The organism is Pseudomonas sp. S9 (assembly GCF_000222125.1).
Classification (GTDB): Bacteria; Pseudomonadota; Gammaproteobacteria; order Pseudomonadales; family Pseudomonadaceae; genus Aquipseudomonas; species Aquipseudomonas segetis.
The window spans coordinates 575,290-690,632 of record NZ_AFFX01000001.1 but is presented as its reverse complement, the minus strand read 5'-3'; the positions used below and the strand labels follow the sequence as shown (position 1 = coordinate 690,632).

Here is a 115,343-nt window from a genome sequence, read left to right as displayed (position 1 = left end):
AGACCATCCACTGACCACGCCGCCACCGAAAGAGCGCACGCTGCGTGACATCGAAACCCTGATCACGCACTTCCTGCAAGTCTCCTGGGGCCCGGTCATGCCCGCCAACGAGTCGTTCCAGATGATCGAGGCAACCAAGGGCATCAACAGCTATTACCTGACCAGTGATGGCGGCACCATGAGTTATCGCACGCGCATTCGTACGCCAAGCTTCGCGCACCTGCAGCAGATCCCTCCGGTGATTCGCGGCAGCATGGTTGCAGACTTGATTGCCTACCTGGGCAGTATCGATTTCGTTATGGCTGACGTGGACCGTTGATTATGAATACCCTTATTCAGACTGACCGTTTTGCCCTTAGCGACGCCGAACGCTCAGCTATCGAACACGAAATGCATCACTACGAAGACCCACGCGCGGCCTCCATCGAAGCCTTGAAGATCGTGCAAAAGCAGCGTGGCTGGGTGCCTGATGGCGCCAGCGAAGCCATTGGCCAGGTGCTGGGCATTCCCGCCAGTGACGTAGAAGGCGTGGCTACCTTCTACAGCCAGATCTTCCGCCAGCCAGTGGGTCGCCACATCATCCGCGTGTGCGACAGCATGACCTGCTTTGTCGGCGGCCATGAAAATTTCCTGGCCAGTATCAAGGATCAGCTTGGCATCGAGCCAGGGCAAACCACCGCAGACGGTCGCTTCACCCTGCTCCCGGTGTGCTGCCTGGGCAACTGTGACAAAGCCCCTGCAGTCATGGTTGATGACGACACCTTTGGCAACGTCCAGCCCGACTGTGTTGCCAGCATGCTGGAGGCCTACTCATGAGCAACCAATTCAGTCGCAGTACCGAGGTGCTGACCTCCATTGGCCCGGCCAACCTGATCAAGCGCAGCGAAGAAACCCATCCATTGACCTGGCGCCTGCGCGATGACGGCCAGCCGGTCTGGCTTGAAGAGTACCAAGGCAAGAATGGCTACAGCGCAGCCCGCAAGGCGCTGAGCGAGATGGCCCAGGCCGATATAGTGCAGCAGGTCAAGGATGCCGGCCTCAAGGGCCGTGGCGGTGCAGGCTTCCCAACCGGCGTGAAGTGGGGGCTGATGCCAGCGGATGAATCGCTGAATATCCGCTACCTGCTGTGCAATGCCGATGAAATGGAGCCCAACACCTGGAAAGACCGGATGTTGATGGAGCAACTGCCGCACCTGTTGGTTGAAGGCATGCTCATCAGTGCCCGTGCCCTCAAGGCCTATCGCGGCTACATCTTCTTGCGTGGCGAATACGTCGACGCCGCCACCAACCTCAATCGTGCAATTGCCGAAGCCAAGGCCGCTGGCCTGCTGGGCAAGAACATCCTCGGCAGCGGCTTTGATTTCGAGCTGATCGTGCATACCGGCGCCGGTCGTTATATCTGCGGTGAAGAAACCGCGCTGATCAACTCGCTCGAAGGCCGTCGGGCCAACCCGCGCGCCAAGCCGCCCTTCCCTGCGGCTGTCGGGGTCTGGGGTAAGCCAACCTGCGTCAACAACGTTGAAACCCTGTGCAACGTACCGTCGATTATCGACCACGGCGTTGACTGGTACAAAACCCTGGCCCGCCCAGGCTCCGAAGACATGGGTACAAAACTCATGGGCTTTTCCGGCAAGGTCAGGAACCCTGGCCTTTGGGAGCTGCCATTCGGCGTGCCCGCCCGTGAGCTGTTCGAAGACTACGCTGGCGGCATGCGTGATGGCTTCACCCTGAAAGCCTGGCAACCTGGCGGCGCTGGCACCGGCTTTTTGCTCCCCGAACATCTCGATGCGCCCATGTATGCAGCGGGCATCGCCAAGGTCGGCACGCGGATGGGCACCGGCCTCGCGCTGGCGGTGGATGACTCGGTCAACATGGTGTCCTTGCTGCGCAACATGGAAGAATTTTTCGCCCGCGAGTCATGCGGCTGGTGCACGCCTTGCCGCGATGGCTTGCCCTGGAGCGTAAAAATCCTGCGCGCACTGGAGCGCGGCCAAGGCACCCGTGAAGACATTGAGACCTTGCTAGGCCTTGTGAACTTCCTCGGCCCGGGCAAGACCTTCTGTGCACATGCACCGGGCGCGATTGAGCCGCTGGGTAGCGCAATCAAGTATTTCCGCGAAGAGTTCGAGGCAGGTGTTTGCAGCTCGACTGCTCCGGCAACGACGGGGCAATTCGTCCCCGCGTAACGATTTCAGGCTCTGGCGGCCAGGTCAAACTGGCCACGGAGCAAACCGTTTTCCATTAGCCAAGCCCGCTTCGGCGGGGAAGAAGAAACCTCAACCATGGCCACTATCCACGTAGACGGCAACGATTTTGAAGTCGATGGTGCGGACAACCTGCTACAGGCCTGTCTGTCCCTAGGACTCGACATTCCCTATTTCTGCTGGCACCCCGCTCTTGGTAGCGTCGGTGCGTGCCGCCAGTGTGCGGTCAAGCAATACAGCGATGAGAACGACAAGCGCGGACGCCTGGTCATGTCCTGCATGACACCTGCGACCGACAACAGCTGGATCTCCATTGACGATGAAGAAGCCAAGCAGTTTCGCGCCAGCGTCGTTGAATGGCTGATGACCAACCACCCGCATGACTGCCCAGTGTGCGAGGAAGGCGGTCATTGTCACCTGCAGGACATGACAGTCATGACCGGTCACAATGCACGGCGCTATCGTTTCAGCAAGCGCACGCACCAGAATCAGGAGCTCGGCCCGTTCATCGCCCACGAGATGAACCGCTGCATCGCCTGCTATCGCTGCGTTCGCTATTACAAGGACTACGCAGGCGGCACCGACCTTGGCGTATACGGCGCCCATGACAACGTTTACTTCGGTCGCGTTGAAGACGGCACCCTTGAAAGCGAGTTCTCCGGCAACCTTACCGAGGTCTGCCCGACCGGCGTCTTCACCGATAAAACCCACTCCGAGCGCTACAGCCGTAAGTGGGACATGCAGTTCTCGCCAAGCATTTGCCATGGCTGTGCCAGCGGCTGCAACACCAGCCCAGGCGAACGCTACGGTGAAATCCGCCGTATCGAAAACCGCTTCAACGGCTCGGTTAACCAGTATTTCCTTCGCGACCGCGGCCGCTTCGGCTACGGCTATGTCAACCGCAAAGACCGCCCGCGCCAGCCGATGATGATGCTCAGCAAGATGAAAATGGGCATCGACTCGGCACTGGACCAGGGCGCCGCATTGCTCAAGGGCAAACGGGTCGTGGGGATTGGCTCGCCACGCGCCAGCCTGGAGAGCAACTACGCGCTACGCGAATTGGTTGGTGCCGAGAACTTCTACTCTGGCATTGCGGCAGCCGAACAGGCCCACATCGCCATGGTGCTCGACATCATGCAAAACGGCCCGCTTCCGGTGGCCAACCTGCGCGATGTGGAAAGCCACGACGCCGTATTCGTACTGGGTGAAGACCTCACTCAAACCGCGGCTCGCCTGGCCCTGGCCCTACGCCAGTCGGTCAAGGGCAAGGCCACTGAGATTGCCGCCTCGATGAAAATCCAGGACTGGCACATGGCTGCGGTACAAAACGTCGCCCAGGATGCAAGCAACCCACTGTTTATTGCCAGCGTGACCGCCACCCGCCTCGACGATATCGCCGAGCAATGCGTACACGCCGCCCCCGATGACCTGGCCCGTATTGGCTTTGCCGTGGCCCATGCCATCGATCCAGCCGCACCCGCCGTAGCCGGCCTTGAGGCTGAAGCCGCCGAGTTGGTGCAACAGATTGCCTATGCCTTGCTCAATGCCAAGCGTCCGCTGTTGGTTGCGGGTACGTCCTTGGGCAACAAGGCTTTGCTCGAAGCTGCGGCCAATATTGCCAGCGCCCTGAAAAACCGTGAGATAAACGCCTCGATCAGCATGGTCGTAGCCGAAGCCAACAGCCTCGGCCTGGCATTGCTGATGGGTGACGACTTCGCGACCAAGACGGTCGATGCCGCGCTCAACGCCCTGACCACTGGCGAGGCTGATGCACTTGTGGTGCTGGAGAATGATCTGTACCGCCGCGCCGATGCCGCCAGCGTGGACGCTGCCCTTGCAGCCGCTAAAACCATTATCGTTGCCGATCACCAGCACACGCCAACGGTTGCCAAGGCGCATCTCGTGCTGTCGGCAGCCAGCTTCGCCGAAGCCGATGGCACCCTGGTGAGCAGCGAAGGACGCGCCCAGCGTTTCTTCCAGGTCTTTGAACCAAGCTATTACGACGACAAGATTCTGGTTCGCGAAAGCTGGCGCTGGCTACACGCCCTGCTCGCCACACGTCAGGGCCAGCCAGTCGATTGGACCCAGCTCGACCAAGTAACGGCAGCCTGCGCGGCAAGCAGCCCGCAATTGTCTGCCATCACCGAGGCAGCGCCAAACGCATCGTTCCGCATCAAAGGCCTGAAACTGGCCCGTGAACCACTGCGCTACAGCGGCCGCACGGCGATGCGCGCCAATATCAGCGTGCATGAGCCGCGCCAGCCACAGGATAAAGACACCGCCTTTGCCTACTCGATGGAAGGCTATTCAGGCAGCAAGGAAGATCGCCAGCAAGTTCCATTTGCCTGGTCGCCAGGCTGGAACTCGCCACAGGCCTGGAACAAGTTTCAGGATGAAGTCGGCGGCCATATTCGCGCCGGTGACCCGGGCGTTCGCTTGATCGAGGCCAATGGCCAGGCGTTGCCATGGTTTGCACCAACCGCTGCATTCAACCCGGCGCAAGGCACCTTGCAGGCTGTGCCGCTGCACCACCTGTTCGGCAGCGATGAAACCTCGGCAATGGCCGAGCCTATCCAGCAGCGAATCCCTGCGGCCTACATTGCATTGGCCAAGGAACATGCCGATCAGTTGGCCATCAATGATGGCGCCCTGGTCAGCTTCAGCATCAATGGCCAAACCCTGCGCCTGCCGGTGCGGATAACTGACGAGTTGGCGATTGGTCTTGCCGGACTGCCGGTTGGCCTAAGCGGTATTCCGGCCATTATTGCCGGCGCCAGCATCAGCAATCTGCAGGAGGCCGCGCAATGAGTTGGCTCACGCCTGAACTGATGGACATGCTGATTGCGGTGCTCAAGGCCGTGGTCATTCTCCTGGTTGTAGTCATTGCCGGTGCCTTGCTGAGCTTTATCGAGCGTCGTTTGCTCGGTTGGTGGCAAGACCGTTATGGTCCGAATCGTGTCGGCCCATTTGGTATGTTCCAGATCGTTGCGGACATGCTCAAGATGTTCTTCAAGGAGGACTGGACGCCGCCCTTCGCCGACAAATTCATTTTCACCCTGGCACCGATGATCGCCTTTGCCGCGATGTTGCTGGCCTTTGCGATTATCCCGATCAGCCCGAATTGGGGGGTCGCTGACCTTAATATCGGCATGCTGTTCTTCTTCGCCATGGCCGGTCTGTCGGTCTATGCCGTGCTTTTTGCGGGCTGGTCGAGTAACAACAAGTTCGCCCTGCTCGGCGCGCTGCGCGCATCGGCGCAAACCGTGTCGTACGAAGTATTCCTGGCCTTGGCCCTGATGGGCGTAGTGGCGCAGGTCGGCTCGTTCAACATGCGCGATATCGTTGAATATCAGGCCCAGCATCTGTGGTTCATCATTCCGCAGTTCTTCGGTTTCTGTACCTTCTTCATAGCTGCGATCGCAGTGACCCACCGTCATCCTTTCGATCAGCCAGAAGCAGAGCAAGAACTGGCCGACGGCTACCATATTGAATACGCCGGTATGAAATGGGGCATGTTCTTCGTTGGTGAATACATCGCCATAGTCACCGTCTCGGCGCTGCTGGTCACCCTGTTCTTTGGCGGTTGGCATGGGCCTTTTGGGCTGCTGCCACAGATTCCCTTTATCTGGTTTGCGCTCAAGACCTGCTTCTTCATCATGATTTTCATCTTGCTGCGCGCGTCTATTCCGCGCCCTCGATATGACCAAGTCATGGCATTCAGCTGGAAGTTCTGCCTGCCGCTGACCCTGATCAACCTGCTGGTGACCGGCGCATTAGTGCTGGCCTCGGCCCAGTAAGGAGTTTTTGCATGTTCACTTATATCAAGGACGTCGTTTACGGCACCTACACCCAGCTTCGCAGCATGGTGATGGTGTTCAGCCACGGCTTCCGCAAACGCGACACCCTGCAATATCCTGAAGAAGAGGTTTACCTGCCGCCGCGCTACCGTGGCCGGATCGTGTTGACCCGCGACCCTGATGGCGAAGAGCGCTGTGTGGCCTGCAACCTCTGTGCAGTCGCTTGCCCCGTTGGCTGCATCTCGCTGCAAAAGGCCGAAACCGAAGATGGGCGCTGGTATCCGGACTTTTTCCGGATCAACTTCTCACGCTGCATCTTTTGTGGTTTATGCGAAGAAGCCTGCCCAACTACCGCTATCCAGTTGACGCCCGACTTTGAGATGGGTGAGTTCAAGCGCCAGGACCTGGTCTATGAAAAAGAAGACCTGCTGATTTCCGGCCCCGGCAAGAACCCTGACTACAACTTCTATCGCGTTGCCGGTATGGCCATCGCCGGCAAGCCCAAGGGCGCCGCGCAGAATGAAGCCGAACCGATCAATGTGAAAAGCCTGCTCCCGTAAGGACGCATATGGAATTCGCCTTCTATTTCGCTGCGGGTATTGCCGTAGCCGCCACATTCAGGGTTATCACCGGCACCAACCCAGTGCATGCCCTGTTGTACCTGATCGTCTCGTTATTGGCGGTCGCCATGACCTTCTTTGCCCTTGGCGCACCGTTCGCCGGTGCGTTGGAGATCATCGTCTACGCGGGTGCGATCATGGTCTTGTTCGTGTTCGTGGTGATGATGCTTAACCTGGGCCCTGTTGCCGCCGAACAAGAGCGCAAATGGCTGAGCCCCGGTATTTGGGTCGGCCCTTCGATCTTGTCCTCGCTACTGCTGGCCCAGGTGCTCTATGCCCTGTTCAGTACCCCAACTGGCGCGGTAATCGGCACCCAGATGGTCGATGCGAAAGCGGTCGGCATCAGCCTGTTTGGCCCCTATTTGCTGGTGGTCGAACTGGCTTCCATGCTGCTGCTGGCGGCACTGGTCGCGGCCTATCACCTGGGCCGTCATGAAGCTAAGGATATGAAGCCATGAGTGCAATTCCAATGGAGCATGGCCTGGCGCTGGCCGGCTTGTTATTCAGCCTTGGACTGATTGGCTTGATGGTCCGACGCAACATCCTGTTCGTCCTGATGAGCCTTGAAGTGATGATGAATGCCACCGCCCTCGCCTTCGTGGTCGCGGGCAGCCGCTGGGTCCAACCCGATGGCCAGGTGATGTTCATTCTGGTGATCACTCTTGCAGCAGCCGAGGCCAGCATTGGCCTGGCCATCCTGTTGCAGCTGTATCGCCGCTTCAACACGCTCGATATCGACGCAGCCAGTGAGATGCGCGGATGAATCTATTATTTTTAACCTGCCTGTTTCCCCTGCTTGGCTGGCTTGCCCTGTCGTTCTCACGCGGACGAATCTCGGAGAACCTCGCCGCATTGATTGGCGTAGGCTCGGTCGGCCTCAGCGCCCTTACGGCTGCCTGGGTCATCCTGCAGTTCAATATCAATCCACCGGCAGACGGCGTCTACACCCAGGTGCTGTGGCAGTGGATGAGCGTGGAAAGCTTCAACCCAAGCTTCACCCTGTACCTGGATGGCCTGTCGATCACCATGCTGGGTGTAGTGACTGGCGTAGGTTTTCTGATCCACCTGTTCGCCAGTTGGTACATGCGTGGTGAAGAAGGCTATTCGCGCTTCTTCTCCTACACCAACCTGTTTATCACCAGCATGCTGTTTCTGGTGCTGGGCGATAACCTGCTGTTCCTGTACTTCGGCTGGGAAGGCGTAGGCCTGTGCTCGTACCTGCTGATTGGTTTCTACTTCAAGCATCGCGCCAACGGTAATGCAGCGCTCAAAGCCTTTATCGTCACCCGTATTGGTGATGTGTTCATGGCGATTGGCCTGTTTATCCTGTTCCAGCATCTGGGCACGCTGAACATCCAGGAACTGATGACCCTGGCGCCGCAGAAATATGCCGCCGGCGACAGCTGGCTGTGGATTGCAACCCTGATGTTGCTCGGCGGTGCCGTAGGCAAGTCGGCGCAACTGCCGCTGCAAACCTGGCTGGCGGATGCAATGGCTGGCCCGACGCCAGTCTCGGCACTGATTCACGCCGCAACCATGGTGACCGCCGGGGTTTACCTGATCGCGCGGACCCACGGCCTGTTCCTGCTGACCCCGGAGATTCTGGAACTGGTGGGTATTGTCGGTGGCGTGACCTTGGTCCTGGCCGGTTTTGCGGCCCTGGTGCAAACCGATATCAAGCGCATCCTTGCCTACTCGACCATGAGCCAGATTGGCTATATGTTCCTTGCGCTCGGCGTTGGCGCCTGGGATGCGGCCATCTTCCACCTGATGACCCACGCCTTCTTCAAAGCCTTGCTGTTCCTGGCTTCTGGCGCGGTGATCAATGCCTGCCATCACGAACAGAACATCTTCAAGATGGGCGGGCTGTGGAAGAAGCTGCCACTGGCCTACGCCAGCTTTATCGTCGGTGGCTCGGCGCTGGCTGCATTGCCGCTGATCACCGCCGGCTTCTACTCCAAGGATGAAATCCTCTGGGAAGCCTTTGCCAGCGGTCACAGCTACCTGCTTTATGCGGGCTTGCTCGGTGCATTCCTGACCTCGATCTACACCTTCCGCCTGATTTTCATCACATTCCATGGCGAACCCAAGATCGAAGCCCACGCCGGGCACGGCGTTGCCCATTGGCTGCCGTTGACAGTGCTTATAGTGCTTTCGACCTTTATTGGCGCGCTGATCACACCACCACTGGCTGGCGTGCTGCCGGAAAGTGTTGGCCACGCAGGTGGCGATGCCCAGCACCGGCTGGAGCTGGCTTCGGGCCTGATCGCCATTGCCGGGATATTGCTGGCAGCGCTGTTATTCCTTGGCCAGCGCCGCGTTGCCAGTGCCATTGCCAGCAGTGCTCCTGGGCGTTTCTTGTCTGCCTGGTGGTTTGCCGCATGGGGGTTCGACTGGCTGTATGACTGGCTGTTCGTCAAACCCTACCTGCTCATTACGCGCCTGCTGGCTCGCGATCCTTTTGATCGCACGATCAGCATCATTCCGCGCAGCACACGAATCGCTCACCTGGCGCTGAGCCGCACCGTAACTGGTGGCCTGCGCTGGTATGCCATGTCCATTGCCGGGGGCGCCGTTCTCGTGCTTGCCCTGCTGCTTCTGAATTAAGGAAAACCGACAGTCATGATTCTGCCCTGGCTAATCCTTATCCCCTTTATTGGCGGCCTTTTGTGCTGGCAATTCGAACGCTACAGCAACACGCTGCCGCGCTGGATTGCCCTGTTCACCATGCTTTCGCTCTTTGTGTTGGCGCTCTGGCTGTGGATCACCGGTGACTTCACCCTTGCCCCAGCCCCGGGCGGCGATCCTGTCTGGGCGCACGAGTTCAAGATGCAGTGGATCCCACGCATGGGCATCACCATCCATTTGGCGATGGATGGCTTGTCGGTACTCATGGTAGTGCTAACCGGTCTGCTCGGCGTGTTATCGGTACTCTGCTCCTGGAATGAAATCCAGAACCGGGTAGGCTTCTTCCATCTCAACCTGATGTGGATTCTCGGCGGCGTGGTCGGCGTATTCCTCGCCGTCGACCTGTTCCTGTTTTTCTTCTTCTGGGAAATGATGCTGGTGCCCATGTACTTCCTGATTGCCCTGTGGGGACACAGTGGCAGCGAAGGCAAGACCCGGATCAACGCGGCAACCAAGTTCTTCATCTACACCCAGGCCAGCGGCTTGGTGATGCTCATCGCGATACTGAGCCTGGTATTCATCCACTTCCAGCAGACAGGCGACTGGACATTCAACTACGCCGACCTGTTGCGCACCCAGTTCGCCCCGCACACTGAATACCTGTTGATGCTCGGCTTCTTCGTCGCCTTCGCGGTCAAGTTTCCGGTGGTGCCCTTTCACTCCTGGCTGCCTGACGCCCATGCGCAAGCGCCAACGGCGGGCTCGGTCGACCTGGCGGGTATATTGCTCAAGACTGCGGCCTATGGCCTGATCCGCTTTTCCTTGCCGTTGTTTCCCAATGCATCGGCGGAATTCGCTCCGATCGCCATGTATCTGGGCGTATTTGCGATTATCTACGGCGCACTGCTGTCCTTTGCCCAGACGGATATCAAGCGCTTGATCGCCTACTCCAGCGTTTCGCACATGGGCTTTGTACTGATCGCCATCTATTCGGGCAGTGAGATCGCCATGCAAGGCGCCGTGGTGCAGATGATGGCCCACGGTCTTTCAGCTGCCGCATTGTTCATCCTCTGCGGTCAGTTGTACGAGCGCCTGGGCACCCGCGATATGCGTCAAATGGGCGGTATCTGGGGGCGCATGCCTTGGCTCCCGGCAATCAGCCTGTTCTTTGCCGCTGCAGCATTGGGCATGCCCGGCACGGGGAATTTCGTCGGCGAGTTCCTGATTCTCATTGGTAGCTTCCCCGGTGCCCCATGGGTCACCTCGATCGCAGCGACCGGCCTGGTGTTTGGCTCGGTCTACTCGCTGATCATGATTCACCGCGCCTACTTTGGCCCGAGCAAATCAGATGAGCCCTTGCTCGGCTTGAAAGCACGCGAGCTGACCATGGTTCTGGGTCTTGCAGGCCTGCTGGTATTGCTCGGCGTTTACCCGCAGCCGGTGCTCGACACCTCCGCCGCCAGCACCCACGGTGTAGTGCAGTGGATGAGCAGCGCGTTTAATCAACTTGATCAGGCTCGGTAAGCAGTTTTATGGACTTCACGACTCAACATCTACTCGCCCTGCTGCCACTGCTGATCACCAGCCTGACTATTGTCGCGGTAATGCTGGGGATTGCCTGGAAGCGCAATCACGCCATGACCTTTGGCCTTTCGGTCATTGGCCTGAACCTGGCACTGCTTTCAGTGTTTGCCGCCACCAGCGTTGCGCCATTACAGGTAACACCGCTGTTGATGGTGGACAAGTTCGCCTGTTTCTACATGGTACTGGTGCTGGCATCGACCCTGGCCTGCGTGACCTTGATTCATGCCTACCTGGGCGGTGAATCCGGCAAGGGCTATCCCGGAAACCGCGAAGAGCTGTACTTGCTGATACTGCTCAGCGCGGCTGGTGGCCTGGTCCTGGTCAGCGCCCAGCACCTGGCGGGGCTGTTTATTGGCCTTGAACTGTTGTCCGTACCAAGTTACGGGATGATCGCCTATGCCTTCTTCAACAAGCGCTCACTTGAAGCCGGCATTAAATATATGGTGCTCTCGGCGGCAGGCTCGGCCTTCCTCTTGTTCGGCATGGCGCTGCTCTATGCCGAGTCTGGCAGCATGAGCTTTGCCGGTATCGGTCAAGCGGTGGCCGGTGGCGCACCCAGCCTGTTGGTCGAAGTCGGCTTTGGCATGATGCTGGTCGGCCTGGCCTTCAAATTGTCACTGGTGCCTTTCCACCTGTGGACAGCAGACGTCTATGAGGGCGCTCCTGCTCCTGTCGCAGCCTTCTTGGCTACCGCGAGCAAGGTGGCGGTGTTCGCCGTGCTGTTGCGCCTCTACGAGGTTTCGCCCGCTGCAAGTGGCGGCTGGCTGACAGAGTTGCTGACGGTTCTCGCCATCGCGTCGATACTCTTCGGTAACCTGCTGGCGCTTCTGCAAAACAACATCAAGCGACTGCTCGGTTATTCATCCATCGCTCACTTCGGTTATTTGCTGATCGCCCTGATTGCCAGCAATGGCCTGGCAATTGAAGCGGTGGCGGTCTACCTGGCCATGTATGTGCTGACCACCCTCGGCGCCTTCGGTGTTATCACCCTGATGTCGACGCCCTACAAAGGCCGCGATGCAGACGCTCTGTACGAGTACCGTGGCCTGTTCTGGCGCCGCCCCTACCTGACCGCGGTCCTTACGGTGATGATGCTCTCGCTGGCCGGTATTCCGCTCACCGCAGGCTTTATCGGCAAGTTCTACATCATCGGTGTCGGTGTCGAATCGCAGCAATGGTGGCTGCTCGGTGCACTGGTGCTCGGCAGCGCGATTGGCGTGTTCTATTACCTGCGGGTCATGGTCACCCTGTTCCTTGTCGAACCAAACCTGCATCGCCACGATGCGCCATTCGACTGGGGCCAGCGTGCCGGCGGCGTGATGCTGATGGTGGTTGCCTTCCTGGCATTCTTCCTCGGTGTTTACCCGCAGCCGTTGCTTGTGTTGCTGGCGAAGTTCAGCATCGGCTAGGCCTGTACTGCTGTACAAAAATGGAGACCCTTTGGTCTCCATTTTTGTTTACGCCCTGATTACACCGTCAGATGCTCGTAAAGAATCGCAGCGCCGATCAACACAAGCACAACGCCACCAATCATTTCCGCACGCTTGCCAACTGCATTGCCGAGCACACGGCCAAGCATCACGCCAATAGTGACCATTACCGTCGTGGCAAGACCGATAGAGGCTGCCGCCACCCAGATATTCACATCGATAAATGCCAGGCCCACGCCGACAGCCAAGGCGTCGATGCTGGTGGCAAAGGCGGTCACTGCCAGGATCAGGAATGAATGCTGGCTAGGCTTTTCGAGCGATTCGTCATCGTGATGGAGACCGTTGTAGATCATGTGCAGGCCCAGCACCAAGAGCAAGGTGAAGGCAATCCAGTGATCCCAGCGCTCAACGTATTGGCTGGCAACCTGGCCAATGCTCCAGCCAATGACTGGGGTTATTGCCTCGATCACACCAAAGATCAGGCCTGTACGCAGGGCTTCGCTTAAACGCGGGTTATGCAGGCTTGCGCCTTTACCAAGGGCCGCTGCAAAAGCGTCCGTTGACATGGCCATGGCAAGAAAAAACAAGGAAATGGGATTCACGGTTAGAGTCCAGTCGGGCTATGAGACAACGACGCAACCACACGCCCGACTTCAGGCATGGATGCATCGCTGGTCTCGCCAACCAGAAGGTGTTCGTACCACGGCATGCTGCCGAGAATGTTGATACGAACGCTCTACGACCACAGGTCAAGAGCAGGCTACTCCCCAACAAGGAATGCCACTATAGCCGCCTGGGGAGAAAATGACCACGCTCAACCCCCAACCGGCTGCTGGTGAGTTGGGCTGTTGAACCTGGAACGGGTGCCGCAAACCGATATAAAAACGCGGCGGCCAATTGCTTGGGCGCCGCGCTAATTCATCTTACAAGCCGACTGCTGGACAATGCATCACAACACCATCGCCGCAATCCAGCCGAATACCAGCAAGGGAATGTTGTAGTGCAGGAATGTTGGAACAACGCTGTCCCAGATATGGTTGTGCTGGCCGTCGACGTTCAAGCCCGAGGTCGGCCCCAGGGTTGAATCGGATGCTGGTGAACCTGCATCGCCCAAGGCACCGGCAGTACCAACGATGCTGACAATCGCCAGCGGGCTAAAGCCCAGTTGCAGGCCCAGCGGCACGAAGATCGCGGCGATAATCGGCACGGTCGAAAACGATGAGCCGATCCCCAGGGTAACCAGCAAGCCGACCAGGAGCATCAGCAATGCGCCCACACCCTTGTTATTGCCGATTAGTGCTGCGGCATCGTCAACCAGGTGCTTGACGTCACCAGTGGCCTTCATCACCTCGGCAAAACCGGCGGCGGCAATCATGATGAAACCGATCATGGCCATCATCTTCATACCTTCGGTAAACAGGCCGTCGGCCTCTTTCCAACGCACCACGCCAGATACCGAAAACACCACGAAACCGGCCAGCGCACCGATGATCATCGAGTCCAGCCAGAGCTGTACGACAAAGGCCACGGCCACAGCCACCGCGGCCACCAGCAGGCTGCGCGGGTTGTATTTAACCTCGACACTCTCGACCTGTTCGATCTTCTCAAGGTCGTACACACGTTTTTTGCTGTAGCTGAACAGCACCGCGACCAAAAAGCCACAGAACATCCCCAGGGCAGGCAACACCATGGCATGGGTCACACTGATACCAGTGACATCAACCCCAGCCTTGGCAACGTTTGCCAACAGGATTTCATTGAGGAAAATCCCGCCAAAACCAACCGGCAAGAACATATAGGGCGTGACCAGGCCAAAGGTCAGCACGCAGGCAATCAGACGCCGGTCGAGCTGCATTTTGCTCAAGATATAGAGCAGCGGCGGCACCAGCAGAGGGATAAAGGCAATGTGAATCGGCAACACGTTCTGCGACGCAATCGCCACGCACAGCAGCAAGGCGATCAACAACCACTTCAATGCCCCCGTTGCGCCACCTTGGTCCTTGTTACCAACCAGGGCCACGGCTTTATCGGCAAGCGCATGGGCCATGCCTGACTTGGCGATGGCCACTGCAAAGGCGCCCAGCAGCGCGTAAGACAAGGCAACGGTGGCACCGCCACCCAGGCCGTTATTGAAAGCCTCTAGCGAGCCATTGAGGCCAAGGCCGCCAATCATGCCACCGGCCAATGCGCCGACGATCAACGCCACCACCACGTGCACCCTGCACAAACTGAGGACCAGCATGATGCCGACCGCTGCTATGACTGCGTTCATCAATTGCTCCCTAGAGCTCGACTAAATAATGGGTCTGGAAACGCCTTCGATTCGGCGATCCGCAAAAAAAGCCGGGTACTCTGCCCCATGCGCTCCGGGCTGTCAAAACTTCTTGCCGACTGGCGCCTGATCGGCGATTTCAAGCGGTAAAAATCAGTATTACCAAGGGTTTGGCCTGATCAGCCAGTGCAATTGTCGCCTGCATACTTGATGTACAGACCACTAACTCGCTAGCCTGCGTTTTTCTACTCAGGGAGTGATGCATGCTTAATATCGCAATTGTCGCGGGTTCGAGTCGCAATAACAGTCAATCGGGAAAGGTGGCGCGGTTTCTTCGCAAGCGCCTGATGCAAATGAACCTGACCAGCGAAGCGCAAAGCCAGGTCATCGACCTGGGTCTTGCGCCCCTGCCGCTTTGGCCTGCAGAAGATGATGGTCCCTGGGGACTTTACAGTGAGCAACTCAAGAGTGCTGACGCCGTTATCATCGTCGCCCCCGAGTGGAATGGCATGGCTTGCCCGGCGATAAAGAACTTCTTTATCTACGCCAGCAAAACCGAACTCGCACACAAGCCAGGGTTGCTGGTCGGGGTTTCGTCAGGCATTGGCGGCAGTTCCCCAATCAGTGAACTGCGCGCTTCGAGCTACAAGAACTGCAGGCTGTGCTATCTGCCTGAACACTTGATAGTGCGTCATGCCGAGCAGGTTTTGAACATGCCCGAGCCACAGTCCGAAGATGATCAACGCTTACGCGCACGGATTGATTACAGCCTCGACATCCTCGGCAAATACGCCCAGGCTCTCAAGCCTGTCCGCGAGTCCATCGACATGACCCAGGCAGCATTTACCAACGGAATGTAAGCCGCCTACCTGTAACAACAAGCCATGACAGCCCGGTTAACTCCGGGCTTTTTATTATTCACAGGTGCACCCGACACCAGAACAGCTTATTTCGAGACTTGAAAAACCATTTTTGCCCGCCCCCGCTGCCCAGACGCAATAAAACCGTCACCCAGGTGAATTTCCTATAAAGAAATAAAGGACCTAGCCGATAGTCCGGTATCAAAGGTTTTCACAAGGGACACTGCATGATGTTCAACCGGCTCTCAATCCAACTCAAAATCACTTTGCTGGCAGGTCTATGCCTGGTTGCGATTGTGACCTTGTTGGTAGGTGCATCACTTTATCAAGCAAAACAGAGTGCCGACCTGGTCAGCTCATCAAGCAGCGAGATGCTTAAAGACAGTGCCGAGCTACGTCTCAAATCGCGCGGGGAACTGCAGGCAATCCGCATCCAGCGCTATTTCATGGACTCCTATCAATACGGCAAGGGGTTTTCCCGGCAGATCTTGTTCCTGCGCGAACAAGCCGAGAAACGCTTCCTCGATGCCTTTGACCTGCGTGAAGACCTTACCCGCCAGGTACGTACAAGCCTTGAAGCCAACCCGGCGATTCTCGGCCTGTACCTGATATTCGAACCCAACGCCCTCGACGGCAAAGACGAGTTGTTCTCCGATCAGGCTGAGTTGGGTAGCAATGAAAAAGGTCGGTTTTCCTTGTACTGGTCGCAGTCCACGCCAGGCCAGCTGGAGTCGGAAACCCTGCCAGAGGAAGACCTCAACAAAACCGAGACTGGCCCTAGCGGCGATCCTTACAACGCCTGGTACACCTGCCCGCGCGACACTGCCCAGGCATGCGTACTGGAGCCTTACTTCGATGATGTTGCAGGCAAGCAAGTGTTGATGACCAGCATTGCATTTCCGCTACAAGTCGAGGGCAAAGTAATAGGCGTGGTCGGCCTTGATATCAGTCTCGACAGCCTTCAACAGTTGAGCACCCAGGCCAGCAGCGAGCTTTACGACGGCCAGGCACACGTCAGTATATTCAGCCCGGCAGGCTTGATCGCCGGCCACAGCCTGGACGCCAGCATGCTCAGCAAGTCGCTGGCCAAAGCCTTTCCCGAGCAAAGCAACGAAATCCAGGCACTGGTCAGCGTCGGGAAATCAGCCGCATTACACCAGGCAGAGATGCTACGTGTGGTCGAGCCATTCAAGCCGATCCCTGAAGCCAAACCCTGGAGCGTGATGATTCAGGTACCGGAACAGGTTTTGCTGGCCCCTGCCCTTAAACTCCAAGCTCAGCTTGATGAACGCAGCACACAAGACAGCACGGTAGCTCTGCTCATTGGTCTGGTTGCGGCAGTGCTCGGCTTGCTCCTGATGTGGCTGACCGCACGCGGCGTGACGCGTCCGATCATTGGTGTCTCGACCATGCTCAAGGACATTGCCAGCGGTGAAGGCGATCTGACCAAACGCCTGGCCTACACCAAAGAGGATGAACTCGGCGAGCTTGCAAGCTGGTTCAACCGTTTTCTCGACAAGCTGCAGCCGATCATCGCCGAGGTGAAGCGCAGCGTCGTAGACGCTCGGGCGACCGCCGACCAGTCGGCATCGATTGCCAGCCAGACCAGCGCGGGGATGCAACAGCAGTTCCGTGAAGTCGACCAGGTGGCAACGGCATTCCAGGAAATGAGTGCAACCGCCCACGATGTCGCGCAAAACGCAGCACAAGCCGCCGAGGCGGCGCGCAGTGCCGACCACGCGACCCGCGATGGGCTCGGCGTTATCGACAAAACCACCTCATCCATTGAGTTGCTCGCCAATGAGATGAGCGTCGCCATGCAAGAAGTCGAAGGGCTTGCTGCCAGCAGTGACCAGATCGGCTCGGTACTCGAAGTGATTCGCTCCATCGCCGAGCAAACCAACCTGTTGGCGCTCAATGCCGCGATTGAAGCGGCCCGTGCCGGTGAAGCAGGCCGTGGCTTTGCCGTGGTTGCCGATGAAGTGCGCAGCCTGGCCAAACGCACCCAGGATTCAGTCGAGGAGATTCGCCAGGTCATCGAAGGCCTGCAAAGCGGCACCCGTGAAGTGGTCAGCACCATGAACAGCAGTCACCGCCAGGCTCAGGGCAGCGTCGAGCAGGTCGAACATGCCGTTGCCGCCCTACAGCGCATCAGTGAGGCAGTCAGCATCATTACCGATATGAACCTGCAGATTGCCAGCGCCGCTGAAGAGCAAAGCTCGGTGGCTGAGGAGATCAATCGCAACGTGGCTTCCATCCGCGATGTCACCGAGTCGATCACCAGCCAGGCCGATGAATCCGCACAGGTCAGCCAGGACCTCAACCGCCTTGCCAACCAGCAACAAAGCCTGATGGATCAATTCCGCGTCTAGGCTGGATGTGGGCGGTTATCCGTACACCACGGATAACCGCATCACTGCAGATCAACAGGCGCAGCGTTTCTTACTTGGCCTTGATCACCAACCGCCGGGACGGCAACAGTATGCACACGCTCAAGCCGCCCAGTGAGCTTTCCCCCAGGGAAATATCGCCCCCCCAGGCATCAACGATATCGCGCACTATCCCCAGCCCTAAGCCATGGCCGCTGACTTGTTCGTCAAGGCGAATGCCACGGTTGAGTACATCCTCGCGACGTTCGGCATTGATACCTGGACCGTCATCCTCAATGACCAGGCGATAACCATCGCTGCCCTGGCTTAGCTGCAGCTGCACCTTGGAATCAGCCCATTTACAGGCGTTATCCAGCAGGTTACCCAACAGCTCGAGCAGGTCTTCACGATCCCAGGGCAGGCGCAATCCTGCCGGGGCATTCCAATCAAGCTGTAAACCGCGGTTGTGAATCATCTGCAGGGTGCTGAACAGTCCGGGCAGCTCGGCAGCACAATCAAAATGGGCACCGGGCAATGCCTCGCCAGCAAGCCGGGCTTTATTCAGCTCACGGCTCAACCGCTGCTCGATTTGCTCAAGTGCTTCTTCGAGCTTCTTGCGCAGCGCTGGATGGGCTTCAAGCTCGCTGCGCGATGACAGGTTCACCAATACCGCAAGCGGTGTTTTCAATGCATGACCGAGGTTGCCCAATGCATTGCGTGAGCGGCGCAGCGTTTCTTCGGTATGCGCCAGTAGATGGTTGATTTGCTCGACCAGCGGCTCCAGCTCAATCGGCACCTGGCTGTCCAATTCATTGAGCTGGCCTTGCTGCAATTGGGCAATCTGCTTGCGGGTGTTCTCCAGCGGCCCAAATGCCCGGCGAACGATGCTGCGCTGCAGGATCAGGATCAGCAGCAAGGCGCCGAGCCCAAGTCCAAGGCCTATGACCTGGACATTGCGGACGCTTTTGAGAATGGGCGTGTAATCCTCGGCCACGTAGATGACCAGTTTCTGGCCGAAGCGTTGATAGTCGCCTCGATAGGTCAACAACTGCTGATCCTGGGGGCCTTGGCTCAAACCTTCCTGCAACCCCGGCTTATCGCCCGGCTGCAACTCGCTATCCCACAGGGAACGGGAACGCCAGGTTGTGTCGGCAAAATCAATACGGAAATACAGCCCTGAATAGGGCCGCTTGTACGCCGCGCTCAGGCGTTGCTCGCTCAGTTGGAAACCCTGTGGGCCACGCACCATTGCAACGATCAGCGACTCGGCTTCGTCTTTGAGCCTGACTTCTATCTGCTCGCGCAGGCTGTGCTCGAACACCCACAACAAGGCTTGCGCCAGCAACAAGCCAACAACCACCAGGACCGCGACAAGCCCCAAGCTTAGACGCCGCTGAATGGACTTCAAGCGCTGGCACTGCCGAATCGATAGCCTTGGCCACGCCGGGTTTCGATCACTTCCCGGCCGAGCTTACGGCGCAGGTGGTTGACATGCACTTCGATCACATTGGAATCGCGCTCGGTTTCACCGTCATATAAATGATCGGCCAAGTGGCTTTTGGAGAGGATTTTTCCCGGGTGCATCATGAAGTAGCGCAACAAGCGAAACTCGGCAGCGGTGAGATCAATCTCGGTGCCCTGGCAGACAACACTTTGCCGCCCTTCATCAAGTTGCAGGCCAGCAGCCTCGAGCTGTGGCTGGTTGGCCAGGCCACGTGCGCGTCGCAACAAAGCCTGAATGCGCAGCTGTAATTCTTCGGGGTGAAAGGGTTTACTCAGGTAGTCGTCTGCTCCGGCTTTCAAGCCTGCAATGCGATCAGACCAGGAATCACGGGCGGTCAGTATCAACACCGGCGTTGCCAATGCGCCGCTGCGCCATTGTTGCAACACCTCAAGGCCTGGCAGGCCGGGCAATCCCAAGTCCAGGATTATCAAATCATAGGGCTCGCTCGCCCCTTGATAAACCGCATCGCGGCCATCGGCCAGCCAATCCACGGCATAGCCTTGCGCAGTCAGGCTGGCGAGCAATTCATCGGCCAATGGAACATGATCTTCTACCAGCAACAAGCGCATTCAGTCGTCTTCCTCATCCTTCAGGATTCGCCCATCCCGGGCATCCAGTTCCAATTCTCGCACCTGGCCTTGCTGGGTCAGGAGCTCGATTTCATAGACTAGTACATCATCCTCTTCCTCAAGCTCGGCTTCCAGCAAGGTCGCTTGCGGATAACGCTCCATGGCCGGCCGCATCAATTGCTCGAGTGGCTGTATCACGCCTTCACGGCGCAGACGCAAGGCTTCATCCTGATCGAGGTCACGCGCATATGCACCCTGCGACAGGGCCAAAGCAAGCAACCCTGCCAACAGAAAGGTTCTAGCCAGGACTTTCATTAAAAACCTCTGAATTAAAGGTCACGCCGACGGCCGTCCGAGCGGACGCAGGCCCGAAGTGTATTTAATCGTCCTGATGGTTTTTTAGCACTTTGCCAGTAGTGGCATCGAGCTCGACATCCCATTTGATGCCGTCTTTGTCCATGACCTCAAGCTGATAGACATATTTGCCGTATTCGTGCTCAAGTTCAGTTTCGCTGATGCGGCCACCGGGATGCAGCTTCAACACGCTCTGGTTGAGTGCCTGGAAGTCCTTGATGGTTCCCGCGTCCCGCAATTTAAGCGCTTCATCCGGACCCAGGTCGCGGGCGTTGGCGATGCCAGTACAAAGCCCGAGCACGGCGATCATGCTAACAGTGGCAAGGCGTTTCATGGTCGGTCTCCCATAAGGTTACTGTCGATGCTGTGCAGCTTACGCAGCTTGACTTAAACCAACCTGAATTAGCCTACGCAAGCCGACAGCAAAGGTAGGAAAAGGCCTAAGTTAGAGCCTGTCATTCACCTGCTGAAGTCACTTGGCCTGCGTGCCATACCCTCTATAATCGCTGCCTTGGGTGATGGAGACCAACATGAGCGCGATTATTATCAAAACCCCTGCCCTGACAATCAAAGCAGGGTCACAGGCCATGGCGCGTATTCAAGAACGCGGCTTGCAACCTGCTGATATCAGTATTTTGCCAGGCGCAGCAGGCGGCCCCAAGGCGCTGGGGATTCAAGGACTTGATCTCGCCCTCTTCGGGGAGTGGTTGCCGAAAGCACCCCGCGAGCGCTCGCTGATCGGTGCCTCCATCGGCTCCTGGCGCTTTGCCAGTGCCTGCCTGCCGGATGCTGCGCAAGGTATACGCCGCCTGGGCGAGCTGTACACCTCGCAACGCTTTGCCAAAGGCGTGACCATGGCAGAGATCTCCCACAGCTGCCGGGTCATGCTTGATGAATTGCTCGAATGCCAGGACACAGCTGTTCTGAACAACCCGCATTACCGGCTCAACATTGTCGTGGTTAAAAGCCACGGCCTGCTCGCCCACGATCACCGTGGCATGCTGGGACTGGGGCTGTCCTCGGTAATCGGCAACAACATGCTGGCACGCTCACGCCTGGCACGCCACTTTGAGCGAGTCATTCTGCATGACGCCAGGCTTGCCCCGCCCCTCCATCCGCTCACCGACTTCCCTTCGCGTTACTTGACCCTTGATGCCGGCAACCTGCGCCACGCGCTATTGGCCTCGGGCTCTATCCCAATGGTGATGGAAGGCGTGCGCAACATTCCAGGAGCAGGTGATGGTACTTATCGCGATGGTGGCTTGCTTGATTACCACCTGGACCTGCCGTACAACGGCGACGATATCGTCTTGTATCCGCACTTCACCGACAAGGTCATCCCGGGCTGGTTCGACAAGACCATGCCCTGGCGTCGCGGCAATAGCGAACGGCTGAAGAATGTGGTGTTGCTGGCCCCTTCCAATGAGTACTTGGCCAACCTGCCCTACGGCAAACTGCCGGACCGTAAAGACTTCACCCGTTTCCTGGGGGACGATGCCAGTCGTGAACGTTACTGGCGCGTCGCCATGCAGGAAAGCCAGCGCCTGGGCGATGAGTTCCTTGAACTGACAGAAACCGGTCGGCTAGGCCACGGGTTGATCCCACTTTGAGTCTCAAGATCGTCTGATAAGCCTTTGATTAACCCTGAATCAAGCCCACTTGATTGGGCAATAAAAAACAAAAAATCTCGCGTTTTATTGCCGCCGATCAGTGCAAACACATTTTTAATGCAAAAATCCATCTTTTTTCGAACTGATATGTGACTTCCGGGTCAACACCGGTCATCAACACTGTGAAGAGTCAGTAAAGACGCGCTCTTGCTGGCTTTCACATTTTTGGGACTAACTAGGAGTCACTGACCCAATGGACGCACAATTGCGTTGCAACGAAGCACTACTGATTGTCGACCGCGCCTTCCAACCGTTCCACTGTGTGGCCTGGTCGCCACAAAACGGCTCCGACGAGCTGACACTGACTGTCCTCGACCACACCAGCACGCGCCTTCTGGGCCGTACCAAGCTGTCGAGCAGCACATACAGCAACCCTGAGCTACTGGCCAAGGTGCTTACAGAATCTCGTGAAGAGTTGAGCCGCAAAGGTTTCAACCTCGCACCTTGGAGCATGCCGGCTTAATCTTCCGCCTGCTTATCAGGCTACCGCTGCGCCGCTCAGCAATCCTTGAGCGCAGCGGTGCCTGAATGTTTGCCTGCTTCTGCCGGGAAGACCTGTTCTACATCAAGATATTTGGCAATATCTGTGGGATTACTGTCCTTGTTGCCATATAACCCTTGAGCGCACACTGTATCCATCGCTCATCGAGTCAATCTTGATCGGAACGCCCCATGGATGCGCTTAAAACAATTGCCTGCCTGATTTATCCCGACTTCATGAGCCTTGATGCAATAGGCCCATTGCAGGTCTTTGCCTCTGCCAACGTCGAACGCCAGCGCCAGGGCTTGCCTGCCTATTACCGAACCCTGCTGCTGGCTGAGCAGGCAGGTCCAATCCGCACATCCGCCGGTATCGAGGTTATTGCCGCGCAGGCACTGGATGAAATCCAGGCCAGTGAAATCGACACACTGCTGATTCCTGGTGGCATTGGCGAGCACCAGCAAGTGTGCAACCAGCGGTTACTGGACTGGTTGCGCTCGGCCGAACCACAGATCCGTAGGCTCGGCTCGGTTTGCTCCGGCGCGTTGATCCTGGCTGCCAGCGGCCTGCTTGATGGCCGTCGCGCCACTACCCACTGGGCAGACGTGGAGACCTTGCGTCGTGATCATCCGAATATCGAAGTGCTCGCTGACCAGTTGCATACCTATGACGCCCATGACACACAAGGCAATGCCCATCTGTTCACCTCGGCGGGCGTGACGGCGGGAATAGACCTTGCGCTGGCCTTGATCGAAGCGGATTTGGGCCGGGTAATCGCCTTGGCCGTTGCCCGTCGCCTGGTGATGTTTCTGCGCCGCCCTGGTGGTCAAGCACAATTCAGCGCCCTGCTCAGCCCGGAGCCAAGCCGGACACCGCGCTTGGCGGCGCTGCTTGATTGGATTCCAACCCGAATCGGTGAAGACTTGAGCCTTGAGGTTTTGGCCGCGCAAGCCTGCATGACGCCACGAACCCTGTCACGGGTGTTTATCCAGGAACTTGGCGTTGGCCCCGGCAAATACGTCGAGAAGGTCCGCCTGGAAGCCGCCCGCAATTTACTGCAGGACGCACAGGCCTCAATCAGTACCGTGTCCAGGCTCACCGGATTTGGTCACCCGGAAAACCTGCGCCGTACTTTCCAGAAGCATTTGTCAGTAAGCCCGCAGGAATATGCGCAGCGCTTTACCTGACTAGCTTGTCTTGGACACTCAGTGTCCGACCAATCCCTTGCTGATCCACCACTGATACTTCACAACCCTGAGGTAAGGACTTTTCATGCTCGAATTACGCCCAGACTGCGAATGCTGTAACCGTGATTTGCCCGGGGACAGCGATAGTGCATTTATCTGCTCCTACGAATGCACATTCTGTCAAAACTGTGCCACTGAGCGTTTACAGCTTAAATGCCCCAACTGCTCGGGTGAACTGGTGCCACGCCCGCGCCGGGCGCTTGAAACGCAGCCGCAATCGCCCCCTGAACCCGAGCGTCCAAACACAAGGCCAGCCCAGGAGGATCACTGATATGGTATTGATCACTCAAGCAACGATTGGCCGGTTATTCATTTGCCAGGCCCTGTATTGGTGCTGCTCCATGATTGGCATCACCTTGACCGCCTTGATCGGCCTACAGCTCGCGCCATTGAACATTCTCGCCACCCTGCCACTGGCGCTACTGGTGCTGGGTAACCTGTTGGCGGTTCAGCCACTGTCGTTGTACATGCAACGTCATGGTAGGCGCGCAGGCTTGCTGTTGGGTGCTGGTAGTGGCGTGCTCGGCGGCTTGATCAGCGCATGGGGCGTGTGGCTGGGAGACTTCAGCATTCTGTGCCTGGGAGCCCTGCCTATTGGTGCCTACCAGGCTTCGGCCATGTATTACCGCTTTGCCGCACTAGAAGCAGTACCCGAGTCAGCCAGAGGACGCGCCAGCGCCTATGTGATCGGTGGTGGCGTGATAGCCGCGTTGATTGCGCCCAGCCTGGCGCTTTGGTCGAAAAATGCATTGGACACACCTTTTACCGGTGCCTATCTGATGATGGCCGCCTTGGCCCTGGTTGCTGCTGGCGTACTCAGCCAATTGCCACAAGGCGCCATACCGACTGCAAGCACCGGCGGCTGGGCAGCCATGCGTGAGCTGTTGGGTCGTCCGGTGGTGCGTGCCGCTATCGCCACGACTGCCATTGGCCACGGCCTGATGATTCTGGTCATGAACGCCACACCACTGGCAATGCGCGACTGCGGTCTGTCCCTGGAAACCAGTGCACGGGTTATGCAATGGCACATGCTTGGTATGTTTCTGCCTGCATTTGTCGCCGGGCGTTTGGTCGATACGCTGGGGAGTCGGCGCGTTGCCGTGATCGGCAGCGGCGTATTGTTAGTCAGTGCGGCTATTGCCATGAGCGGTATAGCCCGCGACCAGTTCTTGATCAGCTCGTTCTTGCTTGGACTGGGTTGGAACCTGATGTTGATCGCTGGAACCACTTTGCTCGCCCAGGGGCATACACCGGCTGAGCGGGGTCATGCTCAAGGTTTGATGGAGTTGAGCAACGGTTCGGTAGCAGCGAGCGCTTCATTTGCCTCTGGTGCATTGATCAGCGCAATTGGCTGGAATGCCGTCAATATCAGCATTTTGCCGCTGATCGTCATTGTGCTTTTTATGCTGATCCCTGGTAAGCGCACGCAACTGGCCTAAGCCGTTAGGCACTCACAACAAAGGCGCCATCAAGGCGCCTTTGTTCACTGCAATCGCTGCTTAGTAGTAAGCATTTTCCTTGTTGCTGTGATCGGTCACGTCACGAACGCCCTTGAGCTCAGGGATACGCTCAAGCAGGGTCTTCTCGATACCTTCCTTGAGCGTCAGGTCAGCCTGGCCACAACCTTGGCAACCACCGCCAAATTGCAGCACGGCAATACCTTCGTCAACCACATCAATCAGGCTGACTTGGCCACCGTGGCTGGCCAGGCCCGGATTGATCTCGGTTTGCAGATAATAGTTGATGCGCTCATTGATCGGGCTGTCTTCATTGACCATCGGCACCTTGGCGTTGGGTGCCTTGATTGTCAGTTGGCCGCCCATGCGGTCAGTAGCGTAATCAACCACGGCATCTTCCAGAAACGGCTCACTTACTGCATCAATCCAGGCAGTAAAGCTGGCCAGGCCTAGCGCTGTGTCTTCAGGCTTCTGCTCACCCGGCTTGCAATAGGCAATACAGGTTTCGGCATACTGGGTGCCAGGCTGGGTAATAAATACGCGGATGCCGATGCCCGCTGTGTCCTGCTTGCTCAGCAAATCAGCTAGATAATCGTGGGCAGCGTCGGTAATAGTGATAGTGCTCATGGCAACTCCTCGCAAACATGGGTGCAGTGTACGCCAACAGGCACCATTTGATAAAGCCCGAGCATTTTTGTCGGATTAAATCCAGCTGTAACAACCCAGTCCTCCAGCCGTCCAGTCTTTATCACCACACTGGCTTAGCGGAGACACCCACCGATGAAAAAATCCTGGCAATTCTGGCCCGTCGTTTTGCTCCTGGGTTGCGCAATGGCCCAAGGCTCGGTGCAGACGCTGACCAGCGGCGAACAACCCACCAGCGTGCTGGAACTCTATACCTCTCAAGGTTGCAGCTCTTGCCCACCTGCCGAGAAATGGCTGTCATCCCTGGCCCAGTATCCTGATTTATGGACAAAGCTCATTCCCCTGGCCTTCCATGTCGACTACTGGGACTACCTGGGCTGGCAAGACCCCTTTGCCAACCAGAGCTATAGCGCCCGACAACGGGCCTATACGCGAAGCGGGGGCACCCAGTCGGTCTATACACCTGGTTTCGTTGTTGCCGGTCATGAATGGCGTGGCTGGTTTCAACATCAACCACTCACCCTACCCGAACAGCAAGAAGCCGTTGGCACATTACAACTAAGCCTTGATGACGATGACCTCAAAGTAGAATTCGAGCCTCGAAAAACGCCGCCCAAGGGGCTCCTCCTCTATGTCGCCCGCCTTGGATTTGGCATAGACACACAGATAACCAAAGGCGAGAACGCGGGCAAAACCATCAAGCACGACTTTGTCGTCCTGAGCCTGCAACAGGTCAGCGCAACCCGCGACAACCACTGGCGCACCAAGCTGCATAAGGATCCGCGCGGCGAGCGCCAGGCCGTGGTTGCCTGGCTGGGCGCACCAGGCGACCCAACGCCTTATCAAGCCGTGGGTGGCTGGATCAGCCCATAAGCCTCCATAGCCGCGCAGAGCGCCTGCGCGGCCATGATGACTCAGAGGTTCTCGTAGCGGTTCATGTCCAGCACACCCGCCTGTACTGGATCAGTTTCCTCGATATAACGCGTCAGGTCATGGAAGTAGCGCCAGAAGTCCGGATGGGTCCGGCGAACGCCCCAATGATCAACCACTTTTTCGAATGCCCCGGCATCCTTGGCCTGCTCAAGGGCGCTGACAAAGTCCGGCACCTCTTGCGCCGGTACGTTGAAGATAAAATTCGGGTAGCTGCTCATGATCCCTGGGTAGATGGTCAGGGTATCCAGCCCTGGCTCATAGCGCAGCCCTTCGCCCGCGATAAAGGCAACGTTGCTGTGCATGCGGTTGCGCAAAATGCTGTAGATATTGCGTTTGCCACCGGGCTCTTCCACCCGCAGCATTGTCGCTTCAGGTAACTGATGAATCACCTTGAGACCAGCCGCGGGCTTATTCACCAAACGGCTCAATGCTTGCTCGGCATGTTGCATCTGCGAATCGGAACTTGCCTGGTAGCAATGGCCGTCCAGGCAGCGGTTGATCGGGTCTGGCGCGACGTTCAGATCACCTGAACGCATCAGCAGTTGCTCTGCAAAATCACGCTTGGGATGCTTGGGATCAAGCGAAAGCGCGGTCTTGGTATCGGTGTCGATACCCTCGTAGTAGTTGAACCAGAGCTTCAGACGACCACTGTTGCGGTACCAGTCCTTCAATATGCCTTCGCGTGAGTCCGCTGGCATCAAGCGTAGAAAGTTCTGCTCGGCGCCGTTACGGATCAAATCAAAGTACGTAGAAAGTTCTGCTCGGCGCCGTTACGGATAAAATAAAAGTCCAGCCGTGTTTGCGCTTGATGCGAGACATTGCCGAACACATCAAAATTGACCACCAGTTGATAGTAGGTTCGCTCCAGCAGTGGATAATCCATCCACCAGATGGTTTGCGGAATGCCACCAATCAGGCCTCGGCGTACCGTCGCGCTGTCAAACTGACGAAAGATCGACAGCAGGGATTGATCATTTCCCGACCAGATATTGGACCAGCTTGGTAGTGGCGCATCTTCATAACGATCTCGACGCAGCTCTTCATACTCATTGCGCTTGTCATGATAGTCATCCCACATGCCGACCAGGCTACCGATGTCATCGAACTGGCCAGGCATCGCCAGCAAGGGAGTCGCCTCTGCGCGATATTCCGGATCGGTGATGTACAGGTCGTGCTTGGGGTCCTGGAAGAACGTCCAGAAATTATCACGTATCACATCAGTGGCAATTTGACCTCGACAGACCGGGCCACGAATAAAGGTACGGACAAAGTACTCGGCATCATCGAGCATGAATTGATAACGGGCCTCGGCCGGGATCGCCTTGTAGGTCTCGAACGGATTGGCCCTGCGCTGTGCACCGTAGCCAGGTATCGCATCGGCCGTCCAGGATGAGTCAAGGAACATCGACTTGATATGCGCCATTTTCTTGCGACTCAACGCATAGGTAATATGAGTCTTGTGCACAATGACATCAGGCACCATCGCTATGCGGTAATAAAAGTCAGTGCCTGGATCTTCGTTGGGACGGCGGGTGGCTATTGGGTCAATCGGTTTTCCGCTCGGAGTCCGTGAGCGCACCAATTGGAAAAAATGCCGGGTTTTGCCATCGTCAAAATACAAATGCGCAAGGAACAGGTGTTCGTAAAGCCAGCGCGAAACCAGCTCTTCACGCGCACCATGCTGGTTGAAGAACGCTTCCCATTCCTGCACCTGGGCTATTTCAGCTGGCGTGGCAACAGGTACTGACTTATCGACAGGCGCCCCACTGGCGAGCCAGCGTTGCAGGGTTTGGTAGTCTTCAGCTGTAAGGCCCGTCACCGCGAATGGCATGCCGACAGCGGGATTTTTTGCGGCAAACTTGTCGAAATCACCAGGCAAGGTGCATTGATTGACTCTGTTGATGCCAAGGTCAAGTTTTTCAGGCAGCTTGCTATTGGGGGCAAAGCTATTGTTGTCGTGCCCGAGCTTGAGCATGCGCGACATTAATGCAGCCTGGCTGCCTTGCTGGTCGAGTACCGAATTGAAGCCCTTGTTACGCCACTCGGTCACGGTATGGGCGTCGTAGAACAAACGCGTAGGGTCCTGGGCTTTTTTACGCGAGCCATCATATACAGGAGACTGACTGGCACCACGCTCTGCCCCTTCACCACTTTCAAGCTTGAGCTGGCAAGGTGCGTCATAGCAGGCATGGCAAGCAACGCAGTTTTTAGTGAAGATCGGCTGAATGTCTTTGCTGTAAGAAATTTGTTCGGCCGCCAGCAACGGGCTGGCCAAGGCAAAACATGCCGAGATAAATGAACGATACTGCATCACCACATCCTTATAGAGCGTTGCGGCGATTTTAGCCTCCAGCACTATTACGTGGCTATCGTCATCATCATGAATCAAATTCATGTTTATCCGTACGCGCTGCAAAAGCGTGCAGCTTTGCTATTATCGCGCCCTTCTGTATCCCGTAATTCTTAGGTATTCGTGTCCATGTCTTTGTCAGATCGTAGCGCCCGCACACTCGCTCTCCAGCAAGCCCTCAAGGATCGCATCCTGATCCTGGACGGCGGTATGGGCACCATGATCCAAAGCTACAAGCTCGAAGAACAAGATTATCGTGGCGAGCGTTTTGCCGACTGGCCGAGCGATGTCAAAGGCAATAACGACCTGCTTATCCTGAGCCGTCCTGACGTTATTGGTGCCATCGAGAAAGCCTATCTCGACGCAGGCGCCGACATTCTCGAAACCAACACCTTCAATGCCACCCGTGTATCGCAAGCCGATTACGGCATGGAGGCGTTAGCCTACGAGCTCAACGTCGAAGGGGCTCGCCTGGCGCGCCAGGTGGCCGATGCCAAGACCGCCGAGACACCGGATCGCCCAAGATTCGTTGCCGGGGTCCTCGGCCCGACCAGCCGTACCTGCTCGATTTCCCCAGACGTCAACAACCCAGGTTATCGCAACGTTACCTTCGATGTGCTGGTTGAAAACTACACCGAAGCCACCCGTGGCTTGATCGAAGGCGGCGCGGACCTGATCTTGATCGAAACCATCTTCGACACGCTCAACGCCAAAGCCGCCATCTTCGCTGTGCAGCAGGTGTATGAAGACCTGGGCGTTGAATTGCCGATCATGATCTCCGGCACCATTACTGATGCCTCAGGCCGCACCCTGTCTGGCCAAACCACTGAAGCCTTCTGGAACTCCGTGCGCCATGCCAAGCCCATTTCGGTGGGCCTGAACTGCGCCTTGGGTGCCAAGGACCTGCGCCCCTATCTGGAAGAGCTCTCCAACAAGGCTGAAACCCACGTTTCTGCCCACCCCAACGCGGGCTTGCCAAACGCTTTCGGTGAATACGACGAAACACCAGCTGAAATGGCTGCGGTGGTTGAAGAGTTTGCAGCTTCTGGCTTCTTGAACATCGTCGGCGGTTGCTGCGGTACTACGCCCGGGCATATCCAGGCGATTGCAGAAGCCGTCGCTAAATATGCACCACGCGCCCTGCCGGACATTCCCAAGGCCTGCCGCCTGTCTGGCCTTGAGCCCTTCACCATCGATCGCAACTCGCTGTTCGTCAACGTTGGCGAACGCACCAATATCACCGGCTCGGCCAAGTTTGCCCGCCTGATTCGCGAAGACAACTACACCGAAGCGCTCGAAGTCGCCCTGCAACAGGTCGAAGCCGGCGCCCAGGTGATTGATATCAACATGGACGAAGGCATGCTTGATTCAAAGCTTGCCATGGTCACCTTTCTCAACCTGATTGCCGGTGAGCCGGATATTTCGCGCGTACCTATCATGATCGACTCCTCCAAATGGGAGGTAATCGAAGCGGGCCTCAAGTGCATCCAGGGCAAAGGCATCGTTAACTCGATATCGATGAAAGAAGGTGTTGAGCAGTTCAAGCACCACGCCAAGCTGTGCAAGCGCTACGGCGCAGCCGTTGTGGTCATGGCCTTCGACGAAGATGGCCAGGCCGACACCCAGGCGCGCAAAGAAGAAATCTGCAAGCGCTCCTACGACATTCTGGTCGATGAAGTTGGCTTTCCACCGGAAGACATTATCTTCGACCCGAATATTTTCGCCATTGCCACCGGTATTGAAGAGCACAACAACTACGCTGTCGACTTTATCAATGCCTGTGCCTACATCCGCGACAACCTGCCCTATGCCCTGACTTCGGGCGGGGTATCCAATGTCTCGTTCTCATTCCGTGGCAACAACCCGGTGCGTGAAGCCATTCACTCGGTGTTCTTGTATTACGCGATCAAGAACGGCCTGAGCATGGGCATTGTCAACGCCGGGCAACTGGAGATCTACGACCAGATCCCGACCGAGTTGCGTGACGCCGTGGAAGATGTGGTCCTCAACCGCACGACCAATGGCACCGATGCCCTGCTTGCCCTGGCCGATCAATACAAGGGCGACGGCAGCGTTAAAGAAGCCGAGACCGAAGAGTGGCGTGGCCTTGCCGTGCAGCAGCGTCTTGAACATGCGCTGGTCAAGGGCATCACCGCGTTTATCGTTGAAGACACCGAGGAATTCCGCCAACAATGCGCCCGTCCGATCGAGGTGATCGAAGGTCCATTGATGAGCGGGATGAACATAGTCGGCGACCTGTTCGGCTCCGGCAAAATGTTCCTGCCGCAAGTGGTCAAGTCTGCACGCGTGATGAAGCAAGCCGTGGCCCACCTGATTCCGTTTATCGAAGCGGAAAAAGGCGACAAGCCGGAAGCCAAGGGCAAGATCCTGATGGCAACGGTCAAGGGCGACGTCCACGACATCGGCAAGAATATCGTTGGAGTGGTGCTCGGCTGTAACGGCTATGACATCGTCGACCTTGGCGTGATGGTGCCCGCCGAGAAAATCCTGCAAACCGCCATCGCCGAAAAGTGCGACATCATCGGCTTGTCCGGCTTGATCACGCCATCGCTCGATGAAATGGTCCACGTCGCCCGCGAAATGCAGCGCCAGGGCTTTACCCTGCCACTGATGATCGGCGGTGCGACCACATCCAAAGCCCATACTGCGGTGAAGATCGAACCCAAGTACCAGAATGATGCCGTGGTCTATGTGACCGACGCCTCGCGCGCCGTGGGCGTTGCGACCCAGTTGCTGTCCAAAGAACTAAAGACCGCATTCGTTCAAAATACCCGTGAAGATTACGCCGTGGTTCGTGAGCGCACAGCCAATCGCAGCGCCCGCACCGAGCGCCTGAGCTACAGCGAAGCCATCGCCAGGAAGCCACAATTCGACTGGGCCAGCTATCAACCGACAGTGCCGACGTTCACCGGCGTCAAGGTTTTGGAAGATATCGACCTGGCGGTGCTGGCTGAGTTTATCGACTGGACGCCGTTCTTCATTTCCTGGGATCTGGCGGGCAAATACCCGCGCATTCTCACCGATGAAGTCGTCGGTGAGGCCGCCACTGCGCTCTTTGCCGATGCCCAGGAAATGCTCAAGAAACTGATCGATGAAAAACTGATCAGCGCCCGCGCCGTACTCGGCTTCTGGCCAGCCAGCCAGGTGCAAGACGACGACCTGGAGATTTATGGCGATGATGGCCAACCGCTGGCCAAGCTGCATCACCTGCGCCAGCAGACCATCAAGCCTGACGACAAGCCCAACCTTTCACTTGCCGACTTTGTCGCTCCCAAAGAGTCCGGCGTGCAGGACTATATCGGTGGATTTATCACCACGGCGGGAATTGGCGCAGAAGAAGTGGCCAAGGCCTACCAGGATAAAGGCGACGACTACAACTCGATCATGGTCAAGGCGCTGGCTGATCGACTGGCCGAGGCCTGCGCAGAATGGCTGCACCAGCAAGTGCGTAAAAACTACTGGGGCTACGACCCAGAAGAGCAGTTGAGCAATGAAGAACTGATCAAGGAGGCCTACAAAGGCATCCGCCCTGCTCCAGGTTATCCGGCCTGCCCCGACCATACCGAGAAAGGCACCCTGTTTGACCTGCTCAATGATAACCAGCAGAGCGGCGTGTTCCTCACCGAACACTATGCCATGTTCCCTGCGGCCTCGGTCAGCGGCTGGTATTTTGCCCACCCACAAGCGCAGTACTTTGCTGTCGGCAAGATTGATAAAGACCAGGTCGAAAGCTACACCGCACGCAAACAACAAGACCTGCGCACAACCGAGCGCTGGCTTGCCCCAAACCTGGGTTATGACGACTAGGTTTGACTGCACCTCAGCCACAAAGAAGCCCGCAATTGCGGGCTTCTTTGTGCTTGACGCCAACTTAGCTGAACTTTGACTCGGAACGACGAACCAGTTTGATCGAGTGCTTAAGCGTAGGCTTGCGCGTCACGCTGATCGCCTTGCGCGAAACGGTATCAATCGTAATATTCCAGAAGCCAGTGCTCGGCACAGTGATGCGCACCGGGAACTTATCGAACGCGCCACCATGATAGGTGTGACGCCCGCCGTTTTTGAAACTGCGGAAATTCGCGTCGTTCATCAGGCGGATATTGCAGGTTTGTGAACACTCGATAACGACCAGGTCGTCTTCATTGAGATGTTCACGCTGATGTATAAATTTCATCGACCGCTCCACGCAGCTGTATGCAAACCAGTGACTAGTATATAGCCTGCACTGCCTAACCACTCTCTGAAAATCTCTGTACGCAGCCTGCATTGATGGATTCAGTGCATTTTGCGCTCATGATTGTGCTACAGAACCCGGAACAAACCGCTAAACTAAAGGGCCATTGCAACTGCCCAGGCCCGTGGCTTGTCCCTGAATACTGTTTATCTAGCGTTGCTGATGTTGTGCGTTATGGCGTCAGCATCAGGCCGTGGCAGACAACAGCCAATTAACCGACGAGCAACTGGATAGCGCTTACCCAAGGCTTGAAGCAGCTGAAACAGCCGGATGGATTGACGGATCACGCGCCTTGCTAGCCCTGTGTGGTTATCATGGACGCTATCACAGATGCCAACGCCCCCGCCGCTTGATAAACCATTGCTGCTAACAGACTGCCAAATGTTGATTCGTGTACTAAAGCCCGCTGATGCCCACGCCTACAGATCCTTGATGCTGGCCGCCTACAGTGCCCATCCGGATGCCTTTTCCTCGACCCGCCACGAGCGTGAAAAGAAATCCCTGGCATGGTGGCAAGCTCGCCTGACTGATACCAAACAGCCAGGCTCGGTGGTTCTTGGGGCGCATGACGATACAGGCGCGCTATGCGCAGTGGTCGGCGTATCCTTCAAAAGCCAAGAGAAAACACGGCATAAAGCCACATTATTTGGCTTGTACGTTGCCCAGGACCATCGTGGGCAGGGCCTTGGCCGAAGCCTTGTTGAACAGGCGCAACAGCTGGCAAGCAAGCGCGGTGGCATCAAGCTGATGCAACTCACCGTCAGCGAGACCAACCCCGCCGCCATTGCGCTGTATCGCAGTTGTGGCTTTGAGCAATTCGGCCTGGAGTCGATGGCAATAGCACTGGCTGACCGTTATATCAGCAAGCTGCATATGGTATGCCTGATTGACTGACGCTTGATTAACGACTCACCCCGGCATCACCCCAGAGCAGTATCAAGAAACATCATCAAGGCAAAACCGCCCATCAATCCCAGCGTCGCACTGGTTTGATGACCGTTGCGGTGGGTTTCCGGAATAATTTCATGGGATACAACGAATAACATGGCGCCTGCCGCCAAACTCAGGCTGATCGGGTAAGCCAAGGCATAGCCACTGGAAATACCCACGCCAATCAAAGCACCAATGGGTTCCATCAAGCCGGTTGCAATTGCGACCAACGCGGCAGTAAGCGTCGACAGCCCAGTGGTACGCAGCGCCAGGGCTACGGCCAGGCCCTCGGGTATGTCCTGGATCGAAATGGCACTGGCCAGTGGAATGCCGACACTCAGATCGCCGCCAGCAAAACCGACACCCATGGCCATGCCTTCTGGCAAGTTATGCAACGTAATTGCAAATATGAACAACCAGACCCTGTTGATTCGCTCTGCGTTGGGCCCGCAAGGCCCGGTGCTTTCATGCTCGTGCGGGGTAAAGTGGTCCAGGCCGAGCATCAATAGCGTTCCAAGCCCCAGCCCAAGCACCACGGTTGCAGCCGATAAAATGCTACTGCCGGTTATATCTTTTGCGGCGTCCAGCCCAGGAAGAATGAGCGAAAATGAACTGGCCGCAAGCATCATCCCGGCAGCAAAGCCAAGCATGCTGTCCTGGGTACGGTTGCTTATTTGTTTAAGCGCAACGGCCAATACAGCGCCAAACCCTGTTGCCACAAAGCCTGCTCCGCCGGCATAGAATGCATAGCGCAGACGCTCGGTATGCTCAGCATCGGCCGCACTGAACACAGCACTGACCAGCAGGTATACAACCGCCAGTACCGCACCAAAAAAACCAGCCGTTACCCAAGGATTTGCCTGGGCTTGAGCAAGCCAGGCAGCCCGAAAGTTCGCATAGTCGGCTTGCGTTGAATCCATAGCAGTCAGCCCCCTGAAATTGAATGCTTACTATCTATGCGCGGGACTGCCTATACAAGGGTAAGGCGCTTATTACCACGATAGATGAAAAGCATCATGGGCTGGGGCCAACAGGCAATACCTGCCCACAATGCACACGGCTATGCATCAGCCAGTAAACCAACAAAGCTTCTTGGCATTTGCACTCCATAGCCTTGGACATAGTCCACGCCTATGTCGATCAATAGCTCGCGGATTTGTTGATTCTCAACGTATTCGGCCACGGTAACGCGACCCAACGTATGGGCCAGATCATTGATTGAACGAACCATCGCCAGATCGCTGGATGAATGAGCGATCTCACGCACAAAACTGCCATCAATTTTTACGATATCGACTGGCAAGCGCTTGAGATAATCAAACGAGGAGAAACCAACGCCAAAATCATCCAGCGCGAACGAACAGCCAAGCCTTTGCAAGCGACGCACCAGGTCTGCAACATTGGCCAGGTTGGCAACCGCCGTGGTTTCCGTAATTTCAAAGCAAATGCGCTGCGGCGCGACCTCGTAGCGCTCAAACAACTCCTCGACAAAAGCTAGCAAGCCGCCATCATTCAAACTGTTGCCTGATAAGTTGATCGAGATCGAAGAACAGCGCTGCCACAGATCCGGGGCTTTTTCGAGCTGGCTAAATGCCTGTTCAAGCACCCAGCGATCAACCTTGGCCATTCGGTTATAGCGTTCGGCAGCCGCTATAAAATCTTCGAGTGGCAGGGCGTTTTCCCTTACCAGCAACAACTCGTAGTGAGGAAGTTGACGGGCATTGATGTCAGTCGTAGCAATCTGTTGAACCCTTAGCGAGAGCTCTTCACACCTGATGATCTGATCAATCCGTGCCGCGATCGCCAACAACCCCACTCGTTCATCATCAGCCGGAACACTATAGCGATGGACCCGGTTACGACCTGATTCCTTTGCGTGATTGCTCGCCGCATACAGGTTGCTCAACACACTGGCTACATCATGGCTTTCGGCGTTGCTGACGATGCCAATACTCAGGGTTACGGTATGGCTGTGCCCTTGCCAGTCGAACACTTCGTTTTCTATGCCTGCCCGTAGTTTCTCTGCCAGCACCGAGGCGCTGTCCTCATCACATTGCGGGATCATTGCAGCAAACTCGACTCCATCCAGGCGTGCAAGCACGCCTTGTTCGGGCAACATGCGCTGTAGTGCCTGGGCTACATGCTTGAGACACGCATCACCAGCCACCAAGCCCAGATGGCTATTCAAGACACTGAACTGGTCAATCTGCGCGAGCAAATAACTCACCCTGACTTCACTGGACAAGCTTTTGGCTACCACGGCTTCAAAACTTCGCCGATTGAGCAAGCCGGTCAGCTCATCGTGACTTCGCGCATGGCTGATTTCACGATACAGCCGGCCCACAATGCCTTGCAGTGCGCGCTGGACAATCCCTTGATCACCGTCGTCATTTTGCGCAATCAACAACAGTCCTTCAGAGACGAGCTCGCTCAGCTCGGCGATTGTCAAATGGCTCACCTCGACGCCTTTCTTATCAACCAGCACATATTGGTCTTTTTGCGAGCTACGCCATACCAACTGCAATGGCTGGCCATCCGCATTTTCCAGCCAGTCGCCTTCCTCAAGGCTTTCAAGGGACGCCTGCCAACGCTGTAATTGCGGGGGCACTTGTGAGCGGGGTATTTCAGGCGTATCCAGCTCGCCCAGCTCCACCTCGCGCCCAGCCAGCATCTGCTGGAGCATCGTTTCAAGTATCAGTTTGCAATTGGCATTGGCTATACCAAACTCGTCGAGCTTGCGCCCCATGGTGGAGAGCAGATGATCAACCTCCAGGCTGCGCTTACGTCTTTCTGACTCGTTTCTATGGGTACTTGAAGACAGCAGATATTCTGCCAGCAAGCGGGTCAGCTCCAGATCAGCACGCCATTGATCCTCAACATCGGCCCGTATGAACCTGTACACCAACAAGTCACGCCAGCCAGCTTGCAGCCATTGCAGCAACAACTTTGGCGGCCGAGCACCAAGCACCTCAGTCAACCCTAGAGAAACGCTGCGCCTGGCATTAAGCAAGGCTTCTTGCCCGCGATAGAGCTCCGCCACACGTTCGACACTGCGCCGGTATGCGCGCTGTTGAACCTCAAGCAGCTCGTCCAGTTCAGCATCAATGCTGGAGAATGAAAGGTTATTGCCCTGGTAGTGGGTCACCAGGCAGTCGATCAGGACCTCAAGGCGCGCCTCCAGCAACGGTTCGGATAGCTCTGCCAGCGACAGCAAGCGGTCAAGCGTAGCGCGTACAGGGTGGTGCTTATCCGAGATGGCGGCAGGTTCTCTGAGCGTTGCATCCAACACCGGCAAAAGAAGCTTGTTCAATGCAGGCTTTAACGAGTCGGCCATGGCCTGTTCATGTTGCAATGACTGAAACACCCCACTGACCAGATGGGTGTCTTCGCGTTGACGCTCATTGAGGTAGAAACCGTTGCTCTCGAAATACTTAAGCAGGCTATCGGCTGTCCAGCCTTGCGCCGGCGGCGGGCACAGCAACAGGCGCTCAAGAACATCACGCTGGATGGGACTGACCGCCACCTCCTCAGCCTGCTTGAACTCAGCATTGTCGCTATCCAGGCTATCGACCCGATAATCAGCATCGCGCCCTTGCTGGACCGGGAGCATCGGTTCAGGCAAAAGCGGCGTTATCTGATGCCGATCAAACGCTGTGGCGAGCGCCGTGTAATAGGCAACTAATGACGCTGGTAGAACCGCACACATTTGCGTAAAAAACACATGACGAACAGCTTCATCGCCCTCACTCAGGCTCAATGCCTTGAGCCAGTGAAGAACTAAATAGTCGAGGGAAAATGGATTCTCGGCATTAGCAACATGCTGTCCAACCATCCGACTGAAACAGCCGCAGAGGTTAAACTCCTGCTCGGCCAAGGTCTCACGAAGATGACTCGCAAGGGCATTGGCCAGCAACTGGTCTTCTACGTCCGAAAATTCAAGCAACGCCAGCTCTTGCTCACCCATCAGGGCCTGTCGGGCAGAACTGGGCTTTCGCAACAGGGCACTGTGAATACTGCTGACGCATTCACGTATCGACCGCGCACCTTGAAACTTGCAAAGCTTATAAGCCTCTTCAAAGGCTTGCGCCTCCTGATTGGAGAGCGCCTGTGAGGATTTGTCCTTGAGCGCCGCCCTCAGAGCCCCAAGCACTTGATCGAGCGCTTGAGGCAGCCGAATCTTTACAATGGAACTGAGCACACTTGTAAGCGCAAGCGATGAAGTATTTGATGTCAAACACATGCCTCCTGCATGAGATTGCTTCCCTGCCGAGACCACTCGTTGCTTTTACGTTAAGCACCGAGCTGCCTTTCTAGCTGACGAGCATGTACAGGCATAAATATCTTGGAGCATTATGCCGGCTCCCCTAGTCTATGACTTAACACCTACTTCATGGTTCGTATAGAGGCGTTCAAATGGCGGAATACACAGCTAAAGTTATGTGGACCAGAGGCTCTCAAAGCTTCTTGGATAATCGCTACAGTCGAGCCCATAGCTGGCAATTTGATGGTGGCACGCAGGTGCCCGCATCCTCCTCCCCGCATGTTGTGCCATTGCCCTATTCCGATCCCGCTGCAGTCGACCCTGAAGAGGCATTTGTCGCCTCGTTATCGAGCTGCCACATGCTTTGGTTTTTAGCTATCGCCGCCAAACAAGGCTTTGCTATTGATCAGTACGAAGACAATCCGGTCGGGGTCATGGCCAAGGACGCACAGGGCCGAATGGCCATGACACAGGTAACCCTGTACCCACGGGTGACATTTACCGATAACAATCCAACCCCGGAGCAACTTGGCACACTGCATCACCAAGCCCATGAGCAATGCTTTATCGCCAACTCCGTGATCACTGCCGTGGACTGCAAGCCTGTGCTCGCTTGAACGCCCATTTGCTCAAGCATGACAGCACGCGCCAATAAACGGCTAAACTGAAGGCCACACACTCATGAACAGGGAACCCTTATGAGTGACAATCAAGATGACAAGCCGCTGACCATCTGGGAAATGCTGCAAAGCGTTTTCGCCGCCGCATTTGGCGTTCAGAGCGGTAAGAACCGGAGTCGCGACTTCAGTCGCGGCAAGCCGAGCCAGTTTATTATCCTGGGGCTGCTGTTCACGGCGGGCTTTGTTTTGTTGATCGCAGCCATAGTGCAACTGGTGCTGTACTTTGCCGGTGTATGAGCTGCGAGCGAGACAGGCCGGGGCATAAAACAAGCCGCACAGGAGTGCGGCTTGTTGTCATGTGCTCGCCTTGGCAGGCCTATTGATGGCTGACCCAATACACGGCGGTCGCCACGGCAATAACGATCAAGGCAAAAATAGCCTTGGCGTCGATAGCACTGTCGGCCGGATCTGGCTCTGTTTGATCATTCATAGGCACCCCCTCGCAGTTATTATGATTGTGGCTGTACGCCTTGAGTAAAGACCAGGTATGCGACTTGCTCAAGAGCTGTGGTTATGCATGCCTCGTCACTTAGAGCTTTAAGTTCTTTCCATATATTGAAACATCACTTTTGCGCATAACCCTGAACTGGTATCTTCCATCGCCTCCGTATGGAGTGCGCGGCCGTGCGCGCAGTTTTGCTGTAAATGGCTATTTATGCATTGCGCTAAATGGGTTGACCGAACAACTGTCGTCTTAATTGCCGGCGGCAAAACATAAATAGAAGCTATGCAGCCTGATAACAGGACCCGTCATGTACGTTTACGACCAGTACGATCAAACCATCATCGAGGACCGCGTCAAGCAGTTCCGTGATCAAACACGCCGTTACCTGGCTGGCGAACTGAGCGAGGCTGAGTTCCGCCCGTTGCGCCTGCAAAACGGTCTGTATATCCAGCGCTACGCGCCAATGCTGCGTATTGCGGTTCCCTATGGCCTGCTCTCTTCAAAGCAAGTGCGCAAGCTGGCAGACATCGCCCGCAACTACGACAAAGGCTATGCGCACATCAGCACCCGCCAGAACGTGCAGTTCAACTGGTGTGAACTGGAAGACATCCCAGAGATCCTTGCTGAGTTGTCGACCGTGCAAATGCATGCCATCCAAACCAGCGGCAACTGCATTCGCAACACCACCACCGACCAGTTCGCCGGTGTTGCCAAGGACGAAATCATCGATCCTCGCCCATGGTGCGAGATCATCCGTCAGTGGTCGACATTCCATCCGGAATTCGCCCATCTGCCGCGTAAGTTCAAGATTGCCGTCAACGGCGCCGTCAGCGACCGTGCAGCGATTGAAGTACATGATATTGGCCTTGAAGCGGTCAACAACGAAGTCGGTGAGCTGGGCTTTCGCGTATCCGTAGGTGGCGGCCTGGGACGTACGCCCATTGTCGGCAGCTTCATCAATGAGTTCCTGCCTTGGCAGCACTTGATCAGTTACCTGGATGCCATCCTGCGTGTCTATAACCGCTATGGCCGTCGTGACAACAAGTACAAGGCACGCATCAAGATCCTGGTCAAGGCACTGACCCCAGAAGTCTTTGCCGAGCGTGTCAATGCCGAATGGGCACACCTCAAGGATGGGCCAACCACCCTGACCGAGGCAGAAGTCCAGCGTGTCGCGGCACATTTCGTCGACCCGGACTACAAGACCCTGCAAGACCAGGACGCCGAACTGGCCGCCCTTGACGCCGAGCATCCTGGCTTTGCCCGCTGGCGCCAGCGCAACACCTTTGCCCACAAAAAGCCGGGCTATGTTGCGGTCACCCTGTCGCTCAAGCCAACAGCCGTTGCGCCTGGCGACCTGACCGACAAGCAGCTCGATGCCGTTGCCGACCTTGCTGATCGCTACAGTTTCGGCGAAGTGCGCAACAGCCATAACCAGAACATTATCCTGGCCGACATAGAACAAGCCCAGCTTTTCACCCTCTGGGGTGAGCTGCGCGAAAAGGGTTTTGCCACGCCAAACGTTGGCCTGCTGACCGATATCATCTGCTGCCCGGGCGGCGACTTCTGCTCGCTGGCCAACGCCAAGTCGATCCCGATCGCCGAAGCCATTCAGCGTCGTTTCGATGACCTCGACTACCTGTTCGATATTGGTGAAATCGACCTCAATATCTCAGGCTGCATGAACGCTTGTGGCCATCACCACGTAGGTCACATCGGCATCCTGGGTGTGGACAAGAAAGGCGAAGAGTTCTACCAGGTTTCACTCGGCGGCAGCTCTGGCCGTGACGCCAGCCTGGCCAAGATTCTCGGCCCGGCATTTGCGCAAGATGACGTGGCAGGCGTGATCGAGAAAATCATCAATGTCTACGTCGAAAAGCGTGACGATGAAGAAAGCTTCCTCGACACCTTCCGCCGTGTCGGTGTGGACCCGTTTAAGGAGCGCGTATATGCAGCGAATAATTAAGAACGGCCAGATCATCGACGAAACCTGGCATCTGCTGCCTAAAGACGCGACGCTCGAGGGCTTGTCAAACTGTGACGACCTGATCGTACCGTTGGAGCTGTGGTCCGAGCATGCCCATGCCCTCAAGGCCCGCGATGGCGGCCTGGGTGTTTGGCTCGAAGCCGGTGAAGAGATCGAAGAGATTGCCGACCAACTGGATAACTTCCAGGTCATTGCCCTGAATTTCCCAGCCTTCACCGATGGCCGCCACTCCTCGACGGCTTATATGCTGCGCACGCGTTATGGCTACAAAGGTGAAATTCGCGCCATCGGTGACGTACTGCGTGATCAACTGTTCGCCCTGCGCCGTTGCGGCTTTGATGCCTTCGCCCTGCGTGAAGACAAAGACCCGCAAGATGCCCTGCAAGCCTTTACTGAATATTCAGAGGTTTATCAGGCATCGAGCGATCAGCCTTTGCCATTGTTCCGCCGCCGTGCTTGATCGCGGCTTAACGCGGTAAAACAAAAAGCCCGACGCAGTGATGCATCGGGCTTTTTTACGACGCAATTTAAGGCTTTGGCTCGACGCTCAATGCATCACTGAGAAAGCCCGGGGCGATATAGCGCTCATAGTGCGCCTCGGAAAGAATGAAGAACTCACGATCAATGGCGTCGCGCAACTCCGGCAGCGACCAGTTGCGAAACTCGGGCAGCAACGCCATGCCGTATGCTTCGAGCTGGTTGATCACGCGCGCGCCCCGGGCGATCAACTGATAAGCCCAGCAATAAGGCGACTGATTAGGCACAAAGCGAATCTGGCGCTGGACCAGCTGATCCCGTAATCGCATTGCATCAAACACTTCGACCTTAGCCTCCATGACCTGTACCAACAGCACCTCCAGACGCTGCCATACAGCTTGCTTGGCTTGCTCATCGTAGCCATTCCAGGCAATCACCTCATGATGAAAACGCTTGCAGCCACGGCACACAAGGTCGCCATAGACCGTCGAACACAGGCCAACACAGGGCGTTTTAATCGGCTGACTGGACATAACAAAAACAAGATTCACATGACTAACAGGCGGGCATATTAGCCCTTTGTCCAAGTCAGTTCACCCATGAAAAACTGTGTGAATAGATGTTTTTCTAAAAAGCCGTTTCAGGCAAAAGATGACAAAACGGCCATTATCCAGACTCACAAGACCCAAAAATGGGCTTGGAGAAGGCTTTTAGGAGGCTTTTGATTGTTTTTTGTACAAACATGCAGAATCAAGGCTTTAGCTTAACTTTACTTGCGCTTTCCAGTAGAATCGTCGGGCCTTTTATAGGCACCAAAGTCCGTTGGAAGCTGTTTTCAAAGCGTCACGAGCACAGTTAATCCTGCAGGTACGATGTTGGCACCGCTATTTGGTTACCCCAAATACTGGTGCCAGCCCTCATCGATCTCGTCCTGCCGGCGTAAAACTTTGAAAGCAGCTTCTGGAAGAAATCCCTGAAATCTCGGCTGATTGGCCCATAAAGCCTTTACAGCGCTTGATTCGGTGCTTTCTGGATATGCGTCCCGGACAGAATTTGGGACCACTGATGAGGGTAATAACTGTGCTTGAAGCCTATCGCAAACACGTAGCAGAGCGTGCCGCTCAGGGTATCGTGCCCCAGCCGCTGAACGCCGAACAAACTGCAGGTCTTGTTGAACTGCTGAAAAACCCGCCTGCTGGCGAAGAAGAATTCCTCGTCGACCTGATCACCAATCGCGTACCACCAGGGGTGGACGAAGCAGCCTACGTCAAGGCTGGTTTCCTCTCCGCTGTCGCCAAGGGTGAAGCAACCTCCCCCCTGATTGACAACAAGCGTGCAGTCGAACTGCTGGGCACCATGCAAGGCGGCTACAACATCGCCACCCTGGTTGAACTGCTCGAAGACGCGACCTTGGGTGCTGTTGCCGCCGAACAACTGAAGCACACCTTGCTGATGTTCGACGCGTTCCACGACGTAGCTGAAAAAGCTAAGGCAGGCAACGCCAACGCTAAAGCTGTGCTGCAGTCCTGGGCAGAAGGCGAATGGTTCACCAAACGCGCCCCGATCGCCGAGAAATACAGCCTGAGCGTGTTCAAGGTTACCGGCGAAACCAACACCGACGACCTGTCTCCGGCGCCTGACGCCTGGTCACGTCCAGACATCCCGCTGCACGCCCTGGCCATGTTGAAAATGGCTCGCGACGGCATCGTGCCTGAGCAACAAGGCGTGACTGGCCCACTGAAGCAGATCGAAGAGATCCGCGCTGCTGGCTTCCCAGTTGCCTATGTGGGCGACGTTGTCGGTACCGGCTCATCGCGTAAATCCGCAACCAACTCGGTATTGTGGTTCTTCGGCGACGACATCCCTTACGTGCCGAACAAGCGCGCAGGCGGTTTCTGCTTCGGTAACAAGATTGCGCCTATCTTCTACAACACCATGGAAGATGCTGGCGCCCTGCCGATCGAGTTCGACGTTACCAACATCGCCATGGGCGACGTGATCGACGTCTATCCGTACGCCGGTAAAGTGTGCAAGCACGGCACTGACGAAGTTATCACCACCTTCGAACTGAAAACCCCTGTGCTGCTCGACGAAGTTCGTGCAGGCGGCCGCATTCCGTTGATCGTGGGTCGTGGTTTGACCGACAAGGCACGTGCTGAGTTGGGTCTTCCACCTGCTGACCTGTTCAAGAAACCTGAGCAGCCAGCCGACAGCAACAAAGGCTTCACCCTGGCGCAGAAGATGGTTGGCAAGGCTTGCGGCGTAGCAGGCGTGCGTCCAGGCACTTACTGCGAACCCAAGATGACCACCGTCGGCTCGCAAGACACCACAGGTCCAATGACCCGTGATGAACTGAAAGACCTGGCATGCCTGGGCTTCTCCGCCGACCTGGTGTTGCAGTCGTTCTGCCACACTGCGGCTTATCCGAAGCCGATCGATGTGACCACTCACCACACCCTGCCTGACTTCATCCGCACTCGCGGTGGTGTCTCGCTGCGTCCTGGTGACGGCATCATCCACAGCTGGCTGAACCGCATGCTGCTGCCGGATACCGTTGGCACTGGTGGTGACTCGCACACCCGTTTCCCAATGGGCATTTCGTTCCCGGCAGGTTCGGGCCTGGTTGCATTCGCAGCAGCTACCGGCGTTATGCCACTGGATATGCCGGAATCCATCCTGGTTCGTTTCAAGGGCAAAATGCAGCCTGGTATCACCCTGCGTGACCTGGTCCATGCAATCCCTTACTACGCTATCCAGAAAGGCCTGCTGACTGTTGAGAAGAAAGGCAAGATCAACGCCTTCTCCGGCCGCATCCTCGAGATCGAAGGTCTCGACGAACTGACCGTTGAACAAGCGTTCGAACTGTCTGACGCCTCCGCAGAGCGCTCCGCTGCTGGTTGCACCATCAAGATGCCGGAAAAGGCAATTGCCGAATACCTGCAGTCGAACATCACCCTGCTGCGCTGGATGATCAGCGAAGGCTACGGCGACGCACGCACCATGGAACGTCGCGCTCAAGCGATGGAAGCATGGCTGGCCAACCCTGAACTGATGAGCGCTGATGCTGACGCCGAATACGCTGAAATCATCGAAATCGACCTGTCAGAGCTGAAAGAACCCGTTCTGTGCGCACCAAACGACCCGGACGATGCTCGTCTGCTGTCGACTGTTCAGGGCGAGAAGATCGACGAAGTGTTCATCGGCTCGTGCATGACCAACATTGGTCACTTCCGCGCTGCTGGCAAGCTGCTGGATAAAGTCAAAGGTGGCATTCCGACTCGTCTGTGGCTGTCGCCGCCGACCAAGATGGACGCTCACCAGCTGACTGAAGAAGGCTACTACGGCATCTTCGGCAAGGCTGGCGCACGTATGGAAATGCCGGGCTGCTCGCTGTGCATGGGTAACCAGGCACGTGTAGAGGCCAACTCCACCGTGGTTTCCACTTCGACGCGTAACTTCCCGAACCGCCTGGGTGATGGCGCCAACGTGTACCTGGCCTCTGCCGAACTGGCTGCGGTCGCTGCAATCACCGGCAAACTGCCGACGGTTGAAGAGTACATGGCGTATGCGAAAGACATCGACAGCATGGCTGCCGACGTTTATCGCTACCTGAGCTTCGACCAGATCGCTGAGTTCCGCGAAGCCGCTGCGAACGCCAACATCCCGGTCGTTCAAGCCTAAGCGTTAGCTGCATCGAAAGAGCCCCGCCCAGTGCGGGGCTTTTTTTTGCGTGCGATCAAGCTGTTGCTCAAGTCCGCTGGCACATGGATTGCTTTGCTAGGGACACTGCAAGCAGCTCCAACTACGGAACTCGCTTATCGACAATGGCGTCGTCTCGGAACTGCTTTGCGCAGCGACTGAAACGGCGCTTTTTTGTGTTGCAAAGGGAATGCTAAATGGGTGATCAAACACTTAACCGCACAGATGTACTGGATTGGGTTAACGGCTCCGACGCTCCAGAAAAGAGCACGCTCAACCTGGGCTTTATGGCCCTGACAGACTCGGCGTCATTGATTGTCGCCGCCACGCAGGGCTTCGCCCAACCCTATGGCTTGACCCTCAACCTGCAGCGCCAATCATCCTGGGCCACCCTGCGCGACAAGCTGTTGAGCCGAGAGCTCGACGCCGCGCAAACGTTATACGGCCAAATCTACGGCACCCACTTGGGAATTGGCGTCCAGCCCACAGAGATGGCAATTCTGATGGGCCTTAATCACAACGGCCAGGCGATTAACCTCTCGGAACAACTCAAGTGCGAAGGCGTGACCAATGGCGATGCACTCAAGCAATACGTGCATCAAAGCAGTGCAAAGCTGACCTTCGCTCAAACCTTTCCCACAGGCACGCACGCCATGTGGCTTTATTATTGGCTGGCCAGCCAAGGCATACACCCGCTCACTGACGTCAATACCGTAGTGGTGCCGCCCGCACAAATGGTTGCACACCTGAACGCGCAACGTATCGACGGTTTCTGCGCAGGCGGGCCATGGGGAGCCCTGGCAGTAGATCAAGGCCAAGGTTTTACCGTGGCCACCAGCCAAGCGATCTGGCCAGACCACCCGGAAAAGGTATTGGGCCTGACGCGCGAGTTTGTCGAGCTTTATCCCAACACCGCCCGGGCCTTGACCATGGCCATCCTTGAAGCCAGCCGTTTCATTGACGAAAACCCGGAAAACAAACGCAGCACGGCCAAGCTGATCAGCAGCGCCGACTATGTTGACGCGCCCTTGTCTGCCATAGAACCGCGATTTCTTGGCCACTACCAGGACGGTCTCGGCAATGCCTGGGCCGACCCACATCCACTGCGCTTCCACGCCGGTGGCGCAGTCAACATGCCGTATTTATCCGACGGCATCTGGTTTATGACCCAATTCCGCCGCTGGGGCTTGCTGCGCGATGATCCCGACTACCTGGGTGTCGCGCAACGTATCCAGCAGATCGATATCTACAGCCAGGCGGCGCAGGCATTGAATATCCCGGTGCCACCTGCGATGCGCAGCAGCACCCTGCTCGATGGCAAAAGCTGGGACGGCAGCAACCCGGTGGACTATGCGCGAAGTTTTGCCCTTCACGCCTTGAGCGATAGCTCAGTCACCGCCCAATAACTGGCAGGAGGCCAAGATATGCTGCGCATACTGCTGATAAACGACACACCGAAAAAAGTCGGCCGGCTCAAAGCGGCACTGACCGAGGCCGGGTTTGAAGTCATCGATGAGTCTGGCCTGACCATCGACCTGCCCGCTCGGGTTGAGGTTGTGCGCCCGGATGTAATCCTGATCGACAGTGAATCCCCCAGCCGTGACGTCATGGAGCAAGTGGTATTGGTCACCCGTGATCAACCGCGGCCAATTGTCATGTTCACTGACGAACACAACCCCAACGTCATGCGCCAGGCGATTCAATCCGGTGTCAGTGCCTACATAGTCGAAGGGATTCATGCCCAACGCCTGCAGCCCATACTTGATGTGGCCATGGCTCGCTTCGAGAGCGATCAAGCGTTGCGCGCGCAATTGCACGCACGGGACGCACAACTGGCTGAACGCAAACGGATCGAACTGGCCAAGGGCCTCTTGATGAAAATGAAGAGCTGCGATGAAGAAGCCGCCTACACCCTGATGCGTCGCCAAGCCATGAGCCGTCAGCAAAAGCTCGCGCAAGTGGCTGAACAGATTATTGCCATGCACGATTTGCTCGGAAAATAAGCGGACTGTACCGCTTGCAACCCCACTGTTCTGCTCGCACCTGTAGCGGCCAGCAAACTGTATAGCTGCCTCAATGGCCGGTTGTATCTGCGCCTGCAACCGGCCAATGGCTAAGATCAAGCATTCATCCAGCCGCCAATAGTGAGCGCAGCATGACCCCGCATAATGACGAGACAGCGCTTCTTGCCGACGCAGACCGGCGCGCCCTGAAATATCTCGACAGCCTGCCCCGGCGCCCAGTATTCCCTGCTCAGCAAGCCATTGCCGGACTCAAGGCACTGGACCAGCCCTTCCGCGAACAAGGAATAGCTGCAAAGGAGGTACTGCGTCTGCTTGATGACATAGCATCCCCGGCCACTGTCAGTTCCAATGGCTCACGCTATTTCGGTTTTGTTATCGGCGCCACGCTACCTGCCGCCGCTGCCGCCGAGCGGCTGGTCCTAGCCTGGGATCAATGCGCCTCTTCGTTCGACAACTCACCCGCGATTGACCGCATTGAGCGTATTGCCGGTCACTGGGTGCTGGACGCACTGGGGCTGCCTAGGAACAGCGCGGTCGGCTTTGGCACCAGTGCAACACTGGGGCTGCCTAGGAACAGCGCGGTCGGCTTTGGCACAAGTGCACCGGCCTGTACCCTGGCGTGCCTGTCAGCGGCCCGACGCTCTCTGCTGGCACGCAAGGACTGGGACTTTGATGGCGATGGCCTGATCGGTGCCCCCGAGATACGCGTCGTGGTCTCGGCCAGCGTACACATTACTGTTAAGAAGGCATTGCGCGTGCTTGGCTTCGGCATGAATCGGCTGGTCATTGCGCCTGTCGACGAGCATGGCCGGATTGATCCACTGCAGTTGCCTGCGCTGGATGATATGACAATCCTTTGCCTGCAGGCGGGCGAAGTCAATACCGGCGAGTTCGACCCCTTCGGCACCCTGATACCCAAAGCCAAGGCAGCGGGTGCCTGGGTTCACGTTGACGGTGCCTTTGGCCTGTGGGCTCGCGCTTCATCTTCTGCCGAGCTTGTCGAAGGCGTCGAGCTGGCGGATAGCTGGACCACCGATGGACATAAATGGCTGAACACGCCATACGATGGCGCCATGGCTATTTTTCGCGACGCGGACGCACTTGCCACCGCCATGAACAGCGATGCAGCCTACGCTACGGCATCAAAGGATGCACAGAAAAACCTGACCCTGGAGTTCTCGCGCCGAGCCCGCGGCATACCCATCTGGGCAGCCCTCGCCTCGCTTGGTCGCGAGGGCTTGCGCCAGATGATCGACAACCACATTCGTCAGGCCAGCCATCTTGCAGAATGCTTGCGCGCTGCCGGGTATCAGGTGTTGAACCGGGTTATGCTTAACCAGGTTCTGGTACGGGCGGACACTGATCAACAGACCACTGCAATACGTCTGGCCGCCCAGGCGTCAGGTCAAGTCTGGTTTGGACCGACAGTCTGGCAAGGACGCCCGGCCTTTCGCCTGAGCATTTCATCCTGGCGCACCACAGATGCGGATATCAAGCTGCTCGCTGACCTGCTGATCAGACTCAAGCAGGAAATCACCGACTGAAGCTGTAATTACTCGACAAGCCTGGCTCACTGCGTTTATCTTCATCACCGGCCACCGCAGTGGCCAGCGTCGCTCGGACGGTTCCGGGCGCTTACGTACTTTGAGGTTTACATGGCTGAGCAAGCTAAGCGCCGCTTTGCGCGCATCGATCGTCTTCCCCCCTATGTTTTCAATATCACCGCTGAACTGAAAATGGCAGCCCGCCGCCGTGGCGAGGACATCATTGACTTCAGCATGGGCAATCCAGACGGCCCCACGCCTTCCCATATCGTTGAAAAGCTCTGCACTGTTGCCCAGCGCGAAGACACCCACGGCTACTCGACTTCACGCGGTATTCCGCGCCTGCGCCGAGCGATCTCACGCTGGTATGCCGACCGCTACCAGGTTGATATCGACCCTGAAGACGAAGCCATAGTCACCATTGGCTCGAAAGAAGGCTTGGCCCACCTGATGCTGGCAACGCTCGATCACGGCGATAAAGTCTTTGTCCCGAACCCCAGCTACCCGATCCATATTTATGGTGCCGTGCTTGCTGGCGCCCAGGTACGCTCTGTACCGCTGGTGCCCGGCGTCGATTTCTTTGCTGAACTGGAGCGCGCCATTCGCGAGTCCATTCCCAAGCCAAAGATGATGATCCTGGGGTTCCCCTCGAACCCGACGGCGCAGTGCGTGGAACTGGACTTCTTTGAACGGGTTGTGGCGCTGGCCAAACAATATGACGTATTGGTGGTACATGACCTCGCCTACGCCGATATCGTCTATGACGGCTGGAAAGCGCCATCGATCATGCAAGTTCCCGGCGCCAAGGATGTCGCAGTGGAATTCTTTACCCTGTCCAAGAGCTACAACATGGCCGGCTGGCGAATTGGCTTCATGGTCGGCAACAAGGAACTGGTAAACGCGTTGGCGCGGATCAAGAGCTATCACGACTACGGCACCTTTACCCCGCTACAAGTCGCCGCTATTGCAGCGCTGGAAGGTGACCAGCAGTGCGTACGCGATATTGCCGAGCAATACCGGCAGCGGCGCAACCTGATGGTAAAGGGCCTTCACGAACTCGGCTGGATGGTCGAAAACCCCAAGGCCTCAATGTACGTCTGGGCCAGGATACCCGAGGCCTATGCCGAGCTTGGCTCACTGGAGTTTGCCAAAAAACTGCTGGCCCAAGCCAAGGTCTGCGTCTCTCCTGGCATCGGCTTTGGCGATTACGGTGATGATCATGTGCGCTTTGCCTTGATCGAGAACCAGGATCGCATTCGCCAGGCCTTGCGCGGCATCAAGCATATGTTCAGAGCCGATGGTTTGCTGCCGGGTGCGGCGACCAAGCCCGTCAAATAGCATCCAGGGTCTTGCCCGGTAGTCATTGGTTATCGGGCACTTGGCTTAGCTGGAATAATCGAGCACTGTCCAGATACTGCTCAAGCCTTCTCCTATCACGCACTTGGACTCAGTCAGCGCCGGGTTGTAACTCAGCGCCATCAAACTTGTCGCACCATCGACCACATCATCATGCTGCGCCATCCACTGCACGCGCCCGCAATTAGGTGTGTCAATCACGTAGCTGTTGGCCACGACTGCGCCTGGGGTCGACATACCGATGGCATCCACAACCAATCCGTGCTCCTCAACCCGCTTGCCATCAGAAATGACTACGGCCCACGCATCGTTATTGTCGATCACCAGGTAGGTGCCATTCGCCTTGGGCTGCTCAAGCGTTGGTTGCGCGCATCCCGTAAGCATCACCAATACCAAAACTGTCATCAGTATCTGTTGCATTGTTTGCGACCCCTTTGCCTATCCGATGGGCTGGGGCTTGGTTGCCTTCAGGCCATCGCAATGAGTGAAATTTGCAGCGCGATGACAAGACTATTAACCAATACTGTTTATTTGTACAGTATTTTTGTACTAAACTCATTTACGCCATCTGACAGATACCGCACAGGCTTGATTGGGAGCGCAACGATGCTGGATGTAATGCAATTAAAACAAGCAGTTAACCGAATGCCTCTGGAAAAAATACGGGCCACCGTGGACGAGCTTCACCTCGAAGGGATAGTCACTGAAGGTAAAACCCCTTTCAACAGGCTGCACTTCAATACCTGCTTTGCGGAAATAGAGGCGCTTTTCCAGCGTGCGGGATACCACCGGCCGCTCGATGTTGTCGGCTACCAGGGCCTGGTCTACGCGATGTTCGACCCCACTCGCTGGGAAGCTGTCGAAGTCCTGCGCTGGCTCAAGGACTTCGTCGAGGAGCCTCGCAAACGCCCAGCCAGCTAAGTCCTGTACTGCACCCAGAAGCCAGGTCAATCGCTGCGCTGTTATTGCACACGTTAAGCGGCACGCAAATGAACCACGCACCAGCCTGGCTCAGCGCCTAGCGCTATTGATGCTTGTACAGCCGCCAGCTAAACCTCTATTCAACTTTAAAATACATAGGTAATTTATTGTTTTTGATTATTTTTTATCTTATATAAAAATCTTCATACAGCATCTGAGTCGTTGCCTGGCAAGGGCTTTGCAATAACCTCGCTACATCCGTCTTCGGGTCGCCAACGGCGGTGATCGAGACGAAATAGACAAAGACGTCAAGGCTGCACGCATTGTTCTCGCGTGCAGGTTTAGACGTCTTTTTTCGTTTCTGATAGCTGAGGAATTTCAATGCGCCATTCCACACTACCGTGCTCATTATTGAAGAAGGCCCTGGCCAGTGTCAGTTGCGCCGCGTTTCTTGTATTCGGCTCAGTCGCTGCACCTTTTGCCAGTGCCACCGAACCTGAGAAAGCAGAGCTCAAACTGGGCTTTATCAAGCTCACCGACATGGCGCCCCTGGCAATTGCCTATGAGAAAGGCTACTTCGAGGACGAAGGCCTGTATGTCACCCTTGAGGCCCAGGCAAACTGGAAAGTGTTGCTCGACCGGGTGATCACTGGCGAGCTCGACGGTGCACATATGCTGGCTGGCCAGCCGCTTGGCGCGACAATCGGCTTTGGCACCAAGGCGCAGATTGTCACTGCGTTTTCCATGGACCTCAATGGCAACGGCATCACTGTTTCCAATGAGGTCTGGGCTGAAATGAAAGAGCACATCCCCATGCAGGATGGCAAACCGGTTCACCCCATAAGCGCTGCTGCGCTAAAACCGGTTATCGAGCGCTATAAGGCCGAAGGCAAGCCGTTCAACATGGGCATGGTCTTTCCCGTGTCCACCCACAACTACGAACTGCGTTACTGGCTCGCGGCTGGAGGAATAAACCCGGGTTACTACGCCCCAGCCAAGGGCGATATTTCCGGCACATTGAATGCCGATGCCCTGCTCTCGGTTACCCCGCCACCGCAAATGCCTTCGACCATGGAGGCAGGCACCATAAGCGGCTACAGCGTGGGCGAGCCCTGGAACCAGCAGGCGGTGTTCAAAGGCATTGGCGTACCGGTGATCACCGACTATGAAATATGGAAGAACAACCCGGAGAAAGTCCTCGGGGTCTCTAAAAAGTGGGCCGACGCCAACCCTGAAACCCACAAGCGCCTGGTCAAGGCCCTGATCCGCGCCGCCATGTGGCTGGATGAGGGCAACAATGCCAACCGCCAGGAGGCCGTGGAAATCCTGTCGCGTCCTGAATACGTGGGGGCGGATGCCAAGGTCATCGCCAATTCCATGACTGGAACATTCGAGTACGAAAAAGGTGACAAACGCAGCGTTCCGGACTTCAACGTGTTCTTTCGCTACAACGCCACCTACCCGTTTTATTCCGACGCAATCTGGTACCTCACGCAGATGCGCCGCTGGGGCCAAATCACCGAGGCCAAGCCAGACAGCTGGTATTTCGATATCGCCAAGCAAGTCTACCAACCCGCCGTATATCGCCAGGCTGCCGAGGAGTTGATTGCCGAAGGCAAGGCCAAGGCCAGCGACTTTCCTGCAGCAGATGAAAGCGGCTTTCGCGCGCCGACCCATGAATTCATCGACGGCCTGACCTATGACGGGCGCAAGCCCAACGCCTACATCGAGCAAATGAAAATTGGCTTGAAGCAAGACTCAGTGCTCTAACGCGCTTGTGACAATTAGAGCACTGCAACCGCCCCTGCGGTCCAGTGCCACCAGACAACCCGCCTTCAGCCTGGCTGAGGCCGTATAAGCCGAGGATTGGACGATGAGTAACCCTGCCATCTCCGAGCAAATCACCCAGACAGTCAAAAGCGCAAGAACCGCAGCGTTCAAACGCTGGCTGCCAAACCTGCTGATGCCAATCATTGGCCTGGCTGCCTTTCTGATGTTCTGGCAAATGATTGCCGGCAGCATCAATACCAGCCTGGGAACCTTTCCCGGGCCCGCACAAGTTGCCAGCCAGTTCAGCAACCTGGTCGACGAGCACCAGCGCGAAGCCAAGCGTGAAACGGCGTTCTATGAGCGCCAGCAACTACGTAACCAGGCCCAGCTCAGTAAAAACCCAGAGGCCAAGGTAAAGATCCGCCCCTACACCGGCAAACCGACCTTCTTCAAGCAGATAGTCACCAGCCTGTATACGGTAATGACCGGCTTTGTGATTGCTTCGCTGATAGCCATTCCACTGGGCATTGTCTGTGGCCTGAGCAAGCCGCTGTACAACGCCATCAACCCACTGATACAGATATTCAAACCCATATCACCACTGGCCTGGCTGCCACTGGTGACCATGGTTGTCAGCGCGGTCTACACCAGCACCGATCCGCTGTTTGCCAAGTCATTTATTACCTCGGCAGTGACGGTGGCCTTGTGCTGCCTCTGGCCAACGGTAATCAACACCATTGTTGGCGTGGCAAACCTGGATAAGGACCTGCAGAACGTAAGCCGCGTGCTGAGCCTGTCCCCTCTCAACCATATACGACGCATCGTGCTGCCAGCCGCCATTCCCATGATTTTCACTGGTCTGCGCTTGTCACTGGCAACTGGCTGGATGGTGTTGATTGCGGCCGAAATGCTTGCGCAAAACCCCGGGCTGGGCAAATTCATCTGGGATGAGTTCCAAAACGGCAGTTCCAACTCGCTTGGACGGATCATGGTAGCCGTGATTGTGATCGGCCTGATCGGCTTTGCCCTCGATCGCCTGATGCTGGCCCTGCAAAAATATGTGAGCTGGGATAAGAGCGCCGACCTGCGTTAAACACAGAGGATATTCTATGAGCACTGCACATCTTGAACTGACAGGCGTAGGCATAAGTTTTCCGACGGATAAAGGCCTGTTTTGCGCACTTAAAGACGTTAACTTGAAGATAGCCAAGGGGGAATTCGTTTCGCTGATCGGCCACTCAGGCTGTGGCAAGTCAACCGTATTGAATATTGTCGCCGGCCTTTATCAGGCCACCACGGGCGGGGTGATTCTCGACAATCGAGAAGTGAATGCACCTGGGCCGGAGCGCGCCGTGGTGTTTCAAAACCATAGCTTACTGCCTTGGTTGAGCTGCTACCAAAATATCGAACTGGCCGTGCGCCAGGTATTCAAAAACAGCAAAAGCAAAACCGAGATGCGTGAATGGATTGAGCACAACCTCGACTTGGTGCACATGAGTCACGCACGTCACAAGCGCCCCAGCGAGATATCCGGCGGTATGAAACAGCGCATAGGTATTGCCCGGGCGCTGGCGATGCAACCCAAAGTATTGTTGATGGATGAGCCCTTTGGCGCCCTTGATGCACTCACCCGCGCGCACCTGCAGGATTCTCTGATGGAGATTCACGCCGATCTCGGTAACACGGTGATCATGATTACCCATGACGTTGACGAAGCGGTGTTGCTGTCGGACAGAATCATCATGATGAGCAATGGGCCTTCGGCAACAGTCGGCGAGATTCTTCAGGTCGAACTGCCCAGGCCCCGGGAGCGCATGGCCTTGGCTCACGATTCGCGCTATCACGAATATCGCGCAGCGGTGCTTGAATTCCTTTACCAGAAGCAACATCGCCCAGCAGCCTGAAACCAGCTTGGCTAGTATCAAGAAATGGCCATAAGCCGTCTGGAACAGAGGTTGGCAGCCCGTTGGTCAGATACGTTGAACCTAGCAAAGCTGAGGTCGCCGAACAGTTGCAAATAAATTGTTCACTGAACGGCGACCCTCTAAGGACCTAATGTGTTTGATCTGTCCACTTGGAACCTATCTGTCCCCACACCACCGACCCCCACTGAAATCAGCGCGGCGCGGATACAAAACGGTTACTCCAGCCAATACTTCCGTAATGACGGCAATCAAACCGTCGTATTCTGGGTGCCTGTCACCGGCTCACGCACCGAGGACGCCAGTTATCCGCGTAGCGAACTACGGGAAACCTACGCCGATGGCAGATTGCACAACTGGTACTACAAAGATGGTGACAACTATTTAAATGCAGTACTGGCAGTCAACGTGGTGCCGAGTAAAAACAAAGTTATTGTCGGCCAAATCCATAGTAAGGATCAGCCGGGAAGTGAAAATGATCCGTTGGCAAAGCTGCAATACCATTATAAAAATGGCACCGGGAGGCTCGAACTTCTGTATCGAGCACAGCCGGGAAGTTCGAGCGTACAAAATATACTTCTGGCACAGAACGTCGACCTCAATGAACGCTTCAGCTACCAGCTTCGTATCACCTCGACCGGCCGTTTGGGCGTGACCGTCAAAAGCAGCGGCGACAATGGTTCGTTTTATAAACAGTTGAGCAGCAGTTGGAGCCGGCAATTGCTGTATTACAAGGCAGGCGCATACATACAAGACAACCAGGGCTATTCAATCGAGGGCGGTCGCGTAACCTTCTACTCACTTAATACCTTGCACCGCCATTAACCCGTTTTTCTGGGCAGTTGAGATGTCACTGCCCATCATCCAGCCATGGCCGTACAATAGGGATTTCCATCGCCCAGACAGCTGCTGTCGAAGAGAACCCATGGCCCGCCTGACACTTAGCTTTCCACAAGACCAGTTTTGCTTCAGCACCCACCTGACCGTGCGCGTAACCGATATCAATGCGGCCAACCACCTCGGAAACGACTCAATGATCTCCATGATTTCGGAAGCTCGCGCTCGCTTCCTGTTTGACTTTGGTATTGAGGAGGCCAGCGAAGAAGGCGTCGGAATCATCGTCACCGACCTGGCCACCACTTATCGCGCAGAAGCCCACGCGAGGGATCAATTGCTGTTTGAAGTCGGGGTCATGGATTTCAACAAATACGGTGGCGATATTACCTTTCGCATTACCCGCCCAGCCGATGAAAGCCTGATCGCAATGGCCAAGTCGGGATTTGTATTTTTTAACTATAAAACAAGCCAGGTGGCGCAAATGCCCGGCGCATTCAGTGATAAGTTTCCCCGGGTCAATTGGCTCTGAAAAAAGTAGCGGCCTTCATGGTCATTTGATTCGCGTTGCTCGCCCCTTTACCGACCAGGCAACGGCTGCCGAACTGAAGTTTACTCAGTTTATAGGCTGACCCCGTAATACCGAGCGCAATGTTTTTCAGAACTTCCATAACGGCACATTCAATGCATAAAACTAATGCAACGTAAAAAGGCGTTGCAGAAAGTTACATTGCGCACGACTCCTCTGCTCCGCTTTTATGCACTTAGGTGTTCCATAGCAAATGCAGGGGGAACTGTAATGCCAGTCACATCACACCACACCCGCCTGGCAGGGCTAACAACCAATATTCTCGCCATTACTCTGCTCGCGCTGCCTATTCCAACCCATGCAGCGTTGAAACAACCAATTGCAAGCACGATATCGCTCGCGACGCAGCATCCTGCAGCCACTGTTATCTTGTCCTCGGACAAGCAGTAAGGCAGGAATAAGGCGTTAATCAGCGCCTTGCAATAATTAATAAGACTCGCCCCCAGGCCAAGGGCATGACAGCTTGTCCCATACCGCCCCTCGTCGCGCACTGCGACTGAGCAAGGCGCCTTAAAGCGGTGCAAAACAGCTGCTGATCAACACTTCTGATTGGGCAAAACCGGGCAAGCCACAGGCTTTGCTTACTTGGCACAGGGCCTGCATAAGCATTTGCACAATTTAAATAAAGCGCGATCTTCAACGAAGAAGACTGCTCCTCCCGATAGAACGGGACTTGGACAAAGGCGTCCTCGCTAGGTAACTAGCGGGACGCCTTTTTTGTTTTCCGTGATTTTATCCAGGAGAAAATCGGGATGAAAAAGCTCAAGTTAGTGATGATCGGCAACGGCATGGCCGGTGTTCGCACCCTCGAAGAGTTGATCAAGCTCAGCCCCGAGCTTTATGACATCACGGTATTCGGTGCCGAGCCACATCCCAACTACAATCGAATCCTGCTTTCGCCCGTGCTCGCTGGCGAACAAACCTTTGATGACATCCTGCTCAACGACCACAGCTGGTACGCTGATAACAACATCAAGCTGCTACTGGGACGCAAGGTTACCCAGATCAATCGCAGGCAACGCCTGGTAACTGCCGACGACGGCAGCACGGCTGAATACGACCGCCTGCTCATCGCAACTGGCTCCACCCCCTTTATGCTGCCAATACCCGGCAACAGCCTTGAGGGCGTCATCGGCTACCGGGACATTGCCGATACGCAAGTGATGATGGAAACCGCCAAAACCCATAGTCACGCGGTAGTCATAGGTGGCGGACTGCTGGGGCTTGAGGCTGCGCATGGCCTCAAGCTACGCGGCATGGATGTCACTGTTGTGCACATTGGCGAAACGCTTCTCGAGCGTCAACTCGACAGTACTGCAGGCAAGCTGCTGCAAAAATCCCTCGAAGAGCGTGGCCTGAAATTCATGCTGCCAAAACAGACGGCCGAGCTGCTGGATAATGGCCAAGGTCGAGTTTGCGCGGTCAAGTTCACAGGCGGCGAAATAATTGCCGCCGATCTGGTGGTGATGCCAGCCGGTATTCGCCCCAATCCCGGGGTGGAAGAAGCCTCGGGGATCGCCTGCAATCGCGGAATTCTGGTCAATGACACCCTGCAAACCTTTGACCCCAGGGTCTATGCAATTGGTGAATGCGCCAATCACCGGGGCACCGCCTATGGTTTGGTTGCACCGCTATTTGAGCAGGCCAAGGTCTGCGCCAATCATCTCGCACAACTGGGTTACTCACGCTATCAAGGCTCGGTGACATCAACCAAGTTGAAAGTCACAGGTATCGACCTGTTTTCAGCCGGTGAATTTATCGGCGGCGAAGGCACCGAAACCATCACCCTGTCGGACCCCATTGGCGGCATTTACAAGAAGCTGGTGATTCGTGATGACGTACTGGTCGGCGCCTGTCTCTATGGCGATACCGCCGATGGTGGCTGGTATTTTCGACAAATACGCGAGCAACACAACATCAGCCAGACCCGCGACCACCTGATGTTTGGCGAAAACGCCATCGAGGCAGTTGGCCATCAAGGGCAGGATCAAACAGCAAATATGCCCGGCAACGCGCAGGTATGGAGCGATAACAGTGTCTGCCAATACAAGATAGGCACAGCCATCCAAGCCGCAGGGCTGGAGCATAATCATGAGCTGCGCTGAAAATACCCGCGTAACGGCGTCTACCTGCTGTTACTGCGGCGTGGGTTGCGGGGTATTGATCGAACACAGCAATGACCGGATCATCGCCGTTTCGGGTGATCCTGCACACCCGGCAAACCATGGCAAGTTATGCAGCAAAGGCGCAACCCTGCACCTGACCGGCGATATTGACGCACGGGGTTTATACCCACAACTACGGCTGGATAAATCCCAGCCCCCTACAGGCTGCGATTGGAACAGCGCCCTGGATCATGCCGCCCGGGTATTCGCCCAGACAATCAAAGACCATGGCCCGGACAGCGTGGCCTTCTATATCTCCGGCCAGTTGCTTACCGAAGACTATTACGCATTCAACAAACTCGCACGCGCCCTGGTTGGCACCAATAACATCGACAGCAATTCCCGACTGTGCATGTCATCCGCCGTGGTCGGATATAAACGCAGCCTGGGTGCGGACGCCCCGCCTTGCAGCTATCAGGACGTGGAACTGAGCGACTGCATACTTATCGCTGGTAGCAACATGGCGTACGCCCACCCGGTGCTCTTTCGCCGACTCGAAGAAGCCAAAGCCAGGCGCCCACAGATGAAGGTTATAGTGGTCGACCCGCGGCGAACCGATACCTGCGACATCGCTGACCTGCACCTAGCCATACTGCCCGGCACTGATGTCGCCTTGTTTCACGGCATCCTCCACATATTGATAGACCAGGGCTGGCTGGATCACGACTTTATTGCCCAACATACAGATGGCTTTGATGCGCTTAAAGCGCGGGTACAGGACTTCAACCCGGTTTCAGTAGCGACTATTTGCGGTATCTCGCATGCGCAATTACAGGCCTGCGCCCAGATGATAGGCCAAGCGCCGAGCTTTTTATCCCTCTGGTGCATGGGCCTCAATCAGTCGACCGCCGGGACCGCTAAAAATAGCGCGCTGATCAATCTGCACCTGGCCACGGGGCAAATTGGCAAAGCAGGCGCAGGCCCCTTCTCCCTCACCGGCCAGCCCAATGCCATGGGTGGCCGCGAAACCGGTAGCCTGGCCAACTTGCTGCCAGGACACCGCGAAGCAGGCAATTCAGAGCATCGAAACGAAGTTGCCGGGTATTGGGGAGTCGAGGCATTGCCAGAAACCCCAGGCCTCAGTGCAATCGAATTGTTCGAGCAGGTGCGCAGCGGCAAGGTCAAGGCACTGTGGATTGCCTGTACCAACCCCGCGCAATCACTTCCAGATCAAACCCGGGTCCATCAGGCGTTGGCCAGTTGCCCCTTTGTTGTGGTTCAGGAAGCCTTCTTCACCACCGAAACCTGTGCCTATGCAGACCTGCTGCTACCTGCGAGCAGCTGGGGCGAAAAGGATGGCTGTGTAACCAATTCAGAGCGCAGGGTGAGTCATGTACGCAGTGCAATCGCCGCGCCAGCCGAAGCCAAAGCCGACTGGCAAATTGCCTGCGAATTCGCCCGTAAACTCGAGACACTCATACGCCCTGGCCTGCCGAGCCTGTTCAACTTTACCAAGCCCGAGCAATTGTTCGATGAGTATAAAGCCCTGACCCAAGGCCGTGACCTGGACCTGAGCGGCCTTAGCTACGCCATTCTAGACCAGCATGGACCGCAACAATGGCCGTTCCCCAAAGGTGCGCAACAGGGTACGGCGCGCTTGTACCAGGATCATGTATTTGCCACGGCCAATGGCCGGGCGCAATTTCAGGCTGAAACCTATTGCGCCCCGCTCGAAGAGACGAATGGGCATTATTCGCTGGTGCTCAACACTGGACGCTTACGCGATCACTGGCATGGCATGAGCCGCACAGGCACAGCTGCACGCCTGTTTGGTCACGTAGAAGAAGCAGTACTGAGCCTGCATTCTGACGAATTACGCCGCAGAAAGCTCAATGATGGCGAGCTTATCAAAGTGCGTAGTCGTCGCGGCTCGTTGATAGTCCCGGTACAAGCCGATGACGACATCTGGCCTGGGCAGGCATATCTGCCAATGCACTGGGGCGACCGTTTTCTCAGGGGCCTGGGCACCAATGTATTGACCCAGCCCGGATACGATCAGCAGTCAAAACAACCCGAACTCAAACATGCAGTTGTCGACATCGATAAAGTCGAGTTGCCCTGGACCTTCTTTGCCTTGGTCGAGGGCGACATCCAAAAGCGCTTCAGCCAACTTCGCCCCCTGTTCGAGCATTTTGCATACGCCAGTTTCACATTGACCGGCTCCGAGCACCCTGCGTTGCAAATTCGTGCGGCCAACCCAGCTGCCCCAGATGGCGAACTGCTTGCCAGCATCGATCGCCTGCTCAGTATCGACTCAGCAATGGTGTTGGCCTATGACGACCCCAAGCGCGCCATAGGCAAACGCGTCCGCCTGGGTTCTGGACGAATAATCGCCCTCCGCCTTGCGGGAGAAACCAGCGCCCAGGACTGGCTCAAAAGCATGTGGCGCGAAGCGCAAACCGACGACCAACTGCGCCGCTGGTTGCTTGCGCCCTTGTCTGCAGCAGCACGCCAAGGCAGTAGCGCAGGCAATAAAACCCTGTGCAACTGCATGAACGTCAGCCAGCAGACCATTTGTGACGCCATTGGACAAGGCATGGACCTGAACCAACTGAAACAAAACCTAGGTTGCGGTACCAGCTGCGGCTCCTGTGTCCCGGAAATAAAACGGCTGCTGCAAGCACAACTTACTGTTTGCTGAGCGATCAAACCATCACGCGAGGTTCATATGAGCACTAAAGTCTGGCTGGTTGGCGCTGGCCCCGGAGATCCCGAACTACTGACTCTCAAAGCTGTTCGTGCACTGAACCAGGCGCAGGTGGTGATGATTGACGATCTAGTCAATCCAGCTGTACTTGAGCACTGCCCACAGGCACGCGTTATCGCCGTTGGTAAACGTGGTGGCTGTCGCTCGACGCCGCAAGACTTTATCCAAAGGCTGATGCTGCGCTATGCCCGCCAAGGCAAATGCGTTGTTCGACTAAAGGGCGGCGATCCGTGCATTTTCGGACGCGGCACCGAGGAATACAGCTGGCTGCGCTCGCACGGCATAGAAGCAGAACTGGTCAATGGCATCACTGCTGGTCTGGCCGGAGCGAGCAATTGTGCAATTCCCTTGACCCTGCGCGGTGTTGCGCGCGGTGTCAGCCTGGTTACAGCTCATACCCAGGACGGCAGCGAACTGAACTGGCAGGCGCTGGCAGACGCGGGCACAACGCTGGTGATTTATATGGGAGTGGCCAAACTCGCGGATATTCGCCAGCAACTACTCCAGGCTGGTATGAATGGCGAAATGCCAGTTGCGATGATCGAGAATGCCTCACTGCCTGAACAACGTGAACGACGCAGCACGGTCAAGCGGCTACTTGATGACGCCCAGGACTTTCGGCTCAAAAGCCCGGCAATCCTGATCATTGGCGAGGTCGTCAGCGACAGCTCGGCGCAGCTCAATCAATTGAGCGCTTAACTGCCTGGCGCTTGAGTCATTGCCACTACTAAATCCAGGGCAAAGAAAAACCCGGCCGAGGCCGGGTTTTTCTTTTCAGCTTTAAACCAATTACTTGGCTTCAGCTTCTACAGAGGCTTCAACGCGACGGTTGATAGCGCGGCCTTCGGCAGTAGCGTTATCCGCAACTGGCTGAGACTCGCCGTAACCAACAGCGTTCACACGCTCGCCGCCAACACCGTACTGGTTGACCAGTACGTCACGAACTGCGTCAGCACGCTTCTCAGACAGAGTCTGGTTGTAAGCGTCAGTACCAACGGAGTCAGTGTGACCTTCTACGGTAGTAGTGGTCTGTGGGTATTGGTTCATGAAGTCAGCCAGGTTTTTGATATCGCCGTAGCTATCTTCTTTAACCTTGGACTTGTCGAAATCGAACTTAACGTCCAATTCAACACGAACGATTTCAGCTGGCTCTTCAACAACTGGAGCTGGCTCTGGCTCCACTACAGCTGCAACAACTGGCTTGGAGCCGCCGAAGTTCAGACCGACACCAACGCCAGCTTGCCATTCGGTTTCGCCTTGGTCGATGTTGTACAGCGCATCAACGCCAGCACGGGCATACAGCATTTCAGTGAAGTAGTACTTCGCACCAGCGCCAGCAGTGGCGAAGGTGGAGTGGTCACGACCGCCAGCATCTACGTTGCTGATGCTCTGGTGGGCGAAGCCGCCAGAAACGTAAGGACGCAGGCCTGGGCCAGGCTCACCAAAGTGGTACAAAGCCTTCAGGTCAGTCATGTTGCCTTTGATGTCTTTGTTACCCAGTGCTTTGTCACCGTTCAGGCTATGGTATTCGCCATATGCCAGAGCCAGTTCAACATCCTTGGTCAGGAAGTAACCAATGGAGCCGCCATACTGGCTGCCTTCATCGTGAGCGAAATTGCGGCTCGAGTCGGTGAAGTATTCGTTCACAAAGCCTTCCACCTCGACTGCGCCTTGACCTTGAGCCATCACGCCCATGGAAGAAGCAGCGACAAAGGAGCCAATGACTGCGCCTAAGGTGTTTTTAAGTTTCATCCGTAAATCCCCATCTTGGTGATTGATTGCACTACGTACAGGTAGACACGCAGAACTTCGACAAGTTTATCAGAACTTGCCTTTATGCCAAAGAATATTTGCATCCGAACTAACTTTCGGCGATGCCTGCAAATTTCTCACGCAATTTGTCAAGGGCCCTTTTGTAACGCATTTTCGTTGCACTAAGCCCCATGTGCATAATATCCGCTATCTCTTGAAACTCTAGCTCTGCGACAAAGCGTAGCACTAAAATTTCACGGTCAATCGGATTTACATGTACCAGCCATCGGTCCAATCCACCTCGTTCCGCTACCTCAGGCGTCTTGTCTTCAGACGCCTCTTCCAGCGGATCGAGGCTTAAGGCATCCATCAAGCGACGTTTACGTCGCTCTTTGCGGTACTGGGTAATACACTCGTTATAAGTAATGCTGTACAGCCAAGTCTTAAACTTAGACTTGCCCTCAAAGTTCTTTAAACCATAAAGCACTTTAAGCATCACTTCTTGACAGACATCATCCGCATCGCGTTCGTTCCCTAAATAACGCGCACAGACGTTAAATAATGTGCGCTGGTAGCGACGCATGAGCTCTTCATAAGCCCGCGTGATGTGGAACAACTCACTATGCGCACGCACCACAAGCTCCTCATCCGAGAGCTCGTGTGGGTCATAACGCATAGGCAACGATTGGGCTTTATTCAAATCGAGTCGGGCCGACAGTCAGGTCAAAGCCGCCATCAGCTGCGAACAGCCTGCTGGAGGGCGGCATAGATTAGCAGAATTTGGGTCTAGTGACTGCGTACCCGCTGTTCAAGCAGGACACGGTTCGCCACAGAGACAAGTTCTCCGGCATCGGTCATGAGCGTCGTCTTGACCGTGCCGATTTCCTCAATCTGCCCTTCGACATCATCGACCTGGACATGTTGCCCAACTTGATACAGCTCACGCACATAAATACCTGCAAGTATCTGCCCGGCGATCTCACGACTGCCCAAACCCAACGCCAAGGCAGCGGCCAGGCCGATGGTAATAAGCACGATGGCAATGACGTAGTTGAGCAGCTCGGTTTTCACCTCAAGCTGACCAATGGCCACCGAAATGCTGATGATAATGACCAGGCCTTGGGCGATACGCGCTACACCATGGGCATACTCAAGGCCTACGCTGTCAGCCGCGCCCCGCACGATTCCGCTGACCAGGTGCGCCAGCAGCACACCGATAACCAGCACCAGGGCGGCGCCAAATACTTTTGGCAGATACAGCGCCAGCACATCAAGCGTGGCCGAAACCCGCTCCAGGCCCAGGGACTCCGCAGCAGAAACCATGAAGACCAACAGGATGAACCAGTAGACGATGCGCCCGATCAATGTCGAAACGGGCACCTGAAAACCGGCACGGCTGAGCAGCTTGGTCAAACCGGTGCCTGCCATCAACCGATCAAGACCAACCTTTCCGAGCAACTTGGAAATCAAGGTATCAAGCAGTTTGGCCAACACAAAGCCAATCAGCACCAGAATCAGAGCGACAAAAAGGTTTGGAATAAAACCAGCGACTTTGGTCCACAGGGCGGTCATGGCCGCCACCAGGCTTTGAGTCCAGGGATCAAGTTCCATTTATTCAGCCTTATCAGTAGTACGAGCAGTTGGTTTGCGGCGCGAAACTGGAGATAGGTGTGCCGAGCCCTTGTTCAGGGCGATCATCAACGCCTCAACCCAATGCCCCATGAGCGCGAACATATCCCCTGCGCCCACTTGGCGATTTGCCGTTTTCAATACGCGATTGAGTGTCGCATCGTCATCGTGATCGGATGACGGCTGCGAATTCAGCATATCGCGCAGTGATTGTTCAAATGGATCGTGCATTTACGCACCTCTATTGATGTGCTGATTCGACGCAATAACAACAAGGCAAGTCACATCAGACCCAACGCAGGCGGCGAAACAAGAACCATTGGACTACCGCCAAGACCACCATAATGGCGCAGGCAATAAGGAAGCCATAGGGATTCTCGGAGCCAGGGATACCGCCCACATTGATTCCCAGCAGCCCGGTGAGGAAACTCATTGGCAAAAAGACCCCGGTGATAATGCCGAAGCGGTACATGATGCGATTCATCTTCACATCCAGGCGGCGATCTTCAGCCTCCAGCACCAGGCCAACTCGCTCCCGTGTAAGGTCCAGCTCCTCGATGTAGCGGGTCAAGCGGTTATTGAGCTCGTTCCAGTAGTCCGCATCGTCAGCAACGAACCAGGGCTGCTGATTACGCGTAAGCTGCGCATACACCTCGCGCTGCGGCGCCAGAAAACGGCGCAAGCCAGCTGCCCGCCTGCGCATTTGCAGCAAGGTATCGTGATCAGGCTCGAAGCTGGGGTCGTTATCGATTTGCTCTTCCTGCTCGTCTATACCTTCAGCGAAATCACTAACCAGGGATTCGATCTTGTCGGTCATGTGATCCGCCAGGGCCAGGATAAGCTCCGAGGAGGTCTTTGGTCCCTTCCCTGCGCGCAGGTCAACCAGCAAGTCCTCCACCGCCCGCAAATGGCGCAGGCGCAAGCTGATTGCACGCTTGGCCGCTGCAAAGATACGCAGCGAAACCATATCTTCGGGCACTGCCCCCGGGTTCAGGTTAACCCCGCGCAGAAACAGCAGGATCTTACTTTCAGGCAGTTGCAGGAAGCGTGGACGGGTGTTTTCTTCGAGCAGCAAGTCACACACGAACTCATTAAGCCCGCTTTCCTTGCGTAGCCAGTTCTGGGTTTGTGGATGACTTCGATCCCAGTGCACCCACAGGCTTTCCCGCTCGGCCAACACCAGGTCGGCCAGCTCGTCATAGCTGACCGGTCGCCCGCCGCCCTTGCCGTCCAGCACATAGGCATGGACCAGCCCCCACTGTTGACTGTCCTGTTCAGACATTCACGACTCCAAAACTAAACACCTTTGATGCCTCAGCCACGGCCGATGGATTGGCGTTCACCATTTACTCAGGCATGACCAATGCGGTTGGCGAAACAATGATTCCGTTATTGTCGGCATAAACGAAATGCCCTGGACGGAAAGTCACCCCACCAAAGGTCACGGCCACATTGAGATCGCCAATGCCACGCTTATCGGTTTTCATTGGGTGGCTGGCCAGGGCCTGAACCCCGACTGCAGTTTGAGCCAGCACATCAACATCACGCACGCAGCCATAAATAATGATGCCTTCCCAACCATTTTTCGCGGCCTTCTCCGCCAGCATGTCGCCCAGCAAGGCGCGACGCATCGAGGCGCCACCGTCAACGACCATGACTTTACCTTTGCCTGGCAGCTCGACTTGTTCCTTGACTACCGAGTTATCTTCAAAACATTTGACAGTGACAATCTCGCCACCAAAGGAATCACGGCCGCCGAAATTGCTGAACATCGGCTCGACCACCTCAACCTCGGGGTAGGCGTCACACAAATCAGGGGTGATGTAATGCATGAGAAAGCTCCTTTACCCATCAAAAATCGTAACCAAGTGGTTTATTCAAGATTTGCAGCCATTATCCGATGCAAACCTGGCTCACGGATATCAACGCCCAGCCTAGCGCAGTCAGCGCTCACAGACCACCGCTGGCAGTCGATGCAAAGCGCTTAAAAACGCTCTACCGTGCCTGTTGCAGCTGGTTCAAACTGGCTACACCATTGAGCCACTGCTCGACCCGAGGCCAGACTTCGCCTTGCGCAGCCTTGCTGACCAACATTTCAATATGCCCAAAATCACTGCTAAAACCCTGCTCCTTGCTCAGACAGAGGAACTCCTTGCAGGGTGAAGCAAACTGCTCAAATAACCGCTGGCAAGCCCATGCGGGGTCTTGGTCATCGCCTTGCGCGCTAACGGCTAAAACCGGCAGCTGGACCTCGGTCAAACCCGCCCACCAATCATCCCGGCCATCGCCAAAACGAGCAAACAGGCCACACCAGCGTAACGACTCCAAGATTACGCCTATAGGCTCGTCTTCAGGGCCGCGCTTCAAGCGAGAACCTGAAAGCACGCGAAAACGCTTTAACAACAACTTGATGCCCCAGACCAGCGGCGGGATTTTCAATGGCCAGTAATTACGGCTGACCTGGCTGCCAAACAGCGCAACAGAAGCAATCATCGACTCATCAAGGTAGCGCCCGCCCAAGGCCGCCGCGATTGTAGTGCCACCCAGAGAATGGCCCAGCCAATGTACAGGCTGTGGATTCTGCTCATGAACGAACCGGGTAATGGCTGGCAAGTCGTAGCGCGCGTAGTCACTGACCCGGTTGGATACATAGTTCTGATTGCGCGGCGACAACCCATGCCCGCGCATTTCAACTATCCACACATCAAAGCCTGCACGCGCCAGATAGGGCCCGAGCCCTATGCACTTGGGCGAATACCAGAAACGACGATTGGAAAAGCTACCGTGCAATAGAATCACCGGCGCGCCACGATGCTGCTCGTGATCCGCACGACCAAGTCGTGTCAGCACCAACTCAACACTGGGGTCGGGGCTGTTGCCGGGCTTGAGACGATAGACATCTTCACTCAAATCACCGCGCAGTTCGGCACTGATCAGGGCGACGGGAAATAGCTCACTGCTGCTTTGCATTTTATCTCTGACACAAAAAAGGGTGGGAACATGTCCCACCCTGATTCTTGAAGGGTTAGCGATGAGAGATCAGGCCTGGCCTTCCGCAAGGAAGAACCAAGTCTCAAGTACCGAGTCGGGGTTCAACGAAACGCTCTCAATACCCTGTTCCATCAGCCAGCGCGCCAGATCTGGGTGATCCGAAGGCCCCTGGCCACAGATACCGATGTACTTGCCCGCCTTGTTACAGGCCTGAATCGCGTTGGACAGCAGTTTTTTAACCGCCGGATTACGCTCATCGAACAGATGCGCAACGATACCCGAATCGCGATCAAGGCCGAGTGTCAGCTGGGTCAGGTCGTTGGAGCCAATCGAGAAACCATCGAAGAATTCAAGGAACTCCTCAGCCAGAATCGCGTTTGAAGGCAGCTCGCACATCATGATGACCTTCAAGCCATCTTCGCCACGCTTCAAGCCATTCTGCGCCAGCAGGTCAACCACCTGACTCGCCTCGCCCAGGGTGCGTACAAACGGCACCATGATTTCGACGTTGGTCAGGCCCATCTCATTGCGGACTTTCTTTAGCGCACGGCATTCAAGCTCGAAGCAATCACGGAAGTTTTCGCTGATGTAGCGCGAAGCACCACGGAAACCCAGCATCGGGTTTTCTTCTTCTGGCTCATACAGCTTGCCGCCGATCAGGTTGGCGTATTCGTTCGACTTGAAGTCAGACAGGCGCACAATAACTTTCTTCGGCCAGAAGGCCGCAGCCAAGGTACTGATGCCCTCAACCAGCTTCTCTACATAGAAACCGACTGGATCGTCATAACCGGCAATACGCTTTTCAACGCTGTCCTTGATATCGGCTGGCAGGCCGTCAAAGTTGAGCAGTGCCTTGGGGTGTACACCGATCATGCGGTTAATGATGAACTCAAGACGCGCCAGGCCGATACCTGCGTTTGGCAGCTGGGCGAAATCAAATGCGCGGTCTGGGTTGCCGACATTCATCATGATCTTGAACGGCAGGTCCGGCATCGCGTCGACCGAGTTCTGACGCACATCGAAGCCCAGTTCACCTTCAAAAATGAAGCCTGTATCGCCTTCAGCGCATGAAACCGTTACGCCCTGGCCGTCTTGCAACAATTCGGTTGCATTGCCACAACCCACTACAGCAGGAATACCCAGTTCACGCGCAATGATTGCTGCGTGGCAGGTGCGCCCACCACGGTTGGTGACAATGGCGCTTGCACGCTTCATGACCGGTTCCCAGTCCGGGTCGGTCATATCGGATACCAGGATATCGCCCGGCTGGACTTTATCCATTTCGCTGACGTCTTTGATAATGCGTACGCGGCCAGCACCGATTTTTTGACCAATGGCACGGCCTTCGACCAGGACCGTACCTGTTTCTTTCAACAAGTAACGCTCCATGACGTTGCCGCTGGAACGGCTTTTCACCGTTTCCGGACGCGCCTGGACGATATACAACTGGCCGTCATCACCATCTTTGGCCCACTCGATATCCATAGGACGCTGGTAATGCTTCTCGATGATCATCGCCTGCTTGGCCAGCTCGGTGACTTCGGCATCGGTCAGGCAGAAGCGCGCACGATCGGCGCGCTCGACATCGACGACCTTGACCGATTTACCGGCCTTGGCTTCGTCGCCGTAGATCATCTTGATGGCCTTGCTGCCCAAGTTGCGCCGCAAAATGGCTGGGCGACCGGCTTCAAGCGTGCCCTTGTGAACGTAGAACTCGTCAGGGTTGACTGCGCCCTGCACCACGGTTTCACCAAGGCCGTAGGCACCGGTGATAAATACTACGTCGCGGAAACCGGACTCGGTATCCAGGGTGAACATAACCCCGGCAGTCCCGGTTTCGGAACGCACCATGCGCTGCACGCCGGCAGACAAGGCAACCAGCTTGTGATCGAAGCCCTGGTGGACGCGATAGGCGATAGCACGATCGTTGAACAGCGAGGCGAATACTTCTTTGGCCGCACGAATTACGTTTTCAACACCACGGATGTTAAGGAAGGTTTCTTGCTGGCCGGCAAACGAGGCGTCTGGCAGGTCTTCGGCTGTCGCCGATGAACGAACGGCCACAGCCATGTTGTCATTGCCATTGGCCATTGCCGCGAAGGCCGTGCGGATCTCGCTGTTGAGCCGCTCAGGGAACTCGGCCTCCATGATCCACTGCCGAATTTGCGCGCCAGTCTTGGACAAGGCCGCAATATCATCGACATCCAATGCATCAAGCGCCTGGTGGATCTGGGCATTGAGGCCGCTGAGCTCAAGGAAGTCGCGATAGGCTTGGGCGGTCGTGGCAAAACCACCGGGAACCGAAACGCCAGCGCCGGCAAGGTTGCTGATCATCTCGCCAAGGGAGGCGTTCTTGCCCCCTACGTGCTCAACATCATGTGCGCCGAGCTTATCGAGGGAAACTACGTACTCTACCAAGGTGATCTCTCCAGTTCTGGTGTTGGAAAAGCTCAAGGGGCTGGGGAAGTGCACGGGGTAATCCGCGTGACTGTGGCCTGGCCCTGGAAAATAAGTAACAATGCAGACCTCTACAGGCCCGCGATTCGGGGCCTATGATAGCCAAAAAACGTTCTCAGCTTAAGGCCCACAGCGCAAATGAAACGGACAGCATTTTTTATCTCTGACGGCACCGGCATCACTGCCGAAACCCTGGGTCAAAGCTTGTTGGCGCAGTTTGAAACTATCACCTTCACCAAACTAACTCGACCGTACATCGATAGCGCGGAAAAAGCGCGCGCCATGGTACTACAAATCAACCAGGCTGCGAAAACAGACGGTGTGCGCCCGATTATATTCGATACCATAGTCAATGGTGACATCCGTGAGATTCTGGCCCAGTCCGAAGGTTTCATGATCGACATCTTCTCGTCGTTCCTGGCTCCACTCGAACAAGAGCTAAGCTCGCACTCATCCTACTCGGTCGGTAAATCACACTCCATTGGCCACAACTCCAACTACATGGAGCGCATTGAGGCTGTTAACTTTGCCCTGGACAATGATGACGGCGCACGCACACATTATTATGACAAGGCAGACTTGATACTGGTGGGCGTCTCGCGCTGCGGCAAAACCCCGACCTGCCTCTATATGGCCATGCAATACGGTATTCGGGCAGCCAACTATCCGCTGACCGAGGACGACATGGAAAGCCTGCAACTGCCTGCCGTACTGAAAAAGTACAAGGACAAGCTGTTTGGCCTGACCATCGACCCGGACCGTCTCACCGCCATTCGCAACGAACGCAAGCCCAATAGCCGCTACGCGAGCTTTGCCCAATGCGAGTTTGAAGTGCGTGAAGTCGAAAACCTGTTTCGCCGCGACAACATAAACTTCATCAACTCGACCCATTTTTCTGTCGAGGAGATCTCCGCAAAGATCCTCGTTGAAAAAGGCGTTGAGCGTCGCCTGAAATAACCACCTGAGCGCGTAGCAAGGTGCCAGCTCAAGTCGACACCCTGCTCCCGCTCGGAACCAACATAGGCCAAAACCGAACGGCGCCCTAGCCCGCCTTTAGCACGGCACGCGCACCCAGCCCTCCATCAAGACCCGGGCACTGCGGCTCATAATCGCCTTGGCAACCACCCACTGCCCATCGACTTGCTTGGCCTCGGCTCCCACGGTCAAGGTTCCGGATGGATGGCCAAAACGCACGCTGGCACGCTCACCACCCCCGGCAGCCAGGTTGACCAGGGTTCCGGGAATTGCAGCTGCAGTACCAATTGCCACTGCTGCGGTACCCATCATGGCGTGATGCAACTTGCCCATCGACATCGCCCGGACCAGCAAATCGACATCAGTTGCCGCCACGGCTTTGCCACTTGAGCTGATGTAATCGCTTGCCGCTGCTACAAAAGCCACTTTGGGCGTGTGCTGGCGCTTAGCCGCCTCGTCGATATGCTTGATCAACCCCATGCGCATGGCACCATGCGCCCTTATGGACTCAAACATGGTCAGGACCTTGGCGTCGCCATTGATTGCATCCTGCAGTTCAGTACCACTGAAACCGATGTCCTGGGCATTGATGAAAATGGTCGGGATCCCGGCATTGATCAGGGTCGCCTGCAAGACGCCAACACCAGGCACTTCAAGGTCATCGACCAGGTTACCGGTCGGGAACATGGAGCCACCTGCCCCCTCCTCGTCATCAGCCGGATCGATAAACTCAAGCTTCACTTCGGCAGCAGGAAAAGTAACGCCATCCAGCTCGAAGTCGCCGGTTTCCTGTACTTCACCATTGGTAATGGGCACATACGCAACTATGCTTTTGCCAATATTGGCCTGCCAGATACGTACCGTGGCGATGCCATCATGTGGAACCCGCTCAGGATCGAGCATGCCGCTACGAATCGCAAAGGGGCCGACAGCCGCCGACAAATTGCCACAGTTGCCGCTCCAGTCGACAAAGGGCTTGTCGATTGAAACCTGGCCAAACAAATAGTCGACATCATGCCCAGGCTGGCGGCTTTTGCTCAGGATGACAGTCTTGCTGGTGCTTGATGTCGCCCCACCCATACCGTCAATCTGCTTGCCGTAAGGGTCTGGACTGCCGATAACCCTGAGCAATAATGCATCACGTGCCGCACCCGGAACCTGCGCAGCAGCGGGTAAATCCTCGAGGGCAAAGAAAACCCCCTTGCTGGTACCACCTCGATAATAAGTCGCAGCTATTTTTTGTTGCGGTGCATGAGCCATATCGAAATATCCTGAATAACCCCTGCGCGACGCCCGTGGTGCAGCGCAGGGCAGACCAAAAGATTTACAGCGCGCCGCTAGACTCCAGGAAATCCTGAGCAAAACGCTGCAATACACCGCCAGCCTCATAAATCGAGACTTCTTCGGCGGTGCCCAGCCGGCAAATCACTGGCACCTCGACTCGTTCGCCGTTTTTGCGGTTGATCACCAGCGTCAAGGTGGCGCGCGGCGTGCGCTGGCCTTCAACGTCATAGGTTTCTGTGCCATCAATGCCCAGCGTGTGGCGCGTTACCCCAGGCTGGAACTCAAGTGGCAGAACACCCATGCCAACCAGATTGGTCCGGTGAATACGCTCGAAGCCTTCAGCCGCAATAGCCTCGACTCCTGCCAGACGCACGCCTTTGGCCGCCCAGTCGCGTGACGAGCCTTGGCCGTAATCCGCGCCGGCAATGATGATCAGTGGCTGCTTGCGCTGCATGTAGGTTTCAATCGCCTCCCACATCCGCGTGACCTTGCCTTCGGGCTCAATTCGCGCCAGCGAGCCCTGCTTGACCACCCCATTTTCCTGAACCATTTCGTTGAGCAGCTTGGGGTTGGCAAAGGTTGCGCGCTGAGCGGTCAAGTGATCGCCGCGATGGGTTGCATAAGAGTTGAAGTCTTCTTCTGGCAAACCCATCTTCGCCAGATACTCGCCAGCTGCACTGTTCAACATAATGGCGTTGGATGGCGACAGGTGATCGGTGGTGATGTTGTCTGGCAGCACCGCCAGCGGGCGCATTCCCTTGAGCGAACGCTCGCCGGCCAGGGCACCTTCCCAATAGGGCGGACGACGAATATAGGTGCTCTGCGGGCGCCATTCATACAGCGGGCTGACCTTGGGCCCCGTGTCCTCTTCGATGGCAAACATGGGGATGTAAACCTGATTGAACTGCTCCGGCTTGACGCTGGCCTTGACCACTGCATCAATTTCTTCGTCCGACGGCCAAATGTCTTTCAGGGTGACCGGCTGGCCATCTTTATCAATGCCCAGCACATCTTTTTCGATATCAAAGCGAATGGTACCGGCAATCGCGTAGGCGACCACCAACGGTGGCGAAGCCAGGAAGGCTTGCTTGGCGTATGGATGGATCCGACCGTCAAAGTTACGGTTACCTGACAGTACAGCTGTTGCATACAGGTCGCGATCAATGACTTCTTTCTCAATCACTGGATCGAGCGCACCGCTCATGCCATTACAGGTGGTGCAGGCAAAACCGACGATGCCAAAACCAAGTTTTTCCAGCTCAGGCAATAGCTTGCCTTCCTCCAGATACAGCTGGACGGCTTTGGAACCGGGCGCAAGGGATGTCTTTACCCAGGGCTTGCGCGTCAAGCCCCGCGCGTTGGCATTGCGCGCAAGCAGACCGGCAGCAATCACGTTGCGCGGGTTGCTGGTGTTGGTGCAACTGGTAATGGCAGCGATAATCACCGCGCCATCGGGCATCAAGCCTTCATGATTCTCGACAACGCCACTGATGCCCTGGGCTGCAAGTTCTGAAGTCGGCACGCGACGATGTGGATTGGACGGTCCCGCGATGTTACGCACCACAGTCGAGAGATCGAATCTCAGGACTCGCTCGTATTCGGCATTAGTCAGGGTATCGGCCCACAAACCCGTGGTCTTTGCGTAGTTCTCAACCAGCTTGACTTGCTCGCTATCACGCCCGGTCAATGTCAGGTAATCAATGGTCTGGCCATCGATATAGAACATGGCGGCCGTCGCGCCGAACTCAGGCGTCATATTGGATATAGTCGCGCGGTCTCCCAGGGTCAGTGCATTGGCCCCTTCGCCGAAGAACTCCAGATAGGAAGAAACCACCTTCTCCTTACGCAGGAACTCGGTAATGGCCAAGACAATATCAGTGGCAGTAATGCCTGGCTGACGCGTGCCTGTGAGCTCTACACCGATGATGTCAGGCAAGCGCATGTAAGACGCACGACCAAGCATGACGCTTTCAGCCTCGAGCCCGCCCACGCCGATTGCAATCACGCCAAGCGCATCGACATGGGGCGTGTGGCTGTCGGTCCCGACCAGGGTATCCGGAAAGGCAACGCCATCACGCGCGTGCACCACTGGCGACATGCGCTCCAGGTTGATCTGGTGCATGATGCCGTTGCCCGGCGGAATCACATCAACATTTTTAAAGGCTTTCTTGGTCCAGTTAATGAAGTGAAAGCGGTCTTCGTTGCGACGGTCCTCAATCGCCCGGTTCTTTTCAAACGCGTCAGCCTCGAAGCCACCATGCTCTACGGCTAGCGAGTGATCGACAATTAGCTGCGTCGGCACAACCGGATTGACCTTAGAAGGGTCGCCCCCTTTTTCGGCAATGGCATCACGCAAGCCTGCCAGGTCGACCAATGCGGTCTGCCCAAGAATATCGTGACAGACTACCCGCGCCGGAAACCATGGGAAATCCAGGTCACGCTTGCGCTCAATGATCTGCGACAGCGCTGCGGTCAGCATCGATGGCTCGCAACGGCGAACCAGGTTTTCGGCCAGAACCCGCGAAGTGTACGGAAGCTTGTCATAAGCACCGGGCTTGATCGCATCAACCGCAGCGCGGGTATCGAAATAATCCAGCTGAGTGCCGGGCAAGGGTTTGCGGTAATCGGTATTCATCAGTCAGAGCTCATCAGGTCTGTTATCGGAATGCCCCGCACGGTTGAATCCGGGGCATCCGCGCGCGATTAGCGCTGGTCGAGTGGCGGTACTGGGCGTTGTGCTACGCCGATGTACTCGGCACTCGGGCGAATAATGCGGTTGTTGGCGCGCTGCTCGAACACATGCGCAGCCCAGCCAGTAACGCGCGAACACACGAAAATCGGAGTAAACAGCTTGGTCGGGATGCCCATGAAGTGATAGGCCGAGGCATGATAGAAATCCGCGTTCGGAAACAGTTTCTTCTGCTCCCACATGGTTTTATCTATTGCCTCGGAGACCGGATAAAGCACGCTGTCGCCGACTTCGTCAGCCAGTTTTTTCGACCAGGCCTTGATCACCTCATTGCGCGGGTCAGAGTCTTTGTAGATGGCATGGCCAAAGCCCATGATCTTGTCTTTGCGCTCAAGCATTGCCAGCGTGCCTGCCTTTGCATCTTCAGCCGATGAAAACTTCTCGATCATTTCCATCGCGGCTTCGTTAGCCCCGCCGTGTAGCGGGCCACGCAAGGTGCCAACTGCCGCCGTGACGCAGGAATACAAATCGCTCAAGGTCGAAGCGCAGACCCGCGCTGTGAAGGTTGAAGCATTGAACTCATGCTCGGCGTACAGGATCAGCGAAACGTTCATCACCTGAACATGCAGCTCGCTCGGCTTCTTACCGTGCAGCAAGCGCAGGAAGTGACCGCCCAGCGAGTCTTCATCCGTGACACAGTCAATACGCACGCCGTCATGACTGAAGCGGTACCAATAGCACATGATCGCCGGGAAAATTGCCAGCAGGCGATCCGCTGTATCTTGCTGCTGATCGAAACTCAACTCCTGCTCAAGGGTGCCAAGAACGGAAGCGCCTGTACGCATGACATCCATTGGATGGGCACTGGCCGGAATTCGCTCCAAGACCTCCTTGAGGGCCTGCGGTAAATCACGCAGCGACTTGAGCTTGCTTGTGTAGGCCGCCAACTGCTCGGTGTTCGGCAGCTCGCCGTACAGCAGCAAGAAGGCAACCTCTTCAAAGCCCGCGCTTGCAGCAAGGTCACGCACGTCATAACCGCGATAAGTAAGCCCCGCTCCCTCCTGACCAACTGTCGACAGGGCGGTTTGTCCGGCGACCTGGCCACGCAGGCCCGCACCACTCAATACTTTAGCTTCAGCCATTGCTCTCTCCTCTTGAACTTGTTTTGGATACTGCAACATCGTTCGTGCCCGCCACTTAACTCAGGCTGAACGGCTTGATCTCAGGCTTTCTTACCTGCAAACAAGGCATCGAGGCTCTGCTCGAATGCGTGATAATTGATGCGCTCATAAAGCTCCATGCGGGTCTGCATGGTGTCGATCACATTCTTCTGCGTGCCGTCACGACGCACCGCGTTGTAAACATTTTCCGCAGCCTTGTTCATCGCCCTGAATGCTGAAAGCGGGTACAGAACCAGGGAAACATCGGCAGATTTCAATTCGTCGGTGGTGAACAAGGGCGTCGAACCAAACTCGGTGATGTTGGCCAGAATCGGCGCCTTGACCTTGTCGGCAAACAGCTTGTACATCTCAAGCTCGGTGATTGCCTCGGGAAACACCATATCGGCCCCCGCCTCGACACATGCAGCAGCGCGCTCAAGAGCAGACTCAAGCCCTTCCACGGCCAAAGCATCAGTGCGCGCCATGATCACGAAGCTATCGTCTGTGCGCGCATCAACGGCGGCCTTGATGCGATCCACCATTTCCTGTTGCGAGACGATTTCCTTGTTCGGCCGGTGGCCGCAGCGTTTGGCGCCAACCTGGTCCTCGATATGAATGGCGGCAGCGCCAAACTTGATCATCGACTTAACGGTTCGTGCGACATTGAACGCAGAGGCACCAAAGCCCGTGTCGACATCGACCAGCAGCGGCAAATCGCACACATCGGTAATCCGGCGGACATCGGTCAACACATCGTCCAGCCCAGTTATGCCAAGGTCCGGCAAGCCAAGCGAGCCTGCGGCAACACCGCCACCGGAAAGGTAGATGGCCTTGAAGCCCGCGCGCTTGGCAAGCAACGCGTGGTTGGCATTGATCGCACCAATAACCTGCAATGGATGCTCTTGCGCAACCGCATCGCGAAACCGCTGACCTGGAGTTTTTGAGCTCATGACTCACCTCGTGAAGTTGATGGCTGTGTTCGCCCAGACGTTGATTGCTCGCCCAGGTAATGACGTTCGATATTGCGCTTGGATGCGGCAATGTGCCGACGCATCAGGAGTTCGGCGAGTTCGCCGTCGCGATCTGAAATGGCATCAAGAATCCGGTGGTGCTCGGCAAATGCCTGATGCGGACGATTAGGCGTGGATGAGAACTGAATGCGGTACATGCGCACCAGTTGATACAGCTCACCGCAAAGCAACTGGCTGAGCGTGCGATTGCCACTGCCTTGAATGATGCGATAGTGAAAGTCGAAGTCACCCTCTTGCTGGTAATAACCGCGACCTGCCTGAAAAGCTTCGTCGCGCTCATGGGTTTCCAGCACGCGACGCAGCTCATCTATCTCCTGCTGCGTCATTCGTTGCGCGGCCAGCTTACAGGCCATGCCTTCGAGCGACTCGCGAATTTCGTAGAGTTCGATCAACTCCTCATGGTTGAGCGACACCACCCGCGCACCGACATGAGGAATGCGAACCAGCAAGCGCTGCCCTTCAAGCCGATGTATAGCCTCACGTAGCGGCCCGCGACTAATACCGTAAGTACGCGCCAGCTCAGGCTCGGAGATTTTGCTGCCAGGAGCAATTTCACCTTTAACGATAGCCGCTTGAATTCGGCGAAACACCTGCTCGGAACGTGTCTCGCCCTCATCTTGCCCGGCTTCAGGAACTTCTATCGCATCTAGCATATTGTCGACACCAGGTGGAATACAGGCTGAAAAATACGCCTATAAACACCTTTAATCAACTACCGCCCTACTAATTGTCGACAATCAGCCTGCCACAGCATTTAGCTCAAAAGTTTGAGTTACTATCTAAGAAAGCCTTGTAAGAGCCTGTTACTGCACAAAACGGCCATGTTAGAATACTTTTCTCTCAGGCCAGCTAAAATGCATAACAGCTACTCTCAATCGTAGGCGCATGGATAGCAAAGCCTAATCGCCTTGTTTACCCATCATGCCCGGACCATCGAATAGGACTTATGAGACTGAAGCCCTTTGCACTGATTATTTGCCTGCTTCTCTCTCCCGGCCTGAGCATCGCTGCACGCAAGACTGTCTATGGCTTAAACGAGTACGTAAACCTGTCGGGAATAAATAAAGAAGTAGCCGCTAAACTGGATACGGGGGCTAAAACGGCATCACTCAGTGCACGAGACATTGAACGCTTCAAGCGCGATGGCGAGACTTGGGTACGCTTCTACCTGGCCATAGATGATGCGCATGACAACCCGATTGAACGACCGCTGGCCCGCGTCAGCAAGATCAAAAGGCGTTCCGGCGACTTTGATCCTGAAGAACAGAAAACCTACACCGCTCGACCTGTAATCGAACTGAAAGTGTGCATGGGTCAAGCCCAACGCACGATTGAAGTGAACTTGACCGACCGAAGTGCATTCCAATACCCGCTGCTGATTGGATCTGAAGCGCTCAAACGCTTCAATGCACTTGTAGATCCAAGCCTTAAATACGCATCAGGGAAACCTGCATGTGCCACTGACGCAACCCTTGGCGAGTAATGTCCATGCGCTCTCTTACCCTGCATCTGAAAATCCTGATCACTATCTTGGTGAGCCTGGGTGTTCTGATAACGGCATACCAAATTTTCATCCTTGGTATTCCACTGACATCAGACGAAACTGATGACCTCTGGAACATTGATGCCAAGATCGAATTCCAAGCCAGTTCGAAAGAGCCGGTCAAACTGCAAATGTTTGTACCGCCATTGAACCAGGACTACGTCAGCCTTAACGAAAGCTTCATCTCGAATAACTACGGCGTAAGCGTTAACCGCGCAGACGGTAATCGCAAGGTTACCTGGTCGGCTCGTCGTGCTAGCGGCAAGCAAACCATCTACTACCGCCTGGTTTTGACCAAGCGCTACAGTGGCGAGCAAGCGAAAGCCAAAGGACCGATCTTCCGTGACAGCCTGCCAGTCGAAGGCCCGGAAAAAATCGCTGCTGATGCCCTGCTCGCACCGATTCGCCAGCACTCGGCTGACGTTGAAACCTTCATCAGCGAAACCATCAAGCGTGTGAATAACACCAACGATGACAATGCCAAGCTCCTGCTCAGCGGCGACGCTTCGACTGCCAACAAGGCAAAGGCCGTTGAGTTGCTGCTGTCGATCGCCCACGTGCCCATGGAGCGTGTTCACACTGTACGCTTGCTGGCTGAAACCCAGCAGTCTCCTGAACTCTGGCTGCGCAGTTTCAACGGCGACAAATGGCTTTACTTCAACCCAGAAACCGGCGAGCAAGGTTTGCCTGCAGACCGCCTGGTATGGTGGATTGGCGACGAAGACCTGATCAAGCTTGAGGGCGGCAAACAGGTACAGGTATCGTTCGCCCTGAACAACAGCGAAATGAATGCAATTCGCCTGGCGAAACTGACTGACGAAAGCACCGACGCGGACTTCTTGTCCTACTCGTTGTATGGCTTGCCGCTGCAGACGCAGAACAACTTCCAGATCATGATCATGATTCCAATTGGGGTATTGCTGATCCTGATCTTGCGCAACCTTGGTGGCCTGCAAACCCTCGGCACTTTCACACCAGTACTGATCGCCCTGGCCTTCCGCGAAACACAGCTTGGCTTTGGTATTGTTCTATTTACCCTGATAACCACCCTGGGCTTGTCCTTGCGCTCATACCTCGAGCACCTCAAGCTCCAGATGTTGCCAAGGCTATCGGTGGTGCTGACATTCGTGGTGGTACTGATTGCAGTGATCAGCCTCTTCAGTCACAAGCTTGGCCTTGAGCGTGGCTTGTCTGTCGCCCTGTTCCCAATGGTAATCTTGACCATGACTATTGAGCGACTCTCAATCACCTGGGAAGAGCGCGGCGCAGCACACGCCTTCAAAGTGGGCGTTGGCACACTCATTGCCGCTTCCCTGGCACACCTGCTGATGAGCGTGCCTGAGTTGGTGTACTTCATGTTCACCTTCCCGGCCGTACTGCTTATTTTCGTAGGGTTCATGCTGGCAATGGGTCGCTATCGCGGCTATCGCCTGACTGAACTGTTCCGCTTCAAAGCCTTCCTCAAGGATTAAACCATGCTAGGTCTATGGAAAACCTGGAAGGCCCTTGAAGCCAAAGGCATCATGGGCATCAATCGCCGCAACGCGGATTACGTGCTGAAGTACAATAAGCGGCATCTGTATCCATTGGTGGACGATAAAATCCTAACCAAGGAGCGCGCCATCGAAGCAGGTATCAATGTGCCTGAGATGTACGGCGTGATTTCTACGGAAAAGGAAATTGATAAGCTCAGCGAAATCATCGGCAACCGAACCGACTTCGTAGTCAAGCCCGCACAAGGTGCAGGCGGCGATGGCATCTTGGTCGTTGCCGATCGGTTTGAGGATCGTTATCGCACGGTCTCGGGCAAAATCATATCGCACGAGGATATTGAGCATCAGATCTCAAGTATTCTCACCGGGCTTTACTCACTGGGCGGTCACCGCGACCGCGCACTGATCGAATACCGGGTTATTCCGGACCAAATCTTCAAAAGCATCAGCTACGAAGGCGTGCCGGATATTCGCATCATTGTCCTTAAAGGCTATCCGGTAATGGCCATGTTGCGACTGCCCACGCGCCAATCCGGCGGCAAGGCAAACCTTCACCAAGGCGCGATTGGTGTTGGCGTCGACTTGGCAACCGGCCTTACCCTAAATGGCACTTGGTTAAACAACAAGATCACCAAGCACCCGGACACGACCAACGCAGTGGATGGCGTTCAGTTGCCGAATTGGGATGGTTTCATGAGCCTCGCGGCAAACTGTTATGAGCTGTGCGGGCTGGGCTATATTGGGGTCGACATGGTTCTTGACCAGGAAAAAGGCCCACTAATCCTTGAGCTCAATGCGCGCCCTGGCTTGAATATTCAAATCGCCAACGACACAGGTTTGACGCTTCGCGCCCATGCGGTTGAGGCGCACATTGCAAAGCTGGCCAAAGACGATATCCAAGAAACCCCGATCGAACGTGTACGCTTTGCACAAGGCTTGTTCGGCCACAAATTCGCGGCTGAAATCTAGCTCAACCCACAACCAGAAAAGGTCGCTACAAGCGACCTTTTCTTTGCCCGCTAGATAACTGCGATAGCAGCCGCGACTGGGTTCAACGAACAACTGCAAGCTCAAAGGAACCCATCCCTGAATGGCTGTGCACTTGTATCCCCGCATCATCAACCACAGCCTTCTGTAAGGGGCGATTGAACGGCTGGTTGTCAAAGGTTTTCAAGCCCTTGTCTTCATCTGTTGTCAGCACCAAGACATAGCTTTCGTTTGCGGCAGGCCGAACTTTAACTACACCCTCAATAAATGCGAAACGATACCAAGTCTCCGCATGCAACTGATACACAGCATCACTGACCAATCGAGTGGGTCGTTTCTGTGCATCCAGAAACAGCAGAGAAGGATAAACCACCTCTTTGTTCGCAAAGCTGCGAACGCGTAGCCCATAGCTTTGCTTGACCTTGGGCAGTTTTATAGCTGCGTAGAAACTGCGCCCCATTGGAAAATCAAAGCTGGGTGAAAAGCGATTCAGCTCCTCAAAGCGTGGTTCATCAATGGACAGCGGAGTAAAGTTCTCCTCAACCATTTGCGCACAGCATCTATCGATCAACTCAGCATACAGAACTGCCTCAGGCTGCGAGCTTCCCGCCAACAGATCATTCATGGCTGCAGTCCGCCGACCATCGAGATTGGGTAATAACACTGGCTTTTTGGCGAATTTTATTTGGCGCCCTTCTGTGTACTCGACTGCGGCAGTATTGATGCTGGTTGCTGAATCCGTACTCGGATTTAGCCGTGAATTACGCATGCGTCCTTGCTCGTCCACCCAGGTGTAATACTGACCGTCATCACCTTCACGCTGATAACCACGCCCTTCTAGCACATCGGCATCGATATACTCCGAAGACGACTCCCCGGTTGACAATACAACCTTGGAGCCAGCTTCAAACAAGGGGCGACCAGCATAAAAGCTGTTTTGCAGCACGCCACTACTATCAACCCAGGTAAAATAACGTCGCTTGCTCTCATTCGTGGACTGACGCAGCAGGGTTTTACCTGGATTGTTCAATCGTGCATGGTCGCTCAACAACACTTCCCGGTTTGCACGACTCTGCTGCGTAGCAAATGCCTCACTCAAAACCGTATTGTGTACACGCCCCTGATCATCCACCCACGTAAGGTAACGACTGCCCGCTGACAAGTCAGCCGTACTAACCAGCATGCAGGTTATGAGCAACGATTTAAGTGCGTTCATGGCAAAGCACCCGTCAAAAAGTTGTTCTATACGTCAGGGCAAACACATAGGCTTTTACGGTTGATTTAACATCAAGGTCAGCGTAGGGGTTGTAGACAAGGCCGTCGATTCTTGAGCAGTTGATACTGCAACTCGAACCTGCTGGAATATTTTGCTTGCTGACCAAATAGTTGAAGCCAAAATCAATAACCGTGTCTTTGTCCCACTGATAACCAGCACCCAGACCGTAAAGTGTCGCATCACCAATTGGCACCAAGATGTCCGCTTTATTACCCGGAATTGCAGAAGGCCTTGGTTCATACCCCGCACGCAAGCTAAGGCGATCGTTGAATTGGTATTGCACACCTAAAGCCCAGCTCCATACAGACTTGTAGCCTCGATCCAGAATTAGGCTTCTTGAGGTGGCATTATCAGGCGACAGTAGACTGGCTATCGCCAAAATATCCAGCTCACGATCAAATTTGATCTCAAACTCATTCCAGGCGGCATAATCCGTCCATTTCACATCAAAATTGATTTGCCACTTTGGGGTAGGTTTAAGCTTAATCCCCGTTGAAAAGTGTGCAGGATAAGTCAAATCCAGTGAAACCTTGCCGCGCTCATTATCAAAAACTCCATCAGGGGTGATACTGCTGAAAATTGCGCCAATCAGTGAACTGTCCAACCCCTGCCAGAATCCCTGCCAGTCATCACTGTACGAAATATTGTAGTCACCCTTGAGCTTCATTTTGGCTTCACTCTGATAGACGGCTCCAAGTGCAAACCAATCAACGGGTTCCCATAAGAAGCCGATATTCCAGGTCGGTGAAAGTGACTGTTGCAAATCCAGCTTAATGTTTGCGACATCGGTGAATGGACCTAAATCCCCGCCGCAAATGTTCAACAGAACTTCGAATGGATTACCTTCAATAGTGCACAGCGCGTCTTGAGCCGCCCCTGTAAAGCCGGTTAATACACCTGGGGCACGAAAATCCTCATTTAACGACAATGCTTGATGGGAAAAGCCTATTGAAAGCCCGACAGACAGCTCATCATTCACCTGATAGGCGACCGAAGGCGATAAGTAGGTGATCCTCTGCATAACAACTTGCTTGCCCTGGTAACGTCCCGGATCATTGTCATCACGAGAGAAGCCAAGCGCTTGTGGGGCATAAACATTATTCGCAAAGGTAAATTTCGAACCCGGTGGCGAAATAGAAATACCTGCCAGAGGTGCAAAGATCACAGGTACATCACGCGCACCACCCAACCCTGGGAAATACATTGCCGGCGTAGTCGTTCGGCCTGAGCGATTCGCAACGGGATCATCCGACAAACCAAAAAAGCTGTCACCATAATTTTCAGGTGCTTTAAATTCGGATCTGATATCCAACAAACCCGTTACAAATTTTACTGCTACTTGGCGCCCTTTAAGTTTAGTTAAAGCGGCCGGATTATAGTGCACCGCATCTATTCCAGATGAGTCTGCAGTAATAGCATTCCCGAGCGCCATGGCCTTTGGATTACCAATGGTTAGATTTTGAGACAGCTGCGCCTGTGCACTACCAATGAAAAAAGTCATTGCAACAAGCAGCCCATAGTTTTTTTTATAAATAACGAGTTTCATAGCAGTTACTCGTCTATTATTCAGGCTTCAAGCCGGAAATATCGAGAGGCATTGACAAACCCAGCAATACATCTGGTGAGTCTTCAGTCATACCAAATCCGGCATTTACATTAACGATGTAATCGGGCGACGCTCTCAGCCCTAATGAAAAATTCATGAGCGCACTAGTTTGTTCACGACCCTTTAGAGTCGTATCTTCAAATTCAAACCTTGGAGCAAGGCTATATGCCATTTGATAGGATGCGGCTAAGGAAACATCGTAGGACAAGGCATAAGCAAAGCCCATATTGAACGACAACGACGAGCCTGTATTAACTTTTTTAAGCAACCGCCCACCACGGACCTGGTTAATATCTTTTATTGGTAAATAGTAGGTATAACCAAGTGAACCAAACAAAACGACCGGATCAATAACATAAGACAGATTTAAACCAGCAGCTAAGCTGTAACTACCGGTTCCTGACGATAAGTTATCTTGAGCTTCGCCATCGTATGGACTGTCGCCTGTCGGCAAGCCGACTGAAGCATACAACGTTGTCACAGGCCTACCTGGTTGCGCATTCCAGGGTTGCCACCGCAGGCTTGCGGAAATATCACCTAGGCTGTAGGCATTTAGGTCTCGCTCAGTATCATATTTCGCCACAAATGGTAGCCTGATACTGAATGTCAGGTTATTCCATATGCCGTAGTCAAAGGTGAATGAATTGGTAAATGTATGCTGAGCTTCGGATTGCCCCACTACACTGAATGAATTTTCTCCCGTCCTAATGCTCTCTATAACGGTGTCCCGAACCAAGCTGTAATCAATTCCATATGTGAGTGTTCGCTCACCTTCTTTAAGCAAGGTATAGCTTTTTTCGGCCGCTTGAAAAACCTCCTCCAATGCTTGTGCACTATCGGCATCATCTTCTTTCTTACTTAAAGCATCCCTGGCGCTATCAACAGTTTCAACATCTGCTACTACACTAACACTTTCAAACAGGAATAACGCACATACAACTCCAGCGTATGTAAGTCTCATCGACAGTACTCCACTATTATTATTGCTGGAAACGGCATCCCATCTAGGGCGATGAACTACTTACGGCGAATGTATTGTATAGCGCCGTCAGAACCGAGCTCTGTTGCTTGATTCTCAGTAAATTTAGTGATTGATGGAAATGCTCTAAATGCTAACAATGACACCGTACGGTCATCAATGATTCGCATATCCTCATCTTTTAATGCAAGTGCATTGTCTAGCCGACTTTCACCTGGGTATATGACGAACAATACATTTTTATCCCAAACTTCCTCGAAGCGAGCACGGGTAAAACTTATATTTCCAATGGCAGGATCAGCCACAAATACATGCTCATCATACACATCACGCACAACAACAAAATGCTTGAACCCTGCATACTCAATGGGAACTATTACCGGATGCTCAAGAGCCTCCAAGTCCGAAAAATTTGCACGAAACCCACCACTGTTATATCCCAGCGCAGCGACTAGCCGTTTCATATCCAGCAATGAAAACCCACGACGTTCTACGATCTTGTCAGCTTCACCAAACTTTAGAAGCCCCTCCATAACTTGACGCTCTTCCAGATTCAAGCCCAGGAAATAGTCAAGCAATGTCGTAAGAGCAGCAGAGCCACAACTATAGTCATATGCCTGACGAACAACATGTTTGAACTGCAGTTGATTTAATGGCTCTACTTCAACTGATTGCCTGAAAGGGCTGCTGCTTAATGCGTCTTGAGTTAAATTGACTCGCCCGGGAGGTTGCGACTTAACATCAACCGTTTCAGTGATACCGAAAATACCGATTAAACTTCCGAGTAGAATTTCAATCATCAGGGCACCCTCTCTTAGATCAAGGTCCCTGCCAGTGGTGGCTGGCAGGGTTATCATCGCTAAGAAAGACTTGTGGCCTAGTGGCCCCAGACTTTTACGGTTGTACCAGCCATGTTGATGTCGCTGATTGCGAGCGAGCCAATGCTGGGAGCTGCAGTGCTACCGACTTTGATAGCACCAACGGATAACTGGCCGGTTACTGATGGCAGGCCAATCTGCAATTGCTCGGTATCCGCGCCACCGATACTGGTTGTTACAACGTCAACCAGGATGGGCGCATCATCAGAAATGTTAAAACCATCAAAGGCAATGGTTTCAAGGCGCAGTGAGCCACCAGAAGGATCGTTATCGGTGTATACGACGCTGCCGATACTACCGTTGAACTGACCTGAAATACTGATGCCATCTTGACCGGTCACTGTTGCCAGCGAGGAATCATCCATGGCTTTCAGCTCAGCCTGCGCCATGAGCGGAGTGGTAAGAAAGGCTGCTACTAGGGCGAATTTATTAATGAATTTCATTATTGTTCTCCACAGTTCTCGGTTTGAATATCCCGAAGGATGCTGCCATTGACTCCTGTCGCTAGCAGCAGGAGCGACAAATTCCGTCGCTGTTTGAGGTGACATTGCTTCCATAGTCATGCCCCCCCCGAACACTTAATGCTGTTGCATCAAGTCCTGCTATAAACCTACTGTTGCAACCCGCCGCTGCCTCCCTAACCAAGGAATGGAGGATAAAGTCAAGAGGCTATGCCTCGCTCAACAACCCCAAGCTTTTGCCTTTGAGTACTGCCTGGGTCCGGCTACGCACCCCCATCTTTGAGAACAGGTTGTGTAAGTGCCATTTGATAGTTGCTTCCGACAAATGCACGGCCTGTGCAATATCACGGTTAGATAATCCAGCACCAACAAACCGCAGAATCTCTCGCTCCCGTCGACTAACATCTTGATTATCTTCAAGTTCTTGATAATCAATTGAGAACTTTTGGCACTGATCACGCAGCATTTCAGCTAAATACTGCCACTTCTCGGCATGGGCTTTATCCGAGGCTATCCATGCATCCATTACAGGCAGCAGCCAAATAGCGTCATCAATGAATAAACGTTGATAACCACGACTGACACCACTTTCAACAAGGGCTCTGAGCAACTCGAATGCTCTATCGGTGTTACCTTTTCTCCAGCAAGCAACTGAAAGTAACAACGATACCCTGAGATTCCGATCGCTCGTTGGCATGCTGTCACCCTCAGAGAGACAGGCCTCAAGAGATGCCAATGCTTTATCTGCACGTCGCTCGGAAAGCGACAACCTTGCTTCCGCTAGAATCAAGCTGATGTTGGCGCTTGCATGGCGCGAAGCAGGCAAGGTGGCCAGATGCTGTTTAAGCTGCATACAAATACGCTCAGCTTCATTAGGCCTGCGCAGCCACAACAAGAACTGCACTTTGCAACCCATCGCCTGTGCATATACACGCTCGTAACCCGGCGCGTGCAAGCTGAGAATCCATTCATCCAGTTCATGCAGGGCTTGATCGCTGTAGCCCTCATAAAAACGATTACGCACTATGGCTAATTGGCCACGATTTAAAAGCTCTACCGGGGTGACAACATCGCGCCAGGTTGCAGCCTGATCGATCTCACTCAACGCATCTTTATCGGCACCTTGCTCATAAATGATATCGGCGCAGGCCAACCATAGCGGCCCACCTACACGGCTCTGCTCACCCAGGAAGCAATCTGCGAGCTCGCGCGCCCGATCAGCGATCTCCGCCCCTTTACGCAGCTCACCAAGTTCTTTGCACAGGCAAACCTCGATTAGACTGGCAACAACACTCAGATAATCGCTTTGGCTTTCGCTGAGTTTCGACCGCGCCGTAAAGATTGCTTTTGAAGCCTCCGCATAAGCACCCTGAAGGGTGTAGCAAGCGGCCTGCAAACATGACAAGCATGCTAAAAACAAGGGTTGTGACGCCGGGGCTCGTTTAAGCCACTGCCCTGTCACCTTGAGACAACTATCGAGCTTGTCTTGATAAAGTAACACTAGAGCCTTGACGATTTGCGTCGCGGCTAATAACTCAAGGAAGCCTGGACGCATTGTCTCTGCACTTGCATCTTGCAACTGCAGGCTGATTTCCTCTATCAGGGACTCAGACTCAAGGTATTTTTGTTCGAATGCCAACTGCCACGCGAAAAATATTTGAAAAACGCAATGCTCTTGAATGACTTCGGTAGGGATATCCTGCAAACACCCCAAAACCTGATAAATCTTTTCCTCGGCAATCACTTTCCAGTCATAGGTCTCAAGCAACTGAGCCGCGAATGCATAGTCATGCGAATGAACAGCATATTTGATGGCTTTCTCGAACAGGCCTCTTGCCTCGCACCAATGCGCTGCAGCATGCAATAAATGAGTTGGATCCTCAGCTTTAAGCAGCCTACGCTGTAGAAATTCTGCGAATAATGGATGATATCGATACCAGCCATCCTGACGCTCAGCCTCGACAATAAACAGTTGTTCATCACATAGGTAACGCAGGTTTTTTTGTGCATCCTCGCGACCGGTCAATGCATTGCAAAGCTCGGCATTGAACTCATCAAGCACCGATGTAACATTCAGGAAATGCTGTATTTCACTCGGTAAACCAACAAGCACATCCTCGCTGAAATAGTCCGCAAGGTTGCGCTCAGTACCCGGCATGCTCGATGTTGGCGTGAATCGTCGACTCAGACTTGGAACAATAAGCGAAGCAAGATGAAGCGCGGTTATCCAGCCTTCGGTTTGCGTACAAACCTTGGCAATATCTGCATCACTGGCTTGGATTGACTTGATATTACGATAATACTCACGCACTTCATCCTGACTGAAGCGCAGGTCATCAACGCCAAACCAGCATGTAGCATCTCCCTGAGCAGCAGCACAGAAAATTCCAACCTTGAATCGTGTACTGATCACGAAGCGAATGTGGCTGGGCAATTGGTTGAGCGCCCGCCCGACCAAACCTGAGAAGCTGCAATCACGGATACAATGAAAGTCATCCATCATCACATAGAGGTCACCGTCGATTTGCTTCAAGCCATCGACAAACCGCTCCAGCAGTTGGTGCTCCTCCAGCACCTCACCACCTTCCAGCAGTTGCTTCATGGGCTCAGCAAATCCAGGAGATTGAATAGCAATCGCCTCCCCCAAATAACGCAACAGCCGCTTCAGGTCAACATCCAGGGCATCGCATGTCAACCAGGCGACCTTTGCTCCCTCGGCCAGCAACCGCTGCCTGTACTCGGCCAGCACAGCGCTCTTGCCGTAGCCAGCAGGAGCATTCAAGACCATCAAATGCTTTTTACGCTGGCGATACATTTTGTCGATCAACGCTGTGCGTGGCATTAATTGAGCTGTACTGAAATTCTCTGGCACGAGCTTGCACGACAGCAGGTTAAAATCTTGCGAAGTTAATTCATTTTGACGACTCATGATCCCAGCATCCCCAGCTCGCGAGCACGCCTTATCGCTTGGGTGCGGTTACGTACCTTGAGCTTCTCGTAAATATTATGAAGGTGCCATTTGACGGTACCCAGTGCGAGGTTCAATTGCTGACCAATATCATTGTTGGACATGCCTTGTGCCGCGAGCCTGATCACCTCCTGCTCACGCTCAGTCAGCTCTTCCTCAATGACCTCAAGTTGACGCTGAGCAGACTGTCCTGGCCAAAGAGCCAAGAGGCTGCGGATAAAATTTTGCAGTGCCGGTTGACGTTCGGCCATCTCGAGCTGATGAAGCATGTTGCGGATAGGCTCACCTTCTTCTAGAAAAAGGCTGCGCACTTCTTCTCGTTCAGCCGCAATCAAGCACTGTACAAGCAGGCTCTGCGAGCGTTCCTGATAGCCCAGTTGCTGATAGCTATGGGCAGCCAGGAGATCCAGGCGAATATGTTCGAGCCCTTCCCAGTCGTCCTGCAGCATTCCACGCAGTTGCAGAATTTCATGTATGGCCTCGCTGTAGTGGCCACGCGCCTGTTGCAAGCGTGTTCGTGACAAGCCTTGAACCCAAAGCACTGGGTTCAAACGCATGTGGGCATAGTTGGATGCTAATTCATTCCAGTTGATACTCTTCAAGCGCTGTTCCGCACGCTTGGTTCGGTCGTCACCAGCCTCTTGCAGGGTTCGTAAAATTTCATAGCCGACTGCCTGCGCATAGAAGCGCCAGGCCTTGTTGCGTGCGGCCAGGTTCTGGATATAGATCAGTGTCGAATGGGCTTCCTTGGTATTGCCTTGCATGTACTGGAGGTGCGCCAGGCAAAGTGTGCCCTGGGCACAAAGGTCCACCGGACTGATGACATCCACGATTGACAGCATGCGCTTCAGAAGGCTTGCCACCCCTTCAAACCGTCCCTGCTGATAAGCAATCAGGCACTGGGTGATTTTCGGCAAGACGGTAGCTTTGGATTTTTCGTTAAACCAGGAAGTCGTACGTTCGCGCAAGCGCTCAAAGAGCAACTCTGCCTGCTTGATCTTGCCTTGCTCAAGCAGCAACATCACCTCGACGTTGATAAGCTGCATTTGCAGATAATTACCATCGAGGAAGTGATTTCTCTGATTGGCCAGGGTCAACAACTTGCGCGCGGCGTCATGCCATCCCATCATGACGTTCGCAAAAGCACCAATGACTAGCATCGCGACTTCAAGAAAAGCGGTTCTCGAGCCTAATTGAAGCTCAACACGCCGCGCCAACTTGACGCATGTGCGCAAATCATCCTTTTGCAATGCGATCAACGATTTGATTGCCAACGCAGCCAGCATACTGTCCGTCAACTGCGCTTTTGAATCACTATCCCCCCAGCGCAGAAGTAGATCATCTAGCGCTCGATTCGCTTCGTCCAGCCCCAGATCGACCACGCGCACCCACAGATCCGTAAGCACCAGCACAGGATATTTGACCGCAATATCATCCGGCACATGTTGGCGCCACTTATGCACGAGACTCAGTTGGCCGCGGTTGATCAGACTCAGGCCACAGCCATCAACCAGTGCGGCAAGCAACTCCACGTCTTGTGCATGGTAGGCATGCTCGATCGCAAAGTTTTGCATGTGATTGTTGGTAAACCACAAACTGGCGTTGAAATGAATCTGCTTGAAACGCTCAGGGTCTTGCTGCTTCAGACGTGCGCGAAGGAACTCAGCGAAAAAACGGTGGAATCGAAACCATCGGCGATCGCTGTCCAGTGGCACCAGGAAGAGCTGCATCACCTCCAGGTCTTCCAGCAATTGCTGCCCGTTATCGCAACCGGTGAGTGCCTGGACCAGGCTGCCATTAAAGCGGTGCACCACACTCATGTTGAGAAGTGCGTCTTGGCGCTCGACAGGCAGTCCTTCGAACACCGCATCGGACAGGTATTTACCCACCGAGGTATGATCTTCCTGATACTCAAGCAACGCATCCGGCTTTTGGGGCGTTGACTTGAGCCACTTGATGACCTGCAAGACGCCGGTCATCCAGCCTTCCGTATAACTGTAGATTTTCTTGAGTGAGAGAGGCTCGACATTGAGCCCATGTAGTTGCAGGTAAACCCGGGTGTCGTCCTCGCTCAAACGCAACTCACGCTCGCCAATCTCGACCAGGTAACCCTTTGCCCGCCAAGTGGCCAGGCTCAGTTTCGGTTTGATCCGTGATCCTATAGCCAGCGTAAACCCATCGGGCGCATAGTTAATCAGCCTATCGATTGCGCTAAGCAGGTCGGGGTTTGAAATAGCCTCGAAGTCATCCAGCACCAGCAACAGCGACTTACGCATCCGTAGGATATTTCCTAAAACCAATTCCATGACCTGTAATGTGTCCAAACAGGCAGAATTGTCGGTAAGCGCAGAGTCAAAATCCCCAAGACTGGCTTGAACGCTCTCCAGGGTATGGGCAAGTTGCTGGAAAAAAATCAGGGAGGTGTTCGATTCCGCAGTCAAGGTCAACCAAGCGACACATTGCCCCTGCTCAACGCGTTTATTGGCAAGCACTGCCAACTCGGTGGTCTTGCCAAAACCAGCGGGCGCCACGAGCAGAATCAAGCGCTCTGGCAGTGCTGCGAGTTCTGATTGAACAGTCGGTCTTAAGAAATAACGCTCCGAAACCTGTACTGGAACTACTTCTGATGTCAGATTGTAATCCGCAGGCTGATCTAGCACTTCATTCATGTCATCCATGACCCGATCCCTGTGATTCATACACCGTTACAATGTTCACTTCCTTGGATAAGCTAACACTAACCAGCAATCTATTAGCGCGCAAATCAAGCAAAGCCTATAGGCCCAGCAGCGCTGGCACCTTACAATAGGTGTCCACGCTTGTCTGAACGCTACGTATGCCATCTTTCCAGGTTCATGCCTTACCCTATCATGCCAGCCCAGATGCATATTTCGGCCGCCTCAGGAGTGCTCCCGGCGCCATACTCCTGGACACAGGCAGGCCCGTAGCGCTACATGGACGCTATGATCTTATGAGCGCTTGGCCATTGGCTGAAATGTCACCGTTCTCTGATGAATCGGCCAAAGATTTCCTACAAAGGTTGCGTGTTGCCAGCGACACCCTGAGTGTCCAAGACATTCCTAAAGATCTGCACCTGCCATTCGCTGGCGGCTTGATCGGCTACTTTGGCTATGACTTTGGCCGGCGCCTGGAAACGATTCCCAGCCATGCGGCAGACGACTTGAAATTACCCGACGCGCGCGTGGGTTTATATTCATGGGCACTGATCAGCGACCACCAGTTGCTCACTACACAACTTGTATTCCATCCGCAGGTCAGTCCCAGCGAACGGCGCAGGCTGATCGACCTGTTTGAGTCCGCGGCCAGCCCGCGCTCGGATACCTTCCGTCTTGCCAGTCGATTTCAAGCCGGCATCAGCGAAGGAAAATACCAACAGGCCGTAGAGAAAATCCAAGCCTATATCCAGGCTGGCGATTGCTATCAGGTCAATTTTGCACAGCGATTCCAGGCCCAATACCAGGGTGATCCCTGGGTTGCTTATCAAGCGTTGCGAGCAGCCTGCCCAACACCATTTTCCGGTTTTCAAGCCTTGCCTGGCGATGCGGCGATCATTAGCCTGTCTCCTGAGCGTTTTATGCGCGTCAGCCAGGGCCGGGTTGAGACTCGCCCCATCAAGGGCACGCGACCACGGGATATCGACCCGGACAAGGATGCAGCTCAAGCAGAAGAACTACTGCACAGTGCCAAGGATCAGGCTGAGAATCTGATGATTGTCGACCTGCTGCGCAACGATCTTGGACGCTGCTGCCGAACAGGCTCGGTCCAGGTGCCCGAGCTGTTTGCCCTTGAAAGCTATCCCAATGTTCATCACCTGGTCAGCGCAGTCACCGGGCAACTCGCGGATGACAAGGACCCGCTCGACTTGCTTGCCTGTAGCTTTCCTGGCGGTTCGATTACCGGCGCTCCGAAAATTCGCGCCATGCAAATCATTGACGAACTGGAAGACACCCGCCGCGGACTTTATTGCGGCTCGCTGTTTTATCTGGATATTCGCGGTGAAATGGACAGCTCGATCACCATTCGCAGCCTGCTGGCCAAGGACGGCACAATCACTTGCTGGGGTGGCGGTGGGATAGTTGCAGACTCGCAATGGCAGGCTGAGTATCAAGAGTCCCTGACCAAGGTCGACGTCCTGCTGCGCACTCTCGAGCAGCTTGGCCAGCCAGCATCAGCCGGCACCTGAAAAACCCGCCTTGTGCGCGCCTTTCAGGTGTCGAACCAAGTTAGAGGCTAAGCTGTCGATTTGAAGCCTTGAGAAACTCGCGCTTCAAATCCTCATAGCTATGCACGGCCGGGAACTGCGGAAACTCACGAATCACATTGTCGGGCGCATGGAACAAGATGCCGGCATGTGCCTCGCTGAGCATGGTCGTATCATTATATGAATCACCCGCGGCAATGATCCGGTAGTAAAGGCTTTTCAGCGCAATGACCGACTGGCGTTTCGGGTCTTTCTGACGCAACTGGTAACCGACCACGCGATCAGTTTCATCGGTGACCAGCTTGTGGCAAAGCAAGGTCGGGAAGCCCAGTTGGCGCATCAAGGGCTGCGAGAATTCGTAGAAAGTATCCGACAAGATGATGACCTGGAACCGCTCACGCAACCAGTCGACAAACTCCACCGCGCCATCGAGAGGCTTTAGCGTCGCAATCACCTCCTGAATGTCCGCCAGTTTTAGTCCATGCTCATCAAGGATGCGCAGGCGCTGCTGCATCAACACGTCGTAGTCAGGAATATCGCGGGTTGTCGCCTTCAGCGACTCGATACCGGTTTTTTCCGCAAAAGCGATCCATATCTCAGGTACCAACACGCCTTCAAGGTCGAGACAAGCGATTTCCACAGGACACTCCTAGCTGTATTTTTATAGAAGACGGCACTCTAACGGCTCCCCATACACGAAGCAACGCGCCGCTATATGCACAAAACCATCAGTCGCAATGGCAGTTGGTTATTTAGCGGCATATCCACGATTTGTTACCATCGCCGCTACAAAGCGCCAAGCGCCATGATAATTAGGAATAATCCCTGATGAGCCACCCATTTGATGTAGCTGAAACAGCGGCAGCCTACGCCACAAAATCACCGCAGGAAATTCTCAAACTGGCCTTCGAACACTTTGGCGATGAGTTGTGGATTTCGTTCAGCGGTGCCGAAGATGTTGTACTGGTGGATATGGCCTGGAAGATCAACAAAGGCGTTAAGGTCTTCAGTCTCGACACGGGACGCTTGCATCCTGAGACCTATCGCTTTATCGATCAGGTTCGCGAGCATTACGGCATCAGCATTGACATACTCTCGCCTGACCCGGCCGCGCTTGAGCCAATGGTCAAAGAAAAAGGCCTGTTCAGCTTCTACAAGGATGGGCACTCCGAATGCTGCGGTATTCGTAAAACTGCGCCATTAAGACGCAAGCTCTCGACGGTTAAAGCCTGGGCAACCGGACAGCGCCGCGATCAAAGCCCGAGCACACGCAGTGAAGTCGCTGTACTTGAGATTGACAGCGCCTTTTCCCCGGCTGATCGCCCGCTCTACAAGTTCAACCCTTTGGCGCAGATGACCAGCGAAGAGGTCTGGAACTACATTCGTGCACTTGAGCTGCCTTACAACGCCTTGCACGAGCGCGGCTTCATCAGCATTGGCTGTGAACCCTGCACCCGCCCTGTACTTCCCAACCAGCACGAGCGTGAAGGTCGTTGGTGGTGGGAAGAAGCAACGCAAAAAGAGTGCGGCCTGCACTCAGGCAACATCATCAGCAAAATTTGATCCGTTCTGGCGAATTTTTGCTGCATCCAAAAAAACCGGCAAGTGCCGGTTTTTTTGTTATCGCAGAAGATCAGTAGGTCGGTAACTCAACGCCCTCGAACAACTCCTCAAGCTCGGACTTGTTATGGCATTGCACCGCCTTGGCCAAGACCTCGCGAGTCAGGTGTGGGGCGAACTTCTCGATAAAGTCGCACATAAACCCGCGCAGGAATGTACCGCGCCGGAAACCGATCTTGGTCACGCTCGCCTCGAACAACTCGCTGGCATCAAGTACGACCAAGTCTGGATCGAGTGCTGGATCCACAGCCATTTCCGCGACAATGCCAACCCCCAGCCCCAGACGCACGTAGGTTTTGATCACGTCGGCATCGGCTGCGGTAAACACAACCTTGGGCGTCAGCCCCCGATGGCTAAAGGCCTCATCAAGTTTGGAACGTCCGGTGAAGCCAAAGACGTAGGTGACAATCGAATACTCAGCCAAGGCTTCCAGCGTCAGCTTGGGCAGCTTAGTCAGCGGATGGCCTTGTGGGACAACCACGCAGCGGTTCCAGCGATAGCACGGCATCATTACCAGATCATTGAATAGCTCAAGCCCCTCTGTCGCGATGGCGAAATCGACGGTGCCATCAGCGGCCATTTCGGCAATCTGCAAGGGTGTCCCTTGGTGCATATGCAGTGATACGTCCGGGTATTGCTTGATAAAACCACTGATCACCTTAGGCAAGGCATAACGCGCCTGGGTATGGGTGGTGGCAATTGATAGGGTGCCCTTCTTCTCGTTGGAAAACTCTTGGGCGATCTGCTTGATGCTTTCGACCTTGCGCAGGATTTCTCCGGCGGTGGTGATAATCCGCTCACCTGCTGGCGTAACGCGCGTCAGATGCTTACCGCTACGCGCGAAGACTTCGACCCCCAGCTCATCCTCCAATAGACGAATCTGCTTACTGATGCCCGGCTGTGATGTGTATAGACTCTGTGCAGTAGCAGACACGTTGAGATCGTGGTGCGCAACTTCCCAGATGTAGCGCAATTGCTGGAGCTTCATAACTATCCCTCAAAGCAGATAAGCGCCGTGCTAGTTTCGGCTCTCTCATATAACCATAAGAACGGTTCAATCGTTCAATTTAGACGATTTTTTTAAAGTTGCAGCTTTAATCGTCAAGCGCCCATTCAGAAAATAATCCCGGCATCCCCACGGCTGCGATGCTGCAGCATCGGCACCAGGTAGATCGGCACCTCTGCGAGCTGTAAAAGTCGTGTCGCAGTTCGTCCCATTGGAATATCCAGATCTGTTCCGTGGCTATGACTGCCTATGACTAACAAATCCACTTCTAGTTTCTGTGCTTGAGCCAATATCACCTGCGGCGGATCGCCCTGCACTACGCGCACGGCTCGAATCAACGCAAGGTCGTCCGGAGAGTCGGCGATTTCATCCTTGAAGCCCTCCAGGACTCTCGCCTCGATTCCCGCCATGACCGTCTCCAGGCCTTTGTGGCGAAGCGTTTTCAAATGCTCCTCGTCGAGATAGGTTTTAAGTACTGATTCTGCAAACAACCCCATGGGCTCAACAGCATGGATCACATACAAGCTGGCATTGAACGCCCGGGTCATGGCTAACGCATGCTGCAATACATACGGCGCATAGAGCCCAAGGTCTGTGGCATAAAGAATAGTTCGGATCATGCTGGCTCCTTGTACCCGCATGACGGGTCCTACTTGAGCTTAGCAGTGCGGCCAGCATGTCAATTTAAAAGCGCGCCTAAATAAGATCAGCGGAAATCGGGGCAAGCCTTTCAATGCCCACGCAAACGGGGGCCTTCACCCCTTGATCGGCTGCAACTCGTTGCTTACGCCATGGGGAACATGCCCGGTGGCGACCACTGCCCTGGCCTTTTCGCAGTGACTGGCCTGGTCGTCGAAAAATACATCAGCGCCGAAGGTGTCGAGAATCGACGACTTATCCAACCCACCAAGGAAAAACGACTCATCCAGACGGATATTCCACTCGCGCAAGGTTCGGATGACACGCTCGTGAGCTGGCGCAGAACGCGCTGTAACCAATGCAGTGCGAATGGGGCATGACTCTTCAGCGAACTCTTGCTGTAGCTTGTGCAGGGCGGCCAGGAATGGTTTGAACGGCCCACCACCGAGCAACTCCCGGGCGGATTGCTTCTCATGACTCTGAAACGCCTCAAGCCCACCGGACTGATAGACACGTTCGGACTCATCAGAGAACAAAACCGCATCACCATCGAAGGCAATTCGCAATTCATTGCTGGCTTCTCGCCGACTGCCACCGGAAAGAATAGTGGCGGCACCAAAACCGGCACGCAGCGCGCTGCGCACATCTTCGGCGTGGGTGGATAAGAACAGATGGCAACCAAAGGCCGCTAGATAAGGGTCTGGACTGCGACCGCCGACAAAGGCTGCCCGTGAAATTCCCAGCCCGTAATGCTGGATCGAATTGAATGCGCGCAGGCCTGTATCGGCACTGTTACGTGAAACCAGGATCACCTCGACCCTTTGCTGGCCCAGGGTCTGGTTGAGGGCGAGCAGCTTTTCTACGAGCGCAAAGGCATCGCCCGGCATGAGTATTTCGTCTTCGTGATCAATCTGATACTGGCGATAAGCCGCAACGCCCTCGCCAACATAGACCTGATGACTTTCACGCAGATCGAACAATGCACTGGACGAAATCGCCAGGACCAATTTGTCGCCCAGTACCTTGCTCATAGTGTTCTCACTCCTGGGAATTGCGCTGGTCAATAAACTGCAGGGCCTGATACAACGCCTCAATGCGCGGCATGGAACATCCGGCAGCGGCTGCGGCGGCGAGCGGCGCGGCATAGATAGCCTTTAGCTCAAGTGGGCGCTTGTGGGCATGGTCGTGATACATGCTGGGCAGGTAATCCGGCATGCGCTCAGTTGCCTTGAGCATCTTCGCGGCAAAATCAGCAGGGATTTGATAACCACAAGCCCCCGCACCGGCGACCACTTCACCCATGATTGCAGCGATCAGTTCACGGCTGCTCTGGCTAGCCATGAGGCCGCTGGTGCCTGAGTCAAGTAGAACCGACAAACCGTTGTATGGCACGTTCCACACCAGCTTTTGCCAGCGCGCCTGACCCAGTTCGGCCGCGACCGTTGAGTCAATGCCAGCCAGATTGAACATCGCCGCCCCGGCTGCTGTGATCTGCTCACGCTCTTGGTCCGAGGCCGGACCTGAGTGATAACCCAGGTTCACCGTGCCCAATGCCTGATGCTCAATGACGCCTGCCTGGGCACGATGCACACAAATCAAACACAAGCCACCGAGTAAATGCAGGTTGTCGGGCAGTAAAGGCCGCAGCTCATCTTCAACCCCTAGACCGTTTTGCAATAACAGGATTTTCGCACCATCTGCAGCCGCCTGGGTTATGGCAGGCACCAATGCGGCATTACTGGTGGTTTTAGCTCCGACCAGCAACCAGTCACAACGCGGCATATCCGCTGCATTGCTATATGCCTGCACCGGATTGAGCGTCAACGCGCCATGCACAGCACTGTTGAGATGGATGCCATTTTCAACAACAGCGCCATACTCGCTGCGCAGCAGGAAATGAACATCAAAGCCTGCTCGGGCGAGCATCAGGCCATAAAAGCCGCCAATTGCGCCGGTACCGATAATGCCTATACGTGGACGTGGTGTGCTGGACATCAAGGAAACTCCTCAGCGGGACGCGAATGGGCCGCATCCAAAGCAAGGCGCAGATCATCTGCGCGTAAACGACAACTCAGCCGATCATAAAAACTGCCACCCTTAACTGCAAACACCGCCGGCAAATGAAACAGTCAAAACAAGGCGCAGGCGACTATTGAGCGGATCAATCTCCAATCCTGCGTTCTGTTGCCATGCCAGCCGCACCGCTGCTGACAGCTGGTTTTGCCAATAAAGCCCCTGTTTACGGTTTAATTTGCCAGAGTCGCGATTAATCCGCAGCACAATTGCGTTCAACCATTGTCGAGTCTGCCTGTTACGCGATAAGGTTCTGTTTCCCCGCTGTGCTCATTATTGCTGTGCTCCGCCACACGGGGAACGCTGGCGGCCGGCACCCGTGACCTGACGAATCTGACTGATGAATAGCACGATGGCTGATTTACCGATTGATGACCTTAACGTTGCCTCCAACGAAACGCTCATCACCCCCGAACAACTCAAGCGTGAAATTCCGCTGACCGAAGCCGCATTGCGCACTGTCGCCTCTGGCCGTGAAGTAGTGCGTAACATTCTTGATGGTAAGGACCATCGTTTGTTTATTGTTGTCGGCCCCTGCTCTATTCACGACATTAAAGCGGCCCATGAGTATGCCGAACGCCTGAAAGTACTGGCGGCTGAAGTCTCAGACACCCTGTATCTGGTCATGCGCGTTTATTTTGAGAAGCCGCGCACCACAGTGGGCTGGAAAGGCTTGATCAACGATCCATATCTGGATGACTCATTCAAGATCCAGGATGGCTTGCACATTGGCCGCACCCTGCTGCGCGACCTGGCCGAGATGGGCTTGCCGACAGCAACCGAAGCGCTGGACCCTATTTCGCCCCAGTACCTGCAGGACCTGATCAGCTGGTCAGCCATCGGGGCTCGCACCACCGAATCCCAGACCCACCGGGAAATGGCCTCGGGCCTGTCTTCAGCGGTCGGTTTCAAGAATGGTACCGATGGCGGCCTGACTGTTGCGATCAACGCCCTGCAGTCGGTTTCAAGCCCTCACCGCTTCCTCGGCATCAACCAGGAAGGTGGCGTATCGATCGTCACCACCAAAGGCAATGCCTATGGCCACGTTGTATTGCGCGGCGGTAACGGCAAGCCCAACTATGACTCGGTTAGCGTTGCAGTCTGCGAGCAAGAACTAAGCAAAGCAGGCATTACACCCAACATCATGGTCGATTGCAGTCACGCCAACTCCAACAAGGACCCGGCGCTACAACCCTTGGTGATGGACAACGTGGCCAACCAGATTCTCGAAGGCAACCAATCCATCGTTGGCCTTATGGTCGAGAGCCACCTGGGCTGGGGCAACCAGTCGATCCCCAAAGACTTGTCACAGCTCAAATACGGTGTATCTATTACCGATGCCTGTATCGACTGGGAAAGCACGGAGAAGACCCTGCGCAATATGCACGCCAAACTCAAGGATGTGCTACCCAAGCGCCAGCGCGGCTAGGTTCCAGACCTATACATGGTTGCAGTTACACCGCTGCAACCATGTATACAGTTGCTGCGCCATGTCTGGATGCAGTGCAAAAAGCCGGGAAATCCCGGCTTTTTTGTGAGTGCTGATCTGGATCGAAAATCAGTTGTTGCTCAAGCGCTGTTGACGCTCCATGTAGCGCTCGACATAGGAGCATGACGGAATCACCGTGTACCCCATGCGCTCGGCATATTGCAGCGCATGCTCGGTTAGTTGCGCCGCAATGCCGCGCCCGCGCAGGCTGTTGGGCACAAAGGTACGATAGATGTCCAAGGTTTGCTTGCCCAGGTCCATATAGGCCAAGTAGGCACGATCACCATCCACTGTGATTTCGAATTGGTGACCAGCCTGGTCATGATGAATGGACAACGCCTCGCTCATTACTACTCCTCAATAGGATTACTGCTCAACCCGAACCTTATCAATCTTTCTCAGGCGTAGCGACATTTGTGCTGTGCCGTTGCCACCTTGGACGGTCAGGTAGGCCTTTTGGTTCGCGACCCGGGTCAAGACACCTTGATAATACATCCCATCATAAGTGATAAAACGCATACGCCTACCAATATAATCAGGCAAGGCATCAACATGCACGAAACCTGACGAAACCAGAACAGGCTCTGTCGATACTACATTGGCCAGCGCGGCCTTGTCTGCAGCAGCGACCTTCAGCGCAACCGGGTCAACCCATTCAAAGCCAACATCCTTGACCAGCGATTGGTTAACAATAACCGTTGGCCGCATCATGCTTAATGCATCCTTGGCCTCAAAGAACTGCAGGCCATCCCAGACCATACCCTCCGTTGGCTCCAGCTCGACTCGCAGTGATTGCGGGTCGGCCAGGTAGCGGGCGTATGCATCGAGCAGCGACTGGTTGAGCGCAACACGTTGATGGCGCAAGGACTGATCGACCTTGGCAATGGCAACCTTTCGATAGGCCTCAGGCGTCAAGCCCATCTTGGCGGCACAGTAGGTCTGCACTTTGCGCTGGTACTCGTTGTCACTCAACTCGACACTCAGGCGTTTGATCCGCGGGGGGTTATTGCGAATATCCGCCGGGTTATCAGACATATTCGCCAACGACAGGCTGACCTGCATTGCCCCCATCTCGCGCGTATCTGAATCCAGGTGGAAAGTCAGTTTCTGCGCGGATGGCTCGAACAGATAGGAAAACTCCCCATCGGTTTCAAGGGTGCGATACCCCATATCAAGCAACTCATTGGCACCAATATGCTTTACATCACCACAGGCCACATCACTCAAGGCACTGTAGATATCGGTTTGCGCCGGTGGCTGGTAAAACGCCTGAGCAAGCGGGCCAAACACATCGACCGACAGGCCCTTGATGCTGACCGCCAGTTGCTCGGGAACCTTGCGCTCTGCCAGGCGTTCCTTGAAACGCAACAACTCAGAAAGACCATTGAACTTCAGCTCTGCGTGGGCAATTTGCAACTTATCGCCAGCAGCGGGTATGCGGATGGATACATCCTCAAGCCCGACACGGCCATCGAATGAAGACGTGATACCGCCATAGCTGATATCAACAATCGGTGCCAAACGATCCCTGGCATCGTTCATGATCGAGCGAACGGAGAGGTACAGCGATAACTTGACAATTATCGCCACCAGCAAAATAGACAGCACGCCCCACTTGATCAGCTTTCCCATAACCATCCCGCCCCTGGCCATCAATCCAATATCACCGCATATTAGCAAGCAAATGGTTTAAATCAGGGACTTACAGCACACTTATGATGCCGATGCAGATCAATACCGCAATGACGGGGACCACCACTGTGACGACAAAAATGTCTTTGTAGGCGTTTTTGTGGGTCAGGCCCATGATCATCAACATGGCAATCACCGCACCGCAATGCGGCAACGAGTCCAGCCCACCCGCAGATATATTGGCGATACGGTGCAAGACCTCCGGCTCGACGCCCATGTCCAGATACCTTGGCGCCAGGCTTTGCATGAAAATCTGCAAGCCGCCAGAAGACGACCCCACAATTGCCGAGACCACGCTGACCGAGGCAAAAACCGACAACAACGGCGGCAAGTCAAGGGATAACACCCACTGCGAAAACTGCATGAAACCTGCGGTGTGAGTCACCACGCCACCAAAGCCAATCACTGCGGCCGTATTAAGTAGCGGCATGATCGAATCATCTGCCCCCTGCCCCAATATCCCGAGCGTGTTACGGCGCAACCCGGCAAACAAGATGATGGCAGTTGCAGTAGCAATGACCAGTGCCAGGCTCGGCCAGAGAATCGGCTGCTGCAGGCTAAACTGCAGCAAGCCGGCAAGCGCTCCGCCCGCCCCTGCATCGACTCCGGCAGCCATCAACAGGCGTGGCAACAAAATCACCCCGAGCACCACGGCGATAGGCACCAGTGCCAAGGCCCAGTGAGGTCCTGCTCCTGGTGTTCCTGCGATTTGCTGCATGCGTTCATCCTGGGCGTTGGACTCGAACCCCTCGCCCCTGGCAATAGCCAGCCGCCACTCACGCTGCACATAAAGCATGCCCAGTGTAACCATGATCACCGAGGCGACAACTCCAATCCAGGCCCCTGCAAACAGATCCGTTCCCAAGGCATTGGCGGCGATAACGTTGTGAATCGAGGGGGTGCCCGGCAAAGCGGTCATGGTGAAAGTACCGGCTCCCAGGGCAGTAGCCGCGCAAAACAGACGCTTGGGCAGATTGGCTTCACGCATCAAACCTATGCCCAGCGGGTACATGGTAAAAATCACGACGAACACCACAACACCGCCGTAGGTCAAAAGTGCGCATACCAGCATGGTTACCCATAATGTGCGCTTGACGCCCAGCCAGCCGGTGATCGCTTGTGCGATGCTGCTGGCCGCCTGGCTGGCAGCCATTGCCTTGCCAAAGATGGCTCCGCACAGAAACAGCACAAAGAATTTACCGGCAAAGGTGAATGCACCCAGGGGCCCGAACGGAAAGTACTCGAGCAGCGCCTGGGGCACTAACAAGTCGTTTGTGAGCGCAACTATTATCGAACTGCATAACGTAGCGATAAATATATTCACGCCGCGCAAGGCCATGAATATTAGTAACCCCAATGCAACCAACAAGCCTAAATTACCCAGCATAGCCCCTGCCTTTTTTGTTTTTTAGATGACAGTTCAGTGAACTAATGTAGCCCTAGCGTGGTCGGTTAAGAGTGCCCGTCGAGTGCCAATGAGCTTATACCGCCGGGCACTGTCGAAGCCTTGCCACAAGCGGATTGTATGTTTTTTATACAACGGATGTAAGCGTCAAACACATTGTTGGAGTAAACGCAAAAAAACAGGCTAGACTTGCACTTTGTCAGTTTACTTACTACAGGTTATGAGTAGTATGTACGCCGGCTAATCCCCCATAACTGGGGAATTGCTTTTATGGAAAAACTCCACATTTAGGGGAACACAATGAACAACGTCCTGAAATTGTCTGCTCTGGCTTTGGCCGCAGTATTGGCTACTGGTTGCAGCAGCATGTCTAAAGAAACTGAAGCTCGTCTGACTGCTACTGAAGACGCTGCTGCACGTTCGCAAGCCCGTGCTGATGAAGCCTACCGCAAGGCTGACGAAGCTATGGCTGCTGCTCAGAAAGCTCAGCAAACTGCTGACGAAGCTAATGAGCGTGCTCTGCGTATGCTGGATAAAGCCAGCCGCAAGTAATAGCCTTCAGGCTAAAGAAAGCCGGCCCATTATGGGCCGGCTTTTTTTTGTCGATGGTTTTGCAAGTGCAAATAAAAACCCGCCGGTTTCACGCGACGGGTTGCTTCAACACAGCCACCTAATCAGAACGGATTACTGATCTGTTCATTATTGATTGGCGCACTCTGCTCGGTGGCAATCTCGACGGGCAAGCCATCTTGCGCCGCCACAACTTCACGCACCACCTCCCAGTCCAAACGGAAGTTGGCAAACTCATCCTGCTTGAGCAATGTATTGATCACTGCGGTGTGCTTGTCGATAACCGATACCTTGCCCTCGTCGTCCAGGGGCTCATGCGCCTCCAGGTACACCCGACCATTACTGCGACCGAACTTGTAGGGCTGGTTGATAATACGTACCGAGGTGCCTACCGAAGTCATGGCCGCCAGTTCCAACACATTCTGATTGAACATGCGGAAGCAACCATGGCTGACACGCATGCCAATGCCGAATTTCTTGTTGGAGCCATGAATCAGGTAACCCGGAACCGAGAGCGCCATTTTATACGGGCCCAGCGGATTATCAGGACCTGGCGGTACCACCGATGGCAAAGGATCGCCATCCGCGGCATGTTCTGCGCGTATTGATTTTGGTGGGTACCAGGCGGGGTTGGGCGTCTTGGCAGTAATGCGCGCATTGGCAACTGGCGAACCCCAGCCTTCACGACCGATCCCTAGCGGATAGGTGTAGACCACATCCTTGCCCTTGGGGAAATAATAGAGACGGTATTCGGCAAGGTTGATTACGATGCCTTCGCGCGGACCTGGCGGCAGGATAAAGCGAGTCGGCAGAATGATCTCAGCGCCCTCGCCTGGCAACCAGGCGTCAATACCCGGGTTGGCCGCGACCATTTCCGAGTAACCGAGGTCGCTGGCTGTCGCAAGATCAGCAAAGGTATCTTCGTACTTGGCCTTGACCACCTGAACCTGACCAACAATGTCATCGCCTGGTGGCGGCAATGGAAACTCAAGAGCACTTGCAGATCCTGCGACCAACAATGCGGCAACAGAAAGGCAGCGGGAAACCGCAGATACGTGCGACAACATCCGGAAATCCTTGGAGAAGGTGACTGATAAACGTGCGTTACTCATTTCGATTGTACACCGCGGCATTGAGCACAGGGAGCCCCGTACAGCGACAACAGCTAACTGGATGTGACAACCAGAATGGCCAGTGGTTGCCTTTGCACATGGCTTGGCGACGCTCAGTCAAGCAGCAGCATGGAGCGCTCGCCACGGCGCTGGGCCTCAAGTATCTGCCTGCACAAGGGACACAGGCGCTTATCACGCAACATGTCCTTTTCAAGCGGCTGCCAGCGTGGCTGCGAAGGCAGGAAGCCGCCACATAGCGTTCGATCACCCGAATTGCCCAGCTCAAGTTGACGCTCGACCAAATGCACACGCACCTCCCGACAGGCGAACAAGTCCAGCTGCTCATCAGGTTCGATCAGTTTATAGGCATGCAAAGACCAGGCAATACGCGGCATTTAGGGCTCCAGAAGGGGGCGCCACATTATCCGAAACACAGGACTCAGAAAAGCCTCAAACACTCATTCAGGCTTATTTAATAGTGGTTGCAGCTCAGGCCAGACGTTTTCCAGCAGAATCGGCTGGGCCGTAAGCCCGGGATGCAGGCCATCGGCCTGCATCATCCCAGGCACACCGCCGACCCCTTCCAGAAAAAAGGGCACAAAGGAGACTGATTTCTGCTCGGCAAGATCACTAAAGACCTGGGCAAATGCATGGGTGTAGCGCTGGCCATAATTAGGCGGCAGGCGCATGCCCAAGAGCAGCACCTTGGCGCCCTGCTCGTGCGCCTGTTCAATCATTCCCGCAAGATTTTGTTGCAATTGGTTCGGTGCCTGTCCACGCAGCCCATCATTGCCTCCCAGTTCAAGAATCACCCATTGCGGCTGATGCTCCTTGAGCAACCCAGGCAAGCGGGCGGCGCCACCAGCACTGGTATCACCACTGATGGAAGCGTTGATCACTTCTATGTCATAACCTTGCTCGGTAATGCGTTTTTGCAACAAATTCACCCAGCCCTGACGGGTATCCAGGCCAAAAGCAGCACTGATACTATCGCCAACAACCAATATCGTCCCTGCAGATGCATTGCTGATCCACACCGTCAGTATCAGGACAACGCCGATAAACCCTGTACGCATTGGATTCTCCATGAGCTCATGTATTCTCACCGCGCGAAATCTCAGCAAAGTGGTGCCCAGCGCGGAAGGCGAGTTGAGCATATTGCACGCCCTCAGCCTCGACCTCAATGCAGGTGACAGCCTGGCAATTGTCGGCAGCTCCGGTTCGGGCAAATCGACCCTGCTGGGTTTGCTCGCCGGGCTCGACTTGCCGAGTACCGGCAATGTCGAGCTGGCCGGGAACAATCTCGGGGAAATGGATGAGGATCAACGAGCCCGGGTTCGCGCCGAACATGCAGGTTTCGTGTTCCAGTCCTTCCAATTACTCGACAGCCTCAATGCGTTGGAAAACGTCATGCTGCCGCTTGAACTCGAAGGTCATCGCGATGCCAGAGAGCGTGCACGCGGGCTGCTTGAACGGGTCGGCCTTGGTCATCGCCTGACGCACTACCCACGCCAACTGTCCGGCGGTGAACAACAACGGGTCGCCATTGCACGTGCATTTGCCGCCGAACCCGATGTGCTGTTCGCCGACGAGCCAACCGGCAACCTTGACAGCCACACCAGCCAGCGCATCAGTGACCTGCTGTTTGAGCTGAACCAGGAACGTGGCGCCACCCTGGTCCTGGTCACCCACGACGAACGCCTGGCACACCGCTGCCAACGCCTGATTCGCCTTGAAGGCGGTCATTTGATCGACGCAGTAGAACCTTGATGACCAAACTTCCCCGCTCCCGCCTTGTAGCCCTGGCCTGGCGCCAACTGCTGCGCGAATCGCATTCTGGTGAGCTGCGCATTCTGTTCTTTGCCTTGATCATTGCTGTCGCGGCCAGCACCGCAATCGGCTACTTCAGTGCGCGACTCAACGAAGGAATGCTGATGCGCGCCAGCGAATTCCTTGCCGCCGACATGGTTCTTTCCGGCAGCTCACCGGCAGCAAATGAACAAATCAGCCAAGGTCAAGCGCAGGGGCTCGATCATGCGCAGACGGTGGAGTTCTCAAGTGTGATTGCCACCGACGCTGGCATTCAGCTGGCCAGTGTCAAGGCGGTCGACAAGGCCTACCCTTTGCGTGGCCAACTCAAGCGCGCGGACCAGCTCTACGGCCCCGAGCAACCGAGCAGCGGCCCAGCACCCGGCAATGCCTGGGCCGAGGCGCGTTTGTTTGCAGCGTTAAATCTAAAGATCGGCGACAGTATTGATGTCGGCAACAAAAGCTTGAAGCTAAGTCACGTACTGACTTATGAGCCTGATCGCGCGGGTAATTTCTACAGCCTGACGCCACGGGTCTTGATGAATCTTGACGACTTGGCCGCAACGGGCATTGTGCAGCCAGGCAGCCGGGTCAAATACCGCGAGCTATGGCGCGGTACCCCGGATCAACTGGCGGCCTACAAGAACCTTATCGAACCGCAGCTCGAAGCCAACCAGAAAATCGAAGGCAGCCGCGACAGCAATCGACAGATTGGCGGTGCTCTGGGCCGGGCCGAACGCTACCTCAACCTTGCAAGCCTGGCCGCCGTGCTGCTTGCGGGCGTTGCCGTGGCGCTTTCCGCGACTCGCTTTGCTGCTCGACGTTTCGATGCCAGCGCACTGATGCGCTGCCTTGGTCTATCTCGCGGTCAAGCGCTGAGCCTGTTCGGCCTGCAATTGGCCATACTCGGTCTTAGCGCAAGCCTCATTGGCGCCTTGCTCGGCTGGTTAAGCCAGTTTGGGCTGTTCTATTTACTCAAAGAGCTGCTTCCGCCCGACCTTCCATCCGCCAGCTTCGGTCCCGCACTGGCAGGCATGGCAACCGGTTTAGTTGCACTTGCAGGTTTTGCCCTGCCGCCGCTGGCCGCCCTGGGGCGTGTTCCACCGCTGCGGGTACTGCGCCGCGACTTGCTGCCAGTGCCGGCCAGTTCATGGCTGGTCTACGGCGCGGCGCTGTTTGCCCTGGGCTTGATCATGTGGCGCCTGAGCCTCGACTTGCAATTGACCTTCGCCTTGTTGGGCGGTGGCCTGGTTGCCGCATTGTTGCTCGGTGGCCTGTTGCTGCTGGGCTTGAAAAGCCTGCGCAGAGTGCTGGCCAGGGCCTCATTGCCTTGGCGGCTTGGCTTGGGCCAAACGCTACGCTACCCACTTGCAGCGGCAGGGCAATCGCTGGCATTCGGCCTTATCATTCTGGCCATGGCCTTGATCGCACTGCTACGCGGCGAGCTGCTCGACACCTGGCAAGACCAGTTGCCGGAAGATGCTCCCAACCACTTTGCCCTGAACGTGCTGCCCGAGCACAAAGCTGCTTTTGAGGCTCGACTTGCCGAACTGTCGCCCAAACCAGCGCATTTATATCCGGTTATTCCAGGTCGCCTAATCAAAATCAATGATCAGCCGGTACAACAAATCGTCAGTAAAGACAGCCGGGGTGACCGCGCGATTAATCGCGACCTGAGCCTCACCTGGGCCGCCGATTTGCCCACTGACAATGAGCTGGTCGCAGGCAGTTGGTGGCACGCGAGCGAGCCACAAGACATGCCCGGCGTATCAGTCGAGTCGGAACTGGCTGAAAGCATGCAGTTGAAGCTGGGAGACCGACTCAGCTTTGTTGTTGGCGGGCTTAGCCGCGATGTGCGCGTGACCAGCCTGCGTAAAGTCGACTGGAACAGTTTCCAGCCAAACTTCTACATGATTTTCGAACCCGGCACGCTAAAGGACCTACCTGTCACCTACTTGACCAGCTTTTATCTCCCGCCCCAGCAAGATCGCCAGCTGGTTGAGCTTGCTCGCCAGTTTCCGGCCGTCACCTTGCTCCAGGTAGACGCCCTACTCGCTCAACTGCGCAGCATTGTTGCTCAGGTCACCGTGGCGATTGAGTTTGTCCTGTTGTTTGTATTAGCTGCGGGCCTGGCGGTTTTATTTGCCGGCTTACAGGCCACCCTTGATGAACGAATTCGTCAGGGTGCGCTGCTCCGCGCACTGGGTGCTGAACGCAAGCTCTTGGTCAAGGCCCGGCGCACTGAGTTTGGCCTGCTTGGCGCCGCAAGTGGCTTACTCGCAGCGCTGGGCTGCGAACTGATCAGTTTTCTCCTGTACCGCTATGCATTTGATCTAACCTGGCATCCGCACCCCTGGCTACTGGTCTTGCCCGTGATCGGTGCCGTGCTGGTTGCATCGGCAGGCATACTCGGTACCCGCAGAGCCTTGAATGCCAGCCCACTGACAGTGCTGCGCGAGGGTTGATAGACTCGCGTCCTTTAGCCGACAAGGTCTACAACAGGTATTTATGAGTCGCTATCGCCCACCACGCTCTGCTGGCACGCCACTGATTACACCTGAAGGCGAAGCCCGCATGCGCGCTGAACTGCATGAACTCTGGCATGTGCGCCGCCCCCAGGTGACCCAGTCCGTCAGCGAGGCTGCCGCCCAAGGCGATCGCTCCGAAAACGCTGAGTACACCTACGGCAAAAAAATGCTGCGTGAGATCGACAGCCGAGTGCGCTTTCTGACCAAACGCCTGGAAAGCCTGAAGGTCGTCAGCGCCCGCCCCAGCGATCCAGACAAGGTTTATTTTGGCGCTTGGGTCACGGTCGAGGACGAAGACGGCAAAGAAGCGCGCTACCGTATCGTCGGGCCTGATGAGCTCGACCTGAAGCAAAATATGATCAGCATCGACTCGCCATTGGCCCGCGCACTGATCGGTAAATCACTCGATGCTGAAGTCAGGGTGCAGGCTCCAACCGGCGACAAAACCTGGTACGTGGTTGCCATCGACTATCCCTAGCCTCGTCTGATATCAGGGTTTGATTCGCCGCGTGATCAGGCCCTGGCGCGCCACCCGTACCAATTGATGGACCCGCTCATCAAGATGCTCGGCCGCTATTGCAGGCAGCACGGCCATATCGAAACTGTCGCTGGCAAAGCGCGCCAGGCAATCGCTTGGTTCGACGAATTGGATCAAAAAGGCACGGGATGTACCGCCACGTCGTGGCCAGCCGTCCAGGTAACGCAGCAAGGTGGGTTGATGAACGCCACCGAGTAAGATTTTAGGGTTGCGCTTGATGAGCCCGGATGTGATCGGGGCTAAGCGAATATAGGGTTGGCAACTCATGCTCGCGTCTCCGCCTCAGAAATCCCGCTGGGCAGCGGTGAGAGGCGACACCGAACCAGCGCTTTAGCGGTATTTCGAAGCCTTTTTAAGGTCTTCTCGGAGAGTTGCACTGGGCAATTCCCGCGGCGCCCCGCAAGTAGCTGTTTAAATCGGCGCGTTTGAATCCTAGAGAATCAGGCTTATCGCTGTCAATACAGGCGATACAAAAACCTGATGATTAATCAGTTATTCGTAGAACAAAACTATCGCACACAAAAAAGCCCGCAGTAGCGGGCTTTACGGGTCAGGATGATCAGATGGAAAGGCGCTGATCCACCGACAACTTCCCAGCACCTTCGATCAAAATAGCAACACTGGCTGCCAGCAGTGCCAAAGCGAATTCGTAGCCATTTGCACTCATGAAGAAGCCGTTGCTGATGTGTACGCTGAAAATTGCCACCAGCATAGTCACGCTCAAAGCCAGCGCCGCCGGACGAACCAGCAAGCCAATGATCAACGCCAGGCCACCGAAGAACTCGGCACTGCCCGCCAGCAATGCAAACAGATAACCGGGGGTCATGCCCAGGCTTTCCATCCACTGGCCAACGCCTTCGAGGCCTGGGCCATCGAACCAGCCAAACAACTTTTGCGAACCATGGGCAGCAAAGGTCAGGCCCACGATAACCCGCAGTACTGTCAAGCCATAGCCTGCATGGGTGGTTGTTAGGGATTTAATCAGAGCATTCATGTTGTCAGTCCTTGTCAGGTATTAAGTTGAGCCAAATAATAACCCATTAATTCGATATTAATTAACCATAAAAAGCATTAAACAAATCGAACAAATCGATCAATCCCTTGAGCTGACTTTGCTGCGAGGCTCCAGCAGGTAGCGTTCGCGGTCATAAGCCAGATAGTACTTATTCACACTATTAACATAGCTGACAACGCCCATTCCGACCTGCTCCATGGCGATGCGCTCAACCTGAAAGAACCATTGATTCGGGTTCAGGCCGCGGCGCTTGGCCTCGGCTCGCATGCTCTGTACGCGTGCAGGCCCCATGTTGTAGCCAGCAAGTACGAAAGCCATGCGCTCACGCTCGTTGAGCTTTGGACTGTTGAAGTAGGATTTGCGAATCATCGCCAGGTACTTGGCGCTGGCCAGTACATTGTTATCCAGCACCGTGATATTGCCGACACCCACCGCGCGCGCAGCAACCGGGGTAATCTGCATCAAACCTGTGGCACCGCCGCTACCGCGCGCCTTTGGATTGAGGGTTGACTCTTTGAACGCCAGTGCCGCCAACGCCAGCCAGTCGAAATTGAGTTGCTTGGCATAGCGTTGCAGTACCGGGCGAACCTGCTCCAGGCGCTTGCGCTCGACCCGGCCCAAGGGATAGTGCACCTTATACAGGCGCCGGTATATCCGCTGAAATGCAACATCCTGGTCTTCAGGCGCGCGATAGCTGTTGAAGAATCGATCAATGGCCGCGCTCAACATTGGCGCATCGCGACGCACGTACCAGCGCATCACGCCATTATTGGACAACACCAAATGCCGCTCAATCCGCAGCTTGGGCATGACCTTGCTCCAGCGCTCGGCGATTGGCAACTCCACAGCCGTGGCGGTGAAAATTCCGGCCTGAACCATTTCCAGAACATCTTCGACAGCCAATGTCGGATCAACCCACTCGATCACGATCGGTGATTTGTTGCGCTTGATCAGCCGGACGTTGATTTCATTGATCGCCTCACCCGCCACGCTGCCCGCTGGCAGGGCAACACTTCGCCCTGACATCTGCTCCAGGTACTTGTAGCGTCGATCCCCCTGACGCCCGACTACGACTAACTGGACGTTGCGGCGTATGGCGCCACTTGCGGTAACAGCCGAGGCCGTGCGCACCTTCAACAGTTCACCCGGCGCGACCAGGTCGCCCTCGCCTCGCTGCAAGGCGCCCAGGAGCTGGTCCTTGGCCATGGGTATGATCTTTAGCTTGATGGCTCGGCCATCATGGGCATTGCGATTGAGGTACTGCTCGAAGGCTCGCAGGCGATGGTACTCGACGCCGATGCTTTGCCCTTTCACTTCACCCGAGCTGTTGCGGCTTTGATTGACCAATACACGCAGCTCAGCGGCCCGGCGAATGCTCGCCAAATCACGCGACGCCGAGGGTTTTGCCACTTCCAATGGCCCAGCCACGCGCGCCACGGCCGTAAAAGGCAGCAGTAGCAAGCACAGTACTAGGAACACTCGTGGCATTAACACTCCGGACAATGACCCAATCGGGGAACCGCTAAATAACTACTGGGCTTGATATTGCGAGCTGCGTTAAAACGGCTCACAGTTTTGACTCGCTACCTGCTCAAACACGCCTCAGGGCCTAGCCATTGGTCAGCTCGAAACTAACTGATAGCAACCGAGCCTGCGTAAACGGCCGCGGAGACTCTCACAGTCGCTCGAATTCCGCCAGCACAACTTAGCAAGCAACATCACAATAAACTTACAAGCTAATGTTTTATAAGGATTTATTAATAAAACACAAAGCTCTGATATTCTTATGGATCACATCAACTGGGTAGCACCATGCAGCTCACTGACATCGGCGTCAATCTCACCCATCCCAGCCTAGCTGAACAATGCGCTGCGGTTCTCGATCGCGCCTACGCCGCAGGCGTGGCACAACTGCTTTTGACCGGCACCAGCCTGGTTGAAAGTGAACAGGCCATAAAACTCTGCGAGGAGCACGATGAAAGCCAAAGCCGACTGTTCAGTACAGCCGGTATCCACCCCCACGATGCCAGCAGTTGGAACAGTGACAGTGCCAGCCAGCTAAAAACGCTGCTCGGGCACCAGCGGGTGCGTGCCGTAGGCGAATGCGGACTCGACTTTAATCGTGATTTTTCACCTCGTCCCCAACAAGAAAAAGTCCTTGAGGAACACTTGGCGCTGGCAGTCGAGCTAAAGCTGCCGGTTTTCCTGCATGAACGCGATGCCAGCCAGCGTTTGCTCGAAATACTCACAGATTACCGCGACCAGCTGCCAGCAGCGGTGGTGCACTGTTTTACAGGCGAGAAACGCGCCCTGTTCAACTACCTCGACCTTGATCTGCATATAGGTATCACTGGCTGGATCTGTGACGAACGCCGTGGCACTCACTTGCAGTCCCTGGTCCGGGAAATACCCCAGGGACGCCTAATGCTAGAGAGTGACGCCCCTTTCCTGCTGCCACGTACCTTGCGACCCAAGCCCAAGAATGGTCGCAATGAACCGGCCTACCTGACCGAAACATTGAAGACTGTCGCCGAACATCGCTGCGAGACAATTGAATCCCTTGCCGCGCACACCAGCGCAACCGCCCAGGCTTTCTTCCGCTTGCCTGCATTGAAAATGGCAAACACCACTGACTAACCCGCCAATAGATTGCCTGGCGCTATATATTTGATAGCGACAAGCAATTCGTCGCAGCAGCCGCGATTCCATAGGGTTATCAAAACCCTATTGGAGATCAACCATCATGTCCCGGCCTAAAGCTGCCCGCCAAGCTTCAAACAGCCCAGAAGCTGGCGTCAGCCTCCAACTGCTGATCCCAGGCGCCTTGGCTGCTTCGGCTTTGTTTGTCACTGCCAACGCCCTGTATACAGCTAGCATCGTGCCTCTTTTTCTGGGCATGATCGGCTTTTCAGCAGCTTATGCTATACATCGGCAAGCATTGAGTTTCACCCAAGCAAGTGACGCCCATGCTGGGTGCAACTTCTGCTAAGGCCAGTTGGATAAATCAACTCACCGATTTAAAGCTAGACTCATGCCTGACCGTGACTGAGCGTACGGAACAGAAGGGAGTGACCTTGTTATCCCAAGCAGCCACACCCCTTGGTATTAGCGCTATATTTTGAAATCAATTGGCGTTGTACTTCACACAAGGATTTAACTGTGCGGCTCTTTCGGCTAACGCTTTTTGGCTTTTTAGTCTGTTGCCTTGGTGCTACCAGCGGCGTATTGGCTGCTCCTGCCTACCCGCCAAGCCGTCCTGCCCTATCCGTACAGCTGAACGACGGGCATTCGATAAACCTCAGCCTCAACGACCTGACAAGCATGCCCAAGCGCGTGCTAACGACCAGCGAGCCAAATGACAGCACTGTCGTTGAGTGGACCGGGGTTGATCTAGGTTATCTGCTGACTCACCTGAACATAGCACCGGACAGTTATTCATACCTTCGACTCGACGCGCTGAATATGTACTCGGTCATGGTCCCACGGGAAGATATTCAACGTTTCAACCCCATAATCGCCTATTTGCGTAATGGTAAATCGATGCCCATCTCGGAGTATGGGCCGCTCTACCTGATCTATCCTTTTGACCTATTCCCAGAACTCAATGCGCAGGTATATTTCAACCGCTCAATTTGGCAACTGAGCAAGATTAGCCTCATTAACGAGTGACCATCGATGCCAAATACTGATGTTGCACGTTTTCAAGCGAACCAAAGACGCATGATGGCGGTCCTGGTGGTCTTGGTGCTGGTGATGGCCGTTATCGTTGGCAGTGCCCTGTGGATGGTTGAAAGACAGGCCGAAACCCTCGCGACGCCGGCGCTGCATAGCGAATTGTGGCGTTCACACCAAGCCAATGCACAAATACGCCGCACACTCTCAGCGGCGCTTGCCTACAAGCAGGGCAATATCAGTGCTGATGACCT

General features: G+C 55.2%; 96 protein-coding genes, 4 pseudogenes and 1 riboswitch (2 of these 101 only partly in view). Of the genes and pseudogenes, 53 read left to right on the top strand and 47 right to left on the bottom strand.

Translation table 11 applies throughout. The features are described 5' to 3' along the window. From nuoC to nuoN, 11 genes are all read left to right on the top strand, one after another. Positions 1-319: the final stretch of an NADH-quinone oxidoreductase subunit C/D gene (gene nuoC / locus PSES9_RS0103175; protein ID WP_010483911.1), read on the top strand. Its footprint begins 1,463 nt before the window's first position; only the last 319 of its 1,782 coding nucleotides appear in the window; its start codon lies off the left edge, out of view; its stop codon occupies positions 317-319. 2 nt (positions 320-321) lie between these two features. Next, the gene (gene nuoE, locus PSES9_RS0103170; protein ID WP_010483910.1) at positions 322-816 is read left to right on the top strand and encodes an NADH-quinone oxidoreductase subunit NuoE; all 495 of its coding nucleotides are present in this window, start codon (positions 322-324) and stop codon (positions 814-816) included. Next, positions 813-2,186 (top strand): NADH-quinone oxidoreductase subunit NuoF, encoded by a 1,374-nt coding sequence (gene nuoF, locus PSES9_RS0103165; protein ID WP_010483908.1) that lies wholly within the window; start codon positions 813-815, stop codon positions 2,184-2,186. The genes nuoE and nuoF overlap by 4 nt, the downstream gene beginning before the upstream one ends. A gap of 96 nt (positions 2,187-2,282) precedes the next feature. Next, positions 2,283-5,012, top strand: coding sequence for an NADH-quinone oxidoreductase subunit NuoG (gene nuoG, locus PSES9_RS0103160; protein ID WP_010483906.1), 2,730 nt, complete (start codon positions 2,283-2,285; stop codon positions 5,010-5,012). Continuing rightward, complete coding sequence (gene nuoH / locus PSES9_RS0103155) at positions 5,009-6,001, top strand: NADH-quinone oxidoreductase subunit NuoH (RefSeq protein ID WP_010483904.1); 993 nt, start codon at positions 5,009-5,011, stop codon at positions 5,999-6,001. Before nuoG ends, nuoH begins: the two co-directional genes overlap by 4 nt. An 11-nt stretch (positions 6,002-6,012) precedes the next feature. After that, positions 6,013-6,561, top strand: a complete 549-nt coding sequence (gene nuoI / locus PSES9_RS0103150; protein ID WP_010483902.1) for an NADH-quinone oxidoreductase subunit NuoI — start codon at positions 6,013-6,015, stop codon at positions 6,559-6,561. A gap of 8 nt (positions 6,562-6,569) precedes the next feature. Next, a complete protein-coding gene (gene nuoJ / locus PSES9_RS0103145) occupies positions 6,570-7,079 on the top strand; it encodes an NADH-quinone oxidoreductase subunit J (protein WP_010483899.1) in 510 nt (169 codons plus the stop codon). Further along, positions 7,076-7,384: an NADH-quinone oxidoreductase subunit NuoK gene (gene nuoK, locus PSES9_RS0103140; protein WP_010483897.1), complete on the top strand. Its 309-nt coding sequence runs from the start codon at positions 7,076-7,078 to the stop codon at positions 7,382-7,384. Before nuoJ ends, nuoK begins: the two co-directional genes overlap by 4 nt. Then, positions 7,381-9,228 (top strand): NADH-quinone oxidoreductase subunit L, encoded by a 1,848-nt coding sequence (nuoL, locus tag PSES9_RS0103135; RefSeq protein WP_010483895.1) that lies wholly within the window; start codon positions 7,381-7,383, stop codon positions 9,226-9,228. The genes nuoK and nuoL overlap by 4 nt, the downstream gene beginning before the upstream one ends. Positions 9,229-9,243: 15 nt before the next feature. Beyond that, on the top strand, positions 9,244-10,773 hold the full coding sequence (gene nuoM / locus PSES9_RS0103130) for an NADH-quinone oxidoreductase subunit M (RefSeq protein ID WP_010483894.1): 1,530 nt from the start codon (positions 9,244-9,246) through the stop codon (positions 10,771-10,773). Positions 10,774-10,781: 8 nt separating this feature from the next. Beyond that, positions 10,782-12,242 (top strand): NADH-quinone oxidoreductase subunit NuoN, encoded by a 1,461-nt coding sequence (nuoN, locus tag PSES9_RS0103125; RefSeq protein ID WP_010483892.1) that lies wholly within the window; start codon positions 10,782-10,784, stop codon positions 12,240-12,242. Positions 12,243-12,301: 59 nt separating this feature from the next. Here the strand turns inward: nuoN and mntP are convergent, their stop codons facing one another. Next, on the bottom strand, positions 12,302-12,865 hold the full coding sequence (gene mntP, locus PSES9_RS0103120; RefSeq protein WP_010483891.1) for a manganese efflux pump MntP: 564 nt from the start codon (positions 12,863-12,865) through the stop codon (positions 12,302-12,304). 7 nt (positions 12,866-12,872) lie between these two features. After that, a riboswitch (yybP-ykoY riboswitch) is annotated at positions 12,873-13,039 on the bottom strand. A 173-nt stretch (positions 13,040-13,212) separates the two neighbouring features. Next, positions 13,213-14,535: a Na+/H+ antiporter family protein gene (locus PSES9_RS0103115; RefSeq protein WP_010483889.1), complete on the bottom strand. Its 1,323-nt coding sequence runs from the start codon at positions 14,533-14,535 to the stop codon at positions 13,213-13,215. Between the two features lie 263 nt (positions 14,536-14,798). Here PSES9_RS0103115 and PSES9_RS0103110 point away from each other — a divergent pair, with 263 nt between their 5' ends. The 3 genes and pseudogenes from PSES9_RS0103110 to PSES9_RS25625 all read left to right on the top strand — a co-directional run. Then, entirely contained in the window at positions 14,799-15,395 is a 597-nt protein-coding gene (locus PSES9_RS0103110; protein WP_010483887.1) for an NADPH-dependent FMN reductase, read from the top strand. A 227-nt stretch (positions 15,396-15,622) separates the two neighbouring features. Continuing rightward, positions 15,623-16,861 (top strand): annotated as a pseudogene (locus PSES9_RS25630) (PDC sensor domain-containing protein); the annotation flags it as partial. Between the two features lie 390 nt (positions 16,862-17,251). Beyond that, positions 17,252-17,767 (top strand): annotated as a pseudogene (locus PSES9_RS25625) (methyl-accepting chemotaxis protein); the annotation flags it as partial. Positions 17,768-17,837: 70 nt separating this feature from the next. On the opposite strand, the gene PSES9_RS0103100 reads toward PSES9_RS25625, so the two are convergent. From PSES9_RS0103100 to PSES9_RS0103085, 4 genes are all read right to left on the bottom strand, one after another. Continuing rightward, positions 17,838-19,172 carry a sensor histidine kinase gene (locus PSES9_RS0103100; protein ID WP_029529343.1) on the bottom strand — a complete coding sequence of 445 codons (1,335 nt, stop codon included), beginning with the start codon at positions 19,170-19,172 and terminating at the stop codon, positions 17,838-17,840. Beyond that, complete coding sequence (locus PSES9_RS0103095; RefSeq protein WP_010483884.1) at positions 19,169-19,837, bottom strand: response regulator transcription factor; 669 nt, start codon at positions 19,835-19,837, stop codon at positions 19,169-19,171. Before PSES9_RS0103095 ends, PSES9_RS0103100 begins: the two co-directional genes overlap by 4 nt. After that, positions 19,838-20,152 (bottom strand): PepSY domain-containing protein, encoded by a 315-nt coding sequence (locus PSES9_RS0103090; protein ID WP_010483882.1) that lies wholly within the window; start codon positions 20,150-20,152, stop codon positions 19,838-19,840. Positions 20,153-20,216: 64 nt separating this feature from the next. Beyond that, positions 20,217-20,525, bottom strand: a complete 309-nt coding sequence (locus PSES9_RS0103085; protein WP_010483880.1) for a PepSY domain-containing protein — start codon at positions 20,523-20,525, stop codon at positions 20,217-20,219. A gap of 196 nt (positions 20,526-20,721) precedes the next feature. On the opposite strand from PSES9_RS0103085, the gene PSES9_RS0103080 reads away from it, so the two are divergent. The 5 genes from PSES9_RS0103080 (at position 20,722) to PSES9_RS0103065 (ending at position 25,028) form a co-directional block, all read left to right on the top strand. Continuing rightward, positions 20,722-21,801, top strand: coding sequence for a patatin-like phospholipase family protein (locus PSES9_RS0103080; protein WP_010483878.1), 1,080 nt, complete (start codon positions 20,722-20,724; stop codon positions 21,799-21,801). Between the two features lie 253 nt (positions 21,802-22,054). Next, positions 22,055-22,324, top strand: a complete 270-nt coding sequence (locus PSES9_RS0103075; protein ID WP_010483876.1) for a hypothetical protein — start codon at positions 22,055-22,057, stop codon at positions 22,322-22,324. A gap of 209 nt (positions 22,325-22,533) precedes the next feature. Beyond that, positions 22,534-23,529, top strand: a complete 996-nt coding sequence (locus PSES9_RS0103070) for a GlxA family transcriptional regulator (RefSeq protein ID WP_010483874.1) — start codon at positions 22,534-22,536, stop codon at positions 23,527-23,529. 85 nt (positions 23,530-23,614) lie between these two features. Beyond that, a complete protein-coding gene (locus tag PSES9_RS24450; protein WP_010483872.1) occupies positions 23,615-23,860 on the top strand; it encodes a DUF1272 domain-containing protein in 246 nt (81 codons plus the stop codon). 1 nt (position 23,861) lies between these two features. Continuing rightward, entirely contained in the window at positions 23,862-25,028 is a 1,167-nt protein-coding gene (locus PSES9_RS0103065) for an MFS transporter (RefSeq protein WP_010483870.1), read from the top strand. A gap of 60 nt (positions 25,029-25,088) precedes the next feature. Here the strand turns inward: PSES9_RS0103065 and nfuA are convergent, their stop codons facing one another. After that, entirely contained in the window at positions 25,089-25,673 is a 585-nt protein-coding gene (nfuA, locus tag PSES9_RS0103060) for a Fe-S biogenesis protein NfuA (RefSeq protein ID WP_010483868.1), read from the bottom strand. A gap of 153 nt (positions 25,674-25,826) precedes the next feature. Between nfuA and PSES9_RS22925 the strand changes: the two genes are divergently transcribed. Next, positions 25,827-26,564 (top strand): DUF1223 domain-containing protein, encoded by a 738-nt coding sequence (locus PSES9_RS22925; protein WP_010483866.1) that lies wholly within the window; start codon positions 25,827-25,829, stop codon positions 26,562-26,564. Positions 26,565-26,605: 41 nt separating this feature from the next. On the opposite strand, the pseudogene PSES9_RS22920 reads toward PSES9_RS22925, so the two are convergent. After that, positions 26,606-28,935: pseudogene (locus PSES9_RS22920) on the bottom strand (fatty acid cis/trans isomerase). A gap of 162 nt (positions 28,936-29,097) precedes the next feature. Between PSES9_RS22920 and metH the strand changes: the two are divergent. Further along, positions 29,098-32,802: a methionine synthase gene (metH, locus tag PSES9_RS0103045; protein ID WP_085987570.1), complete on the top strand. Its 3,705-nt coding sequence runs from the start codon at positions 29,098-29,100 to the stop codon at positions 32,800-32,802. Positions 32,803-32,866: 64 nt separating this feature from the next. Here the strand turns inward: metH and PSES9_RS0103040 are convergent, their stop codons facing one another. Beyond that, positions 32,867-33,169, bottom strand: coding sequence for a DUF1883 domain-containing protein (locus tag PSES9_RS0103040; RefSeq protein ID WP_010483862.1), 303 nt, complete (start codon positions 33,167-33,169; stop codon positions 32,867-32,869). A 441-nt stretch (positions 33,170-33,610) separates the two neighbouring features. Here PSES9_RS0103040 and PSES9_RS0103035 point away from each other — a divergent pair, with 441 nt between their 5' ends. Beyond that, complete coding sequence (locus PSES9_RS0103035) at positions 33,611-34,123, top strand: GNAT family N-acetyltransferase (protein ID WP_010483860.1); 513 nt, start codon at positions 33,611-33,613, stop codon at positions 34,121-34,123. A gap of 26 nt (positions 34,124-34,149) precedes the next feature. On the opposite strand, the gene PSES9_RS0103030 is transcribed toward PSES9_RS0103035, so the two are convergent. Together PSES9_RS0103030 and PSES9_RS0103025 are read right to left on the bottom strand one after the other, a co-directional pair. Further along, a complete protein-coding gene (locus PSES9_RS0103030; protein ID WP_010483858.1) occupies positions 34,150-35,079 on the bottom strand; it encodes a ZIP family metal transporter in 930 nt (309 codons plus the stop codon). A 140-nt stretch (positions 35,080-35,219) separates the two neighbouring features. Next, the gene (locus PSES9_RS0103025; protein WP_029529342.1) at positions 35,220-38,399 is read right to left on the bottom strand and encodes a DUF1631 family protein; all 3,180 of its coding nucleotides are present in this window, start codon (positions 38,397-38,399) and stop codon (positions 35,220-35,222) included. 173 nt (positions 38,400-38,572) lie between these two features. Here PSES9_RS0103025 and PSES9_RS25480 point away from each other — a divergent pair, with 173 nt between their 5' ends. From PSES9_RS25480 to PSES9_RS0103000, 4 genes are all read left to right on the top strand, one after another. Further along, complete coding sequence (locus PSES9_RS25480; protein ID WP_010483853.1) at positions 38,573-39,037, top strand: OsmC family protein; 465 nt, start codon at positions 38,573-38,575, stop codon at positions 39,035-39,037. Between the two features lie 81 nt (positions 39,038-39,118). Continuing rightward, a complete protein-coding gene (locus tag PSES9_RS0103015; protein WP_010483851.1) occupies positions 39,119-39,337 on the top strand; it encodes a DUF2970 domain-containing protein in 219 nt (72 codons plus the stop codon). Positions 39,338-39,852: 515 nt separating this feature from the next. Then, positions 39,853-41,511 carry a nitrite/sulfite reductase gene (locus PSES9_RS0103005; protein WP_010483847.1) on the top strand — a complete coding sequence of 553 codons (1,659 nt, stop codon included), beginning with the start codon at positions 39,853-39,855 and terminating at the stop codon, positions 41,509-41,511. Next, positions 41,495-41,992 (top strand): DUF934 domain-containing protein, encoded by a 498-nt coding sequence (locus PSES9_RS0103000; protein WP_010483845.1) that lies wholly within the window; start codon positions 41,495-41,497, stop codon positions 41,990-41,992. Before PSES9_RS0103005 ends, PSES9_RS0103000 begins: the two co-directional genes overlap by 17 nt. A 67-nt stretch (positions 41,993-42,059) precedes the next feature. On the opposite strand, the gene PSES9_RS0102995 is transcribed toward PSES9_RS0103000, so the two are convergent. Continuing rightward, positions 42,060-42,542, bottom strand: a complete 483-nt coding sequence (locus PSES9_RS0102995) for a DUF1289 domain-containing protein (RefSeq protein ID WP_010483843.1) — start codon at positions 42,540-42,542, stop codon at positions 42,060-42,062. A 547-nt stretch (positions 42,543-43,089) separates the two neighbouring features. Between PSES9_RS0102995 and acnB the strand changes: the two genes are divergently transcribed. From acnB to alaC, 5 genes are all read left to right on the top strand, one after another. After that, the gene (acnB, locus tag PSES9_RS0102990) at positions 43,090-45,690 is read left to right on the top strand and encodes a bifunctional aconitate hydratase 2/2-methylisocitrate dehydratase (RefSeq protein ID WP_010483841.1); all 2,601 of its coding nucleotides are present in this window, start codon (positions 43,090-43,092) and stop codon (positions 45,688-45,690) included. Positions 45,691-45,905: 215 nt separating this feature from the next. Then, entirely contained in the window at positions 45,906-47,114 is a 1,209-nt protein-coding gene (locus PSES9_RS0102985) for a CmpA/NrtA family ABC transporter substrate-binding protein (protein WP_010483840.1), read from the top strand. Positions 47,115-47,132: 18 nt separating this feature from the next. Continuing rightward, complete coding sequence (locus tag PSES9_RS0102980) at positions 47,133-47,711, top strand: ANTAR domain-containing response regulator (protein WP_010483839.1); 579 nt, start codon at positions 47,133-47,135, stop codon at positions 47,709-47,711. A gap of 152 nt (positions 47,712-47,863) precedes the next feature. Beyond that, positions 47,864-49,276 (top strand): pyridoxal phosphate-dependent decarboxylase family protein, encoded by a 1,413-nt coding sequence (locus tag PSES9_RS0102975; protein ID WP_010483837.1) that lies wholly within the window; start codon positions 47,864-47,866, stop codon positions 49,274-49,276. A gap of 111 nt (positions 49,277-49,387) precedes the next feature. Continuing rightward, on the top strand, positions 49,388-50,614 hold the full coding sequence (alaC, locus tag PSES9_RS0102970) for an alanine transaminase (protein ID WP_010483836.1): 1,227 nt from the start codon (positions 49,388-49,390) through the stop codon (positions 50,612-50,614). Between the two features lie 45 nt (positions 50,615-50,659). On the opposite strand, the gene PSES9_RS0102965 is transcribed toward alaC, so the two are convergent. Further along, the gene (locus PSES9_RS0102965; protein WP_010483833.1) at positions 50,660-51,052 is read right to left on the bottom strand and encodes a hypothetical protein; all 393 of its coding nucleotides are present in this window, start codon (positions 51,050-51,052) and stop codon (positions 50,660-50,662) included. A 186-nt stretch (positions 51,053-51,238) separates the two neighbouring features. Between PSES9_RS0102965 and PSES9_RS0102960 the strand changes: the two genes are divergently transcribed. From PSES9_RS0102960 to cobA, 8 genes and pseudogenes are all read left to right on the top strand, one after another. Continuing rightward, on the top strand, positions 51,239-51,553 hold the full coding sequence (locus tag PSES9_RS0102960; protein ID WP_010483831.1) for a transcriptional regulator: 315 nt from the start codon (positions 51,239-51,241) through the stop codon (positions 51,551-51,553). 381 nt (positions 51,554-51,934) lie between these two features. Then, entirely contained in the window at positions 51,935-53,323 is a 1,389-nt protein-coding gene (locus PSES9_RS0102950; protein WP_010483827.1) for a CmpA/NrtA family ABC transporter substrate-binding protein, read from the top strand. A 103-nt stretch (positions 53,324-53,426) separates the two neighbouring features. Then, positions 53,427-54,416 (top strand): ABC transporter permease, encoded by a 990-nt coding sequence (locus tag PSES9_RS0102945; RefSeq protein WP_010483825.1) that lies wholly within the window; start codon positions 53,427-53,429, stop codon positions 54,414-54,416. Positions 54,417-54,432: 16 nt separating this feature from the next. Continuing rightward, on the top strand, positions 54,433-55,227 hold the full coding sequence (locus PSES9_RS0102940) for an ABC transporter ATP-binding protein (RefSeq protein ID WP_010483823.1): 795 nt from the start codon (positions 54,433-54,435) through the stop codon (positions 55,225-55,227). 153 nt (positions 55,228-55,380) lie between these two features. Further along, complete coding sequence (locus tag PSES9_RS0102935; protein ID WP_010483821.1) at positions 55,381-56,070, top strand: polysaccharide lyase family 7 protein; 690 nt, start codon at positions 55,381-55,383, stop codon at positions 56,068-56,070. 100 nt (positions 56,071-56,170) lie between these two features. Beyond that, complete coding sequence (locus PSES9_RS0102930) at positions 56,171-56,611, top strand: thioesterase family protein (protein WP_010483820.1); 441 nt, start codon at positions 56,171-56,173, stop codon at positions 56,609-56,611. A gap of 809 nt (positions 56,612-57,420) precedes the next feature. Then, a pseudogene (locus PSES9_RS0102910) lies at positions 57,421-61,474 on the top strand (molybdopterin-dependent oxidoreductase). A 27-nt stretch (positions 61,475-61,501) separates the two neighbouring features. Next, positions 61,502-62,239 carry a uroporphyrinogen-III C-methyltransferase gene (gene cobA, locus PSES9_RS0102905; protein ID WP_010483814.1) on the top strand — a complete coding sequence of 246 codons (738 nt, stop codon included), beginning with the start codon at positions 61,502-61,504 and terminating at the stop codon, positions 62,237-62,239. A gap of 90 nt (positions 62,240-62,329) precedes the next feature. Here cobA and PSES9_RS0102900 read toward each other — a convergent pair whose 3' ends face one another. The 8 genes from PSES9_RS0102900 to ppsA all read right to left on the bottom strand — a co-directional run bounded on the left by PSES9_RS0102900 (position 62,330) and on the right by ppsA (position 70,330). Further along, a complete protein-coding gene (locus tag PSES9_RS0102900; RefSeq protein ID WP_010483812.1) occupies positions 62,330-63,292 on the bottom strand; it encodes an OmpA family protein in 963 nt (320 codons plus the stop codon). A 109-nt stretch (positions 63,293-63,401) separates the two neighbouring features. Further along, positions 63,402-63,992, bottom strand: coding sequence for an RNA polymerase sigma factor SigX (sigX, locus tag PSES9_RS0102895; protein ID WP_029529340.1), 591 nt, complete (start codon positions 63,990-63,992; stop codon positions 63,402-63,404). Positions 63,993-64,078: 86 nt separating this feature from the next. Further along, complete coding sequence (locus tag PSES9_RS0102890; protein ID WP_010483809.1) at positions 64,079-64,903, bottom strand: mechanosensitive ion channel family protein; 825 nt, start codon at positions 64,901-64,903, stop codon at positions 64,079-64,081. Continuing rightward, entirely contained in the window at positions 64,904-65,152 is a 249-nt protein-coding gene (locus PSES9_RS0102885; RefSeq protein ID WP_010483807.1) for a hypothetical protein, read from the bottom strand. 55 nt (positions 65,153-65,207) lie between these two features. Beyond that, the gene (locus PSES9_RS0102880) at positions 65,208-66,203 is read right to left on the bottom strand and encodes a zinc transporter ZntB (protein WP_010483805.1); all 996 of its coding nucleotides are present in this window, start codon (positions 66,201-66,203) and stop codon (positions 65,208-65,210) included. Positions 66,204-66,267: 64 nt separating this feature from the next. Continuing rightward, positions 66,268-66,753 carry a ribonuclease E activity regulator RraA gene (gene rraA, locus PSES9_RS0102875; RefSeq protein ID WP_010483803.1) on the bottom strand — a complete coding sequence of 162 codons (486 nt, stop codon included), beginning with the start codon at positions 66,751-66,753 and terminating at the stop codon, positions 66,268-66,270. A 163-nt stretch (positions 66,754-66,916) separates the two neighbouring features. Then, positions 66,917-67,891: an alpha/beta fold hydrolase gene (locus PSES9_RS0102870; RefSeq protein WP_010483802.1), complete on the bottom strand. Its 975-nt coding sequence runs from the start codon at positions 67,889-67,891 to the stop codon at positions 66,917-66,919. A gap of 69 nt (positions 67,892-67,960) precedes the next feature. After that, entirely contained in the window at positions 67,961-70,330 is a 2,370-nt protein-coding gene (ppsA, locus tag PSES9_RS0102865; protein WP_010483800.1) for a phosphoenolpyruvate synthase, read from the bottom strand. A gap of 177 nt (positions 70,331-70,507) precedes the next feature. Here ppsA and ppsR point away from each other — a divergent pair, with 177 nt between their 5' ends. Next, on the top strand, positions 70,508-71,326 hold the full coding sequence (ppsR, locus tag PSES9_RS0102860; protein ID WP_010483799.1) for a posphoenolpyruvate synthetase regulatory kinase/phosphorylase PpsR: 819 nt from the start codon (positions 70,508-70,510) through the stop codon (positions 71,324-71,326). Positions 71,327-71,422: 96 nt separating this feature from the next. Here the strand turns inward: ppsR and prpF are convergent, their stop codons facing one another. From prpF to PSES9_RS0102835, 5 genes are all read right to left on the bottom strand, one after another. Then, positions 71,423-72,604 (bottom strand): 2-methylaconitate cis-trans isomerase PrpF, encoded by a 1,182-nt coding sequence (gene prpF, locus PSES9_RS0102855; protein WP_010483797.1) that lies wholly within the window; start codon positions 72,602-72,604, stop codon positions 71,423-71,425. 64 nt (positions 72,605-72,668) lie between these two features. After that, complete coding sequence (gene acnD / locus PSES9_RS0102850; RefSeq protein ID WP_010483795.1) at positions 72,669-75,263, bottom strand: Fe/S-dependent 2-methylisocitrate dehydratase AcnD; 2,595 nt, start codon at positions 75,261-75,263, stop codon at positions 72,669-72,671. Positions 75,264-75,331: 68 nt separating this feature from the next. Continuing rightward, positions 75,332-76,459, bottom strand: a complete 1,128-nt coding sequence (gene prpC / locus PSES9_RS0102845; RefSeq protein WP_010483793.1) for a bifunctional 2-methylcitrate synthase/citrate synthase — start codon at positions 76,457-76,459, stop codon at positions 75,332-75,334. A gap of 80 nt (positions 76,460-76,539) precedes the next feature. Then, positions 76,540-77,427, bottom strand: coding sequence for a methylisocitrate lyase (gene prpB / locus PSES9_RS0102840; RefSeq protein ID WP_010483791.1), 888 nt, complete (start codon positions 77,425-77,427; stop codon positions 76,540-76,542). Beyond that, positions 77,424-78,161 carry a GntR family transcriptional regulator gene (locus tag PSES9_RS0102835; RefSeq protein WP_010483790.1) on the bottom strand — a complete coding sequence of 246 codons (738 nt, stop codon included), beginning with the start codon at positions 78,159-78,161 and terminating at the stop codon, positions 77,424-77,426. Before PSES9_RS0102835 ends, prpB begins: the two co-directional genes overlap by 4 nt. Positions 78,162-78,454: 293 nt before the next feature. Between PSES9_RS0102835 and rloA the strand changes: the two genes are divergently transcribed. From rloA to PSES9_RS0102820, 3 genes are read left to right on the top strand one after another with little or no spacing between them, the layout of a single operon-like run. Next, positions 78,455-78,991: a retropepsin-like aspartic peptidase RloA gene (gene rloA / locus PSES9_RS0102830; protein WP_010483788.1), complete on the top strand. Its 537-nt coding sequence runs from the start codon at positions 78,455-78,457 to the stop codon at positions 78,989-78,991. Positions 78,992-78,996: 5 nt separating this feature from the next. Next, on the top strand, positions 78,997-80,523 hold the full coding sequence (rloB, locus tag PSES9_RS0102825; RefSeq protein WP_010483786.1) for an osmotic stress tolerance membrane protein RloB: 1,527 nt from the start codon (positions 78,997-78,999) through the stop codon (positions 80,521-80,523). 3 nt (positions 80,524-80,526) lie between these two features. Then, on the top strand, positions 80,527-81,513 hold the full coding sequence (locus tag PSES9_RS0102820) for an alpha-L-glutamate ligase-like protein (RefSeq protein ID WP_010483784.1): 987 nt from the start codon (positions 80,527-80,529) through the stop codon (positions 81,511-81,513). An 82-nt stretch (positions 81,514-81,595) separates the two neighbouring features. On the opposite strand, the gene PSES9_RS0102815 is transcribed toward PSES9_RS0102820, so the two are convergent. The 7 genes from PSES9_RS0102815 to PSES9_RS0102785 form a co-directional block, all read right to left on the bottom strand. Continuing rightward, complete coding sequence (locus PSES9_RS0102815; RefSeq protein WP_010483782.1) at positions 81,596-82,747, bottom strand: MalM family protein; 1,152 nt, start codon at positions 82,745-82,747, stop codon at positions 81,596-81,598. A 13-nt stretch (positions 82,748-82,760) separates the two neighbouring features. Next, complete coding sequence (locus PSES9_RS0102810) at positions 82,761-84,353, bottom strand: outer membrane protein transport protein (RefSeq protein ID WP_010483780.1); 1,593 nt, start codon at positions 84,351-84,353, stop codon at positions 82,761-82,763. A 16-nt stretch (positions 84,354-84,369) separates the two neighbouring features. Beyond that, positions 84,370-85,374 (bottom strand): transporter, encoded by a 1,005-nt coding sequence (locus PSES9_RS0102805; protein ID WP_010483778.1) that lies wholly within the window; start codon positions 85,372-85,374, stop codon positions 84,370-84,372. Between the two features lie 56 nt (positions 85,375-85,430). Further along, complete coding sequence (locus PSES9_RS0102800; protein WP_010483776.1) at positions 85,431-86,192, bottom strand: C39 family peptidase; 762 nt, start codon at positions 86,190-86,192, stop codon at positions 85,431-85,433. Between the two features lie 77 nt (positions 86,193-86,269). Then, positions 86,270-86,713 carry a DUF6160 family protein gene (locus tag PSES9_RS0102795; protein ID WP_010483774.1) on the bottom strand — a complete coding sequence of 148 codons (444 nt, stop codon included), beginning with the start codon at positions 86,711-86,713 and terminating at the stop codon, positions 86,270-86,272. 226 nt (positions 86,714-86,939) lie between these two features. Then, positions 86,940-89,660 (bottom strand): LuxR C-terminal-related transcriptional regulator, encoded by a 2,721-nt coding sequence (locus PSES9_RS0102790; protein WP_010483772.1) that lies wholly within the window; start codon positions 89,658-89,660, stop codon positions 86,940-86,942. After that, positions 89,657-92,368 (bottom strand): LuxR C-terminal-related transcriptional regulator, encoded by a 2,712-nt coding sequence (locus tag PSES9_RS0102785; protein WP_029529337.1) that lies wholly within the window; start codon positions 92,366-92,368, stop codon positions 89,657-89,659. Before PSES9_RS0102785 ends, PSES9_RS0102790 begins: the two co-directional genes overlap by 4 nt. 167 nt (positions 92,369-92,535) lie before the next feature. Between PSES9_RS0102785 and pabB the strand changes: the two genes are divergently transcribed. Then, positions 92,536-93,903 carry an aminodeoxychorismate synthase component I gene (pabB, locus tag PSES9_RS0102780; protein ID WP_029529336.1) on the top strand — a complete coding sequence of 456 codons (1,368 nt, stop codon included), beginning with the start codon at positions 92,536-92,538 and terminating at the stop codon, positions 93,901-93,903. Between the two features lie 40 nt (positions 93,904-93,943). Here the strand turns inward: pabB and thrH are convergent, their stop codons facing one another. Next, a complete protein-coding gene (thrH, locus tag PSES9_RS0102775) occupies positions 93,944-94,561 on the bottom strand; it encodes a bifunctional phosphoserine phosphatase/homoserine phosphotransferase ThrH (protein WP_010483766.1) in 618 nt (205 codons plus the stop codon). Between the two features lie 188 nt (positions 94,562-94,749). Between thrH and PSES9_RS0102770 the strand changes: the two genes are divergently transcribed. Further along, positions 94,750-95,484, top strand: a complete 735-nt coding sequence (locus PSES9_RS0102770; RefSeq protein ID WP_010483763.1) for a phosphoadenylyl-sulfate reductase — start codon at positions 94,750-94,752, stop codon at positions 95,482-95,484. A gap of 70 nt (positions 95,485-95,554) precedes the next feature. Here PSES9_RS0102770 and cysB read toward each other — a convergent pair whose 3' ends face one another. The 4 genes from cysB to PSES9_RS0102750 form a co-directional block, all read right to left on the bottom strand. Continuing rightward, the gene (gene cysB, locus PSES9_RS0102765; RefSeq protein WP_010483761.1) at positions 95,555-96,529 is read right to left on the bottom strand and encodes an HTH-type transcriptional regulator CysB; all 975 of its coding nucleotides are present in this window, start codon (positions 96,527-96,529) and stop codon (positions 95,555-95,557) included. Positions 96,530-96,654: 125 nt separating this feature from the next. Beyond that, positions 96,655-97,167, bottom strand: coding sequence for a universal stress protein (locus PSES9_RS0102760; protein WP_010483759.1), 513 nt, complete (start codon positions 97,165-97,167; stop codon positions 96,655-96,657). A 135-nt stretch (positions 97,168-97,302) separates the two neighbouring features. After that, on the bottom strand, positions 97,303-98,217 hold the full coding sequence (locus PSES9_RS0102755) for a 5'-nucleotidase (protein ID WP_010483757.1): 915 nt from the start codon (positions 98,215-98,217) through the stop codon (positions 97,303-97,305). 7 nt (positions 98,218-98,224) lie between these two features. Then, positions 98,225-99,181 carry a putative 2-dehydropantoate 2-reductase gene (locus PSES9_RS0102750; RefSeq protein WP_010483755.1) on the bottom strand — a complete coding sequence of 319 codons (957 nt, stop codon included), beginning with the start codon at positions 99,179-99,181 and terminating at the stop codon, positions 98,225-98,227. A 430-nt stretch (positions 99,182-99,611) separates the two neighbouring features. On the opposite strand from PSES9_RS0102750, the gene PSES9_RS0102740 reads away from it, so the two are divergent. After that, the gene (locus PSES9_RS0102740) at positions 99,612-100,688 is read left to right on the top strand and encodes a 3-deoxy-7-phosphoheptulonate synthase (protein ID WP_010483751.1); all 1,077 of its coding nucleotides are present in this window, start codon (positions 99,612-99,614) and stop codon (positions 100,686-100,688) included. A gap of 129 nt (positions 100,689-100,817) precedes the next feature. Here the strand turns inward: PSES9_RS0102740 and PSES9_RS0102735 are convergent, their stop codons facing one another. The 3 genes from PSES9_RS0102735 to PSES9_RS0102725 form a co-directional block, all read right to left on the bottom strand. After that, entirely contained in the window at positions 100,818-101,096 is a 279-nt protein-coding gene (locus PSES9_RS0102735) for a GNAT family N-acetyltransferase (RefSeq protein ID WP_010483749.1), read from the bottom strand. 18 nt (positions 101,097-101,114) lie between these two features. Continuing rightward, complete coding sequence (locus PSES9_RS0102730; protein WP_010483747.1) at positions 101,115-102,380, bottom strand: hypothetical protein; 1,266 nt, start codon at positions 102,378-102,380, stop codon at positions 101,115-101,117. Positions 102,381-102,450: 70 nt separating this feature from the next. Then, positions 102,451-103,827, bottom strand: coding sequence for a GntP family permease (locus PSES9_RS0102725; protein ID WP_010483746.1), 1,377 nt, complete (start codon positions 103,825-103,827; stop codon positions 102,451-102,453). A gap of 318 nt (positions 103,828-104,145) precedes the next feature. Between PSES9_RS0102725 and PSES9_RS0102720 the strand changes: the two genes are divergently transcribed. Continuing rightward, positions 104,146-104,397 (top strand): Lpp/OprI family alanine-zipper lipoprotein, encoded by a 252-nt coding sequence (locus tag PSES9_RS0102720; RefSeq protein WP_010483743.1) that lies wholly within the window; start codon positions 104,146-104,148, stop codon positions 104,395-104,397. Positions 104,398-104,519: 122 nt separating this feature from the next. On the opposite strand, the gene PSES9_RS0102715 is transcribed toward PSES9_RS0102720, so the two are convergent. The 3 genes from PSES9_RS0102715 to PSES9_RS0102705 all read right to left on the bottom strand — a co-directional run bounded on the left by PSES9_RS0102715 (position 104,520) and on the right by PSES9_RS0102705 (position 106,603). Next, positions 104,520-105,482 (bottom strand): L,D-transpeptidase family protein, encoded by a 963-nt coding sequence (locus PSES9_RS0102715; protein ID WP_010483742.1) that lies wholly within the window; start codon positions 105,480-105,482, stop codon positions 104,520-104,522. A gap of 158 nt (positions 105,483-105,640) precedes the next feature. Beyond that, a complete protein-coding gene (locus tag PSES9_RS0102710) occupies positions 105,641-105,922 on the bottom strand; it encodes a hypothetical protein (RefSeq protein ID WP_010483740.1) in 282 nt (93 codons plus the stop codon). Between the two features lie 63 nt (positions 105,923-105,985). After that, positions 105,986-106,603 carry an arylesterase gene (locus PSES9_RS0102705; protein ID WP_010483738.1) on the bottom strand — a complete coding sequence of 206 codons (618 nt, stop codon included), beginning with the start codon at positions 106,601-106,603 and terminating at the stop codon, positions 105,986-105,988. 10 nt (positions 106,604-106,613) lie between these two features. Here PSES9_RS0102705 and PSES9_RS0102700 point away from each other — a divergent pair, with 10 nt between their 5' ends. The 3 genes from PSES9_RS0102700 to greB are packed head-to-tail and all read left to right on the top strand — an operon-like array spanning position 106,614 to position 110,342. Continuing rightward, complete coding sequence (locus PSES9_RS0102700) at positions 106,614-107,297, top strand: ABC transporter ATP-binding protein (protein WP_010483736.1); 684 nt, start codon at positions 106,614-106,616, stop codon at positions 107,295-107,297. Beyond that, on the top strand, positions 107,297-109,801 hold the full coding sequence (locus PSES9_RS0102695; protein WP_010483734.1) for an ABC transporter permease: 2,505 nt from the start codon (positions 107,297-107,299) through the stop codon (positions 109,799-109,801). The genes PSES9_RS0102700 and PSES9_RS0102695 overlap by 1 nt, the downstream gene beginning before the upstream one ends. A gap of 43 nt (positions 109,802-109,844) precedes the next feature. Continuing rightward, positions 109,845-110,342 carry a transcription elongation factor GreB gene (gene greB / locus PSES9_RS0102690; RefSeq protein ID WP_010483732.1) on the top strand — a complete coding sequence of 166 codons (498 nt, stop codon included), beginning with the start codon at positions 109,845-109,847 and terminating at the stop codon, positions 110,340-110,342. Between the two features lie 12 nt (positions 110,343-110,354). On the opposite strand, the gene PSES9_RS0102685 is transcribed toward greB, so the two are convergent. From PSES9_RS0102685 to PSES9_RS0102675, 3 genes are all read right to left on the bottom strand, one after another. Continuing rightward, positions 110,355-110,669, bottom strand: a complete 315-nt coding sequence (locus PSES9_RS0102685) for a hypothetical protein (protein ID WP_010483730.1) — start codon at positions 110,667-110,669, stop codon at positions 110,355-110,357. 292 nt (positions 110,670-110,961) lie between these two features. Then, positions 110,962-111,396 carry a DoxX family protein gene (locus PSES9_RS0102680; protein ID WP_010483728.1) on the bottom strand — a complete coding sequence of 145 codons (435 nt, stop codon included), beginning with the start codon at positions 111,394-111,396 and terminating at the stop codon, positions 110,962-110,964. A gap of 99 nt (positions 111,397-111,495) precedes the next feature. After that, complete coding sequence (locus tag PSES9_RS0102675) at positions 111,496-112,905, bottom strand: transglycosylase SLT domain-containing protein (protein WP_010483727.1); 1,410 nt, start codon at positions 112,903-112,905, stop codon at positions 111,496-111,498. A gap of 324 nt (positions 112,906-113,229) precedes the next feature. Between PSES9_RS0102675 and PSES9_RS0102670 the strand changes: the two genes are divergently transcribed. The 3 genes from PSES9_RS0102670 to PSES9_RS0102655 all read left to right on the top strand — a co-directional run. Next, positions 113,230-114,054, top strand: coding sequence for a TatD family hydrolase (locus PSES9_RS0102670; protein ID WP_010483724.1), 825 nt, complete (start codon positions 113,230-113,232; stop codon positions 114,052-114,054). 462 nt (positions 114,055-114,516) lie between these two features. Further along, positions 114,517-115,086 carry an oxidoreductase gene (locus tag PSES9_RS0102660; protein WP_138942987.1) on the top strand — a complete coding sequence of 190 codons (570 nt, stop codon included), beginning with the start codon at positions 114,517-114,519 and terminating at the stop codon, positions 115,084-115,086. A 6-nt stretch (positions 115,087-115,092) separates the two neighbouring features. Next, a protein-coding gene (locus tag PSES9_RS0102655) for a GGDEF domain-containing protein (protein WP_010483719.1) crosses the window boundary here: on the top strand, positions 115,093-115,343 show its 5' end (the start). Its footprint extends 1,342 nt past the window's final position; 251 of the gene's 1,593 nt are visible here — the first part of the coding sequence; it begins with the start codon at positions 115,093-115,095; its stop codon lies off the right edge, out of view.

What these genes read in the sequence shown, in the direction of transcription:
- nuoE (WP_010483910.1), top strand. Translation starts at nt 322, where the DNA reads ATGAATACCCTTATTCAGACTGACCGTTTTGCCCTTAGCGACGCCGAA.
- nuoF (WP_010483908.1), top strand. Translation starts at nt 813, where the DNA reads ATGAGCAACCAATTCAGTCGCAGTACCGAGGTGCTGACCTCCATTGGC.
- nuoG (WP_010483906.1), top strand. Translation starts at nt 2,283, where the DNA reads ATGGCCACTATCCACGTAGACGGCAACGATTTTGAAGTCGATGGTGCG.
- nuoH (WP_010483904.1), top strand. Translation starts at nt 5,009, where the DNA reads ATGAGTTGGCTCACGCCTGAACTGATGGACATGCTGATTGCGGTGCTC.
- nuoI (WP_010483902.1), top strand. Translation starts at nt 6,013, where the DNA reads ATGTTCACTTATATCAAGGACGTCGTTTACGGCACCTACACCCAGCTT.
- nuoJ (WP_010483899.1), top strand. Translation starts at nt 6,570, where the DNA reads ATGGAATTCGCCTTCTATTTCGCTGCGGGTATTGCCGTAGCCGCCACA.
- nuoK (WP_010483897.1), top strand. Translation starts at nt 7,076, where the DNA reads ATGAGTGCAATTCCAATGGAGCATGGCCTGGCGCTGGCCGGCTTGTTA.
- nuoL (WP_010483895.1), top strand. Translation starts at nt 7,381, where the DNA reads ATGAATCTATTATTTTTAACCTGCCTGTTTCCCCTGCTTGGCTGGCTT.
- nuoM (WP_010483894.1), top strand. Translation starts at nt 9,244, where the DNA reads ATGATTCTGCCCTGGCTAATCCTTATCCCCTTTATTGGCGGCCTTTTG.
- nuoN (WP_010483892.1), top strand. Translation starts at nt 10,782, where the DNA reads ATGGACTTCACGACTCAACATCTACTCGCCCTGCTGCCACTGCTGATC.
- PSES9_RS0103115 (WP_010483889.1), bottom strand. Translation starts at nt 14,535, where the DNA reads ATGAACGCAGTCATAGCAGCGGTCGGCATCATGCTGGTCCTCAGTTTG.
- PSES9_RS0103110 (WP_010483887.1), top strand. Translation starts at nt 14,799, where the DNA reads ATGCTTAATATCGCAATTGTCGCGGGTTCGAGTCGCAATAACAGTCAA.
- PSES9_RS0103095 (WP_010483884.1), bottom strand. Translation starts at nt 19,837, where the DNA reads ATGCGCTTGTTGCTGGTAGAAGATCATGTTCCATTGGCCGATGAATTG.
- PSES9_RS0103090 (WP_010483882.1), bottom strand. Translation starts at nt 20,152, where the DNA reads ATGAAAGTCCTGGCTAGAACCTTTCTGTTGGCAGGGTTGCTTGCTTTG.
- PSES9_RS0103085 (WP_010483880.1), bottom strand. Translation starts at nt 20,525, where the DNA reads ATGAAACGCCTTGCCACTGTTAGCATGATCGCCGTGCTCGGGCTTTGT.
- PSES9_RS0103080 (WP_010483878.1), top strand. Translation starts at nt 20,722, where the DNA reads ATGAGCGCGATTATTATCAAAACCCCTGCCCTGACAATCAAAGCAGGG.
- PSES9_RS0103075 (WP_010483876.1), top strand. Translation starts at nt 22,055, where the DNA reads ATGGACGCACAATTGCGTTGCAACGAAGCACTACTGATTGTCGACCGC.
- PSES9_RS0103070 (WP_010483874.1), top strand. Translation starts at nt 22,534, where the DNA reads ATGGATGCGCTTAAAACAATTGCCTGCCTGATTTATCCCGACTTCATG.
- PSES9_RS24450 (WP_010483872.1), top strand. Translation starts at nt 23,615, where the DNA reads ATGCTCGAATTACGCCCAGACTGCGAATGCTGTAACCGTGATTTGCCC.
- PSES9_RS0103065 (WP_010483870.1), top strand. Translation starts at nt 23,862, where the DNA reads ATGGTATTGATCACTCAAGCAACGATTGGCCGGTTATTCATTTGCCAG.
- nfuA (WP_010483868.1), bottom strand. Translation starts at nt 25,673, where the DNA reads ATGAGCACTATCACTATTACCGACGCTGCCCACGATTATCTAGCTGAT.
- PSES9_RS22925 (WP_010483866.1), top strand. Translation starts at nt 25,827, where the DNA reads ATGAAAAAATCCTGGCAATTCTGGCCCGTCGTTTTGCTCCTGGGTTGC.
- PSES9_RS0103040 (WP_010483862.1), bottom strand. Translation starts at nt 33,169, where the DNA reads ATGAAATTTATACATCAGCGTGAACATCTCAATGAAGACGACCTGGTC.
- PSES9_RS0103035 (WP_010483860.1), top strand. Translation starts at nt 33,611, where the DNA reads ATGTTGATTCGTGTACTAAAGCCCGCTGATGCCCACGCCTACAGATCC.
- PSES9_RS0103030 (WP_010483858.1), bottom strand. Translation starts at nt 35,079, where the DNA reads ATGGATTCAACGCAAGCCGACTATGCGAACTTTCGGGCTGCCTGGCTT.
- PSES9_RS0103025 (WP_029529342.1), bottom strand. Translation starts at nt 38,399, where the DNA reads ATGTGTTTGACATCAAATACTTCATCGCTTGCGCTTACAAGTGTGCTC.
- PSES9_RS25480 (WP_010483853.1), top strand. Translation starts at nt 38,573, where the DNA reads ATGGCGGAATACACAGCTAAAGTTATGTGGACCAGAGGCTCTCAAAGC.
- PSES9_RS0103015 (WP_010483851.1), top strand. Translation starts at nt 39,119, where the DNA reads ATGAGTGACAATCAAGATGACAAGCCGCTGACCATCTGGGAAATGCTG.
- PSES9_RS0103005 (WP_010483847.1), top strand. Translation starts at nt 39,853, where the DNA reads ATGTACGTTTACGACCAGTACGATCAAACCATCATCGAGGACCGCGTC.
- PSES9_RS0103000 (WP_010483845.1), top strand. Translation starts at nt 41,495, where the DNA reads ATGCAGCGAATAATTAAGAACGGCCAGATCATCGACGAAACCTGGCAT.
- PSES9_RS0102995 (WP_010483843.1), bottom strand. Translation starts at nt 42,542, where the DNA reads ATGTCCAGTCAGCCGATTAAAACGCCCTGTGTTGGCCTGTGTTCGACG.
- PSES9_RS0102985 (WP_010483840.1), top strand. Translation starts at nt 45,906, where the DNA reads ATGGGTGATCAAACACTTAACCGCACAGATGTACTGGATTGGGTTAAC.
- PSES9_RS0102980 (WP_010483839.1), top strand. Translation starts at nt 47,133, where the DNA reads ATGCTGCGCATACTGCTGATAAACGACACACCGAAAAAAGTCGGCCGG.
- PSES9_RS0102975 (WP_010483837.1), top strand. Translation starts at nt 47,864, where the DNA reads ATGACCCCGCATAATGACGAGACAGCGCTTCTTGCCGACGCAGACCGG.
- alaC (WP_010483836.1), top strand. Translation starts at nt 49,388, where the DNA reads ATGGCTGAGCAAGCTAAGCGCCGCTTTGCGCGCATCGATCGTCTTCCC.
- PSES9_RS0102965 (WP_010483833.1), bottom strand. Translation starts at nt 51,052, where the DNA reads ATGCAACAGATACTGATGACAGTTTTGGTATTGGTGATGCTTACGGGA.
- PSES9_RS0102960 (WP_010483831.1), top strand. Translation starts at nt 51,239, where the DNA reads ATGCTGGATGTAATGCAATTAAAACAAGCAGTTAACCGAATGCCTCTG.
- PSES9_RS0102950 (WP_010483827.1), top strand. Translation starts at nt 51,935, where the DNA reads ATGCGCCATTCCACACTACCGTGCTCATTATTGAAGAAGGCCCTGGCC.
- PSES9_RS0102945 (WP_010483825.1), top strand. Translation starts at nt 53,427, where the DNA reads ATGAGTAACCCTGCCATCTCCGAGCAAATCACCCAGACAGTCAAAAGC.
- PSES9_RS0102940 (WP_010483823.1), top strand. Translation starts at nt 54,433, where the DNA reads ATGAGCACTGCACATCTTGAACTGACAGGCGTAGGCATAAGTTTTCCG.
- PSES9_RS0102930 (WP_010483820.1), top strand. Translation starts at nt 56,171, where the DNA reads ATGGCCCGCCTGACACTTAGCTTTCCACAAGACCAGTTTTGCTTCAGC.
- cobA (WP_010483814.1), top strand. Translation starts at nt 61,502, where the DNA reads ATGAGCACTAAAGTCTGGCTGGTTGGCGCTGGCCCCGGAGATCCCGAA.
- PSES9_RS0102900 (WP_010483812.1), bottom strand. Translation starts at nt 63,292, where the DNA reads ATGAAACTTAAAAACACCTTAGGCGCAGTCATTGGCTCCTTTGTCGCT.
- PSES9_RS0102890 (WP_010483809.1), bottom strand. Translation starts at nt 64,903, where the DNA reads ATGGAACTTGATCCCTGGACTCAAAGCCTGGTGGCGGCCATGACCGCC.
- PSES9_RS0102885 (WP_010483807.1), bottom strand. Translation starts at nt 65,152, where the DNA reads ATGCACGATCCATTTGAACAATCACTGCGCGATATGCTGAATTCGCAG.
- PSES9_RS0102880 (WP_010483805.1), bottom strand. Translation starts at nt 66,203, where the DNA reads ATGTCTGAACAGGACAGTCAACAGTGGGGGCTGGTCCATGCCTATGTG.
- rraA (WP_010483803.1), bottom strand. Translation starts at nt 66,753, where the DNA reads ATGCATTACATCACCCCTGATTTGTGTGACGCCTACCCCGAGGTTGAG.
- PSES9_RS0102870 (WP_010483802.1), bottom strand. Translation starts at nt 67,891, where the DNA reads ATGCAAAGCAGCAGTGAGCTATTTCCCGTCGCCCTGATCAGTGCCGAA.
- ppsR (WP_010483799.1), top strand. Translation starts at nt 70,508, where the DNA reads ATGAAACGGACAGCATTTTTTATCTCTGACGGCACCGGCATCACTGCC.
- prpF (WP_010483797.1), bottom strand. Translation starts at nt 72,604, where the DNA reads ATGGCTCATGCACCGCAACAAAAAATAGCTGCGACTTATTATCGAGGT.
- acnD (WP_010483795.1), bottom strand. Translation starts at nt 75,263, where the DNA reads ATGAATACCGATTACCGCAAACCCTTGCCCGGCACTCAGCTGGATTAT.
- prpC (WP_010483793.1), bottom strand. Translation starts at nt 76,459, where the DNA reads ATGGCTGAAGCTAAAGTATTGAGTGGTGCGGGCCTGCGTGGCCAGGTC.
- prpB (WP_010483791.1), bottom strand. Translation starts at nt 77,427, where the DNA reads ATGAGCTCAAAAACTCCAGGTCAGCGGTTTCGCGATGCGGTTGCGCAA.
- PSES9_RS0102835 (WP_010483790.1), bottom strand. Translation starts at nt 78,161, where the DNA reads ATGCTAGATGCGATAGAAGTTCCTGAAGCCGGGCAAGATGAGGGCGAG.
- rloA (WP_010483788.1), top strand. Translation starts at nt 78,455, where the DNA reads ATGAGACTGAAGCCCTTTGCACTGATTATTTGCCTGCTTCTCTCTCCC.
- rloB (WP_010483786.1), top strand. Translation starts at nt 78,997, where the DNA reads ATGCGCTCTCTTACCCTGCATCTGAAAATCCTGATCACTATCTTGGTG.
- PSES9_RS0102820 (WP_010483784.1), top strand. Translation starts at nt 80,527, where the DNA reads ATGCTAGGTCTATGGAAAACCTGGAAGGCCCTTGAAGCCAAAGGCATC.
- PSES9_RS0102815 (WP_010483782.1), bottom strand. Translation starts at nt 82,747, where the DNA reads ATGAACGCACTTAAATCGTTGCTCATAACCTGCATGCTGGTTAGTACG.
- PSES9_RS0102810 (WP_010483780.1), bottom strand. Translation starts at nt 84,353, where the DNA reads ATGAAACTCGTTATTTATAAAAAAAACTATGGGCTGCTTGTTGCAATG.
- PSES9_RS0102805 (WP_010483778.1), bottom strand. Translation starts at nt 85,374, where the DNA reads ATGAGACTTACATACGCTGGAGTTGTATGTGCGTTATTCCTGTTTGAA.
- PSES9_RS0102800 (WP_010483776.1), bottom strand. Translation starts at nt 86,192, where the DNA reads ATGATTGAAATTCTACTCGGAAGTTTAATCGGTATTTTCGGTATCACT.
- PSES9_RS0102795 (WP_010483774.1), bottom strand. Translation starts at nt 86,713, where the DNA reads ATGAAATTCATTAATAAATTCGCCCTAGTAGCAGCCTTTCTTACCACT.
- PSES9_RS0102790 (WP_010483772.1), bottom strand. Translation starts at nt 89,660, where the DNA reads ATGAGTCGTCAAAATGAATTAACTTCGCAAGATTTTAACCTGCTGTCG.
- PSES9_RS0102785 (WP_029529337.1), bottom strand. Translation starts at nt 92,368, where the DNA reads ATGAATGAAGTGCTAGATCAGCCTGCGGATTACAATCTGACATCAGAA.
- pabB (WP_029529336.1), top strand. Translation starts at nt 92,536, where the DNA reads ATGCCATCTTTCCAGGTTCATGCCTTACCCTATCATGCCAGCCCAGAT.
- PSES9_RS0102770 (WP_010483763.1), top strand. Translation starts at nt 94,750, where the DNA reads ATGAGCCACCCATTTGATGTAGCTGAAACAGCGGCAGCCTACGCCACA.
- cysB (WP_010483761.1), bottom strand. Translation starts at nt 96,529, where the DNA reads ATGAAGCTCCAGCAATTGCGCTACATCTGGGAAGTTGCGCACCACGAT.
- PSES9_RS0102760 (WP_010483759.1), bottom strand. Translation starts at nt 97,167, where the DNA reads ATGATCCGAACTATTCTTTATGCCACAGACCTTGGGCTCTATGCGCCG.
- PSES9_RS0102755 (WP_010483757.1), bottom strand. Translation starts at nt 98,217, where the DNA reads ATGAGCAAGGTACTGGGCGACAAATTGGTCCTGGCGATTTCGTCCAGT.
- PSES9_RS0102750 (WP_010483755.1), bottom strand. Translation starts at nt 99,181, where the DNA reads ATGTCCAGCACACCACGTCCACGTATAGGCATTATCGGTACCGGCGCA.
- PSES9_RS0102740 (WP_010483751.1), top strand. Translation starts at nt 99,612, where the DNA reads ATGGCTGATTTACCGATTGATGACCTTAACGTTGCCTCCAACGAAACG.
- PSES9_RS0102735 (WP_010483749.1), bottom strand. Translation starts at nt 101,096, where the DNA reads ATGAGCGAGGCGTTGTCCATTCATCATGACCAGGCTGGTCACCAATTC.
- PSES9_RS0102730 (WP_010483747.1), bottom strand. Translation starts at nt 102,380, where the DNA reads ATGGGAAAGCTGATCAAGTGGGGCGTGCTGTCTATTTTGCTGGTGGCG.
- PSES9_RS0102725 (WP_010483746.1), bottom strand. Translation starts at nt 103,827, where the DNA reads ATGCTGGGTAATTTAGGCTTGTTGGTTGCATTGGGGTTACTAATATTC.
- PSES9_RS0102720 (WP_010483743.1), top strand. Translation starts at nt 104,146, where the DNA reads ATGAACAACGTCCTGAAATTGTCTGCTCTGGCTTTGGCCGCAGTATTG.
- PSES9_RS0102715 (WP_010483742.1), bottom strand. Translation starts at nt 105,482, where the DNA reads ATGTTGTCGCACGTATCTGCGGTTTCCCGCTGCCTTTCTGTTGCCGCA.
- PSES9_RS0102710 (WP_010483740.1), bottom strand. Translation starts at nt 105,922, where the DNA reads ATGCCGCGTATTGCCTGGTCTTTGCATGCCTATAAACTGATCGAACCT.
- PSES9_RS0102705 (WP_010483738.1), bottom strand. Translation starts at nt 106,603, where the DNA reads ATGCGTACAGGGTTTATCGGCGTTGTCCTGATACTGACGGTGTGGATC.
- PSES9_RS0102700 (WP_010483736.1), top strand. Translation starts at nt 106,614, where the DNA reads ATGAGCTCATGTATTCTCACCGCGCGAAATCTCAGCAAAGTGGTGCCC.
- PSES9_RS0102695 (WP_010483734.1), top strand. Translation starts at nt 107,297, where the DNA reads ATGACCAAACTTCCCCGCTCCCGCCTTGTAGCCCTGGCCTGGCGCCAA.
- greB (WP_010483732.1), top strand. Translation starts at nt 109,845, where the DNA reads ATGAGTCGCTATCGCCCACCACGCTCTGCTGGCACGCCACTGATTACA.
- PSES9_RS0102685 (WP_010483730.1), bottom strand. Translation starts at nt 110,669, where the DNA reads ATGAGTTGCCAACCCTATATTCGCTTAGCCCCGATCACATCCGGGCTC.
- PSES9_RS0102680 (WP_010483728.1), bottom strand. Translation starts at nt 111,396, where the DNA reads ATGAATGCTCTGATTAAATCCCTAACAACCACCCATGCAGGCTATGGC.
- PSES9_RS0102675 (WP_010483727.1), bottom strand. Translation starts at nt 112,905, where the DNA reads ATGCCACGAGTGTTCCTAGTACTGTGCTTGCTACTGCTGCCTTTTACG.
- PSES9_RS0102670 (WP_010483724.1), top strand. Translation starts at nt 113,230, where the DNA reads ATGCAGCTCACTGACATCGGCGTCAATCTCACCCATCCCAGCCTAGCT.